The 115,343-nt window shown below is 30.5% G+C and carries 112 protein-coding genes, 3 tRNA genes and 3 pseudogenes (2 of these 118 only partly in view); 55 read left to right on the top strand and 63 right to left on the bottom strand.

Annotation, left to right across the window (positions count from 1 at the left end; genetic code table 11):
* The 4 genes in view from ELQ11_RS00880 to pseI are tightly spaced (at most 28 nt apart) and all read right to left on the bottom strand, a layout consistent with a single transcriptional unit that may run on beyond the window.
* Positions 1–1,393, bottom strand: partial view of a motility associated factor glycosyltransferase family protein gene (locus ELQ11_RS00880; protein WP_134225094.1) — the 5' portion only. The gene continues 506 nt to the left of window position 1, outside the view; 1,393 of the gene's 1,899 nt are visible here — the first part of the coding sequence; it begins with the start codon at positions 1,391–1,393; its stop codon lies off the left edge, out of view.
* Complete coding sequence (locus tag ELQ11_RS00875) at positions 1,380–3,344, bottom strand: motility associated factor glycosyltransferase family protein (RefSeq protein WP_134225093.1); 1,965 nt, start codon at positions 3,342–3,344, stop codon at positions 1,380–1,382. The genes ELQ11_RS00880 and ELQ11_RS00875 overlap by 14 nt, the downstream gene beginning before the upstream one ends.
* Positions 3,345–3,372: 28 nt before the next feature.
* Positions 3,373–5,214 (bottom strand): motility associated factor glycosyltransferase family protein, encoded by a 1,842-nt coding sequence (locus ELQ11_RS00870; RefSeq protein WP_134225092.1) that lies wholly within the window; start codon positions 5,212–5,214, stop codon positions 3,373–3,375.
* Positions 5,211–6,242 carry a pseudaminic acid synthase gene (gene pseI, locus ELQ11_RS00865; RefSeq protein ID WP_134225091.1) on the bottom strand — a complete coding sequence of 344 codons (1,032 nt, stop codon included), beginning with the start codon at positions 6,240–6,242 and terminating at the stop codon, positions 5,211–5,213. Before pseI ends, ELQ11_RS00870 begins: the two co-directional genes overlap by 4 nt.
* Before the next feature lie 225 nt (positions 6,243–6,467).
* Between pseI and pseA the strand changes: the two genes are divergently transcribed.
* Genes pseA through ELQ11_RS00850 form a run of 3 tightly spaced genes read left to right on the top strand, consistent with a single transcriptional unit; the run spans position 6,468 to position 8,953 of the window.
* Positions 6,468–7,604, top strand: a complete 1,137-nt coding sequence (pseA, locus tag ELQ11_RS00860; RefSeq protein WP_134225090.1) for a pseudaminic acid biosynthesis protein PseA — start codon at positions 6,468–6,470, stop codon at positions 7,602–7,604.
* A complete protein-coding gene (hisH, locus tag ELQ11_RS00855; protein WP_134225089.1) occupies positions 7,601–8,206 on the top strand; it encodes an imidazole glycerol phosphate synthase subunit HisH in 606 nt (201 codons plus the stop codon). Before pseA ends, hisH begins: the two co-directional genes overlap by 4 nt.
* Entirely contained in the window at positions 8,207–8,953 is a 747-nt protein-coding gene (locus ELQ11_RS00850; RefSeq protein WP_134225088.1) for a HisA/HisF-related TIM barrel protein, read from the top strand. It abuts the gene before it with no gap.
* Here the strand turns inward: ELQ11_RS00850 and pseH are convergent.
* The 3 genes from pseH to pseF are packed head-to-tail and all read right to left on the bottom strand — an operon-like array spanning position 8,918 to position 10,894.
* Positions 8,918–9,391: a UDP-4-amino-4,6-dideoxy-N-acetyl-beta-L-altrosamine N-acetyltransferase gene (gene pseH / locus ELQ11_RS00845; protein ID WP_134225087.1), complete on the bottom strand. Its 474-nt coding sequence runs from the start codon at positions 9,389–9,391 to the stop codon at positions 8,918–8,920. The two genes, ELQ11_RS00850 and pseH, sit on opposite strands and share 36 nt — an antisense overlap.
* Positions 9,388–10,212, bottom strand: a complete 825-nt coding sequence (gene pseG / locus ELQ11_RS00840; RefSeq protein WP_134225086.1) for a UDP-2,4-diacetamido-2,4,6-trideoxy-beta-L-altropyranose hydrolase — start codon at positions 10,210–10,212, stop codon at positions 9,388–9,390. Before pseG ends, pseH begins: the two co-directional genes overlap by 4 nt.
* Positions 10,196–10,894 (bottom strand): pseudaminic acid cytidylyltransferase, encoded by a 699-nt coding sequence (gene pseF / locus ELQ11_RS00835; protein ID WP_002871059.1) that lies wholly within the window; start codon positions 10,892–10,894, stop codon positions 10,196–10,198. The genes pseG and pseF overlap by 17 nt, the downstream gene beginning before the upstream one ends.
* A 92-nt stretch (positions 10,895–10,986) precedes the next feature.
* Here pseF and ELQ11_RS00830 point away from each other — a divergent pair.
* A pseudogene (locus tag ELQ11_RS00830) lies at positions 10,987–12,199 on the top strand (DUF2920 family protein).
* Here ELQ11_RS00830 and ELQ11_RS00825 read toward each other — a convergent pair.
* The 4 genes from ELQ11_RS00825 to ELQ11_RS00810 are packed head-to-tail and all read right to left on the bottom strand — an operon-like array spanning position 12,192 to position 15,361.
* Positions 12,192–12,416, bottom strand: coding sequence for a hypothetical protein (locus ELQ11_RS00825; RefSeq protein WP_002854125.1), 225 nt, complete (start codon positions 12,414–12,416; stop codon positions 12,192–12,194). The pseudogene ELQ11_RS00830 and the gene ELQ11_RS00825 overlap by 8 nt on opposite strands.
* A 2-nt stretch (positions 12,417–12,418) precedes the next feature.
* Positions 12,419–13,138: a formyltransferase family protein gene (locus ELQ11_RS00820; protein ID WP_134225085.1), complete on the bottom strand. Its 720-nt coding sequence runs from the start codon at positions 13,136–13,138 to the stop codon at positions 12,419–12,421.
* The gene (locus ELQ11_RS00815) at positions 13,138–13,863 is read right to left on the bottom strand and encodes a GNAT family N-acetyltransferase (protein WP_134225084.1); all 726 of its coding nucleotides are present in this window, start codon (positions 13,861–13,863) and stop codon (positions 13,138–13,140) included. Before ELQ11_RS00815 ends, ELQ11_RS00820 begins: the two co-directional genes overlap by 1 nt.
* The gene (locus ELQ11_RS00810; protein WP_134225083.1) at positions 13,850–15,361 is read right to left on the bottom strand and encodes an AMP-binding protein; all 1,512 of its coding nucleotides are present in this window, start codon (positions 15,359–15,361) and stop codon (positions 13,850–13,852) included. Before ELQ11_RS00810 ends, ELQ11_RS00815 begins: the two co-directional genes overlap by 14 nt.
* Before the next feature lie 60 nt (positions 15,362–15,421).
* Here ELQ11_RS00810 and ELQ11_RS00805 point away from each other — a divergent pair, with 60 nt between their 5' ends.
* Positions 15,422–16,639, top strand: a complete 1,218-nt coding sequence (locus ELQ11_RS00805; RefSeq protein WP_134225082.1) for a DUF2920 family protein — start codon at positions 15,422–15,424, stop codon at positions 16,637–16,639.
* 13 nt (positions 16,640–16,652) lie between these two features.
* On the opposite strand, the gene ELQ11_RS00800 is transcribed toward ELQ11_RS00805, so the two are convergent.
* The 6 genes from ELQ11_RS00800 to ELQ11_RS00775 are packed head-to-tail and all read right to left on the bottom strand — an operon-like array spanning position 16,653 to position 21,013.
* Positions 16,653–16,874 (bottom strand): acyl carrier protein, encoded by a 222-nt coding sequence (locus tag ELQ11_RS00800; RefSeq protein ID WP_002786077.1) that lies wholly within the window; start codon positions 16,872–16,874, stop codon positions 16,653–16,655.
* A complete protein-coding gene (locus ELQ11_RS00795) occupies positions 16,874–17,935 on the bottom strand; it encodes a beta-ketoacyl-ACP synthase III (RefSeq protein WP_070298219.1) in 1,062 nt (353 codons plus the stop codon). Before ELQ11_RS00795 ends, ELQ11_RS00800 begins: the two co-directional genes overlap by 1 nt.
* A complete protein-coding gene (locus ELQ11_RS00790; RefSeq protein WP_134225081.1) occupies positions 17,925–19,487 on the bottom strand; it encodes an HAD family hydrolase in 1,563 nt (520 codons plus the stop codon). The genes ELQ11_RS00795 and ELQ11_RS00790 overlap by 11 nt, the downstream gene beginning before the upstream one ends.
* Entirely contained in the window at positions 19,484–19,900 is a 417-nt protein-coding gene (locus ELQ11_RS00785) for a VOC family protein (RefSeq protein ID WP_070233595.1), read from the bottom strand. The genes ELQ11_RS00790 and ELQ11_RS00785 overlap by 4 nt, the downstream gene beginning before the upstream one ends.
* Complete coding sequence (locus ELQ11_RS00780) at positions 19,893–20,786, bottom strand: class I SAM-dependent methyltransferase (protein WP_126231621.1); 894 nt, start codon at positions 20,784–20,786, stop codon at positions 19,893–19,895. Before ELQ11_RS00780 ends, ELQ11_RS00785 begins: the two co-directional genes overlap by 8 nt.
* Complete coding sequence (locus tag ELQ11_RS00775) at positions 20,783–21,013, bottom strand: acyl carrier protein (RefSeq protein ID WP_044780596.1); 231 nt, start codon at positions 21,011–21,013, stop codon at positions 20,783–20,785. Before ELQ11_RS00775 ends, ELQ11_RS00780 begins: the two co-directional genes overlap by 4 nt.
* Before the next feature lie 90 nt (positions 21,014–21,103).
* Here ELQ11_RS00775 and ELQ11_RS00770 point away from each other — a divergent pair, with 90 nt between their 5' ends.
* Complete coding sequence (locus ELQ11_RS00770) at positions 21,104–21,847, top strand: AAC(3) family N-acetyltransferase (RefSeq protein WP_044780594.1); 744 nt, start codon at positions 21,104–21,106, stop codon at positions 21,845–21,847.
* Here the strand turns inward: ELQ11_RS00770 and ELQ11_RS00765 are convergent.
* Genes ELQ11_RS00765 through dcd form a run of 4 tightly spaced genes read right to left on the bottom strand, consistent with a single transcriptional unit; the run spans position 21,830 to position 25,890 of the window.
* Entirely contained in the window at positions 21,830–23,149 is a 1,320-nt protein-coding gene (locus ELQ11_RS00765) for a DUF4910 domain-containing protein (protein ID WP_134225080.1), read from the bottom strand. The two genes, ELQ11_RS00770 and ELQ11_RS00765, sit on opposite strands and share 18 nt — an antisense overlap.
* The gene (gene pseC / locus ELQ11_RS00760; protein ID WP_126251908.1) at positions 23,142–24,272 is read right to left on the bottom strand and encodes a UDP-4-amino-4,6-dideoxy-N-acetyl-beta-L-altrosamine transaminase; all 1,131 of its coding nucleotides are present in this window, start codon (positions 24,270–24,272) and stop codon (positions 23,142–23,144) included. The genes ELQ11_RS00765 and pseC overlap by 8 nt, the downstream gene beginning before the upstream one ends.
* A 1-nt stretch (position 24,273) precedes the next feature.
* Positions 24,274–25,278 carry a UDP-N-acetylglucosamine 4,6-dehydratase (inverting) gene (gene pseB / locus ELQ11_RS00755; protein ID WP_070275048.1) on the bottom strand — a complete coding sequence of 335 codons (1,005 nt, stop codon included), beginning with the start codon at positions 25,276–25,278 and terminating at the stop codon, positions 24,274–24,276.
* 51 nt (positions 25,279–25,329) lie between these two features.
* Positions 25,330–25,890 (bottom strand): dCTP deaminase, encoded by a 561-nt coding sequence (dcd, locus tag ELQ11_RS00750; protein ID WP_002861983.1) that lies wholly within the window; start codon positions 25,888–25,890, stop codon positions 25,330–25,332.
* A gap of 145 nt (positions 25,891–26,035) precedes the next feature.
* Here dcd and accB point away from each other — a divergent pair, with 145 nt between their 5' ends.
* Both accB and ELQ11_RS00740 read left to right on the top strand, forming a co-directional pair.
* The gene (gene accB, locus ELQ11_RS00745; protein ID WP_002866271.1) at positions 26,036–26,491 is read left to right on the top strand and encodes an acetyl-CoA carboxylase biotin carboxyl carrier protein; all 456 of its coding nucleotides are present in this window, start codon (positions 26,036–26,038) and stop codon (positions 26,489–26,491) included.
* A gap of 1 nt (position 26,492) precedes the next feature.
* Positions 26,493–27,824 (top strand): acetyl-CoA carboxylase biotin carboxylase subunit, encoded by a 1,332-nt coding sequence (locus tag ELQ11_RS00740; RefSeq protein WP_002871048.1) that lies wholly within the window; start codon positions 26,493–26,495, stop codon positions 27,822–27,824.
* Between the two features lie 36 nt (positions 27,825–27,860).
* Here ELQ11_RS00740 and salC read toward each other — a convergent pair whose 3' ends face one another.
* Positions 27,861–28,676 (bottom strand): peptidylprolyl isomerase SalC, encoded by an 816-nt coding sequence (salC, locus tag ELQ11_RS00735; RefSeq protein ID WP_070252798.1) that lies wholly within the window; start codon positions 28,674–28,676, stop codon positions 27,861–27,863.
* A 64-nt stretch (positions 28,677–28,740) separates the two neighbouring features.
* Here salC and gltX point away from each other — a divergent pair, with 64 nt between their 5' ends.
* The 4 genes from gltX to ELQ11_RS00715 are packed head-to-tail and all read left to right on the top strand — an operon-like array spanning position 28,741 to position 32,669.
* Positions 28,741–30,132 carry a glutamate--tRNA ligase gene (gltX, locus tag ELQ11_RS00730; RefSeq protein ID WP_126264592.1) on the top strand — a complete coding sequence of 464 codons (1,392 nt, stop codon included), beginning with the start codon at positions 28,741–28,743 and terminating at the stop codon, positions 30,130–30,132.
* Position 30,133: 1 nt separating this feature from the next.
* A complete protein-coding gene (locus ELQ11_RS00725) occupies positions 30,134–31,369 on the top strand; it encodes a malic enzyme-like NAD(P)-binding protein (RefSeq protein WP_134225079.1) in 1,236 nt (411 codons plus the stop codon).
* Positions 31,366–31,992: a uracil phosphoribosyltransferase gene (gene upp / locus ELQ11_RS00720; RefSeq protein ID WP_002871044.1), complete on the top strand. Its 627-nt coding sequence runs from the start codon at positions 31,366–31,368 to the stop codon at positions 31,990–31,992. The genes ELQ11_RS00725 and upp overlap by 4 nt, the downstream gene beginning before the upstream one ends.
* 5 nt (positions 31,993–31,997) lie before the next feature.
* Positions 31,998–32,669 (top strand): menaquinone biosynthetic enzyme MqnA/MqnD family protein, encoded by a 672-nt coding sequence (locus ELQ11_RS00715; protein WP_126229807.1) that lies wholly within the window; start codon positions 31,998–32,000, stop codon positions 32,667–32,669.
* Here ELQ11_RS00715 and ELQ11_RS00710 read toward each other — a convergent pair.
* Both ELQ11_RS00710 and ELQ11_RS00705 read right to left on the bottom strand, forming a co-directional pair.
* Positions 32,666–33,316 carry a TrkA family potassium uptake protein gene (locus tag ELQ11_RS00710; protein WP_002861975.1) on the bottom strand — a complete coding sequence of 217 codons (651 nt, stop codon included), beginning with the start codon at positions 33,314–33,316 and terminating at the stop codon, positions 32,666–32,668. The two genes, ELQ11_RS00715 and ELQ11_RS00710, sit on opposite strands and share 4 nt — an antisense overlap.
* A 10-nt stretch (positions 33,317–33,326) precedes the next feature.
* Positions 33,327–34,670, bottom strand: coding sequence for a TrkH family potassium uptake protein (locus tag ELQ11_RS00705; RefSeq protein ID WP_126219079.1), 1,344 nt, complete (start codon positions 34,668–34,670; stop codon positions 33,327–33,329).
* 139 nt (positions 34,671–34,809) lie between these two features.
* Here ELQ11_RS00705 and ELQ11_RS00700 point away from each other — a divergent pair.
* Positions 34,810–34,885: transfer RNA gene (locus ELQ11_RS00700), tRNA-Phe, on the top strand.
* 107 nt (positions 34,886–34,992) lie between these two features.
* On the opposite strand, the gene ELQ11_RS00695 is transcribed toward ELQ11_RS00700, so the two are convergent.
* Together ELQ11_RS00695 and ELQ11_RS00690 are read right to left on the bottom strand one after the other, a co-directional pair.
* Positions 34,993–35,069 (bottom strand) — tRNA-Ile (locus tag ELQ11_RS00695).
* Between the two features lie 55 nt (positions 35,070–35,124).
* Positions 35,125–36,225, bottom strand: coding sequence for an FtsW/RodA/SpoVE family cell cycle protein (locus ELQ11_RS00690; protein ID WP_002871041.1), 1,101 nt, complete (start codon positions 36,223–36,225; stop codon positions 35,125–35,127).
* A gap of 77 nt (positions 36,226–36,302) precedes the next feature.
* Here ELQ11_RS00690 and ELQ11_RS00685 point away from each other — a divergent pair, with 77 nt between their 5' ends.
* From ELQ11_RS00685 to ELQ11_RS00605, 17 genes are all read left to right on the top strand, one after another.
* Complete coding sequence (locus ELQ11_RS00685; RefSeq protein WP_074487199.1) at positions 36,303–37,271, top strand: RluA family pseudouridine synthase; 969 nt, start codon at positions 36,303–36,305, stop codon at positions 37,269–37,271.
* Positions 37,216–38,451 carry a fibronectin type III domain-containing protein gene (locus ELQ11_RS00680; RefSeq protein WP_072223500.1) on the top strand — a complete coding sequence of 412 codons (1,236 nt, stop codon included), beginning with the start codon at positions 37,216–37,218 and terminating at the stop codon, positions 38,449–38,451. Before ELQ11_RS00685 ends, ELQ11_RS00680 begins: the two co-directional genes overlap by 56 nt.
* On the top strand, positions 38,451–39,629 hold the full coding sequence (trmB, locus tag ELQ11_RS00675; protein ID WP_126210859.1) for a tRNA (guanosine(46)-N7)-methyltransferase TrmB: 1,179 nt from the start codon (positions 38,451–38,453) through the stop codon (positions 39,627–39,629). Before ELQ11_RS00680 ends, trmB begins: the two co-directional genes overlap by 1 nt.
* Positions 39,630–39,698: 69 nt before the next feature.
* Positions 39,699–40,364, top strand: a complete 666-nt coding sequence (locus ELQ11_RS00670) for an ABC transporter ATP-binding protein (protein ID WP_002856386.1) — start codon at positions 39,699–39,701, stop codon at positions 40,362–40,364.
* The gene (locus ELQ11_RS00665) at positions 40,351–41,157 is read left to right on the top strand and encodes an FtsX-like permease family protein (RefSeq protein ID WP_052949228.1); all 807 of its coding nucleotides are present in this window, start codon (positions 40,351–40,353) and stop codon (positions 41,155–41,157) included. The genes ELQ11_RS00670 and ELQ11_RS00665 overlap by 14 nt, the downstream gene beginning before the upstream one ends.
* A complete protein-coding gene (locus ELQ11_RS00660; RefSeq protein ID WP_126229271.1) occupies positions 41,154–42,347 on the top strand; it encodes a M23 family metallopeptidase in 1,194 nt (397 codons plus the stop codon). Before ELQ11_RS00665 ends, ELQ11_RS00660 begins: the two co-directional genes overlap by 4 nt.
* Positions 42,348–42,398: 51 nt before the next feature.
* A complete protein-coding gene (gene pyrH / locus ELQ11_RS00655; RefSeq protein ID WP_044779025.1) occupies positions 42,399–43,118 on the top strand; it encodes a UMP kinase in 720 nt (239 codons plus the stop codon).
* A 10-nt stretch (positions 43,119–43,128) separates the two neighbouring features.
* Complete coding sequence (locus ELQ11_RS00650) at positions 43,129–43,353, top strand: DNA-directed RNA polymerase subunit omega (protein WP_002853464.1); 225 nt, start codon at positions 43,129–43,131, stop codon at positions 43,351–43,353.
* The gene (locus tag ELQ11_RS00645) at positions 43,337–45,532 is read left to right on the top strand and encodes a bifunctional (p)ppGpp synthetase/guanosine-3',5'-bis(diphosphate) 3'-pyrophosphohydrolase (RefSeq protein WP_002866265.1); all 2,196 of its coding nucleotides are present in this window, start codon (positions 43,337–43,339) and stop codon (positions 45,530–45,532) included. The genes ELQ11_RS00650 and ELQ11_RS00645 overlap by 17 nt, the downstream gene beginning before the upstream one ends.
* A gap of 11 nt (positions 45,533–45,543) precedes the next feature.
* The gene (tyrS, locus tag ELQ11_RS00640; RefSeq protein ID WP_002871032.1) at positions 45,544–46,749 is read left to right on the top strand and encodes a tyrosine--tRNA ligase; all 1,206 of its coding nucleotides are present in this window, start codon (positions 45,544–45,546) and stop codon (positions 46,747–46,749) included.
* Positions 46,746–47,837: a nitronate monooxygenase family protein gene (locus ELQ11_RS00635; RefSeq protein ID WP_002861964.1), complete on the top strand. Its 1,092-nt coding sequence runs from the start codon at positions 46,746–46,748 to the stop codon at positions 47,835–47,837. The genes tyrS and ELQ11_RS00635 overlap by 4 nt, the downstream gene beginning before the upstream one ends.
* Positions 47,837–49,816, top strand: a complete 1,980-nt coding sequence (locus ELQ11_RS00630) for an N-acetylmuramoyl-L-alanine amidase (protein ID WP_002871031.1) — start codon at positions 47,837–47,839, stop codon at positions 49,814–49,816. The genes ELQ11_RS00635 and ELQ11_RS00630 overlap by 1 nt, the downstream gene beginning before the upstream one ends.
* Positions 49,813–51,654, top strand: coding sequence for a bifunctional tRNA (5-methylaminomethyl-2-thiouridine)(34)-methyltransferase MnmD/FAD-dependent 5-carboxymethylaminomethyl-2-thiouridine(34) oxidoreductase MnmC (gene mnmC, locus ELQ11_RS00625; protein ID WP_070293785.1), 1,842 nt, complete (start codon positions 49,813–49,815; stop codon positions 51,652–51,654). Before ELQ11_RS00630 ends, mnmC begins: the two co-directional genes overlap by 4 nt.
* A gap of 119 nt (positions 51,655–51,773) precedes the next feature.
* The gene (locus tag ELQ11_RS00620; RefSeq protein ID WP_126229230.1) at positions 51,774–52,913 is read left to right on the top strand and encodes a hydrogenase small subunit; all 1,140 of its coding nucleotides are present in this window, start codon (positions 51,774–51,776) and stop codon (positions 52,911–52,913) included.
* Positions 52,914–52,915: 2 nt separating this feature from the next.
* Complete coding sequence (locus ELQ11_RS00615) at positions 52,916–54,631, top strand: nickel-dependent hydrogenase large subunit (RefSeq protein WP_126219082.1); 1,716 nt, start codon at positions 52,916–52,918, stop codon at positions 54,629–54,631.
* A 10-nt stretch (positions 54,632–54,641) separates the two neighbouring features.
* Positions 54,642–55,334: a Ni/Fe-hydrogenase, b-type cytochrome subunit gene (gene cybH, locus ELQ11_RS00610; RefSeq protein WP_002871027.1), complete on the top strand. Its 693-nt coding sequence runs from the start codon at positions 54,642–54,644 to the stop codon at positions 55,332–55,334.
* Positions 55,331–55,867: a HyaD/HybD family hydrogenase maturation endopeptidase gene (locus tag ELQ11_RS00605; RefSeq protein WP_126231880.1), complete on the top strand. Its 537-nt coding sequence runs from the start codon at positions 55,331–55,333 to the stop codon at positions 55,865–55,867. The genes cybH and ELQ11_RS00605 overlap by 4 nt, the downstream gene beginning before the upstream one ends.
* On the opposite strand, the gene recR is transcribed toward ELQ11_RS00605, so the two are convergent.
* From recR to ELQ11_RS00590, 3 genes are read right to left on the bottom strand one after another with little or no spacing between them, the layout of a single operon-like run.
* Complete coding sequence (gene recR / locus ELQ11_RS00600) at positions 55,864–56,436, bottom strand: recombination mediator RecR (protein ID WP_126222428.1); 573 nt, start codon at positions 56,434–56,436, stop codon at positions 55,864–55,866. The genes ELQ11_RS00605 and recR overlap by 4 nt on opposite strands.
* On the bottom strand, positions 56,436–57,671 hold the full coding sequence (locus ELQ11_RS00595; protein ID WP_126234779.1) for an ArsS family sensor histidine kinase: 1,236 nt from the start codon (positions 57,669–57,671) through the stop codon (positions 56,436–56,438). Before ELQ11_RS00595 ends, recR begins: the two co-directional genes overlap by 1 nt.
* The gene (locus ELQ11_RS00590) at positions 57,668–58,339 is read right to left on the bottom strand and encodes a response regulator transcription factor (protein ID WP_002861955.1); all 672 of its coding nucleotides are present in this window, start codon (positions 58,337–58,339) and stop codon (positions 57,668–57,670) included. The genes ELQ11_RS00595 and ELQ11_RS00590 overlap by 4 nt, the downstream gene beginning before the upstream one ends.
* Positions 58,340–58,493: 154 nt before the next feature.
* On the opposite strand from ELQ11_RS00590, the gene dnaJ reads away from it, so the two are divergent.
* Positions 58,494–59,618: a molecular chaperone DnaJ gene (dnaJ, locus tag ELQ11_RS00585; protein WP_134225078.1), complete on the top strand. Its 1,125-nt coding sequence runs from the start codon at positions 58,494–58,496 to the stop codon at positions 59,616–59,618.
* A 115-nt stretch (positions 59,619–59,733) separates the two neighbouring features.
* Here the strand turns inward: dnaJ and porA are convergent, their stop codons facing one another.
* Both porA and ELQ11_RS00575 read right to left on the bottom strand, forming a co-directional pair.
* The gene (gene porA, locus ELQ11_RS00580) at positions 59,734–61,029 is read right to left on the bottom strand and encodes a group 2 major outer membrane porin protein PorA (protein WP_134225077.1); all 1,296 of its coding nucleotides are present in this window, start codon (positions 61,027–61,029) and stop codon (positions 59,734–59,736) included.
* A gap of 251 nt (positions 61,030–61,280) precedes the next feature.
* The gene (locus tag ELQ11_RS00575) at positions 61,281–61,736 is read right to left on the bottom strand and encodes a low molecular weight protein-tyrosine-phosphatase (protein ID WP_134225076.1); all 456 of its coding nucleotides are present in this window, start codon (positions 61,734–61,736) and stop codon (positions 61,281–61,283) included.
* 53 nt (positions 61,737–61,789) lie between these two features.
* On the opposite strand from ELQ11_RS00575, the gene ELQ11_RS00570 reads away from it, so the two are divergent.
* A complete protein-coding gene (locus ELQ11_RS00570; RefSeq protein ID WP_134225075.1) occupies positions 61,790–62,974 on the top strand; it encodes an MFS transporter in 1,185 nt (394 codons plus the stop codon).
* Between the two features lie 17 nt (positions 62,975–62,991).
* The gene (locus ELQ11_RS00565) at positions 62,992–63,654 is read left to right on the top strand and encodes a DUF4230 domain-containing protein (RefSeq protein ID WP_126252564.1); all 663 of its coding nucleotides are present in this window, start codon (positions 62,992–62,994) and stop codon (positions 63,652–63,654) included.
* On the opposite strand, the gene ELQ11_RS00560 is transcribed toward ELQ11_RS00565, so the two are convergent.
* The 8 genes from ELQ11_RS00560 to guaA all read right to left on the bottom strand — a co-directional run bounded on the left by ELQ11_RS00560 (position 63,640) and on the right by guaA (position 73,685).
* On the bottom strand, positions 63,640–63,861 hold the full coding sequence (locus ELQ11_RS00560; RefSeq protein WP_002871016.1) for a 4-oxalocrotonate tautomerase family protein: 222 nt from the start codon (positions 63,859–63,861) through the stop codon (positions 63,640–63,642). The two genes, ELQ11_RS00565 and ELQ11_RS00560, sit on opposite strands and share 15 nt — an antisense overlap.
* Positions 63,862–63,918: 57 nt before the next feature.
* Complete coding sequence (locus ELQ11_RS00555; protein ID WP_002871015.1) at positions 63,919–64,401, bottom strand: DNA-deoxyinosine glycosylase; 483 nt, start codon at positions 64,399–64,401, stop codon at positions 63,919–63,921.
* Positions 64,398–66,557: a polyribonucleotide nucleotidyltransferase gene (locus ELQ11_RS00550; protein WP_126232663.1), complete on the bottom strand. Its 2,160-nt coding sequence runs from the start codon at positions 66,555–66,557 to the stop codon at positions 64,398–64,400. The genes ELQ11_RS00555 and ELQ11_RS00550 overlap by 4 nt, the downstream gene beginning before the upstream one ends.
* A 69-nt stretch (positions 66,558–66,626) precedes the next feature.
* Positions 66,627–68,675, bottom strand: coding sequence for an LPS-assembly protein LptD (locus tag ELQ11_RS00545; RefSeq protein ID WP_126235735.1), 2,049 nt, complete (start codon positions 68,673–68,675; stop codon positions 66,627–66,629).
* A complete protein-coding gene (locus tag ELQ11_RS00540) occupies positions 68,665–69,117 on the bottom strand; it encodes an RDD family protein (protein ID WP_002871012.1) in 453 nt (150 codons plus the stop codon). The genes ELQ11_RS00545 and ELQ11_RS00540 overlap by 11 nt, the downstream gene beginning before the upstream one ends.
* Positions 69,114–70,364, bottom strand: coding sequence for a phosphoribosylamine--glycine ligase (gene purD / locus ELQ11_RS00535; RefSeq protein ID WP_070283097.1), 1,251 nt, complete (start codon positions 70,362–70,364; stop codon positions 69,114–69,116). The genes ELQ11_RS00540 and purD overlap by 4 nt, the downstream gene beginning before the upstream one ends.
* 239 nt (positions 70,365–70,603) lie before the next feature.
* The gene (locus tag ELQ11_RS00530; RefSeq protein WP_002871009.1) at positions 70,604–72,064 is read right to left on the bottom strand and encodes a hypothetical protein; all 1,461 of its coding nucleotides are present in this window, start codon (positions 72,062–72,064) and stop codon (positions 70,604–70,606) included.
* A gap of 85 nt (positions 72,065–72,149) precedes the next feature.
* Entirely contained in the window at positions 72,150–73,685 is a 1,536-nt protein-coding gene (guaA, locus tag ELQ11_RS00525; protein WP_126219089.1) for a glutamine-hydrolyzing GMP synthase, read from the bottom strand.
* 138 nt (positions 73,686–73,823) lie between these two features.
* On the opposite strand from guaA, the gene ELQ11_RS00520 reads away from it, so the two are divergent.
* The 3 genes from ELQ11_RS00520 to ELQ11_RS00510 are packed head-to-tail and all read left to right on the top strand — an operon-like array spanning position 73,824 to position 77,311.
* Positions 73,824–74,318: a hypothetical protein gene (locus tag ELQ11_RS00520; protein WP_004305626.1), complete on the top strand. Its 495-nt coding sequence runs from the start codon at positions 73,824–73,826 to the stop codon at positions 74,316–74,318.
* On the top strand, positions 74,311–76,113 hold the full coding sequence (gene uvrC, locus ELQ11_RS00515; protein WP_134225074.1) for an excinuclease ABC subunit UvrC: 1,803 nt from the start codon (positions 74,311–74,313) through the stop codon (positions 76,111–76,113). The genes ELQ11_RS00520 and uvrC overlap by 8 nt, the downstream gene beginning before the upstream one ends.
* 1 nt (position 76,114) lies before the next feature.
* On the top strand, positions 76,115–77,311 hold the full coding sequence (locus tag ELQ11_RS00510; protein WP_002871006.1) for a hypothetical protein: 1,197 nt from the start codon (positions 76,115–76,117) through the stop codon (positions 77,309–77,311).
* On the opposite strand, the gene ELQ11_RS00505 is transcribed toward ELQ11_RS00510, so the two are convergent.
* The 5 genes from ELQ11_RS00505 to ELQ11_RS00485 form a co-directional block, all read right to left on the bottom strand.
* Positions 77,308–78,210 (bottom strand): radical SAM protein, encoded by a 903-nt coding sequence (locus tag ELQ11_RS00505; protein WP_002871005.1) that lies wholly within the window; start codon positions 78,208–78,210, stop codon positions 77,308–77,310. The two genes, ELQ11_RS00510 and ELQ11_RS00505, sit on opposite strands and share 4 nt — an antisense overlap.
* Entirely contained in the window at positions 78,207–79,229 is a 1,023-nt protein-coding gene (hemE, locus tag ELQ11_RS00500; protein WP_002871004.1) for a uroporphyrinogen decarboxylase, read from the bottom strand. The genes ELQ11_RS00505 and hemE overlap by 4 nt, the downstream gene beginning before the upstream one ends.
* Before the next feature lie 72 nt (positions 79,230–79,301).
* Positions 79,302–79,835, bottom strand: coding sequence for a hypothetical protein (locus ELQ11_RS00495; RefSeq protein ID WP_002871003.1), 534 nt, complete (start codon positions 79,833–79,835; stop codon positions 79,302–79,304).
* 1 nt (position 79,836) lies between these two features.
* A complete protein-coding gene (ciaC, locus tag ELQ11_RS00490) occupies positions 79,837–80,157 on the bottom strand; it encodes an invasion antigen CiaC (protein WP_002871002.1) in 321 nt (106 codons plus the stop codon).
* 56 nt (positions 80,158–80,213) lie between these two features.
* Positions 80,214–81,413, bottom strand: a complete 1,200-nt coding sequence (locus tag ELQ11_RS00485; protein ID WP_002871001.1) for an MFS transporter — start codon at positions 81,411–81,413, stop codon at positions 80,214–80,216.
* A 63-nt stretch (positions 81,414–81,476) separates the two neighbouring features.
* On the opposite strand from ELQ11_RS00485, the pseudogene ELQ11_RS00480 reads away from it, so the two are divergent.
* Positions 81,477–82,078, top strand: a pseudogene (locus ELQ11_RS00480) (hypothetical protein).
* On the opposite strand, the gene pdxA reads toward ELQ11_RS00480, so the two are convergent.
* Both pdxA and ELQ11_RS00470 read right to left on the bottom strand, forming a co-directional pair.
* Positions 82,068–83,162: a 4-hydroxythreonine-4-phosphate dehydrogenase gene (gene pdxA, locus ELQ11_RS00475; protein ID WP_002870999.1), complete on the bottom strand. Its 1,095-nt coding sequence runs from the start codon at positions 83,160–83,162 to the stop codon at positions 82,068–82,070. The pseudogene ELQ11_RS00480 and the gene pdxA sit on opposite strands and share 11 nt — an antisense overlap.
* Positions 83,159–83,932: a pyridoxine 5'-phosphate synthase gene (locus ELQ11_RS00470; RefSeq protein ID WP_126231901.1), complete on the bottom strand. Its 774-nt coding sequence runs from the start codon at positions 83,930–83,932 to the stop codon at positions 83,159–83,161. Before ELQ11_RS00470 ends, pdxA begins: the two co-directional genes overlap by 4 nt.
* Before the next feature lie 55 nt (positions 83,933–83,987).
* On the opposite strand from ELQ11_RS00470, the gene ELQ11_RS00465 reads away from it, so the two are divergent.
* Positions 83,988–84,962 carry a Ppx/GppA family phosphatase gene (locus ELQ11_RS00465; protein ID WP_134225073.1) on the top strand — a complete coding sequence of 325 codons (975 nt, stop codon included), beginning with the start codon at positions 83,988–83,990 and terminating at the stop codon, positions 84,960–84,962.
* Here ELQ11_RS00465 and ELQ11_RS00460 read toward each other — a convergent pair.
* Genes ELQ11_RS00460 through ELQ11_RS00425 form a run of 8 tightly spaced genes read right to left on the bottom strand, consistent with a single transcriptional unit; the run spans position 84,959 to position 92,647 of the window.
* On the bottom strand, positions 84,959–85,909 hold the full coding sequence (locus ELQ11_RS00460; RefSeq protein WP_002870996.1) for an SAM-dependent methyltransferase: 951 nt from the start codon (positions 85,907–85,909) through the stop codon (positions 84,959–84,961). The two genes, ELQ11_RS00465 and ELQ11_RS00460, sit on opposite strands and share 4 nt — an antisense overlap.
* Positions 85,906–86,727: a M23 family metallopeptidase gene (locus ELQ11_RS00455; RefSeq protein WP_002870995.1), complete on the bottom strand. Its 822-nt coding sequence runs from the start codon at positions 86,725–86,727 to the stop codon at positions 85,906–85,908. Before ELQ11_RS00455 ends, ELQ11_RS00460 begins: the two co-directional genes overlap by 4 nt.
* Positions 86,724–88,718 carry a glycine--tRNA ligase subunit beta gene (glyS, locus tag ELQ11_RS00450; RefSeq protein ID WP_002870994.1) on the bottom strand — a complete coding sequence of 665 codons (1,995 nt, stop codon included), beginning with the start codon at positions 88,716–88,718 and terminating at the stop codon, positions 86,724–86,726. Before glyS ends, ELQ11_RS00455 begins: the two co-directional genes overlap by 4 nt.
* A 55-nt stretch (positions 88,719–88,773) precedes the next feature.
* Positions 88,774–89,394 carry an HAD family hydrolase gene (locus tag ELQ11_RS00445; protein ID WP_052949254.1) on the bottom strand — a complete coding sequence of 207 codons (621 nt, stop codon included), beginning with the start codon at positions 89,392–89,394 and terminating at the stop codon, positions 88,774–88,776.
* On the bottom strand, positions 89,387–89,722 hold the full coding sequence (locus tag ELQ11_RS00440; protein WP_002870992.1) for a hypothetical protein: 336 nt from the start codon (positions 89,720–89,722) through the stop codon (positions 89,387–89,389). The genes ELQ11_RS00445 and ELQ11_RS00440 overlap by 8 nt, the downstream gene beginning before the upstream one ends.
* Before the next feature lie 9 nt (positions 89,723–89,731).
* On the bottom strand, positions 89,732–91,357 hold the full coding sequence (locus ELQ11_RS00435) for a cation:proton antiporter (RefSeq protein WP_002870991.1): 1,626 nt from the start codon (positions 91,355–91,357) through the stop codon (positions 89,732–89,734).
* Between the two features lie 6 nt (positions 91,358–91,363).
* Positions 91,364–91,738, bottom strand: a complete 375-nt coding sequence (gene hspR / locus ELQ11_RS00430; protein ID WP_002861924.1) for a heat shock transcriptional regulator HspR — start codon at positions 91,736–91,738, stop codon at positions 91,364–91,366.
* A gap of 15 nt (positions 91,739–91,753) precedes the next feature.
* Positions 91,754–92,647 (bottom strand): DnaJ family protein, encoded by an 894-nt coding sequence (locus tag ELQ11_RS00425; protein ID WP_002870990.1) that lies wholly within the window; start codon positions 92,645–92,647, stop codon positions 91,754–91,756.
* A 199-nt stretch (positions 92,648–92,846) separates the two neighbouring features.
* On the opposite strand from ELQ11_RS00425, the gene htrA reads away from it, so the two are divergent.
* From htrA to ELQ11_RS00405, 4 genes are all read left to right on the top strand, one after another.
* On the top strand, positions 92,847–94,265 hold the full coding sequence (htrA, locus tag ELQ11_RS00420; RefSeq protein WP_002870989.1) for a serine protease HtrA: 1,419 nt from the start codon (positions 92,847–92,849) through the stop codon (positions 94,263–94,265).
* Positions 94,266–94,340: 75 nt separating this feature from the next.
* Positions 94,341–95,015, top strand: coding sequence for a response regulator transcription factor (locus ELQ11_RS00415; protein ID WP_002777451.1), 675 nt, complete (start codon positions 94,341–94,343; stop codon positions 95,013–95,015).
* Complete coding sequence (locus ELQ11_RS00410; protein ID WP_004305599.1) at positions 95,012–96,259, top strand: ArsS family sensor histidine kinase; 1,248 nt, start codon at positions 95,012–95,014, stop codon at positions 96,257–96,259. The genes ELQ11_RS00415 and ELQ11_RS00410 overlap by 4 nt, the downstream gene beginning before the upstream one ends.
* Before the next feature lie 91 nt (positions 96,260–96,350).
* A tRNA-Asn gene (locus ELQ11_RS00405) sits at positions 96,351–96,425 on the top strand.
* A 219-nt stretch (positions 96,426–96,644) separates the two neighbouring features.
* On the opposite strand, the pseudogene ELQ11_RS10220 reads toward ELQ11_RS00405, so the two are convergent.
* A pseudogene (locus ELQ11_RS10220) lies at positions 96,645–96,884 on the bottom strand (ribbon-helix-helix domain-containing protein); the annotation flags it as partial.
* 10 nt (positions 96,885–96,894) lie between these two features.
* On the bottom strand, positions 96,895–97,494 hold the full coding sequence (locus ELQ11_RS00395) for a bacteriohemerythrin (RefSeq protein ID WP_126265372.1): 600 nt from the start codon (positions 97,492–97,494) through the stop codon (positions 96,895–96,897).
* A 148-nt stretch (positions 97,495–97,642) separates the two neighbouring features.
* On the opposite strand from ELQ11_RS00395, the gene dccR reads away from it, so the two are divergent.
* From dccR to ELQ11_RS00380, 4 genes are all read left to right on the top strand, one after another.
* Positions 97,643–98,308: a two-component system response regulator DccR gene (gene dccR, locus ELQ11_RS00390; RefSeq protein WP_002870842.1), complete on the top strand. Its 666-nt coding sequence runs from the start codon at positions 97,643–97,645 to the stop codon at positions 98,306–98,308.
* Positions 98,301–99,506, top strand: a complete 1,206-nt coding sequence (dccS, locus tag ELQ11_RS00385) for a two-component system sensor histidine kinase DccS (RefSeq protein WP_126265373.1) — start codon at positions 98,301–98,303, stop codon at positions 99,504–99,506. Before dccR ends, dccS begins: the two co-directional genes overlap by 8 nt.
* 284 nt (positions 99,507–99,790) lie before the next feature.
* On the top strand, positions 99,791–99,955 hold the full coding sequence (locus ELQ11_RS09905) for a hypothetical protein (RefSeq protein WP_162842097.1): 165 nt from the start codon (positions 99,791–99,793) through the stop codon (positions 99,953–99,955).
* Positions 99,946–100,188, top strand: coding sequence for a hypothetical protein (locus tag ELQ11_RS00380; RefSeq protein WP_029588617.1), 243 nt, complete (start codon positions 99,946–99,948; stop codon positions 100,186–100,188). The genes ELQ11_RS09905 and ELQ11_RS00380 overlap by 10 nt, the downstream gene beginning before the upstream one ends.
* 34 nt (positions 100,189–100,222) lie before the next feature.
* Here the strand turns inward: ELQ11_RS00380 and groL are convergent, their stop codons facing one another.
* Positions 100,223–101,860 carry a chaperonin GroEL gene (gene groL / locus ELQ11_RS00375; protein ID WP_002853460.1) on the bottom strand — a complete coding sequence of 546 codons (1,638 nt, stop codon included), beginning with the start codon at positions 101,858–101,860 and terminating at the stop codon, positions 100,223–100,225.
* 20 nt (positions 101,861–101,880) lie between these two features.
* Positions 101,881–102,141, bottom strand: a complete 261-nt coding sequence (gene groES, locus ELQ11_RS00370) for a co-chaperone GroES (RefSeq protein WP_002825273.1) — start codon at positions 102,139–102,141, stop codon at positions 101,881–101,883.
* A 161-nt stretch (positions 102,142–102,302) separates the two neighbouring features.
* Between groES and ELQ11_RS00365 the strand changes: the two genes are divergently transcribed.
* From ELQ11_RS00365 to ELQ11_RS00350, 4 genes are read left to right on the top strand one after another with little or no spacing between them, the layout of a single operon-like run.
* Positions 102,303–104,843: a hypothetical protein gene (locus ELQ11_RS00365; protein WP_134225072.1), complete on the top strand. Its 2,541-nt coding sequence runs from the start codon at positions 102,303–102,305 to the stop codon at positions 104,841–104,843.
* An 8-nt stretch (positions 104,844–104,851) separates the two neighbouring features.
* Positions 104,852–105,463: a riboflavin synthase gene (locus tag ELQ11_RS00360; RefSeq protein WP_002856003.1), complete on the top strand. Its 612-nt coding sequence runs from the start codon at positions 104,852–104,854 to the stop codon at positions 105,461–105,463.
* The gene (locus ELQ11_RS00355; protein ID WP_126230123.1) at positions 105,427–106,107 is read left to right on the top strand and encodes a polyphenol oxidase family protein; all 681 of its coding nucleotides are present in this window, start codon (positions 105,427–105,429) and stop codon (positions 106,105–106,107) included. The genes ELQ11_RS00360 and ELQ11_RS00355 overlap by 37 nt, the downstream gene beginning before the upstream one ends.
* Before the next feature lies 1 nt (position 106,108).
* A complete protein-coding gene (locus ELQ11_RS00350) occupies positions 106,109–106,312 on the top strand; it encodes a hypothetical protein (RefSeq protein WP_002853612.1) in 204 nt (67 codons plus the stop codon).
* Here ELQ11_RS00350 and ELQ11_RS00345 read toward each other — a convergent pair.
* On the bottom strand, positions 106,309–107,469 hold the full coding sequence (locus ELQ11_RS00345; RefSeq protein WP_126219624.1) for a peptidoglycan DD-metalloendopeptidase family protein: 1,161 nt from the start codon (positions 107,467–107,469) through the stop codon (positions 106,309–106,311). The genes ELQ11_RS00350 and ELQ11_RS00345 overlap by 4 nt on opposite strands.
* 121 nt (positions 107,470–107,590) lie before the next feature.
* On the opposite strand from ELQ11_RS00345, the gene ELQ11_RS00340 reads away from it, so the two are divergent.
* Genes ELQ11_RS00340 through ELQ11_RS00330 form a run of 3 tightly spaced genes read left to right on the top strand, consistent with a single transcriptional unit; the run spans position 107,591 to position 110,511 of the window.
* Positions 107,591–108,316, top strand: a complete 726-nt coding sequence (locus ELQ11_RS00340; protein WP_002853792.1) for a plasminogen-binding N-terminal domain-containing protein — start codon at positions 107,591–107,593, stop codon at positions 108,314–108,316.
* Positions 108,317–108,318: 2 nt separating this feature from the next.
* Positions 108,319–109,701 (top strand): FAD-linked oxidase C-terminal domain-containing protein, encoded by a 1,383-nt coding sequence (locus ELQ11_RS00335; RefSeq protein WP_002861914.1) that lies wholly within the window; start codon positions 108,319–108,321, stop codon positions 109,699–109,701.
* Positions 109,702–109,704: 3 nt separating this feature from the next.
* Entirely contained in the window at positions 109,705–110,511 is an 807-nt protein-coding gene (locus ELQ11_RS00330) for a YihY/virulence factor BrkB family protein (RefSeq protein ID WP_002933815.1), read from the top strand.
* On the opposite strand, the gene ELQ11_RS00325 is transcribed toward ELQ11_RS00330, so the two are convergent.
* Genes ELQ11_RS00325 through ELQ11_RS00310 form a run of 4 tightly spaced genes read right to left on the bottom strand, consistent with a single transcriptional unit; the run spans position 110,455 to position 114,380 of the window.
* A complete protein-coding gene (locus ELQ11_RS00325; protein WP_134225071.1) occupies positions 110,455–111,714 on the bottom strand; it encodes a ComEC/Rec2 family competence protein in 1,260 nt (419 codons plus the stop codon). The genes ELQ11_RS00330 and ELQ11_RS00325 overlap by 57 nt on opposite strands.
* On the bottom strand, positions 111,714–112,271 hold the full coding sequence (locus ELQ11_RS00320; protein ID WP_070248825.1) for a DedA family protein: 558 nt from the start codon (positions 112,269–112,271) through the stop codon (positions 111,714–111,716). The genes ELQ11_RS00325 and ELQ11_RS00320 overlap by 1 nt, the downstream gene beginning before the upstream one ends.
* A gap of 8 nt (positions 112,272–112,279) precedes the next feature.
* Positions 112,280–113,833, bottom strand: a complete 1,554-nt coding sequence (gene rny, locus ELQ11_RS00315) for a ribonuclease Y (RefSeq protein WP_052949264.1) — start codon at positions 113,831–113,833, stop codon at positions 112,280–112,282.
* Entirely contained in the window at positions 113,754–114,380 is a 627-nt protein-coding gene (locus ELQ11_RS00310) for a 5-formyltetrahydrofolate cyclo-ligase (protein WP_002870831.1), read from the bottom strand. The genes rny and ELQ11_RS00310 overlap by 80 nt, the downstream gene beginning before the upstream one ends.
* 83 nt (positions 114,381–114,463) lie before the next feature.
* Here ELQ11_RS00310 and ELQ11_RS00305 point away from each other — a divergent pair, with 83 nt between their 5' ends.
* The gene (locus ELQ11_RS00305; protein WP_002870830.1) at positions 114,464–115,021 is read left to right on the top strand and encodes a TlpA disulfide reductase family protein; all 558 of its coding nucleotides are present in this window, start codon (positions 114,464–114,466) and stop codon (positions 115,019–115,021) included.
* On the top strand, positions 115,021–115,343 hold the start of the coding sequence (gene ftsY, locus ELQ11_RS00300; RefSeq protein WP_134225070.1) for a signal recognition particle-docking protein FtsY. The gene runs 544 nt beyond the window's last position; 323 of the gene's 867 nt are visible here — the first part of the coding sequence; its start codon is at positions 115,021–115,023; the stop codon falls past the right edge of the window. Before ELQ11_RS00305 ends, ftsY begins: the two co-directional genes overlap by 1 nt.

Below are 115,343 nucleotides of genomic sequence, written 5' to 3'. Positions count from 1 at the left end.
TAAAAGGTTTTTCTATGGTTCCTTCTATCCTAGCACCTCCTTCTGTGCAATTATAAGTATTGATTTTTGTTTGATTGTTTATAGCATAGTTTTCAAAAATTTTTCTAAAGATTGTCCAAACTTCAGAACTCTCAACCATTCCTTTGCCACCATAAGCTGTAGTAGTAAAACGACCTTTATTTTGCTCAAAATCTTTTTTATGTAACGATAAATTGACATAATCTTCTGTGTGAGATTTCCCTTCTTTACTGTAAGCTAAATCTTGTCCAATTAAAATAATATTTTCGCACTTTAGTAAAATAGCCAGTTCATAAGCACTATGAGCTACACTCATACCCCCTCCTATATAGCCGTTTTCTTTAAGATCTAAGGAAACGATGAAAGGTAGATATCTAGCTACTAACATATAATCTTTTTTAAATTTATTTAGATATTTAATTGAATTAGGGTGGGTTAATCCTGGTAAAATAAATAAAATATTTTTATCAAAATCACCAAAATCGTTATTAAAAAATTCTGAAGTTAATGGTATCCTTTCTAAGGATAATACATAATCAGGTTTAATATTGTGTTTTGCAAGTATAGGATAAGAAGAATCGGCACAAAATATTATAGCTTTATTTGCATATTGTTTTAAAAGTGGAAGCTGTTTAGTAAGACTAGGTCCTGTTGAAACAATGATAGCATTTTTACTAAGATTTTTTCTTTTATCTAGCAATTCTTTATAGCTATAGTGTTTAAACATTTGTGGTAAATTCCAGATAGCTTGTTCTATGCCTATCATAGCATCTAAAGGATCTGTGCCCTTTTTTAAGGTAAGATATTTTATAGTTTGAAGGTTGACATTGTTGATTTTTTTAATATCTTCTTGATAAATTTTGTAAAAGGGTGAATGTAAATTAATTTGATAAGTTTTTAAAAAAAGATTAATTTCTTTTAATCCAAAAATTAATTCTGCTATGTTATTATTATAATCAAGCGCATGGATAATAACTATGCGCCCTTTAAGCAAATCTTCGCTAAAATCTATAAGATTTAGAGCTATAAATATAATATCTAGTTCTTTTTCTACAACAATGATTCTTTTATGATGTGAATTTTTTGCTAATGCTTTATATAAAATTCCATTTCCAAAACCATAAAAAAATAAAAAAGGATAATTAGTATATTGTTCTTGATAAAGTTTTAAATTTTCTTCAAGTTCTTTTATAGGATTTTGATAAATTTTTTTTAAATGTTTTTTATCGATAATATTGATATCTATAGGATCAGATCCTATATGAAAAGAAAAATTTCTAAGTTCTTGAAAATTTTTAAGTTTATGTTTTAGTTTTTCATGTGCACTTCCTTGCATAGCTTCTAAATTTTTTTTAAAAATTTCATTTGTTTGCATTTTTTATCCTTTCTAGGTATTTTTGCATTTTTCTTTCTTTAAGTTTTTGTTCCAATGGGATAATATTTTCAAATAAGGCATTTTCTTGTGCTTGTATATGTCCATAAATCATTTCTATCCATTCTAAGTGTTCTTTTGTCCAAATTAACGATTTATTGAAACTATCTTCTGGTGTTTTGGGATTTAAAACATAAATTCTTGCTAAATTGAGTTCAAACTGAATCAATAAGGGTCCTAAAATTTCATATAAATCTTGCATATTTTTAGCATCATCAATTTGGTATTTCACTATATCAATTTTTTGTATAATAAAATTTAAAAGCTCTTTACTTTCTTCTATTTGTAAATTTTCTAAAGTTAAATACAGTTCTTTGATTTCATTATATTCTTGTAGTAATTTTTTATTAAAATCTTTGCAATGATAAATACTTTTATAAATTTTATTATATGTTTTCAGCATTAATTCATTTTGCTTATTTATATTCAAAGGGTTTAATTTAGGGAAAGGTTTATTTAAATCTTTACTAAGTAAATTCTCACAAGCCCAAAGAAAAGGTTTTTCTATGGTTCCTTCTATTCTAGCGCCTCCTTCGGTGCAATTATAGATATTTATAAAATTCTTATCATAATTTATCCAAGTTTCAAAAAGTTCTCTAAAAAGTTTCCAAAAATACGAGGATTCTACTTTACCTTTTCCACCATAGGCGGTGCTTGTGAAAAGATTTTCATCTTTTTGAAAATGTCCCTCATGTAGTTTTTCGTGTATAAAATCTTTAGCATGAGAGGACTGATCCTTGCTATAAGCTAAATCTTGTCCTATAAAAATTATATTTTTATGAGACAAGAATTTTGCTAACCAGTAATTCATGTGTGCAACACTTACTATTCCATCAATAGGTTGAAAATATTTTACTAGATTAAGATAGTAAAAAAAATCATAAGCCCTAGGTACTAGCATATATTCTCTATTATTTCTTTCAAGAAATTCAATAACTTCTTTATGAACTACCGAAGCTAGGATAAACAAAATTCCTTTATCAAATTCTTTAAAATCATTATCAAAACACTTAGAAACTATATCATCTCTTTCTAGCATGCAAACATAATCAGGTTTTATATCATGCTTTGCTAAAATAGGATAAGCACTATCAGCACAAAATATAGTAGCTTTATTTGCATACTTTTTTAGTAAAGGCAATTGTTTGGTTAAGCTAGGTCCCGTTGAAACAATGATAGCTGTATTGCTTAATTTATTCCTTTTTCTAAGAAAAACTTCACTATGCGGATGGGTAAATAATTTTGGAAGATTATAAATAAAATGTTTTACACCCATTAAATTATCTACAGGATCATTGCCGTATCGTATAATAGATATTTTTATAATTGATAAAATAGTATTGTTAAGTTCTAAAATTTCTTTATTATATCTTTCATAATAATTGCTTATAAGTTCTAAAAAATAAATTCTAGAGAATTGTAAAAAAATAATATTAGTCTTTTTATAGAGATTTGATAAATCAAAATCATTTAAAATATTTGCGTTGATGATAATTAAATTAGATTTTTGCAATTCATTTGAAAAATCTAAAATATGAAACATTACCCAAATGATTTCTATATCTTTTTCAAAAACAACTATATGTTGGTGATTTTTATTTTGTAATAAAGCTTTAAATAAAATCCCATTTCCAAAACCATAAAAATACAATACAGGATAAAGTAGATATTTATCATTATAAATATTAAGCATGGAGTTTAATTCATCTATAGCATTTTCATAAAGAAAGGTATTATCACTTGTATTTTTTAAATTTATATCAAGATTATCTTTGCCTAAAATAAGTTCAAATTTACTTGATTTAATTTGCTTTAAACTTTCCTTTAAAACAGTATTGTTTAAAGCGTTGATATTTCTATTAAAAAGTTTAATTTGATTTTGATTAAATTTCATAATTTCTCCTTTTATTTGTGAAATATCGTCATTTTTGTATTTTTTTTAAAGCTTCTTTTATGATTTGGTTTTGAGTATTTAAATACTCAAAGCTTTGTAACCACCATGTTTTTTGACTGGTTAAAAAGTCTTTAATTTTTTTGTTTTGTTCTAGATCATTTAAAACTTCGTAATGCATAATTTCGCATTCGTTATGATAATATATAGCTTGAGTGAGCTCATTGAAAAGTTTTAATCTTTTAAAATCCTTAAAAAAAATTAAAAGGTTTTGCTTAATTTTTATTAGAGCTTGTAAATTAAGTTGAGATTTGCCAAGTTCAAAGTCAAGTTTTTTTAGTTCATTTTGACATTTCTTTATAAATTTTTCACTTTGTTCGACATTTTTAATTAGCAATTTTTGAGTTTGTAAAAATTTATTTTTTGTCTCATTGTTTTCTAAAATTTTAGGTTTGTCAAATGGTTTTTTAAGATTTTCTTTAAGTAAAGTTTCACATGTTCCTTTAAAGGGTTTTTCTATGGTTCCTTCTATCCTAGCACCCCCTTCGGTACAATTATAGGTGTTGATTTTTAATTTTTCTTTTGCCCAGAAAATATCTTTTTCAAATGCTTGTCGGAACAAGTTCCAAGTGAGTTGAGTTCTTACTTGTTTTTCTCCTCCATAAGCAAGCGTATAAACTTCACCGCGTATTTTCTCTCCTTCATTTCCATAGATATGCTCGCTTGGATGAGAGCTTCCATCTTCTGCGTAAGCTAAGTCTTGCCCTATGAAAATGATATTTTCATGCCTTAGACTTGCAGCTAGTTCATAAGCCATATTAGCAACACTTGCTCCAACTCCAATATAACCAAATTCTTTAAGATTTAAAGATACAGCAAAGTGCAAAGGACGATGTACTAGCATATATTCTCTATTATTTCTTTCAAGAAATTCAATAACTTCTTTATGAACTACCGAAGCTAGGATAAACAAAATTCCTTTATCAAATTCTTTAAAATCATTATCAAAACACTTAGAAACTATATCATCTCTTTCTAGCATGCAAACATAATCAGGTTTTATATCATGTTTTGCTAAAATAGGATAAGCGCTATCAGCGCAAAATATAGTGGCTTTATTTGCATACTTTTTTAGTAAAGGCAATTGTTTGGTTAAGCTAGGTCCTGTTGAAACAATGATGGCGTTTTTAACTTTTTGTTTTCTTTCTTTTAAAAAATTTTGAAAAATTCCATGGTTTAAAAGTTTAGGAAGATTATTAAGCATGTGTTTGATACCGATAATAGAATCATAAGGATCATTTCCTTTAGCTAAAACGATAAAGCGAATATTTTCAATAAGCTTTTTGTTAAGTTCTTGTATTTGATGAGCATAGAATTTAAGATAAAAATCGCTATGTACAAAAAGATTAAAAATTTTCACACTTTTTTGTATGTATTCATACATAAAAAGTGTTGTAAGTTGTGCAGTAGTGATATTTGGGGTATGAAAAAGTATTAATTTTTCATTTTTTAATTCTTTACTAAAATCAAAAAGATGTAAAGCAAGAGCTAAAATTTCTAGCTCATCTTCAAAAACGATGATGTGTTTATGGTTTTTATTTTCACATAAGGCTTTGTAAAACATACCATTTCCAAAACCATAGAAAAATAATACAGGATATTTTTCATACTCGCTTTTAAAAAGAGTTAAATTTTCTAAAAGCTCTTGATTAGGATTTTTATAAAGCGTAATATCATCTTTTATAAAATTGATTCCATTTTCATTTTGCTGTATTTTAAAATCGTTTTTTTTTAAAGCACGTAATTTATACGCTAAAATTTGGTCAACTTCAAATAAGACTTGAGTATTTTTTAAAAAAAGGTTTTTATTCATCTAAAATCACTTTCTTTTAAAGCATCGCCAAATTTTATATCTTTAGTAGCTTTTTTTCCTAGAATTTCTTGATAAAATTTAGGATGTAGTCCAAAAGAAGGACGCACTGATTTTACATTTTCTTTGCTGAAAATTTCACCTTTTTTGATATCCTTACTTGCATATAAACTTCTTGCAAAAACACGGTTTTTAAGCGCCTTTTCATCTAAATCTAACTTACCATCACCCAAAGCACTTTCGGCCTGTCTAACCGCATTTACCATAGCTTTAAATTCATCAAAATCAAGACTAAATTTACTGTCTTCACTTTTTATGCTTTTATCTAACATAAAATGCTTTTCTATCACTCTAGCACCTAAGCTTACTGCTATAATAGGGGCTAAAGAGCCAAAACTATGATCGCTTAGTCCTACTTCAACATTAAATTTTTCTTTTAAACTTACTATGCCTTTTAAATTCATATCTTCTATGGTGGCAGGATAAGCTGAAGTGCATTTTAAAAAGATCAAATCAGGATTTTTTTCTTCTTTAAAAATTTCACATATCCTAAAAAGCTCTCCTTCTGTAGCAATGCCCGTTGAAACGATAGTAGGTTTTTTTTCTTTGGCGATTAAACGCACGAAATTTTCATCATTGGCTTCAAAAGACGCGATTTTATAAGCCATAGGATCAAAGCGTTTTAGAAATTCTAAATCTTCTTTGGCAAAAGGACTTGAAAAACAAAGTATGCCTTCATTTTGTGCGGTTTCAAAGATTTGAGAATGCCACTCATAAGGGGTTTTTGCACTTTCGTAAAGCTCATAAAGTTTTCTTTTATCCCAAAGCCCACCCTTGATGATAAAATCTTCTTTGTCACTATTTAGCGTAAGGCTATCTGCAGTGTAAGTTTGGATTTTTATCGCATCAGCACCTGCTTTTTTGGCTGCTTTTATGCTTTTAAGTGCCATTTCAAGACTTCCTGCGTGATTTGCACTAAGTTCTGCGATGATAAAAACTTTTTTATCGGTGTTAAAATTTCCTATTTGCATACTTTTCTTTCTTTGGTAAATTTCCTGACTAAAATGATATATAATTATATTATATAAATATTACGACTTTGTTATGATTTTGCTTGGTTTTATTCAAAAAATGCCATAGGGATTTAAATCATAGAATTCATTCATTTTTTAATTTTTATATAATATAAATATATAAAATTATAAAATAAAATTTAATTATAACGATATATATTTAAGGCTAATTAAAGGAAATTTATGAAATTTTGTAAAAAATGTGTGATGCCAGATACTAAACCTGATTTACATTTTGATGCAGAGGGAGTTTGTGATGCTTGTCGTTCTCAAGAAGCTAAAAATCAAAATATTAATTGGCAAGAAAGAGAAAAAGAATTTTTTGAGCTTATAAAAAAATACAAAAAACATCCTGTTTATGATTGCGTTATCGGAGTAAGCGGTGGAAAAGATTCTACTTTTCAAGTGGTTAAAATGCTTGAACTTGGACTTAATCCTTTGTGTGTGTGTTTTGAGCCTAGTGTGCCTACGAAAATAGGTCGCAAAAATTTAGACAATTTAAATCATTTGGGCGTGGATTTGATCCATATCAAGCGTGATCCAAAAGTTTATCAAAAACTTGCCCGTGAAGCTTTTGTAAGAACAGGGGATAATGAGTGGCAAAACCATTTAGGAATTTTTACTTCTGTTCCACGCATAGCGGTAAATTTTGGAGTGCCTTTGATCATCTGGGGGGAGAGTCCGCAGATAGAGTATGGCGGTCCTGCGAGTAGTAAAAATAAGAATATTTTAGGCAGAGAGTGGCTTGAAGAATTTGGCGGACTTTTAGGAAACCGTGCTTCTGATATGCTTGGGGTAAATGGTATTACTGAAAAAGATTTGTTTTTATATACTTATCCAAGCGATGAAGAACTTCAAAGAGTAGGGGTTACGGGACTATTTTTAGGGTATTATTTTAAATGGGACTATAAAAAAATTCTTGAAATTTCTAAAAAATATGGTTTTTTAACTCTAGATCATCCTGTTGAGACTACTTATGAAAATTTTGAAAATTTAGATTGTTTTTCTAATCATGTGCATGATTATTTAAAATACTGCAAATACGGCTTTGGTAGAGCAACAGATAATGCTTGTTTGGATATTCGTTTAGGCTATATCAGTCGTGAAGAAGGGGTGCGTTTGGTGCAAAAATACGATGGCAAGCCCCCTAAAAAGGCTATTAAAAAATACCTTGAATTCAGTGGTTTTAGTGAGGAAGAATTTCAAAAAATAGTAGATTCTTTTACCAATAAAAAAATCTTTAAACGCGATGAAAATGGTAAATTTATAAGAGATTATGATGGTTCTTTGGTAAGAAAAGACGAGTGTGTTTTAAAATGATAGCGCTCATTGATTACAAGGCGGGAAATTTAAACTCTGTTGCTAAGGCTTTTGAAAAAATAGGAGCTACAAATTTCATAGCTAAAAATCCAAAAGATTTGCAAAAAGCAGATAAATTGCTTTTACCTGGAGTGGGATCTTTTAAAGAAGCCATGAAAAATTTAAAAGAACTTGGTTTTATAGAAGCTTTAAAAGAGCAAGTTTTAGTACAAAAAAAACCTATTTTAGGCATTTGTTTGGGAATGCAGCTTTTTTTAGAAAGGGGCTATGAAGGTGGAGTTTGCGAAGGACTTGGTTTTATAGAAGGTGAAGTAGTCAAATTTGAAGAGGATTTAAATTTAAAAATCCCACACATGGGTTGGAATGAGCTTGAAATTTTAAAACAAGAGCCTTTATATCAAGGTATAGAGAATAGAAGTGATTTTTATTTTGTGCATTCTTTTTATGTGAAATGTAAAGATGAGTTTGTGAGTGCTAAAGCACAATATGGGCATAAATTTGTCGCATCTTTGCAAAAAGATCATATTTTTGCGACGCAATTTCACCCTGAAAAAAGTCAAAATTTAGGCTTAAAACTTTTAGAAAATTTTATAAGGCTTTAAATGTTAAAAACTAGAATTATCCCTTGTGTGTTATTAAAAAATTCTCAACTTGTTAAAAGTATAGAATTTAAAGATTTTCGCACTATAGGGCATTTAACTTCAACAATGAGAATTTATAATGCACGCAATGTTGATGAACTTATTATCTTAGATATAGATGCTTCAAAAAGTGGAGAAATAGACTTTGAAAGCATAGAGGATCTTGCTAAAGAATGTTTTATGCCTTTAACTATAGGCGGCGGGATAAAAACTCTTGAAGATATACAAAAGATTTTAAATTTAGGTGCGGATAAAATTTCTATCAATTCTAAAGCCTTAGAAGATATGGATTTTATAAGTAAAGCAGCAAATCGTTTTGGTTCTCAATGTATAGTTTGTTCTATAGATGTTAAAAGAAAAGGAGATCAACTTTGTGTTTATGATAGGGGAAATTTACTTGAAAAAAATCCTTTAGAACTTGCTTTAGAATATGAAAAAAAAGGTGCTGGAGAGCTTCTTTTAACTTCTGTGGATTTTGAGGGAAAAGCAAAGGGTTATGATTTAGAGCTTTTAAAGATCTTTCAAAATAAACTTAGAATTCCTCTTGTTATCAATGGAGGACTTAGCAATCCAAGTGATGGAGTTAAGGCTTTAAATTTGGGTGCTGATGCTTTAGCAGGGGCTTATATTTTTCATTTTTCTAAGTACACCCCTAAAGATGTAAAAGAAGAATTAGCTAAGCAAGGTTTTGCAGTTAGGATTATCTAATACAATATAAAAAAAATCTCCATCTTCTTTTGTGATGATAAAATTATTATTCTTATAAAGTTTTAAAGCCTTTTCATTATCTTTAAAAACGCAAGCTTTTAGATTTTTTATCTTTAAAATTTCAAAAGCGTATTTTTTGATTTCATTTATTAAAATTTGTCCTACGCCTTTTAAATCAGGTTTTGCATAAAGTCCGAATTCGCAAGATTTAGTTGTGATATTGACAAAATCAATCACACCAATAATCTGTTCATCTTGAAAAACTAAAAAATATTTTTTACTAGAATCTTGATATAAGCTTTTTATAAATCTTAAATGTTCTTCAAAATCAATATGTTTTGTTTTCATAAATTGACTGATGTCTGGGTGATTACGCCATTTAAAAATCAGCTCTATTTCTTGAGAATTGAGTTCTGTGAAATTTTTAAGTTTTATCAATGCCTATACTCCACTTCATAGCCTTTTTGAGCTAGCCAATTGGCTAGTTTTTCTTGATTTTTAGCAACACAGATGGCTTTAAAATTTGCTTTTAAAAGTAAGGCTTCATTGATTAAAGAACTTGCACTGATGATGAGTTTATTGCTTTCATTCATCAATTTTGCAATATTTTCATGATCGATAAATAATCTAATATTGCTATGCAATTTTGTAAATTTTTGCAATTTTTTAAGATTGGGATTAGAAGAGCTGGTTGCGATGCTGATAGCTTTTGTTTTGGGTAATTCGCTAGCGATTTGCAAGGAGAGATTTTTGATATCTGTTCCGCCCATGCAAATGAAAAAATCATATTTTTTTTCTCTATTCTCTTTGGCTTCTTGATAAAATTCTTCTCTGATTAGGGCATAAGAAAAACCACATCTTACTTCACATTTAAAAGGTACTAAACCTTCATAATCACTTGCTTTTGAGTAAGCATTGACATTGAGTAAAATATCACAATGATGAGGCTTTATTTCATCATCAAAGCTTAAGATTTTCACCCCTGTTTCAAGCTTGATCAGCTTTTCATCATCTACGCTGATGCCATAGTGATCAATGATTAGAAGTTCAAATTTTTCTTCTTTGATGAGATTGATAAGCTCGTAAATACTTTCGCTACTAAGCTCATAAACAGGATAAGGAATTTCATCGATCAAAGAGCCTTTTAAAGACAAACAAGCAAAGCTTACATCATCGTATTGTTTAGCTAAGACTAGATCGCGTTTAATGTGTCCAAAGCCTATTTGACTTGAGCTATCGCTTCTAAAAAGTACTTTCATGATTTGCCTTATAAAGTATTTTTGCAAATTCTAAATCTTGCATGGTGTCTATATCGCAAACTAAATTTCTTGGTAATACAAATACACTAGAATGAGGTTTAAACATAAAATCTTCTTCAAGCCAAGCCTTACTTGTGCCAAAATAAAAAGCCCCTGCATCATGATAAGCTTTTGTTAAGTCTTGTGAACGACTTTTATAATGTTTTTCATCAAACATATAAACTTGATTGTTTTCATTTAAGTAAAAAGCCCTTTGTATAGGATACTCAAACTCAGTAGCGGCAAATAAAAACTTGCTTTGATTTTGGATAAATTTTTCATAGGCTTGTTTTAAAATATCTTTGTTTAACAAAGGAGCAGTAGCATAAAGACAACAGACATGATCATAAATTTGATTTTGGCTTTGTAAAATTTCTATGGTATTTTGCATCACAGCAGTGCTTGAAGCATAATCATCGCTTAAATTTTTATCACGCACAAATGGAGCTTTTGCACCGTATTTTAAGGCTACTTCTATGATCTCTTCATCATCGCTTGAAAGCACTATTTCATCAAAAATACCCGAATTTAAAGCATTTTCTATGCTATAAGCGATTAAAGGTTTTCCTAGAAAATCAATGATATTTTTTCTAGGAATTCTTTTTGATCCACCACGAGCAGGGATGATACAAAGATTTTTCATAGCTAAGCCTTGTTTTTTGTGTTTTATTTTACTAAAATTTAAGTATAATTGTCTTTAAAATACAATAAAATGATACAAATAGGGTGGGAATAATGCTTATAAACCAAACCTTTGAAATTGATTCTTGTGATGATGTAGAATTAAATATAAAAAGAACTAGCAAACTTGAATACCGTATAAGTTATGATGATGAAAAAGATATCAAAGCTATAGTTTTTATAATAAGTGGTTTTGGATCTAATGCAAATATTTCTTTTTTAGATTTTGATAGAGAGTATATTGCTAAAAATTTTGATGTAGTGACGGTAAATGTTTTTTATCATTGTTTTTGTCACAGAAGATCAAATGTTGAGAAATATAGCGCAATTACAATGTTTACAAAAGAGGATGTGTCAAATTTATCTCAAGCTTTATTGGAAATAGGTGTTAATATCAATGTTAATCTTGAGAACGCACAACAATGTTATGAATTACTTAATCAGAATATTACTACTTTAAAATTACAAGGAAAACTAGTACAAAATTATCAAGCGAAATTTACTTCAACTTTTATTCCACCTAACGGAGATTATCAAAATTTTGGCATTATGGCAGCTATTGATCATATCAATGCTTTAAAAGATTTAGTTAAACGCTTTCCAAAATTTGCAGATTTACCAAAAATTTATGGGGGGGGGGTCTTATGGAGGATATCTATCTTTACTCATAGCAAAAATAGCTCCTTGGTATGTGGATGGCGTGATTGATAATTCAGGAACTGTTTTGCCGTTATTGAGATATATAATAGGAAGAGATTTAGAGCAATTTGATTTTATTTTTAATGATCCTAATACATTAATAGGAATGTTTACTAAAACTTATTGGACTAGAGAAGATGAAAAATCACCTTATTTTTTTGCTAATGAAAATTATATGATTCGTTCTTTGTTAAATTGTTCTCATTTAATCATACAAGTCAATGTTAATAAAAATATCGTTTTGGTATCTTATCATAGTTCAAAAGATGAGTTTAATACATCCAAAGATAAACAAACTCTTTTTTTAGCATACAAAGAATTAGGCTATGATGCCACTTTGCATTTGATAAAAGATGAAAGCGAGGTTGACGGAAGATTTATAAAAGACCTAAATCATGGTATGAGGATTACTGATAAAGCCTTATTTAGAAAAGAACTTCCTTTAATGCTTAAAAAATTGCAAAAAAGAAAATCTTTTATGCAGGAAAATTCCATCTCTTATCCTTGCGGCGATAAAATTTTTACCTTTAAAGATAAGGGAGATAAATTTGTTTTATGTATCAAATAAAAGCTTGTTCTATCATGTTTTTAATGGCTTGAAAGCTTTCAAAATTTTCAGGTGTGATAAATTCTGCTTTTAAGGGTTTTTTGTAAAATTTTTCTATTTCAGCAACCAAAGCCATGATATCAATACTATCGATAAAATCTTCACTTACTAGATTTTCCATACTCTCATTGATATCTGTTCTTTCTATATTGATAAAAAATTGTTTGATTTCTTGCATTTTTATTCCTTTGTGATTTTTAAAATGGTATTATCGCTTAAATTTAAAATTAAATCAAGTTCATTGATCTCATAAAACAAAATTTCTTTTTCCTCTCCTAAGATTTTCAATCTAGCCTTAGGCACTCCGCTTAAAGCGCCACAGTCCATAGCTCTTAAAAAGCGAGAAATTTTTTCTTTATCCCAAGCAAGATCTAAATAACCCTCATTTGGCAAAGCCAATTTTTTGTGATACCCCCCCCCTAAAGTTTGAATTTTAAAGATCTTATTTTCTAAATTCTTTAAAGCTTCTTTAAATGAAGCTATAGCAAGTTTGTGTTGGGTATCTAAAAGACTTAAGGCGGTAAAATTATCATCAAGCTTTATTTCTTTTTGAGTTAAAATCGCACCCGTATCGATACTTTCTTCAACCATGTGCCAAGTAATGCCTGTTTTTTTATCATTTTCCCATATGCTCCAAATTCTTGCATTACATCCTTTATGAAAAGGTAATAAAGCATTATGATAATTTATAATGGTATTATTTTGCACACATTCTTTTTTGAAAATATAAGAATTATTTGCACTAATAATAAGGCAATTTTTAAGATTTTTACAAAAATCATCTAAATTTTCTATATTTTTTGCAAAAATCACTTCTTGCTTAAAAAAATCACTAGCTATTTTTTGGCATTCTTTAGTGACTTTTCCTGTACCTATGATATAAATGTGTGAGTAAGTCATTAGAAATTCCTATAAAATTTTAAATTAATATGATTAAAACAAAAACCCGCCCTTTTATAAAAATTAATGGCTTTTTGATTTTTTTCTTCTACAAAAAGTTTAAAGAATTTATTTTGAGTATTGGCTGCAAAATAATGATTTAGTAAAGCAAAAGCCACATTTTTATGCTTTAAATTTCTATCTACAGCTATAAAATCTAAAAAATTAGCATTGAGAGTTTGAGTGTAGATCAAAGCAGCGTGAATTTTTTCATTTTCTTTATAAACAAGTATATTGGGTATTTTTTCTTCAAGATTTTTTTGTGAAAAATAAAACAAATATGGATCAAAATATTTTCTAAAAAAGCTATAAAGTTCTTTGCTATCTTCATATAAGGCTTTGGAGATAAAGCAAAATTTACTCGGTTTTATTTCTTTTTTAAGCACCATTTGTTTGTGATTGAGTATTTTTTTAAAATGATTAAGTTTTAAAAATTCATCATGCAAAACATGATTAGGGGTTTTGATTAATATTTTTATATAACATGCCTTTAAATTATAATCTTGCAAATCATTGATAAAATAATACAACAAACCATCTGTACGATTAAAAAAGAAAAAATTATTATTTTCATGTTTTTCTAAGATAAGTTCTTGTTTTAAAATTTTCTCTTGGATTAGATTAAAATTATCATAACAATTGCTTAATTTAAACCCTTCATAAAAAGCTTTTTCAAATGAGTTCATGTAAGGCTTTTCTATCGATTTTACTGTTTTGATTAAGCTTAAATTTTTCGATTTTAATAAAATTTTTTGGGATCATATAAGAAGGCAATTTATCTTTTAAAAAAGCTTTAAGATCAAGCTCATTTTCACTTTCATAAAAACAAATGATTTTTTCTTTAAAAATGCAAGCACATAAAATAATTTTACTATGAGAATTAATCACGCTTTCTATTTCTCCAAGTTCTATTCTATGTCCCATGAATTTAATTCTATTATCATTTCTTCCATAGCACAAAAGCTCTCCAAATTCATTATAAGCAACTATATCTCCTGTTTTATAGAGTAAATCTAAATAATTATCATGTAAAGGATTTTGTATAAAAGCTTGTTTGGTTTTTTCTTTGTCGTTGTAATATCCTAAAGATAAAGAAGTTCCACGCACGAAAAGCTCTCCTTTAACACCTATTTGTTTAGGACTTATGAAATTCATATTTTCATCAAAAACTAAAAGTTCTGTATTTTTATAAGCTTTACCTATAGGCAGAATTTCATTTTCTGAAAATTCTCTATCTAAGATATAATAGCAGCATACATCAGTGATTTCAGTTGGACCATAACAATTAGCAAATAAAGCATTTGGAAGGTGTTTTCTCCAAATATTAAGTTGTTTAATAGGCATTATTTCTCCACCTACTAAAATTTTATTTAAATTTTTCAAAGGATAGTTTTTTAAATTATCTTGATCTTTTATAAAATAAATCAAGACCGTAGGCTTCCAAAAAATCATGGTAATTTTTTCTTGTTCCAAATAATCTAAAATTTTATTTGGAAAGGCAAAAAGATGATTGGGTATTAGATGTAATGTTGCTGATGGTTTGATAGTTGCAAGTATATCGGGCAAAGAAGCATCTACATATAAAGGAGCTTGGTTAGCAATAATTTCATTTTCATCGATTTTAAAAGCCTCGCAAAAGTGAAAGGCATAATCAATCACACTCTTATGTGCTATGCTTACTCCTTTAGGAATGCCTGTACTTCCACTAGTAAAAAGAACATAGAGTAAATTAGTATCTATATGTTTTTCTTTGGCAGTTTTTATTAAATTCTCATCTATATCAAAACTTTCAAAGTCTTGTGTATAAAGTGTAGGCAAATCTAAGTTAAAATTTAAGTCCTTTGAAGTGATAAAAAGTTTAGGTTTTAAAACCTCTATAACTTTTTCTATTCTTTCTTTAGGACTTTTTTCATCTAAAAGGGTATAAAAATTTCCACTTAATGCCACTCCAAAAAATGAAATCAAGCAATCAATCCCTTTAGGTAAGATGATTAAAACAGGAGCTTGAGTAGGATTATCATTTTTTAAAGTTTTTAAAATTTCACTGGCTAGTTTTTTAGAAAAGAGATCAAAGTCTTTATAAGTGATTTCCTTTCTTTCCTTGGCAAAGGGTTCTACAAAAGCTGTTTTTTTGCTAAATTTGATTAAACTTTTTTCTAAAAAATCGTAGATATGGGTTGTCATGATTTACCTTTTTAGTTTTTTGTAATATAATATCGATAAATTAATAAAAAAGGCCTTTATATGCTCATAAATCAAACCTTTGAAATCGATTCTTGTGATGATGTAGAACTAGGTATTAAAAGAACTAGCAAGCTTGAATACCGTATCAGTTATGATAATGAAAAAGATATCAAAGCTATAGTTTTTGTCATAGGAGGTTATGGAGCTAATGCAAATATATATTTTTTAGATTCTTATAGAAATTATATTGCTAAAAATTTTGATGTTGTAGCAGTGCATGTTTTTTATCATTGTTTTTGTCAAAGGCGTTCAGATATTGAGAAATATAGTGCATACAAATATTTTCAAGAGGAAGATATTGAAAATATTAAAAATTTATTAAATCAATTTCATTTTTCTTATGGTGGAATAAATAATGATAATGCGCTTTTTTTAGCGAATTCTTTAGTGAAACATGTAGAAAATTTAAAAATGCAAAATAAAGTCGATCATAACTTTAAACTAAATTTTACTTCCACTTTTATCCCACCTAACGGGGATTATCAAAATTTTGGCATTATGGCAGCTATTGATCATATCAATGCTTTAAAAGATTTAGTTAAACGTTTTCCAAAATTTGCAGATTTACCAAAAATTTATGGGGGGGGGTCATACGGAGGATACTTAGCCTTGCTTATAGCAAAAATAGCTCCTTGGTATGTGGATGGCGTGATTGATAATTCAGGTTCGGCTTTGCCACCTTTAAATTATATTTTAGGAAGAGAAATGGAACATAGTTGTGGTGATTATTATGAAGATTTTCCACATAATAGGATTATTTTTTTTCTAAAAACCCATTGGACACGTAAAGAAAATTCACCTTATTTTTTTAATAATGAAAATTATTTTATTAGAACATTGTTAAATAAAGATCATTTGATTTTGCAAAGTCAAAAAAATAAAAATATTATTTATGTGAGTTATCATAGTAAAGAAGATCCTTTAACTCCAGCAAATTTTAAAGAACAAACTATGCAAATATTAAAAATTTTAGGATATGATGTAAGCTTAAATTTGATAGATGAAAATAAAATTGATGGAAAATTTATTAAAAATTTAGATCATGGTTGTGGTATACCTGATAAAGCCTTATTTAGAAAAGAACTTCCTTTAATGCTTGAAAAACTACAAAAAAGAAAATCTTTTATGCAAGAAAATTCCATCTCTTATCCTTGTGGGAATAAAGTGTTTACTTTTAAAGATGTGGGAGATAAATTTGAATTAGAGATAAAAGATTAAAACCTTAAAGGTTTTAATCAAGCTTTGCTAAATCGATTAAATCACTCACTTTTTGACAATTTTTCAAATCTTCGGCTGTGATTTTTAAAGCAAAAAGATTTTTATAAAGCACCATTACAGATACAAAAGCCAAACTATCCCACTCATCTATATCATCAAGTAGCATATCCTCGTTTAAGTCTTCATCTCTATGCATAGCTTCTTTAAGCTCTTCTAAAAATTCAGTTTTTGTCATTATTTCTCCTTTGTGTAAATTAAAATATCTTTTGTGTATAAATCCTTGAAATTTAGCACCGCACTTCCCCAGCTAAGCCCTGCACCAAAAGCACTTAAACTCGCTTTAAATTCTTTTGGAGTATCTAGTTCGCAAAGTAGGGCAGGTAGTGAACAAGCGCTTAAATTAGCGTATTTTTCCATGATGAAATTAGGAACTTTATCATCATTAAGTTTTAACTCTTCTTTAATACAATCAACCAAATACGCATTAGATTGATGAAAAAGATGAAAAGCAATGTCTTTTTCTTCTACCTTGGAAAATTCTAAAATTTCTTTAAAGCTTTTAGGTTCGCATTCTAAAGCCATATTAAAAATATTTGCTCCGTCCATGTAAAGATTTTCTAATTGTCTAAACTCCTCAGTTTGCATGAGCGAATCGTCGTTAAAAATATCTACTCTAGGTATTCTCATCGCACCTTTTGGAATAATGAGTTTATCAAAATGTTTCCCATCGCTTCCAAGTTCAAAAAAGGCTTCATTAAAATCCGTTTTTTCAATCAAAGTTGCACTTACTCCATCGCCAAAAATAGGGGCTAAATTCATATTTTTAGGATGGATGAATTTGCTTAAAGTATCCCCACAAATGAGTAAAATTTTACCTAAGCCACTTTGTATTAAAGAATGAGCGACAAATAAGCCATATAAATACCCTGCACAAGCTTGTCCTAAATCAAAAGCTATGGTTTTAGAGCTTAAATTTAAAAGTTGGTGTAAATAACAAGCCGTAGAAGGCATGAAAAAATCAGGACTTTGAGTTACTACGATGAGTGCATCAAGGCTATTTTTATCTATATTTAAACCTTGTAAAAGTGTATTGGCTGCGTGTTTTCCAAGATCGCTTACACAAGTGTTTTCATCGCAAATATAACGCGTGTTTAAACCTATGACTTTTTTCATTCTTTTAAGGATTTTAATATCATTTGAAAAAACGCTTTCTAACTCATCATCAATGCAAATTTTATGTTCAGGTACGCTTACGCAAATGCCTGAAATTTTGGCTTTATCAAATCTAGTTTTCATGGATTATAAGTCCTTTAAAATTTAAATTTTGAAATGAAACAAGGGCTGAGTTTTTTTCAATTTCTTTAGAAATTTGTTCTAAAAAGCTTAAAAATGGCATATTTCTTTCGCCTTTTTGATAGTAAAGCCTTGCATTATTGTTTTTAAGATTGAAGAATTTTAAAGCTAGTTCAAAGGCTTTAAAAAACATTCTAGTTTCAAGTTTTCTACCTAAAGCCCTACAAGAAATGCAAAGATCATTGATAAATAAATTTCCTTCTTTGCAAGAAAAAACAAAAATAGCGATAATCCCACTATCGCTTAATTTATCACTCATGCTCACACTTACAATGAGTTCTTTTTGCATGTGTTGTGCGACTTTTTCTTGATTTAAGCGTGTGTAATTAGCGATAAATTGATTGGTTTTACCTAAAAGTTCGCTAATGCGAGGGATATTTTGCAGATCATTTTGTCTAAAATCTAAGCTGATTTGAAGATTTTGAAAATATTCTTCATCGCTTAAACTTTTAAGCTCTTCTCTTAAAGCATTGGCTGCTATATCTTTGGCACGAATTTGATCTTCTTTGGTATTTGAAAGTTTTAAAAGATTAGGAAAAAGCTTGATTTTATAAAGTATATTTTCATCGCATAAAAGTGTTTTAACACCTGTAAATTTGGTATTTTCAAGCTCGGCGATATTATCATCTATAAAAAGCATAGCGTTAGTATTTATATTAAATTTTTTAGCAATTTTTAAGATATTTTCACCCTTTGGCTCCCAATTGATCATTCTAGCATCAAAATCATCCCATTGCAAGATGAAATCTTTTCTTGTTTCAAAAAGTTTTTTTGCGTCTTTTTCTTCATTTTTTGAAGCTAGGGCAAGTAAAAATCCTTGTTTTTTAAAAGTTTTAATTTTTTCTTGTAAGGCTTTGTGCAAAGGACTTAAATTAATATTATCTATGCCCTCTTCACCTAAAATTCCTTGATACAAGGTGTTATCAAGATCAAGCACAAGAGCTTTAAGAACAGGTTTTATGAGTGCAGGGATGAGGCTAAGTCCTAAAATTTGTGCTAAGAAAATCAAGGCTTTATTATTAAGCTTAGAGCCTGTAAGTTCTTCTTTAGCTAAGTCTAAAATATCTTCTTCATCAAAATACTCTTTTATGAGTTTTTCTATGTTAAAAATTTCGCAATTTAAAATTTTTTTATCTGTTTTAAATTCTCCTAAACTAAGGACTAAAATAGGGCTTTGTGACAATTTTCTTAATGCTAAAAGCCTTTCTTCTAGAAAATTTTGCACATTATTTTTATAGTGGGTCAAATCTAGCCATAAAAGTTCTAAACTAGCTTCTTTAAAGTTATCAAAACTCAAGCTATCATCATAAGAGCTGAAATTAAAATCAGCTTTTAAATTGGCAAAATGTAAAAAAGGAGCAATGATGCTTTGCACTCCTTCAAAAGCATGATTTCTATGGATATTGATAAGAAGATCTTGACTTTTACTAAAGTCTAATTCTTTGGCAAATTTTATAAGTTCATTGCGTTTTAAATGAGGTGAAAAAAGATTCATTTTAGCTCCACAAGTTCGATTAAAAGCCTATTTGGCATCATGATAAAACAAAGTTTAGCAAAATAGCTTGCTTGCATAATAGGAACAATACAAATGCCTCCTTGTTGTTCCAAAAGAATTAAATCTTGGGCGATATTTTTACTTTCATAGGCTAAATGATACATTTTGGTATTATTTTTCAAATAGCTATCTAGTGGACCTTTATCGTTTAAATTTTGCAAAAGTTCAAATCTATACTGTGGAAATGCTTCGTTGCAAGGAATGATAAATTCGCCTCTTACCCCTTGTTTTTCATCTATAAATTCTACTTCTTTGTAAAAACCTAGTTTAAAAAAACATTCTCTTTCTTTTTCTAAATTTTTACAAGCCACACCTATATGATGAATGGGTAAATTGAGTGTTGTATTAAGCATTTAAAACTACTGCCATAGTGATAGCATTTTTAAATTTCAATGCTTTTTCTAAACTATAATCATTTGCCATAAAACATTCATAAGTCTTAAGCTTTAAGCCTGATTTTTCTATCAAATCTTTAACTTCATCAGGATGGGAAAATAAATAAATATGATCAATAGCAGGAGCATTGATAGGAATAGTTGCAAAAATTTCTCCCCCATCACTAAGAAGCTCTTTAGATCTTTTAAGAAATTCAAGAGGTTTTTCTACGTGTTCTAGCACTTCTCCAATCACTATCAAATCAGCTTTTTTATCAAAATCATAAGTAAAAAAATCTTGACATAAAAAATCACATTTTGTAATCAATTCTCCTACTTGTTGTTTTACCATTTTTTGAGTAAGTTCGCAACTCGTTGGAGAGATATCAAGTCCATAAAAGGCGGAAAATTTACCACTTTTAACTGCTCTTGCAAAATATTCTCCATGACCAGGGCCTATTTCAAAATAAGTTGTTTTTGGAGTAAAATTTTTTAAATATTGTGAAAAATACTTTCTTACTTTAATATGAGCTATCCAAACAAAAGAAGAAAGAGCTAGGCCTATCATGTATTGTTTCATATAGCTTTCATTAAAATAAACCTTATCCTTAACTTCATCAAAGCTAGAATAACGATAAGTCCCATTTTCTATGAAAAATTTTGTTTCTTCTAAAGTATCATTAAGGATCAATAAATAACAATCGCATTGTTCTTCTATACTGATGCCATCTTGAATATAATAAGAAATTAATTTATCAAATTCTTCTTGGTCTTCTTGTGAAAATTCAATTTTTTTAAGATATTTAGAATGGATAGGATTTTTTTGAGCGATGGCTTGAAATAATTTTTCAATATTTTCTTTCATTTTTCGGCCTTTAGGGTTTGAATTTTTTCTAGCAAAGCGTTTTGAGATTTTAAGAGACTTAAATCTTCTTTGTTGAATTTGATTTCAAATTCTTCTTCTAAACTCATGATGATATCAATATGGGCTAAAGAAGTCCAGTTCTTGCAATTTTCCATGCTTAAATTTGTATTTTCATCTACTTTGATTTCAAGGATATTTTCTAAAATTTCATAAAATTGTTTTTCCATTGTATAGCACTTTCTTAAGAATGTTGAAAATTAATATATTGTATCATAAAATTTTTCATTAATTATAAAATATTTTATTTAGGCTTTAACATGGAAAAGATAATACGATTTATAAATTTCTTAGAGTTAAATAAAGATGATTTTATTTTATTTACAGGGAATTTAATGCAATTTTTGCAAAATATAGATGGAGATAATAGAAAAAAATTAAATTTTTTATTAGATTGTATGAAAGATAATGTAGATACATTAGCTATTCATACTTTTAATTGGGATTTTTGTAAAGGTTTGGCATATGATATTTTAAATTCTAAATCACAAACTGGAGCTTTAGGTAATATAGCTCTTAAAAGAGATGATTTTAGAAGAACAAAACATCCTATTTATTCTTTTGCGGTTACTGGAAAATTTCAAAAAGAACTTGTTGCACTTGAGAATAAAGGAGCTTTTGATAATAATTCTCCCTTTGCTTTTATGTATAAAAATAATACAAAAATGATTATTGTAAATTTGCCTTTGCAAGATTCTTTTACTTTTGTGCATTATGTGGAAGAGTGTTTAAAAGTGGATTATCGCTTTAACAAAAGTTTTGAGGCTTTATATACAGATGAAAAGGGATTTACGCAATTAAAAACTTATGATATGTTTGTTCGCAAAGATGGAGTTTTAACGGATGTTAATGGTTTGGAAGATCTTTTTATAAAAGAAAATGTGATGGAACTTAAAAAATTTGAAAATCTTTGCATTAAGAAAATTGATTTATCTAGGGCATATGACATAATTGTTAAGGATATTAAAGATAATCATGCTAAAAATTTAATGAGTTATGCTTAAAAGTTTATATTCTAAGATTTTTTCTAAAAGTTCTTTAAATTCATAAGCTTGCATATTTAAAATATTGGCTATATCGATGATATCATTTTTTCCATCGCAGTAAGCTAGAAAATTACAAGCTAAAGGAATGTCATTAGCAGTGCTAAGGGTATGGTATAGCCCTCTTTTGCCAAGATTGGGTTCGCATACTATGGTGTTTTTATATACGGTGTTGATTTCTAGATTTAAAATCATTTCTTGCATGCTTTGAAGTCCACCCATTAAACCTTTTTTGGAGATAAAATTTAAGTCATCTTTTGAAGTGTGGTATTGTTTATACTCTCCATACTTGGTGCGACATACTCCTACTATGCCAAGATTTACAAGCGGGGCATTGTATTGTCTTTCATCGCTTCCACGATCTAAAAAACTAAAAGCTTTGAAATTTTCTTTATTTTTAAGCGTATGCAGTGCAACTTTATCGCTTAGAGTATTTTCTTTAGGCGTGTGTATGAGTGAGTAAGCATGATCATCGCCTAAGCAAGAAAGCACAAAGCCTGCTTTAACATGTTTTTTTAAATGCTCTAAATGTTTGCTAAGATAGACTATAGAGCCTATGGTTTCAGGGATGGTGACAAAGCGGTAATTATATTTTCTTTCTTTTAAACTCAAAAGCCATTTTGCTAAGAAAATACTCACTACAGGGCCACTAAGCTCATTATTCGCCATGGAAGGATGGCAAAGATAGGTTGAAATTAAAATTTCATCTTTTGAATTTTGTGTGCTAGGTAGGATAAAATCAGCATAGTCCAAAACCCCATTTTCATCATGTTTTGCATCGATATAGACCTTGTATTTGCCTTTTTTAAGTTTTTTTCTTTCATTGTGCGTGAGACAAAATCCCCAACGCCTTTTATAATAACTCGTTACATAAGGAATAGCATCAGGCATTTCTTCTATGGAGTAAAGATGATCTTGAAGTTCTTCTAGTTCGATTTCTTGATCGATGGCTTCGCTATAGTTTAGAAGGTGTAAGTTATGCTTTTTAAAATCACAAATTTTTTCTCCCTCTGGAGTGATGATATAGGCTTCTTTGGCGTTCCATTCATCAGGGACTATCCAGTCAAAAACCTTTGTACCACTTTTTATAGAGTGAAATTTGAGTATCCCCCCCCCGCCCAGAGTTTTATTTAAAAGTTCTAAACTAGCTCTAAAACCTTGCCCTGTGATGCTTCTAGGGATAGGAAAAAGTTCGCAAGCTAGTTCATACATAGCCTTTCCAGTTTGGCTAAAATCTTGGCTTCTAAAGTCTAGCTTATTCACAATATCCCTTTTTAACTTTTTCAAGAATGCTAAATAAAGTATCTTTTACAAATTTTGCATCTTTTAGATTCATTTCTTGATGACAAGGTATGCTAAGCTCGGCTTTGTAAAAATTATCCGCATTTTGGAGTCTGATTTCTCCTAAGAGTTTTTTATAAAAACTAAATTCATAAGTTGGTTTATAATGTACCTGTACGCCAATTCCTGCATGAAGTAAGTTTTCAAAAAGTTCTTCTTTTTGACAATAAAATTCAGGAAAAAGCAAAATAGGATATAAATGTCTCGAACTTTTTTTATAATCTTTGATTTTTATCGTGGAGAAATACGGATTTCTTTCAAATTCCTTATTGTAAAAGCTTGCGATTTCTTCTCTTTTTTCAAGATTGTGATCGAGTTTTTTAAGCTGGTTTATCCCTAAAGCACAAGCAACGTCACTTAAGCGGTAATTATAGCCAAGTTCTACCATATCGCTATCCCAAAGCCTTTTTTTAATTATGCCATGGCTTCTTAAAAGCTTGATTTTGGTGATAAGCTCTTCATTATCACTCACCACAGCTCCACCTTCAAAAGTGGTAATAGGCTTAACAGGGTGAAAAGAAAAGATAGAAAGATCGGCTTTTTTTCCTACTTTTTCACTTTTATATAAGGCGCCTAAAGCATGGCTTGCATCATCGATTAAAGGGATATTGTATTTTTTAGCAAGGTTTGAAATTTCATCCATTTCAACGCTATTGCCCGCAAAATCCACTACGCTAATAGCTCCTATATTTTCGCTATCTTTTAAAAGTCTTGCTTCTAGTTTTTTTTCATCGATATTGCCATCGTTTTTAATGTCGATAAACTCTACCTTAGCTCCAGCCATTAAGGCCGCATTAGTCGTAGCAGCGAAGGTTAAAGGGGTGGTTAAAACGATTTTTTCTTTGACGTCTAGTGCTGTGTAGGCAAGATGAAGGGCTGAAGTGGCTGAGTTTAATACACAAGCGTGTTTTACGCCCACATATTCACAAAGGGCTTCTTCAAATTCATTTACTTTTTTACCCCCTGTTAAAATTTCATCTTTTAAGGCTTTTGTAAGCGTATCTATATCGCTTTGATCGATGTTTTGATGAGAATAAGTAAGCATTTTAAAAACCTTCGGTGTGATTGATGATTTCTAAAAGTTCTTTTTCGCTTGCCCATAAAGGATTATTATCTGAACTATAAGAAAAACCATCTTTTACTTTTTGTCCTTTTTCGCCTAGGGCATTAATGCTAAAGTCATTATCTTTATCCACAAGTTTAATACTCGGGCTTATAGCATAGTAGTTTTCAAATTCGTAGGTTAAATGACTATCATCGCTTGAAATCATGATTTCATGTAGTTTTTCTCCTGCTCTTATACCTATGATTTTATGGCTTAAATTAGGAGCTAAAGCATGGGCTAGATCGGTGATTTTCATCGAAGGAATTTTAGGGATGAAAATTTCTCCTCCGTGCATTCTTTCAAAATTACTCAGTACAAATTTTACTCCATCTTCAAGGCTGATCCAAAAACGAGTCATTCTTGTATCGGTGATAGGAAGTTCTTTAGCTCCTTCACTGATGAGTTTTTTAAAGAAAGGTACTACCGATCCTCTTGAACCTACAACATTGCCATATCTTGTAACACTAAAGCGTGTTTGTTTGTTACCTGCTATATTGTTTGCAGCGACAAAAAGCTTGTCGCTTGCAAGTTTGGTTGCGCCGTATAAATTTACAGGATTGCAAGCCTTGTCTGTGCTAAGAGCGATACATTTTTTAACTCCATTTTCAAAACAAGCGTCGATGACATTTTGCGCACCGTGTATGTTTGTTTTTATACATTCCATAGGGTTATATTCAGCAATAGGCACATGCTTCATCGCAGCAGCATGTATAACAAAATCCACATCACGCATAGCAGCACTTAAACGCTCTTTATCTCTTACATCTCCTATAAAATAACGCATACAAGGAGCATTAAAAACGCTTGCCATTTCAAATTGTTTAAGCTCATCACGAGAATAAATGATGATTTTATTAGGTTTATAATTTTCTAGTAAAACCTTAGTATAGGTTTTTCCAAAAGAGCCTGTTCCGCCCGTGATTAAGATATTTTTTTTGTTAAACATTTTGCTTTCCTTTGCTTAAGTTTTTTTTAAAAATTAAAGCAATAAGTGTTCCTATTTTAAAATTCTTGGTAAGGTTATGCCAGTTTGGGCTTGATACTTGCCTTTTTTGTCTTTATAAGTGGTATCACATTTTTCATCGCCTTGTAAAAACAACACTTGTGCTATGCCTTCATTGGCATAAATTTTTGCAGGTAAAGGCGTAGTGTTTGAAATCTCTATAGTGATATGTCCTTCAAAACCTGGTTCAAAAGGAGTAACATTGACGATGATACCACATCTTGCATAAGTGCTTTTGCCAAGACAAATAGCTAAAACATCATCAGGCATTTTAAAATACTCTATAGTTCTAGCTAGGGCAAAAGAATTTGCAGGAACTATACATACATCACCTTCAAAATCTACTACATTTTCTTCTACGAAATTTTTTGGATCTACTACGGTTGAATTAACATTAGTAAAAATTTTAAACTCACGCCCTACGCGTATATCGTAGCCATAACTTGAAAGTCCATAGCTTATTACACCTTTTCCTATATTTGCTTCGCAAAATGGCTCGATCATCTTGTATTCTAATGCCATTTTTCTTATCCAGTTATCTGCTTTTAAGCCCATTTTTAACCTTTTAATATTTGTAATTTTTTATAAGGATTATAACCTAAAAAATCTATATTTTTTATGATTTTTTTCTTTTTTAAAGTTAAATTTTAAGTTTTTTTATATAATACAAGATTAAGTTCTTAAATTTTAGGAGAATTTTATGACAAAAGAAGAAATTAAAGAGTTAGTAAACCTTTTTGCTGAAGCAAATATTAGTAAAATTAAGATCAAAGAACAAGATGGTTTTGAAATAGAACTTGAAAGAGATATGTGTTGCGATGTTCCAGCTCCTGTTTGTCCTCCAGTTCCAGCTCCACAACCTATCAATGTAAGCGTTGTAAACGAAGCTCAACCTAGTCAAAGTGCAAAATCAAACAAACCAAGTATAAACAGCCCTATGGTAGGAACTTTCTATCAAGCTCCAAGTCCAGGTGCAGCACCTTTTGTAAAAGTAGGCAGTACGGTTAAAAAAGGCGATACTATAGCTATTATCGAAGCGATGAAAATCATGAATGAAATTGAAGCGGAATTTGATTGCAGGATCGCTGAAATTTTAGTTGCTGATGGTCAGCCTGTAGAATTTGGAATGCCTTTATTTGCGGTGGAGAAATTATAAAATGGAAATTAAAAGCATATTAATTGCTAATCGTGGAGAAATAGCACTGCGTGCTTTAAGAACGATTAAAGAAATGGGTAAAAAAGCAATTTGTGTGTATTCTGAAGCAGATAAAGATGCTTTATATTTAAAATACGCTGATGCAAGCATTTGTATAGGAAAAGCAAGAAGTTCTGAAAGTTATTTAAATATCCCAGCTATTATCACAGCAGCTGAAATTGCTGAAGCAGATGCGATTTTTCCAGGATATGGATTTTTAAGTGAAAATCAAAATTTTGTTGAAATTTGTGCTAAACATAACATCAAATTTATAGGTCCTTCTGTAGAAGCTATGAATTTAATGAGTAATAAATCAAAAGCTAAACAAGTAATGCAAAGAGCAGGCGTGCCTGTAATCCCAGGAAGCGATGGGGCTTTAGCAGGAGCTGAAGCAGCTAAAAAACTTGCTAAAGAAATAGGCTATCCTGTGATTTTAAAAGCAGCTGCTGGCGGTGGCGGCCGTGGCATGCGTGTGGTGGAAAATGAAAAAGATCTTGAAAAAGCGTATTGGTCAGCTGAAAGCGAGGCTATGACAGCTTTTGGTGATGGAACTATGTATATGGAAAAATACATTCAAAATCCACGCCATATAGAAGTGCAGGTTATAGGAGATAGTTTTGGTAATGTGATTCATGTGGGTGAAAGAGATTGTTCTATGCAAAGACGCCATCAAAAACTTATCGAAGAATCTCCCGCGATTTTGCTTGATGAAAAAACACGTACTAGGCTTCATGAAACTGCTATTAGGGCAGCCAAAGCTATAGGATATGAAGGTGCGGGAACTTTTGAGTTTTTAGTTGATAAAAATTTAGACTTTTATTTTATAGAAATGAATACACGTTTGCAAGTTGAACACTGTGTAAGTGAAATGGTAAGTGGGATTGATATCATAGAACAAATGATTAAGGTAGCAGAAGGTTATGCCTTACCATCTCAAGAAAGTATTAAATTAAATGGGCATTCTATAGAATGTAGAATCACGGCAGAAGATTCTAAAACTTTCTTGCCAAGTCCAGGCAAGATTACTAAATACATTCCACCCGCAGGACGCAATGTTAGAATGGAAAGTCATTGTTATCAAGACTATAGCGTGCCTCCTTATTATGATTCTATGATAGGTAAGCTTGTAGTTTGGGCAGAAGATCGCAATAAAGCTATTGCAAAAATGAAAGTAGCTTTAGATGAGTTACTTATAAGTGGGATAAAAACAACCAAAGATTTTCATCTTTCTATGATGGAAAATCCTGATTTTATTAACAATAACTACGATACAAATTATCTTGCAAGACATTAAAATTTCCCTATTAAAGGGAAATTTTAATTGTAATTTTTATCTTAAATATTCTATATTGATTTTAGAGCGGAGTTTATCAAAATAATCCTGTATGAAATTTTGTCTTTGTTCGCTTACATAAGCGTTTAAAACTTCATTTTTAACTTGCTCATATTCAGGAGTTTGTGCTCCATCTTTGCTTTTAACTTCATAAAGTTCATAGCCATTTTTTCCATTTAAAACAGGGGAAAAGCCTCCAACAGGAATTTGCGATAAAAGCCCTAAAAGTCTTAGATCGGCATTGCTTGTGTTTAAAGATGCATTTTGTGGTTTAAGGATTGTTTTTTTTGTATTTTTGATATTTTCTAAAGTTTGAGGATTGTTTGATAAATAAATATTTGCATTAATTTGTGTATAAAAAGTGAATTTATCTTTATTTTGTTCGAAAAATTTTTTTGCTCCATCATCACTAAAATCAGTTTTTGCCATACTTGCGATTTTTTCATAAAGCTTTCTTTTTTCTAAATCTTTTTTAAAATTTGCACGAAATTGTTCATAGCTTTGATTTTTGGAATTTAAATTTGCTTTGAAAGCATTTAAAGTAGTTTTGTTTTGAGCAAGCATTTTATTTATAGCATCATCAAGCTCTAGATCATTGACTACAATACCCAGTTGTTTCATTTGTGAAATTTCCATTTTTTCATTGATGAGTACGCCTAAAGCTTTATTTCTATCAATTTTAAGTGCTTTCATAGTTTGATCTATATCATAAGTCGTGATAGGCTCTTTGTCTACAACTACAGCTATAGCATTAATGGTATTTGCACTAGCTAAACTTGCAAAAAATGCAAAACTTAATAAAATTTTTTTCATTTCAAACCTTTATTTAAGTATAAATATTGCATTATATCAATAAAAATTTAAGAAAAGGCAAAAAATGCACGAAAAACTTACAACGCGTTTTGCTCCAAGCCCAACAGGGTATTTGCACATAGGTGGACTTAGAACAGCTCTTTATAATTATTTATACGCTAGAAAAAATGGTGGAAATTTTTTACTTCGTATTGAAGATACGGATTTAAAAAGAAATTCCAAAGAAGCTACTAAAGCAATTATCGAAGCTTTTAAATGGTGCGGTTTAGAACATGATGGAGAAGTAACTTACCAATCAGAGCGTTTTGATCTTTATAAAGAATATGTTAAAAAGCTTTTAGATGAAGGCAAAGCATATTATTGTTATATGAGTAAAGAAGAATTAGAAGAATTGCGCGCCAAGCAAGAAGCTGCGAAAGAGCGCCCAAGATATGATGGAAGATATAGAGAATTTAAAGGCACGCCACCTCAGGGTATAGAACCTGTTGTGCGTATTAAAGCGCCTCAAAGCGGTGAGATTGTTTTTGAAGATGGGGTTAAAGGCGAGGTGAGATTTAAAGCAGAGGATATAATGGATGATTTTATCATTGCAAGAAGTGATGGAACTCCAACTTATAATTTTACTGTTGTTATTGATGATGCTTTAATGGGGGTAAGTGATGTGATTCGTGGGGATGATCATCTTTCAAATACTCCTAAACAAATTGTGCTTTATGAGGCATTGGGTTTTAAAATTCCTAAATTTTTTCATGTGGCTATGATACATGGAGAAGATGGTAAAAAGCTTTCAAAAAGACATGGGGCAACTGATGTTATGGAATACAAAGAAATGGGAATTTTACCTCAAGCTTTGCTTAATTTTCTTGTGCGTTTAGGTTGGAGTCATGGTGATGATGAGGTTTTTTCACTAGAAGATTTGAAAAAACTTTTTGATCCTTATCATATCAATAAAAGCGCATCTTGTTATAATGCTAAAAAGCTTGAATGGCTTAATGCTCATTATATTAAAACTCTACCTTTTGAAGAGATTAACCGTCAGCTTAAAGATCTTGGCTTTGATTTATCTGTTTATGAAAAGGCAGGATTTTTACTTGATTTATTAAGAGAGCGTGCAAAAACCTTGCATGATATTATCAATGGTTCAAAAAGCATAGTTAATACGCCGCAAAATTATGATGAAAATGCAGTGCAAAAATTTGTTAACGAAAATAATTTAGAATTACTCCAAGCATTTGCTAATACACTTAAAGATCAAAAAACAGGTAAAGATTTTGAAGATTTTACAAATGATTTTTTAGAAAAAAAAGAAGCAAAGTTAAAAGATTTGGCTCAGCCTATACGCATAGCTTTAACAGGGAGTGCGGTAAGTCCTAGTATTTTTGAAGTATTAGAATTTTTAGGGGTTGATGAGTGTAAAAAAAGAATAGAAAATTTTTTAAAAGTTAGAGGAAAATAAAATGAATTTAAAAGAAGAAGCTTTAAAATACCATTTAGGTGGGAAAATTGATATTGTACCAAGTAAGCCAATGGCTACAAGTTATGATCTATCTTTGGCGTATAGCCCAGGAGTTGCAGAACCTTGCCTTGAAATCGCTAAAGATAATGAGCTTGCTTATACTTATACAAATAAGGCTAATTTGGTAGCTATAGTTAGCGATGGTTCTGCTGTTTTAGGACTTGGAAACATAGGAGCACAGGCTTCAAAACCTGTTATGGAAGGTAAGGCTTGTTTGTTTAAAAAATTTGCAAATGTTAATGCTTATGATATAGAAATTGATGTTCATAGTGTGGAAGAGATTGTAAATTTTTGCAAAGCTTTGGCTCCGACTGTGGGTGGGATAAATTTAGAAGATATAGCTGCTCCAAAATGTTTTGAAATTGAAGCGGCTTTGCAAGATTTAGGAATTCCTGTAATGCATGATGATCAGCATGGAACGGCTATTATTTCAACTGCGGGACTTATGAATGCTATGGAGATAAGCGGTAAAAAATTTAAAGGCATTAAGGTGGTTGTAAGTGGCGCAGGTGCCGCAGGTATAGCAAGTGCTAAGATGTATAGAAATTTAGGGGTCGAAAATATTATTTTAGTAGATAGCAAAGGTGTTGTTTCTAAGGATAGAAATGATTTAACTCCTCAAAAGCTTGAATTTGCTGTTGATTCTAAGGAAAAGACTTTAAAAGAAGTTTTAAAAGGAGCTGATGTTTTCCTAGGACTTAGTGCACCAAAAATTCTTGATGATGAAATGGTTTTAAGTATGGCAAAAGATCCTGTAATTTTTGCTTTGGCAAATCCTATCCCTGAAGTGATGCCTGAAGATGTGGCTAGACTTAGAAAAGATGCGATTGTAGGAACAGGAAGAAGTGATTATCCAAACCAAATCAATAATGTTTTAGGTTTTCCTTTTATTTTCCGTGGGGCTTTAGATGTGCGTGCAAGTAAAATCACTGAAAATATGAAAGTAGCAGCTGCTAAAGCATTAGCAGATCTTGCAAAACTTCCTGTAAGTGATGCGGTTAAAAAGGCTTATAATTTAAGCGCTTTAGAATTTGGAAGAGATTATGTCATACCAAAACCTTTTGATGAAAGAGTAAAAGCTGCAGTAAGTACAGCTGTAGCAGCAGCTGCGGTAAAAGATGGTGTGGCTAAGGTAAAAAATTTTAACGAGAAAGCTTATTTTGAAAGCTTAAAATGAAAAATATTTATTGCATCAATCATCCATTGATCGAACATAAATTAGGAATTTTAAGGGCTAAAGAGACAAAGCCCTTTCAATTTCGCATGTTAATCGATGAAATTTCATCTTTTTTGCTTTTTGAAGCGAGTAAAGATTTTTCTTTAAAAGAAATTGAAATTTCAACACCTATACAAAAAACTACAGTAAAAAAACTTGATGAAAAAATTATGATCTGCCCTATTTTAAGAGCTGCATTAGGAATGCTTGAAAGTGTTTTTAAGATGATTCCTGATGCAAGTGTTGGATTTTTGGGATTTGTAAGAAATGAAGAAACTTTAAAGGCGGATTTTTATTTTCAAAAACTTCCCAAAGATGCAAAAAAACGCACCGCTATTGTCATAGATCCTATGTTTGCTACAGGTGGAACTGCTATAGAGGCTTGTAATTTTTTAAAAAGCCAAGGAGTTAAAAAAATAAAATTTATATCCATACTTGCTGCTCCACAAGGTTTACAAAAATTTAGCCAAATGCATGATGATGTGGAAGTTTTTGTGGCTTGTATTGATGAAGGTTTAAATGAAAAAGGTTATATTATCCCAGGGCTTGGAGATGCAGGAGATAGAGTGTTTAACACTCTTTAAAAGAGATGATTTTTGGAAAAATTGATTATATTAATCTTTTGCCTTTACATATATATCTTAAGAAATATCCCTTACCTAATGGTTATAAAGCAAGCATGGAGTATAAAAAAGGAGTTCCAAGTAAGCTAAATAAAGATTTATTTTATAGAAGAATTGATGCAGCTATCATTTCAAGCATAGAAAGTGTTAGAAAAAAATATAAAAATTTAGATTTGGGTATTTGTGCTAATAAAAGAGTTTTAAGTGTTTTAGTAGAAAAAAATACATCAAATGCTAAAGATCCAAGTTCAGCAACTTCAAATGCTTTAGCTAAAGTATTAAAACAAGATGGAAAAGTAATTATAGGTGATAAGGCTTTAAAGCTTTATCTAAAAGATTCTTCTAAATATATCGATTTATGTGTAAAATGGCACGAAAAAACAGGATTGCCTTTTGTTTTTGCTAGATTCTCTTGTGTGCAAAAAAAAGCTTTATATAAACAAATTTTGAAAAAATTTTCAAAAACAAAGATTAAAATTCCTTATTATATACTGCAAAATTATGCCAAAACAAGGGATTTGGATGTAAAAGATGTTAGATATTATTTAGATGAAGTTATATATCATAAAATTTCTACTAAAGAAAAAACAGCCTTAAAGCGTTTTGTAAAGGCTTGCAAGGCTTTAAATCTTACTTAGTATTCAAATTCTCTAAGTTCTTTAACTGTTCCAAGAAGTATTACAACATCTCCACTATAAACTGTTGTGGTTTCTAAATCAGGCAGTATTTCCCAGTCGCTATTTAATTTTTTATAAGAAATCACTTTCATATTTTGTGCTACATGTTTTAAAGAATTTCCTGCTAATTTTTCATCTATATTGATCTTAATAGCTCGTATAGTATTTGCTGAAAGATCAAAAACTTCATAATCGGCATCTTTGGTTAAAAATTCTTTTACCAGTCTTTTAGCGCTTTCTTTTTCAGGATAAATAACCTTTGTTGCGCCTAACTTAGAAAGAATTTGACCATGGATATTAGAGGTTGCTTTAGCAATGATGTTTTTAACGCCTATATCTTTAAGTGCCATAAGAGTAAGGATTGATTTTTCAACATTTTCTCCTATGCTAACAATAACAACTTCAACATCATGAAAGCCTGCTTCTTTTAGAGCTGAAATATTTGTAGAATCTAAAATATAAGCATAGCTTGGAGGATTTTGTATACTTTTTAAAGTTTCCTCATCTTTATCCGCAACGATAACAGTATGACCTCCAGCAATGAGTTCATCTGCTACAACTGAGCCAAATTTTCCAAGTCCTATAATTCCATAATTAAGATTTTTCACGATTTTACCTTTATAAATTAACCTTTCCTTCAGGGAATTTTAAATGAATAGCTTTGTCTTGTTTGAATACCGAGAGTAAAAAAGCAAAAACACCTATCCTGCCACTTAGCATCATAATGATGATAATCACCTTGCTAGGATCGCTAAACAAAGCGCATAAAGATAAAGTTCCACCATTTCCTACCGAAATTCCTACGGTTGCAAAAGCTGAAGAAGTTTCAAAAAGCAAGGCTATAAAATCAAAATTTGACTCTAGCAAGGAAAGCAAAATAACAGCTATTACTATATAAACAGCTGAACCTACAGCTATAATAAAAGCTTTAGATATAGTTTCTCTTGGAATTTCATGTCCAAAAATTCTAACTCTTCCATCTCGGATACTCCAATAAGCATAGAGTAATAAAACCATTACAGTTGTTACTTTCATACCCCCAGCTGTTCCTCCTGGTGCACCACCAATAACCATAAACAATGATCCAAAAAATAAGCTCGCATCATGCAAATGTACCATATCTAAGGTGTTAAATCCTGCTGTGCGGTAATTAATAGCGATAAAATATGAGCTTAAAATTTTATCAAAAAATGAAAAATGTCCTATAGTCTGAGGATTTGAGTATTCAAAAGCAAAAATAATAAGCGTTGAAGAGAAAATAAGAAAAATACTTGCAACAACAACCATTTTTGTATGTAGGCTTAAATTTTGCAATTTTTTTCTTTGAAAAAAGTATAATTCAACCAAAACAAAATATCCAAGCCCTCCAATAATAATCAAAGAAGTGATAATAAGATTAATTGCTATATCATGTTTGTAAGCTATAAGTCCATGTTCAAATATGGTAAACCCAGAATTATTAAAAGCGCTAATAGAATGAAAAATTCCAAACCATAAAGCTTTCTTAAAATTCATTTCAAGGGCAAAACGCATGGTAAGAAGTATAGCACCTATTAATTCTATAGTAAAAATGAACAGCAAAACCTTTTTAAAAAATTTAAATAAACCATCCATTGATGGATAAAATAAAGACTCTTTTAGTAAATTTCTTGCACTAAATCCTACTTTTTTGCGTATGAGTATATAAACAAACAAACCTATACCCATATATCCCAAGCCTCCAATTTGCACCAAAGCCAAGATAATAATTTGTCCTGCTAAGGTAAAATCAACTGCAGTGTTCTTAACTGTTAATCCTGTCATACTAACAGCAGATGTGCTTGTAAAAAAGGCATCTAAAAAATCAATAGGAGTTGTATGTGCCCAGCTTGAATGTAGCAATAAAGCCCCAAACAATGCAATAATAATATAACCAGCTAGTAAAATTTTAAAAGTTCGTCTATCTAGTCCAAATTGTTTCAAAAAATTTCCATTTGATAATGATCTAAAGCGGGTATTCTATCTTATTAAAACTTTAAGGGAAATAAAATTTTATTTTTGTATTTAAACTTAAATTAAAGAAAAAAAGATACAATTACATTTTTACTTTATCAAACTAAGTGGTTGGATAGCTCAGTCGGTAGAGCAGCAGACTGAAAATCTGCGTGTCGGCAGTTCGATTCTGCCTCTAACCACCACTTTATCTTTCAAAAAATCACATTACATATTTTTTTACACAAGACCGAAATATTTAAAGGACTAAAAATTATTATTTTAAAGAGAGAGTCTATAGCTTATAACAGAATGGTGGATTTAGCAGGACTCGAACCTGCGACCAACCGGTTATGAGCCGGTTGCTCTAACCAACTGAGCTATAAATCCGCCTAAAGTTGATATTAAAAGATAGAATTATATCTTATTAATGCTTAAAAATATTTTATTTAGCCTTTATATCCGTCCAAAAATATCTAAAAGTGATTAAATGCTGTAAAATTCCAAAAAAAATCATAAAAATAGTAAAAGAACTTCCACCATAACTAAAAAAAGGCAAAGGGATTCCAACTACTGGTGCAAAACCTATAGTCATTGAGATATTTACTGCCGCATAAATAAAAATAAATAATGCAACACAATTAATAGCAACTCTAGTAAAATAATCATCTTTAAGTTTATAATTTAAACTAAGTAGATGAAAAATAAGTAAAATATAAAATATAATTAATGTCAATCCCCCAATAAATCCAAATCTTTCTATCATGTAAGCGAAGATAAAATCACTAGTTGAAATAGGTAAAAATTTAAAATGAGTTTGCGTAGCTTCATCTTGAGATTTTCCAGTTAAACCACCATTTCCAATGGCTATCATTGATTGGGCTACTTGATAACTTGGTTTTTCTGAAATAAAATCATGAATTCTTTGCTTTTGGTAGGGCTTTAAAAGATGTGTATAAATAATAGGAGAACTAACACTTATAGCTATAACAATACTTAACCAAATTTTATAATGAACTCCCATGATAAAAAGAACTCCAAAACCAACAAGTAGTAAAACCATAGCACTTCCTAAATCAGGTTCTTTTGCAATTAGCAAAAAAGGCAAGATGATGTAAAAGCTAAGTTTGATGAATTGTTTAAGTTTATATCCATTTTTTGGAGGAGGATTTTGATAAATAAGATAAGCAAGCATTAAAATAAAACTAGGTTTAAAAATTTCAGAAGGTTGTATAGTAAAATGAGTAAAAGGAATTTCAAGCCATCTTTTAGCACCTAATTTTTCAACCCCAAAAATATCTACGCTTAGCAATAAAAAAATATTAATCCAATAAGCAACAGGAATAATCCAAATAAATTTCCTTATGGGAAAGAAGAAAAAAACCATAAAAGCAAATAATCCCACACAGGCATAAACAAACTGTTTTTCTGCTAAAAAAGGATTAGCTTCAAAGATCAAGAAAAATGAAATAAGAATTATGGGTAAAAATAAAATGGGTTGCATATAGTCAAAATGAGTTAAAATTCTTCTATCTAATCTAAACAAAATTTGCCTTCAGTTGGTAATATAAAGCTATAATTATAAACTAAAATTTTAAATTTATCAAAACCTCTAAGGAAAAAATGCAAACTTTTTTAGTGGATGAAAATTCAAGGCTTGATGTGTTTTTGGCTAAAAAATTAAACCAAAGTCGCAATCAAGTTGCTTTACTTATAGAAAAAGATTGCGTACGGGTTAATGATAAAATTCAAGATAAAAATTCATTTAAGCTTAAAAATGGTGATATTATTTCTATTGCAAGTTTAAAGCTTTATGATGAGATAAAACCTCAGTTTGAAGTGGATTTTGATATTGATGTGTTATACGAAGATGAAGATTTGCTTGTTTTAAATAAACCTTCAAATTTAGTCGTTCATGGAGCAAGTAGCGTTAAAAATGCTACTTTGGTGGATTGGTTAATAGAAAAAAAATATACTTTATCAAATTTAGGAGGAGAGATAAGAGCTGGTCTTGTTCATAGATTAGATAAAGATACAAGCGGAGCTATACTAATAGCGAAAAATAATTTCACCCATCAAAAATTAAGCGAACAGCTTGCAGATAAAAGCATGGGAAGAATTTATCTTGCGTTAATTGATTTGCCACTAAAAGAAGATAAAATTATAGTAGAAAAATTTTTAATGCGTTCGCCTTCTAATGCTATTAAAAAAATAGCCATAGATAAGGAAAATAAATTCAGTAAAAACGCAAAATCAGCTTTTATAAATATAGTAAAAACTGAAAATTTAACTTTGATGGCTGCTAAGCTTTTTACAGGAAGAACTCATCAAATTAGAGCGCATTTGGCTAGTTTAAATCGCTATATTTTGGGTGATAGTTTGTATGGTTATAAGGGTAAGTATGATTGTAGGATAATGTTACATGCTTATTTTTTGTATTTTATCCATCCAAAAACTAAAGAGCAAATTTTTGTTAAAGCACCTTTGATGGAAGATTTTAAAAATATTATGTTTGAACAAATTAATTTAGGAGAGAATGATGAAAAGATTTCGCTTGAGTTTTTACTTGAGTTTTTTAACTCTTTTGCTTAGCGCTTGTAGTGTTTCGCAAATGAATTCACTAGCTTCAAGCAAAGAGCTTACTGTAAATGAAAGCTTGCCAAAGATTGAAAGTTTAAAAAGTCTTAGTGATATGAGTAATATTGCTTTTGAATGGGAGCCTTTATATAATGAAAATATCAAAGGATTTTATTTGTATCGTTCTAGTGATGAAAATCCTGATTTTAAACTTGTAGGCACTATTAAAGATAAATTTCAAACTCATTATGTAGATACTAAATTAGAGCCTGGTACTAAGTATCGTTATATGATGAAAAGCTTTAATGAGCAAGGACAAATTTCAGAAGATGGCAAGGTTATAGAAGTGAGTACAGCTCCAAGACTTGAAGCTGTTCCTTTTATTCAAGCTGTGACCAATTTACCTAATCGTATTAAACTTATTTGGCGTCCGCATCCTGATTTTAGGGTTGATTCTTATATTATTGAAAGAACCAAAGGTGATGATAAAGAATTTAAAAAAATTGCAGAAGTAAAAAATCGCTTAAATGCTGAATACATCGATAGTGATTTAAAACCTAATGAAAATTCAAGTTATAGAATTATTGCTGTGAGTTTTAATGGGATAAAGAGTGATCCAAGTCAGGTTGTAAGTTCTACAAGCAAGGCTTTACCTCCTCATGTTGAGCATTTAAGTGCTAGCACAGATGGTTCCAATAAAATCATTTTAACTTGGGATGCTCCTACATATGAAGATTTTGCTTATTATAAAGTTTATTCTACGAGCTCAAGTTTCCTTCCTTTTAGTGTTTTGGCAAAGACTGATAAAAATTCTTATGAGGATATAGTAGAAGGAGCAGGTAAAAGCAAGTATTATAAAGTAACAATAGTGGATAAAGATGGTCTTGAAAGTCCTATGCCAAAAGATGGTGTAGAGGGTAGAACTTTAGGTAATCCTTTGGCTCCTAGTATTATTTTGGCCCAAAGCACAAGTGAAGGGATAAATTTAGAATGGAGTGATAATGATACTAGAGCTGTTGAATATGAAGTAAGACGCTATGGTGGAGAGCAAAATGCAGTTTTTAAAGGCATTAAAGAAAAGCGATTAAAAGATGTAAAAGCTTTACCAGGGGTGGAATATAGTTATGAAGTTATTGCTATTGATTCGGCTGGGCTTCGTTCAGAACCTTCAAGCAGAGTTAAGGCGGCTCAGTAGTGCCAAATTTTAAAAGCAAAAAGATCAAAGAAATGAATCTGCCTTATAGCAAGGATGATGTTGAATTTCTTTGGCTTGCTAAGAATGATAATGTTAGTCTTATTTATACAAAGGTTCAAGAAGAGAGTTTTTTTCTGCAGATTAAAAAAACACAAAATGGTTTTGTGATTAAAGGCGATAAACATATAAAACCTTCTAAAATAGGTTATCTACAAAAGGCTTTAAAAATCTTTAAAGAAGGTTTTTGTGAGGATATTATCAATGAAGCTTTTGGACTTAAAAACAATGCTTTAATTGAAAAAACACCATTTATTGTTGATAGCTTTGATGAACTTTTATCTAGACTTCAAGGTAAAATTTATATAGAAATAGGCTTTGGATCAGGAAGACATTTGCTTTATCAAGCAAAAGAAAATCCGAATGTTTTAATTTTAGGGGTGGAAATTTACAATCCAGCTTTAACTCAAGTAGCTAAACTTGCTAAGGCACAAAATGTAAATAATATTTTGCTAATCCAAAGTGATGCGAGATTGTTATTGAGTGTATTAAAATCAAAATCAGTTGAAAAAATTTTTTTACATTTTCCTGTTCCTTGGGACAAAAAGCCTCATAGGCGAGTTATTGGGAAGGATTTTTGCAAAGAATGTGCTAGGGTTTTAGTTCAAAATGGTCGTTTTGAACTTAGAACAGATAGTTTTGAGTATTTTAATTTTACTTTAAAGCAATTTTTGACTTTTCCTGCTCCAAAATTTAGTCTTAGAAAAAATGAAAATTTAGAAATTTCAAGTAAATATGAAGATAGATGGAAAAAGCAAGAAAAAAATATATATGATCTTTGGGTGTGGAATTTTAACCAAGAGTGTAAAAACTATGAGTTAAATGAATTTAATCTCTCATCGGTTGAATTTTCTAAAGTGGATTTGAAAAAAATAGAGCAGAACTTTAAAAATATTACTATAAAAAAAGATGATTTTTTCTTACATTTTGAAAGCATCTATAAACAAGATGAGAAATTACTTATAAAGGTTGCTTTTGGAGCTTTCAATAAGCCTGAATGTTGTTATTTGCATCTTGATAAAACGATCGCTTTTGCTTTTAAAGAACCATTTAAAATTCAAGAAAATATTAAAGCAATAAATGAATTAAAAGAAATTTTAAAAGTTCAGTTTAAAATATAATTTTTCTTGAAAATTAAGCAAAAATAAAGCATAATTTAAAAATTTAAAAAGGGAAATTAAGGAAAAAGGATGCCTAATTTAATCCAAGCAAATAAACTTACTTTAGGTTATGATGAACTAGTTATTAAAGAAGCAAGTTTTGCTTTTAAGGATGATGATTTTGTTTTTATTACGGGTAAAAGTGGGAGTGGTAAGAGTACGCTTTTAAAGTCTTTTTATGGGGATTTAGAACCTATTTCTGGTAAGCTTGAAGTATGTGGATCTTTGATGAATAAAATTGGAAATTTAGAACTTTTAAAATTGCGTCAAAGAATAGGGATTATTTTTCAAGATTATAAACTTGTACAAGAATATAGTGTTGAAAAAAATGTTATGTTACCTTTAATGATTAAAGGTTATAGCAAAAAAGTATGCCATGATCAAGCTGCTAAGCTTTTAAAGCATGTAAATTTAACTTTTAAAGCAGATAAATTGCCTAATCAACTTAGCGGTGGTGAGCAACAACGCGTCGCTATGGCTAGGGCTTTAGCTCATAATCCAAAGCTTTTGCTTTGCGATGAGCCAACGGGAAATTTGGACGAGTATTCTTCTGATATTATATGGACTCTTTTAAAGTCTGCTAGAGAACTTTTAGGAACTTGTGTTATAGTGGTAACACATAGAATTCCTAGTAATTTAAGAGTGGATTATCGTCGTTTTAATATAGAAAATGGAAAAATGAATGAAATTTTTTAAAACACATTTATCTTTAATTTTACCTTTACTTTTTATGATGTTTGCTTTTGAATTTATTTTGATTACAAATGCAACTTTGAAGCATTATGAAGAACTTGTTAATAAAGATTATAATATTATAGTTGTCAGTAAAACTGAACTTGATCAGAATGCAGTAAAAACAAAAGTACCATTTTTTGCTGGACTTGAATCTTTAGATCCCAAGGATTTAATCAATCGTTTGAGAAATGATATTTCTGAAAAGAATTTGAAAGTTTTAAAAGATTCTCTGCCAAAATTTTATACTTTAAAATTAAATTCTTTACCCGATCAAAATGAACTAAATTCGATTAAAAATCAACTTTTAAATATTGTAGGTGTTAGCAAGGTTGAAACTTTTTCCAAAACCCATGATAAGATATACTCTTTGCTTATTTTGATGAAATTTGTTTTTTGGTTATTTTTGTTTATCATTATTTTGCTTGCCTTTGTTTTGTTTTTAAAACAGATGAGAATTTGGCTTTATGAGCATACCGATCGTATTGAAATTATGTGTTTATTTGGAGCTCCGTTTTGGTTTAGATCTTTTATGCTTTATAAGGTGGTTGTGGTTGATTGTTTTATTGCTTTTATTATTTTGCTTGCCTTTTTTACCCAAATTTTTGATCTTTCTATTATCCAAGAAAGTTTAAAGGCTGTAGATATTATTTTTCCACCTATTAACTTTATTTTACATTTGACTTTAATTTTTTTAGCTACTTTGTTTATTTGCTTGTTGTGTGTAAATACGGTTATGTTTAAGGTTAAAAGATGAGAAAAAATATTCTTCTCTTTTTTTGTTTTTTTTTGTTTGTTGATATAAGTTTAGCAAACGCTATAAATGAAAAAACAAAAAGTTTAGAAGAAAATAAACGCATACAAGAACAGTTAAATAAAAAACTTGAAGATTTGGCTAGCGATATTTTAAATGGTGAAAAAAGTTTGAAAGATCTAAGTTTGCAAATTGAAAGCTTAAATTCACAAACTTCTAAGCTTGAAGCAAGTGCTAAGGCTCAAAATCAAGAGTTGAACACCCTTGCAAGCCAAAATGAAGATTTGCTTAAAAGTAAATCAAATATGGAAAGTAAGCTTATATCTTTAATGGCTAAAGATTTTGCTTATGATTTACCTATCCCTCAAGGCTATATTGAAAGTGAAGAAAGTTTTATGGCTTTTGAAATTTTAGGAAGTTTAAACAAAGTTTTAAATGAAGAAATTTTAAAAATTTCTAAAGATTATGAGGGAGTAAATAGGCTTATTGATGATAAACAAGCTCAGATTAAGAAAATCAATGATAGTCTTAAGGATTACAACGCTCAATTAACCAAACTTCAAAGTTTAAAACAGAAACAAATTAGCGAAATCAACAAACAAAAAACAGATCGAACCATATATGCAAAAAAACTTGATGACTTACAAGCTCAGCAAGAAGAGCTTAGAAAAACATTAAATCAATTAAAAATTATTAATGATAAAGAAAATGTAAATTCAAGCAAAAATGATACTAAAATAGTAAAAAATAATCAACAAATAAGGCAATTAGGTTCAAGCTATCAAGGAGGTTCAGTCAAGCGTTACACAGGAAAAAAAACCATAGCTCCATTAGATTCTTTTACTGTGAAGCAAAAATTTGGAAATTATGTTGATCCTGTTTATAATCTTAAAATTTTTAACGAGAATGTAGTTTTAAGAAGCAATAAAAGCGATGCAGTTGTTAAAAATGTGCTAGATGGAAAAATAGTTTTTGCCAAAGATACTAGTATGCTAGCTCGAGTTGTTATTGTTGAACATGATAATGGCATACATACAATATATGCACATTTAGATAAGATTGCTCCTAATATTAAAGTTGGTAAGAATATTAAAAAAGGTGCCGTAGTGGGTAGAATAAAAAATGATCTTACTTTTGAAGTAACTCAAAAAAATTTTCATATCAATCCTTTGGAGCTCATTAGCTTAAATTAGCTAAATTTAATGGAATTTAAAATATAATTTCAAGTTAAATAAGGAGAAATAATGCAAGAGAGAAAAAGAGTTTTAGTAAAATTTTCAGGAGAGGCTTTAGCAGGTGAAAATGGCTTTGGCATAGAAAATTCTATTTTAAAATTCATAGCTTCAGAGATTAAAGAACTTGTAAAAAATCAAATAGAAGTAGGCATAGTTATAGGTGGTGGCAATATTATTCGTGGAGTAAGTGCTGCTAAGGGCGGATTGATTAAAAGGACAAGTGGCGATCATATGGGAATGCTTGCTACGGTTATCAATGCTATTGCCATTCAAGAAGCCTTGGAAAGCTCTGGGCTTGAAGTGAGGGTTCAAAGTGCTATTCAGATGGAAGCATTTTGTGAAACTTATATTATGAGAAGAGCACAAAGACACTTAGAAAAGGGTCGTGTTGTGGTTTTTGCTGCAGGCACTGGAAATCCTTATTTTACTACAGATACAACAGCTATTTTAAGAGCTGTAGAAATTGATGCAGATATGGTAATAAAAGCTACAAAAGTTAATGGAGTTTATGATAAAGATCCAAAAAAATTTGATGATGCAGTATTTTTAAATACTTTAAGTTATGATGAGGCTATGCAAGATAATATTAAAGTGATGGATGATACAGCGATAGCTTTAGCTAAAGACAACAAACTTCCTATAGTGGTTTGTAATATGTTTGAAGAGGGTAATTTACTTAAAATCATACAAGGTAATACTAGCCTTTGTTCAATCGTTAAAAATAATTAAGGAGAAAATTATGGATAAAAGAATAGAAGAAGTAGCGGCAAAAGCTTTGGAAAAAATGGGTAATGATAGATATCGCCTTTCTTTAGTGGTAGCAAAAAGAGCGGAACAATTGGCGAATGGAGCAACCCCTTTGGTAGACTTTGATAAAAATAAAAATAAACTTGCAGATATAGCTTTATATGAAATTGCAGAAAATAAAATCACTTTAGAGGGTTTAGTTGAAACCAATCGATGAAGAATTATTGCTTGAACAATTAATCGATAATGTAAAAAATTGTAAAGATTTAGAAGCTGCTAAGGCTTTACTTTTCGAAATTTGTGGCCATGATGCCATTCTTGAAAAAGCAGTAGATTACTGTATATTTTGCCATGAAGGGCAGTTTAGAAAAAGTGGAGAGCCTTATGCGGTACATCCTATTTTAGTAGCAACACTGGTTGGATTTTTAAGTGAAAATAAAAGTAATATTTTAGCTGCTTTATTGCATGATGTGATCGAAGATACAAACTGCACCGAAGAAGAACTTAGAGAGCAGTTTGGTTCTGAGGTTTTAAAACTTGTTTTAGGGCTTACTAAAATTATAGAAATTAGAGAAGATAATCTCATTTCATCAAAATCTAAAAAAAGTTTAACTAAATCAGCCTTGACTTTCAGAAATATGCTTTTAGCAAGCATTGAAGATGTTGGGGTTTTGATTGTGAAGTTATGCGATAGGTTGCATAATATGCTTACTCTTGATATTCTAAGAGAAGATAAGCAAAAAAGAATCAGCGAAGAAACTTTAGTTGTATATGCCCCAATAGCTCATAGACTTGGTATTTCAAGCATAAAAAATTATTTGGAAGATCTTAGTTTTAAATATCTTATGCCAGATGAGTATAAGCTTATTGACAATTATATCAATTCCAATAATCAAGAAATGCAATTAGGTTTAAATGAATTTATTTCCAAAATCGAACTTTTATTTTTGAGTAATGGCTTTAGACAAGGTAGTTTTGAAATTCAAAAACGCATTAAGCATAGTTATTCTATTTATCTTAAAATGCAAAGAAAAGGCATTGGTATTGAAGAAGTTCTTGATTTACTTGGGGTAAGAATTTTGGTTGAAAAAGTAAGTGATTGTTACTTAGCTTTGGGAATTTTACATACACATTTTAATCCCTTGGTTTCGCGTTTTAAGGATTATATAGCCTTGCCTAAACAAAATGGTTATCAAACCATACATACCACACTTTTTGATGCTAAAAGTATTATAGAAGCACAAATTCGAACTTTTGATATGCATAAAATTGCGGAATTTGGTATAGCAGCGCATTGGAAATATAAAGAAGATGGCAGTGTGGTTGCGCCTCGTCTTGATTGGCTTACAGATATTTCAATGCAAAGTATAAACAATCTTGAAAATGCAGAAGATTATAATGCTATTGAGCTTTATGAATATGCTAAAGATAGTCTTTATGTTGAAGATGTCGCAGTTTATTCTCCTAAGGGAGAAATTTTCACTTTGCCTCGTGGTGCAACGGTTCTTGATTTTGCTTATGAAGTGCATACCAAAGTAGGGCTTCATGCAAAAAGTGCTTATGTAAATCGTATTAAAGTGCCTTTGTTAACCGAGCTTAAAAATGGCGATATTGTGCGAGTGGTTACTAGCAATGATAAATTTTATCGCTGTTCTTGGATAGATAGTGTTAAAACAGGAAAAGCAAAAGCAAGTATAAGGGAATTTTGTAAGCAAAAAATCAGAGAGATTAATCTAGCAAGTTCTATTAATATGTTAAGTTTTATTTTTGGAGTTGATAAAAACAGAATTGAAACTTGGATAGAAAAAGAAAATTTAGCCAGACGTATTAGACAAGTAGCAACAGATAGTGCTTATTTGAAAGATATAGTTAATGGTCTTAAAAAATACGCCAAGAAGTCATATTGGTTTGATAAATATGAGATTAAAGAGCAAAAAATAGGAAATTTTACTCTATATTGTAACCATAAAATCGCTAATGTGGATTTTGATTTTTGCTGCCATCCAAAAAGAGGTGATGCTGTTTTAGCTTTTGTTAAAGGTGGTAACGCTATTGTCCATCATAAGCTTTGCGATAGAGCTGATAAAATGATAGATAATAATCAAGATATGGTATTTATAAAATGGGATTCTAACATCCCTAAATCTTATAAATTGATTTTTTCTTTGGAAAATAAAAAAGGTGTTTTAGCGGAATTTTTGGCATTTTTAGCTAAAATGCAGATAAATTTATTAACAATTAATTTATCAAGTGATTTAAATTCGGCGGTAGATTATTTTGAGATTACAATGGAAATTCCTGATAATATCAATCCAGATAGTGTCAAGGATAGGTTAAAATCTCGTTGTAAAATTTTAGATTTTACATCTTTAAATGATGCTTATAAAGAAGGTTAAAAAGGTTTATTATGGATATAAAAAAAATATTAGCAGAAGTTAAGCGTGGTTGTGCAGAGCTTATTGATGAAGAAAGAATAGAAAAATTAATTAAAAATTATTATGAAAAGGGTGAAAATTTCTTTATAAAGGCGGGGTTTGATCCTACAGCGCCTGATTTACATTTAGGTCATAGCGTGGTTTTAACAAAAATGGCTTTTTTGCAAAAACATGGAGCTATTGTGCAGTTTTTGATTGGAGATTTTACAGGACAAATTGGCGATCCAAGTGGAAAAAGTGCAACGCGTAAAAAGCTGGATAAAGAGCAAGTTTTAATCAATGCTAAAACTTATGAAACACAGGTTTTTAAGGTTTTGGATAAAGAAAAAACACAGATTAAGTTTAATTCTACTTGGCTTAATGAACTTGGAGCCGCGGGTATAGTAGAGCTTACTTCAACTTTTAGTGTAGCTAGAATGCTTGAGCGTGACGATTTTACCAAGAGATTTAAAGAACAAAGCCCTATTTCGATTTGCGAGTTTTTATATCCTTTACTTCAAGGATATGATAGCGTGGCTTTAAAAAGCGATATTGAAATGGGTGGAACGGATCAAAAATTTAATCTTTTAATGGGAAGACAGCTTCAAAGAGTTTATAATATAGGAAAAGAACAAGCTGTGATTATGATGCCTTTGCTCGAAGGTTTAGATGGCGTAAACAAAATGAGTAAGAGTTTAAATAATTACATTGGTGTTACAGAAAAAGCTAATGATATGTATGCTAAAATTTTAAGTATTAGTGATGAATTGATGTTTAGATATTATGAACTTTTAAGTCAAAAAAGCCTAGAAGAAATCGCGCAAATAAAAAAAGATATAGAACAAGGCAATTTACATCCTAAAAAAGCTAAAGAAAATTTAGCTTTAGAGATTACGGAGCGTTTTCACTCCAAAGAAGAGGCTAATAATGCTAAGTCTGAATTTGATAGGATTCATTCTCAAAATGCTTTACCAAGTGATATGGCTGAGTTTGAAATACAAGGAAAAATTTGGCTTGCTAAGGCTTTGGTTGAATGTGGTTTGGAAAGTTCTACTTCTGCAGCAAGAAGAAGCATCATCGCTAATGCAGTAAGTGTAAATTCTCAAAAAGTTAGCGACGAGCAAATGCATTTAGAACAAGGAGAATACACCTTACAAATAGGTAAAAGAAAATTTGCAAAATTAAAGGTAAAAGAATGAATTTACAACCCTTACAAATAGGAAAACATACTATAAAATATCCCATTTTTCAAGGGGGAATGGGACTAGGCATAAGCTGGGATAGATTAGCTTCTGCAGTTTCTTTAAATGGTGGACTTGGGATCATTTCTTCTGTGGGAACAGGATATTATGAAGAAAGAAAGTATGCGAGTAAAGAATTAAACGCTAAGCCTTATGGAAGTGAAAATTTTTACTCACGCAAGGGTTTGCAAGCTTTAATTAATAATGCAAGAAAAGTTTGTGGCGATGCACCTTTGGGGTGTAATATCTTATGTGCAAGTAATGATTATGCAAGAATAGCACGCGATGCTTGTGAGGTTGGTTTTAATGTGATTGTTTCAGGCGCTGGACTTCCTACAAATTTACCTGAATTTACTGTAGATTTTCCTGATGTGGCTTTAGTGCCTATTATTTCATCTGCAAAGGCTTTAAAAATTATTTGCAAAAGATGGCAAAGCCGTTACAACCGCCTACCTGATGCAGTGGTTTTAGAAGGGCCAAAAAGTGGAGGTCATCAAGGTTTTACTTATGAGCAGTGCTTAGATCCAAATTATCAGCTAGAAAAATTAATCGCTCCTGTGGTAGAAGAGGCTAAAAATTGGGGATCTTTTCCTGTGATTGCTGCAGGTGGAATTTGGGATAAAAAAGATATAGAAAACGCTATTTCTTTAGGAGCTAGTGGTGTTCAAATGGGAACGCGTTTCATAGGAACTTTTGAATGTGATGCAAGCGAAGAGTTTAAAAGTGTTTTGTTAGCTTCTAAAGAAGAAGATATAGAGCTTATTAAATCTCCTGTGGGCTATCCTGCTCGTGGAGTTAGAACCAATCTTTTAAATTTGGTAGATAAAAGAATGGGTCCAAAGATCAATTGTATAAGCAATTGTGTAGCACCTTGTGGACGCGGAAAAGAGGCGACTAAAGTAGGGTATTGTATAGCAGATAGGCTTTTTGATGCGTGGTCAGGTAAAAAAGAAACGGGGCTTTTCTTTACAGGTGCAAATGGATATCGTTTAGATAAACTTATCAGCGTTAAAGAACTTATGGAAAAATTGGTTAATGGTGAATAATGGCTAAAATTTTTGTATTTTTAGTATTTGTTTTCACAACTCTTTTTGGAGCTTATGAAAATGAACTTGCAAATTTCGATAAAAATTTTATCAGTTCTAAAAGCGAAGTGCAAGTAAAATTTCATCATCAGCTAAAAAGCCTTTATATACAAAGTGTTATCAATGAAGATGAAAAAACTAAAATTGAAATCTTAAAAAGATTGATCATCAGTTCAAATACTTTAAATTTAGACGACAAGTCATATGCTAATGAGTTAAAAGAAAGTGGTATAAGTGAAGCAAGTATCAATGCTTTAAGAAAGGCTGTTATTAAAGATATTAAGGTTCAAAATATTTCTCAAGATACTGAAAAGTCAACTTTTAAACCTGTAAAAACAGTTCAAAAAAGTGAAAAAAAATCACCTAATGAACAAATAAAAAATATAGAAAAAATAGATTCTAAAACTTCACAAGAGCCAAAGAGTAGTATCGTTTCTAAAACAAAAAGTGATGATAAAATTTACGTTTTAAGGTCAAGTAAAACAAGCCAAGGTGTAGAGCTTGAATTAAATGCAAATTTAGATAAGAATCAATTAAAAAGTTTTGCTTTAGATGAAAAAGGAAACTATCGTTTTATTAGTGATTTTGATGGGGTTTTAGAAGGAGGTAAAAAAGAGTTTAAATTTGATGACTATCGTTTAGTGATTTCACAATTTAATCCCAAAACCATACGCATAGTGGTTTATGCTAAAGAAAAAATTCCTATTGATATATCTTTTAAAGAAGAAAAAATAATTTTTTCAAAAGAAATTACTAGCCAAAAAAAGACTGAGCAAGTTAGTAAAATTTCAGAGAAAAAGCAAGATCAAAAAACAGAAATTAAAACCAAAGTTTTAGAAATAAAAAAACAAGATAAAAAAACCAATAACGAAAAAGAAGATCAAGGACCTTTATATGTTTTAGATGTGGATAAAATTTCTAACGCTGTGGTGTTAAATTTGAGCGATGATTTGGATGAAAAAGAAATAGCAATATTTGAAACCAAAGATCAAAAATTCCGATATGTTGTAAGTTTTAAAGGTGTGTTAGAAGGTAATAGAAAAAGCTTTACCTTTGGACAAAATACAATTGTCGTTACGCAATATAATCCAAAAATTGTTCGTGTGGTTTTGAGTGCTCCTAAAGAATTTAAACTTTTAAAAAAGTTGGATAATAAAAATCTCACTTTAGGTTTTCATGCGCAAACTTCAAGTCAAAGTGTAGATAAAAAAGCAACTCAAAGCTTTAATAAAACCTTAAGTACGAGATACAAATCAGGAAAACTTATAGTTATCGATGCGGGGCATGGTGGAAAAGATAGCGGTGCTCTAAGTGATAAAAAAGGAAGTTTAAAAGAAAAAGATATAGTTTTAAGTGCGGCTTTAAAACTTGGAAATGAACTTAAAAAACGCGGTTATAAAGTGCTTTACACTAGAAGTTCGGATAAATTTATCAATCTTCGCGATAGAACTAAATATGCTAATGATAAAAGAGCGGATTTGTTTATCTCTATACATGCTAATGCAGCACCCAATGCTGCCAAGGCCAAAAGTAGCGAAGGCGTGGAAACTTTCTTTTTAAGTCCTGCAAGAAGCGAAAGAAGTAAAAAAGCAGCAGAAAAAGAAAATCAAGGAGATTTTGAAGAGATTAATTATTTCTCAAAACAAAGTATTTTAAATTTCTTAAATCGTGAAAAAATCGTTGCTTCAAATAAACTAGCCATTGATGTACAAAAAAATATACTCACTCAAACACGCAAAAAGTATAAAATTGTAGATGGCGGTGTAAGAGAAGCACCTTTTTGGGTTTTAGTGGGTGCGCAAATGCCTGCAATTTTGATTGAAATTGGCTATATCACACATCCAAATGAAGGTAAAAGAATCGCCAATAAAGCTTTTCAAGATTTATTGGTTAAGGGTATTGCTGATGGAGTTGAGAGTTATTTTTATAACAACCGATGAAAAAAGCTAAGTTAATTTTTAAGGATAATACTCCTTTTTCTTTGGATTTTGATGATTTTTATTTTAATTCCAAAGATGGCTTAAATGAAAGCAAATTTGTTTACACTCATTCTTTTGAATGGAAAAATCAAGAAAATTTTATTATCGCAGAGAGTGGTTTTGGTATAGGTTTAAATTTTTTTCTTACTTTGAAACGCTTTTTAGAAACCACTCCTTCTAAGCGTCCCAAAAAACTTTTTTATATCAGTATAGAAGCTTTTTATATCGAAAAAGAACAATTAAGAGAAATTTATCAAAAACTAGGATTTTATGAAGAGTTTAAAGAGTTTTTAGAGCAATTTTTAAAATTTTATCCTAAAGCTAAAGAAGGAATTTATCGTTTTTATTTTGAAGATTGTTTTTTAGATCTTGTTTTTGAAGATATTGCTATTTTAAAAGAATTAGATTTTAAAGCTGATGTTTGGTATTTAGATGGATTTTCTCCAAATAAAAACTCGCAAATGTTTGATGAAAATTTAATTTTTGAAGTGGCAAGACTTTCTAAAAAAAATACACAAATTTGCACCTTTTCTTCGGCAAGTTTTTTACAAAAAAATTTAAAAAAATATGGCTTTAGAGTAGAAAAAACCAAAGGTTTTAGAAAAAGAGAAATGATTAAAGCTTATTTGGAAAATGAGCTTGAGTTTAAAGATAAAGAAGCGTATTTTTCAAGAACATTTTCATCTTTAAAAAATAAAAAAGTAGCTATTATTGGTGCAGGTATATCAAGTGCTGTTCTGGCTTATGAGTTTAGTTTAAGGGGTTTTGAAATAGATGTTTTTGAAAAACATTTAGAATTAGGCAAGGGTGCAAGCGGAAATGAAAGTGGAATTTTAAGCTCTTTAATCTTAAAGCCTAAGGTAAATTTAGGGGAGTTTTCAGAGCTTTCTCTTATAGAGGCAAGTCGTTTTTATAGACAAATTTTAGATTTAGAATTTAAGGGTGTAGTCGAGTTTGCACATAATGATTTGATGCAAGAAAGATTTGACACACAAAGAGAAAATATTTTGTTTAAAATTTCAAAAAATCAAGCTTTTTTAGAAGATGGTGGAGTGATTTTTCCAAAAAATTTGGTTAAAAATCTTTTTGAAAAAAGTAAAGCTTGTATATATTTTAATCATGAATTTCAAGCTTATAAATTTGAAAATGAGTGTTTTGTTTTAAAATTTAAAAATAATATTGTTAAAAGTGATTATGCGGTTTTGATTTATGCTATGGGTGCAGATACAAAAGATTTTGTTTTTTATGATGAGATGAAATTAAGTAAAGTAAGAGGTCAAGTTACACACCTAAAACCTTTTTTAGACTCTCCATTTCCTTTATCTTCTAAGGCTTATATTTGTCCTATAAAAGATGATTTGCAAGTGATTGGAGCAAGTTATGATAGGCTTGATACAAGTTTAGAATCAAAAGAAGAAGATGATAAACAAAATATAGAAAATATAGCCGAATTTATAGATAAAAATATAAAATTAGAAATCATAGGTTCTAAGGTAGGTTTTAGATCTTATTCGAGTGATCGCTTTATGATAGTTGGAAATGCTTATGATGAAGTGTTTTATAAAGAAGAATATAAAGCTTTATTATGGACAAAAAACAAGGAGCAAAAACCAGCTAAAATGTCTTGTAATTTGTATTTTAATTTTGCTCATGGATCAAGGGGTTTTAGCACAAGTGTTTTAGCGGCAAGGTATTTGTGTGCATTGATAAATAATGAACCCTTGTGTTTAGAAAAAAAATACATCCACGCTATTCACCCTGCAAGATTTTTGATTCGCAAACTCAAAAAAGGCTTATGATTAAACTTTAATTAAGATTGATACTAATATTTGCTTATGAGAGTAAGTTTTTAATTTTATTTTAACTTCCTTTATTTTATTATTATAGAGAATAAATTTCATATTATAAAGGAAATATAATGATTGATTATCATCAAATAGAGTCGCGTTTATCGGCTCTTGAAAAGCTTCCTTCTTTAAAAGACAATGATAGCATTGCAAAAGCATTAGAAAAGTCAGGTTTTTCTAGAAGGGATTTTATGAAATGGGCAGGTGCTATGACGGCATTTTTGGCTTTACCAGCGAGTTTTACTCCTATGATAGCAAAAGCTGCTGAGCTTGCTGATAGACTTCCTGTTGTGTGGCTTCATATGGCTGAGTGTACAGGCTGTAGTGAGAGTTTGTTAAGAAGTGATACTCCAACGATTGATAGTTTGATTTTTGATTATATTTCTTTAGAATATCACGAAACAGTGATGGCTGCAGCAGGTTGGCAAGCTGAAGAAAATTTAGAAAGTGCCATTCAAAAACATAAAAATAAATACATTTTAATGGTTGAAGGTGGCATCCCTATGGGTGATACAGAGCATTTTTTAACCATAGGTGCACATGGAAAAACAGGCTATGAGCTTTCAAAAATGGCAAGTGAAAATGCTTTGGCTATTTTTGCTATAGGAACCTGTTCTAGCTTTGGAGGAATCCAAGCAGCAAGACCAAATCCTAGTAATGCGCAGCCTTTAAGTAAAGTAACAAGCAAAACTGTGATCAATGTTCCAGGCTGTCCTCCAAGTGAAAAAAATATAGTGGGTAATGTGCTTCATTATTTATTATTTGGTGAGTTACCAGCACTTGATGTATATAATAGGCCAAAATGGGCTTATGGCTTAAGAATTCATGATCTTTGTGAAAGACGCGGACATTTTGATGCGGGTGAATTTGTGCATGCCTTTGGAGATGAAGGAGCAAAACAAGGTTTTTGTCTTTATAAAGTAGGCTGTAAAGGGCCTTATACTTTCAATAACTGTTCAAGAGAGAGATTTAACCAGCACACTTCTTGGCCTATCCAAGCAGGGCATGGTTGTATAGGTTGTTCCGAGCCTGATTTTTGGGATACTATGGGACCTTTTGAGGAGCCTATGGCTAGTCGTAAATTTGATACTGTTTTTGGTTTGGGCGCGGATAGTGTTTCAGATAAAATCGGCATAGGCGTGCTTACGCTCACAGGTGTTGCTATAGCAGCGCACGCAGTTATATCTTCCATGCAAAAAGATAAGGAATAAAAATGAGTCAAAAAATAATCGTAGATCCTATTACAAGAATTGAAGGGCATTTAAGAGTTGAAGTTGTTGTTGATGATAACAATGTGGTAAAAGAAGCTTATGCGGGCTCTACTTTGTGGCGTGGTATTGAAACCATAGTAAAAGGGCGTGATCCAAGAGATGCGGGTTTTATGACACAAAGAATTTGTGGAGTTTGTACTTTTTCACATTATAAAGCAGGTATAGTTGCTGTTGAAAATGCTTTAGGTATTACTCCACCTTTAAATGCGCTTTTAACAAGAACTTTAATGAATGCAGCTTTATTTTTACACGATCATATCGTGCATTTTTATCAACTTCATGGGCTTGATTGGGCTGATGTGGTAAGTGCTTTAAGTGCTGATGTTAAAAAAGCAAGCGATGAAGCTTTTAAATACACTCCAAATCCTTATGCAACAGGTGCGGATAAACTTCTTGAAGTGCAACAAAGACTTAAAACTTTTGTAGATAAAGGAAATTTAGGACCTTTTGCTAATGCGTACTATGGTCACCCAACTTATCGTTTAAGTCCTGAGCAAAATTTAATCGCTCTTTCTCACTATTTAGAATGCTTAAGAATCCAAAGAATCATTGCTCAATGTATGGCGATTTTTGGAGCTAAAAATCCACATCCACAAAGCTTAACTGTTGGTGGTGTAACTTGCGTTATGGATTTACTTGATCCTGCAAGAATGGGTGAATATATGGTTAAATTCCAAGAAGTACAAGACTTTGTTAATCGTGCGTATTATCCTGATCTTGTGATGGCAGGAAAAGCTTATGCACATGAAGCAAGCGTTTTAAATGATATAGGGGTAAATAATCTTTACACCTTTAAAGAATTCCAACTCGGAAGAGATGAATGGCTTTTTGAAAGTGGTATTATCAAAAATGGAGATTTAAGCAAGGTTTATGAAGTAGAAGAAGATAAGATTACTGAAGAGGCAACTCATTCTTGGTATGCAGACAATGAACCTTTACATCCTTATGATGGCAAAACAAATCCAAATTATACAGGACTTGTAGATGGGGAAAGCGTAGATCATCATGGAAATAATGTTCATTCTAAAGTGTTTGATACTAAGGGTAAATATAGTTGGATTAAAGCTCCACGCTATGAAGGAAACCCTATGCAAGTAGGACCTTTAGCAAATATCGTTGTAAATTATGCCAAAGGTAATCAAAATGTTGTTCCTGTGGTAGATGAGTTCTTAAAAGAAACAGGACTTCCTTTAAATGCTGTATTTAGCACACTTGGAAGAACAGCTGCTCGTTGTATTGAAGCAAAAATCGTTGCAAACAATACTTTAAAAGCGTTTAATAATTTAGTTGAAAATTTAAAAGTAGATCAGAGTACTTGCGCGCCTTATGTGATCGATAATTCTAAAGAATACAAAGGACGCTATATGGGGCATGTGCCACGCGGAACATTAAGCCATTGGTGTAGAATTAAAAATGGCGTCATTGAAAACTGGCAAGCTGTGGTGCCTTCTACTTGGAATGCAAGTCCAAAAGACGCAAATGGCGTAGGTGGAAGTTATGAGCAATGTTTGATAGGACTTAAAATCGCTGATGTAAAACAACCGCTTGAAATCATTAGAAAAATTCACTCTTATGATCCTTGTATTGCTTGTGCGGTGCATGTAATGGATACTAAGGGCAATAATCTAAGCGAATATAAAGTGAATGTTAATTTATAAGGAGGCTTTCATGCAAAATAAAAAAGAAAAATTGCAAAGAAAAGCTGAATATGAATTTAGCATAGGTTTGCGTTTAACGCACTGGGTAAGAGCTATTGCTATAGTGATTCTTATTGGCACAGGGTATTATCTTTCTTATGTGTTTCAAAGTCCTATTAGTAACGGCGAACCTGTAAATTTTATGCAAGCAAAATACCGTTTAGTACATCAAGCGGTGGGTTTTATTTTAATCGCTTGTATTATTTTTAAAGTATATTTGTTTTTTTGTGACAAGGTAAGTGCAAAAGAACGCAGAAGTGTATGGGATATTTTTAATATCAAATTATGGATAGAACAAGTAAAATTTTACATTTTCTTAGGAAAACATCCGCATTTAAAAGGGGTTTATAATCCTTTGCAATTTGTAACTTATTTTTTCTTTTATCTTGTGATGTTAGGTATCATTCTTACAGGGCTTATTCTTTATACTCATACTTATCATGAGGGCTTAGGTGGGCTTTTATATCATATTTTAAGACCACTTGAAGCTGCAATGGGCGGTTTGGCTGATGTAAGAACTTATCATAGAATTTTGATGTGGGTGATTATGATTTTTGTACCAGTACATATTTACATGGCGATTTTTAACGCAGTAAAAGGTAAAGATGGTGCTATAGATGCTATTATTAGCGGATATAAATATGTAAAAGAAGAAAAGCATTGAAATTCTTAGTCCTTGGAATAGGTAATATCATGTTTGCAGATGAAGGCTTAGGCGTTCATCTTTGCAAACAACTTGAAAAAAACTACAAATTCACTCATCCTGAATTTACTTTAGATTTTGTTGATGGTGGAACTTTGGCTTTGCAACTTAGCTATATCATCGCTAGGTACGATAGACTTATCGTTTTAGACTGCATAGAAGCACAAGATGCGAGTATAGGAGATGTATTTTTCTTTCCTTATGATGCTATGCCTAATAAAATTAGCTGGAGTGGAAGTGCTCATGAAATAGAAATGCTTCAAACCTTGCAATACATGGAGCTTGCAGGAGATTTGCCTAAAACACACATCTTAGCTTGTGTGCCAAAGCGTATTGAAGCGATGAGTTTTAAGCTCTCAGATGAGCTTATACAAGGGGCTAAAATCATGGAAAAAACTTTACTTGATTTTTTAAGCAAGGAAGGTTTTGTTTGTGAAAAGATTGCGGATTTTTCTTTGCAAGAATTAGCCAATATTTCTTATAAAAATTACTAAATTTTTGTTCTAAAATTCATAGCTTTATTTAAAGAGATTAAATCCACATTTTCTAAATTTACACCACTTGGAATTCCTTGAGCGATTTTACTAAAAGTTAGGTTTAAATCTTTAAATTTATCTTCTATAAAAAAGATAGTTGCATCAGAATTAATGTTATGTGTCAACGCAAAAATGAGCTCAGAGGTATTGAGTTTAAGTATGATTTGCTTTAGTTTTTCAAGTTTTTCTTCATTTAAGTTATCTAAAACAAAATATAACCCATTGTAACTTTGACTCTCTTCGAGCGTTAGTATATCTTTTGGACTTTCAACTATACATAAAATGTTTTTATTTCTTTCTTCATTGCTGCAAATTTCGCAAAGCTCATTTTCGCTTAAAGCACCGCATTGCTCACAAGGTTTTATAAAGCGGATAGCATTTTCTATATTGTGTGCGAGTTTCATACCATCGATTTGATTATTTATGCAAAGGTGATAAGCAAGCCTTATGGCGGTTTTTTTTCCTATGGTAGGTAAATTTGCAAAACTTTCAACAAGTTCGTTGAATTTTTCTAGGCCTTTTGCCATTATTTTTCTTTATCTCCAAAGAAAATTTTAAAGCAATGCTTTCCATCATCATAAAAATAAATCAAATCAAAATTATGCAGTTTGCATACCTCTGAAACTATATAAAGTCCTAGCCCCATACCTTTGACCTGATTATGTTTTTCTCTTGCGAAAGCTTCAAGATAATGTTCTATAGGCTCTGCTAAAGGCTTACCTGGATTTTTAATGGTAAAACATTCTTTACAACAAAAAAGCTCACAAGTGCCATCGTTTGAGTATTTTAAGGCATTATCGATAAGATTTTTTAAAATTACAGAGAAAATTTCCATATCAACATTGATTAAAGCATCATATCTAATATCAACTTTTACAACTTTATTAAAATCATCTCTCATAAGGTGTTCTTTAGCTTCCTCAAGTATAGTGCTAAAACGACTAGGTTTAAAGTGTAAGTTGTAGTTTTTTGAAAATAAATTTTCGATTTTGGCAAATTCATTGATCAAAGAATCCATACGTAAAAATATAGCGATAAGTCTTTCTTTTTGTCTGTCTTCTTTGATCATTTCAGAAATAATTCTCCCTTTTCCTATAGGGGTTTTTAACTCATGCATAATTGTTCTTAGGAAAAGTTGTCTTGATTGGATTAATTCTTGATTTTTTTTAAAAGCTTTTTGAAATTCAAAGGCGATTTTGCCTACTTCATCTTCTTGATAATCTAAAAAATCAGGTTGCTCCCCATTTGCAACTTTAGCAACTTGCCTTCTTAATTTTTTTAAAGGTTCTAAAGATTTTAATACCGAAAAATACATAAAAACAACCAACAAAGAAAAAGAAAAAAATCCTATTAATAAAAGATTATAAACTCTATCGCTAGTATTTTCTTCATATAAGCCATCAAAATCTTTACATTGAACATCAAAATAAAGATTGCTATGATATTTTAAAGAAGAAAGGGTGCAAAATTCTCCATTTGCCTTAAAAAGTGATTGTCCGTTATTTCTTATGCTTTTTACAAGATAGGGATTTTGTATAGTATTAAAACCGCTATTTTCAAGATAGGATCCTATTTTAGCACCTGAAGTGTTTTCATAGGAGATGAGTAAATTTTTTATAAGATTTTCTTGTTTTAAACTTTCTTCTTCGTTGTAAGCACTTCCTTCTATTTTCAAAAGAACGATAAAAAGCACACAAACCAAGAAAAAAGTAACAACAAATAAAATAATTAGCTTGGTATAAATAGAATAATTTTTTGTCATCCTATTAGTTTATATCCTATACCTCTAACAGAAAAAATATGTTTTGGGGATTTTGAACTATCTCCTATTTTTACTCTTAAGCGACCAATGATAACATCAAGACTTTTAGAATCTTTATCTTTTAGATTTTTACAGCGACTTACAAGCTGTTCTCTTGAAACGCTATATCCGTGCTGCTGGATAAGGTATTCTAAAATTTCAAACTCAGCAGGAGTAAGTGTTAAAACCTTATCTTCATAGGTGATCTCATGCCTTCTCTCATCGATTTTGAAAGCGGAATTAATATTTTCATTATTTGCGTGTTCAACTCTTTTTGTGCGACGAATAAGACTCATAATCCTTGCATACATTTCTTTTGGATCGTAAGGCTTTGGTAGGTAATCATCAGCACCAATTTGAAGCCCTACAACCTTATCGCTTAAGTCGCCTCTAGCTGATGAGATGATAATGGGAATATTGCTTTTTTGTCTGATTTCTCTACAAACTTCAAGACCATCAATTCCTGGTAAAGTTAAATCCAAGATTAGACAATCATAGCCTTGAACGCCTACATTTAAGGCGCTTTTAGGATTTTCAAAATTTGTGATTTTAATATTAAACTGCGCTAAATACTCAGATAATAATTGCGCAAAATCAGGATCATCTTCTATCATCAACACATTAATCATTTTGGTATCCTTTAAATTTTATCTAAGATTTATAATATTTGCATAATTTTATTTAAAATTTGATAAATTATTGATTTTATTTTTGCTAAAATTAGATTTTTGAATTTTTAAGATTAAAATTCTAGCAAAATTTTAAATTTTTTAAAGGAATAATGTGGAAATAAGTTATTATGAAATTCTTGAAATCACGCAAAGTGCTGATAAAGAAACCATAAAAAAAGCCTATAGAAAAATGGCTTTAAAATACCATCCCGATAGAAACCAAGGCGATAAAGAAGCAGAAGAGAAATTTAAGCTTGTTAATGAAGCCTATGAGGTTTTAAGTAATGATGAAAAGCGAGCTATTTATGATAGATATGGAAAAGATGCTTTAAAAGGCGGTGGATTTGGTTCTAATAGCTCAGGTTTTGGTGGTTTTGAGGATTTAGGAGATATATTTTCTAGTTTTTTTGGAGAAGGCTTTGGCTCATCATCGCGTCGTAGAAAAAGTTCAAATGATGAGAAAATCCCTTCCGATTTTATCGTTAATTTAAAATTAAGTTTTAAAGAAGCGGTTTTTGGTTGTAAGAAAAATATAAACTTTACTTATAAATGCTCTTGTAAAACTTGCGATGGAACAGGGGCTAAAGATGGAAAACTTCAAACTTGTCCAAAGTGTCAAGGTAGAGGACAGGTTGGAATTTCTCAAGGTTTTATCACTTTTGCACAAACTTGCCCTGATTGTCAAGGAAGTGGAGAAAAAGCTAGTGAAAAATGTAGCGATTGTAAAGGTTTAGGTTATAATGAAAGCAAAGATAGTGTCGAGCTTAATATCCCAGAAGGCGTAGATACAGGTATGAAGCTTCGTGTCAATGCTAAAGGCAATATCTTAAAAAATGGCACTAGAGGGGATATGTATGTTAAGATCATCGCTACTGAAGATGATACTTTTATTAGAGATGATGATGATATATATATAGAATTTCCAGTGTTTTTTACTCAAGCTATTTTAGGAGAGAGTATAAAAGTACCTACCATACGCGGTGAAGCAACCTTAAATTTACCAAAGGGTGCTAAAGATGGGCAAAGATTTGTTCTTGAAAAAGAAGGAGTAAAAGATGTTCATAGTTCTCGCATAGGAAATCAAATCGTTCAAATTTCTATCAAATTTCCAACTTCTTTAAACGATGAACAAAAAGAACTTTTAGAAAAACTAAGTGAAAGTTTTGGTATCAAAGATGGTATGCATCAAGAGCAAAAAGGGCTTTTTGAAAAAATCGCTAATTGGTTTAAGTCTTAATTTTCCTAAAGCTTTTAGCTTGGGAAAATCTTTTATATAAATTTAAGTTTTAAAAATAATGTATAAAAAAAAGCGGAGTAAAACCCCGCTTTTGAAAGTTAAACTTGAAAGCTTCTTAGAATTTGTAAAGAGCTTGAAGTCTTACAGCATCGTGATGAGTGCTTTCAGGATCTGTATCAACATTTACATAAGAGTAGAATGCTGAGAAGTTAAGTTTTGGAGAGTATTTGTAATCTACTCTTGCAACTGCTTCAAGTTTTTTACCACCGTTGCCAATTTCACCTGTTTTTGTTCCACCGTATACGAAGTCAGCACCAACGCGAACAGCTTCGTTGAAAGTATATCCAGCAGTTACATAACCGAAGATATTTCTACCAATATCGCCATTTAAATTAGATCCATTGGTGTAGAAAATTTCTTCACCTGCAAGTAAAGAACCAAGATTACCTTGATCTTCGATTGTAGTTACAGTAGCTTTATCTTTTTTACCGTAGTATAAACCACCAAGGCTAGCATCCCAACCATTTACCTCAACAGTGCCTCTTAAAGCAAAGAAATTTCCATTTGCTGCATCTAATCTATCTTTAAGTTTGTTATCTACTGAGTTTCCTAGGTAAGCACCTTCGATAGTCCAGTTAATTCCATCAAAGATAGTTGTGTTATAGGCTGCATCTAAAGCATATAAGAATGCATTATCACTCATATAAGCTAACCATAATTGCGGGTTGAATTGTCCGCCAGCGATATCATAAGAGCCGATAGCTGCAGCACCATAAATATTTTTGCTCCAATCTAAAGCACCGCTTACATCACCATCACCTTTAGGATTTCCACGATTAAATTGAACACCTGTAATTTTTTGAGTGCCATCTTGAGTAATTGTTACAGTAGTATCTGAAGCTTCATTGAAACTGTCCATTGCAAAAGCAGCTAGAGTTAAACCATCGACGCTGTTGTTTACTACTTTAATACCTGTTCCTACTAAACCATCGATACCATTGTCAGTCCAGATAGTGTTTAGTTGTTGTTTACCAGCGATTACGCTTGTTGCAACATCTTCATTTGTATAAGTTAAATATAATTGGCGAACACTTAAGGTATCACTTGTGTTGCTGATGCTATTTTCACCATAACCACCATCTTTCGAATTATAGTCAAATTGAACAAAAGCTTTGAAGTTATCAGCTATAGCGGCATTAAAGTTAACTTGTGCTCTGTATTTATGATCTTGTTTACCAGAAATACCAGAACCATAATTATCATTGCTCCATGGATTGCTACTTTCATATCTGTATCTTAATACTCCAGATACATCGATATCTTTGATCGCTTCTTCAAGTGGAGTAGCGTTAGCTGCTGAAAAAGCACCTGCAGCAAGAGCTGCAACTAAACTAAGTTTAACTAGTTTCATGAGAATTCTCCTTGTCAAAAATTAATAAAACATCGTAATTGTAGCACATAAATTTGGAGTTTTTTCTTAAGAAGCACTTAAAATAGTAAAAATTTTAAATCTGAAGGATAAAAACATCTAAAGAAAAGCCTAGCTAAAGGGATTTAAGCTAGGCGTGTAATTTTAAGGAGTTTTTCTTATGAATGTTTTTCGGTTCGTTTAGAAGTATAAGTCTAAAAAGTAAACGAGAAGTAATATATAGTTGTTTTAAATTATTTTGATAAAAAAACAAGTAAATTTTTACAAGCTAGGGATAAAATTTTATAAGTTTCATCAAAATTTCCATTATACCAAGGATCAGGGACTTCATCGTAGTTTAGACTAGGACTAAAATCAGTGATTTTTAAAACTTTGTTTTGGGTGTTGGTGAAGTTTTTTAAAACATTTTTGAAGTTGGAATTGTCCATGGTGATTAAAAAATCACTTTCATCGCAAAGCTTTTGAGTGAGTTTTTTGCTTGTGAAGTTTTTGTGTTCTATATTAAGTTGGGCAAGCTTGTTTTTGGTGCCATAGTGCATATCTTCTCCATCGTGTTCTCCTGAAGTTCCAGCACTGCTTATAAAAAATTCTTTTTCTAAATTTGCTTTTTTGACAAGATCTTTCATGATAAATTCTGCCATAGGTGAACGGCATATATTGCCTAAGCATATAAAGAGTATTTTTTTCATTTTTATCCTTGAGTTTTAATTAAAAATTATAAAAAATATCATACAATAAATCCATGGAAAATTTCAATAGAACTTTGCTTGTGTGTTGGTTTGGTGTTTTTACCACAAGTATGGGGCTTAGTCAAATCGCTCCGATTTTGCCTTTTTATATCAAAGAACTAGGACATGTTAATACGAGTGAAATAGCGTTTTACTCAGGACTTGCTTTTGGGATCACTCCGCTTTTTATGGCTGTTTTTTCGCCTTTATGGGCTTTTTTGGGTGCAAAGTATGGTTATAAAAATATGCTTCTTCGTGCAAGTTTTGGAATGTCCGTTTTAACCTTATGGCTTAGCTTTGCTCATAGTGCTTTAGAAGTGGTTTTTGTGCGGGGTTTAACAGGGATAATTTCAGGTTTTACTTCTGCTGCTGTTGTGTTTATCGCTGTGATAGCACCTAAAGAAAAAGTGGCTTATGCTTTAGGAACTCTTTCTACGGCTTCTATAAGTGGAAGTTTGCTTGGGCCTTTGTTTGGTGGCTTTATGGCTGAATTTTTTAGCATTAGTGCGGTTTTTGATGTGGTGGCTTTTTTAATCGCTTGTTCTTTTGTGACGATTTATTTTTTCATCCATGAAAGAAAAATTCAAAAAGAGGCGAAGAAAAATACTCAAAAAGTAAAAGAAAACAAAACCCTTATCATCGTTCTTTTTATCACTACTTTTGTGATACAATTTGGTACTTTTGGAGTGATGCCGATTTTGAGTATTTATGTTGAGCAAATTCATCAAGGTGGAAATTTGGCTCTTTGGGCAGGTATAGTAGTGGCTGCAAGTGGGATTAGTAATCTTTTTTTTGCACCAAAACTTGGAAAAATCGCTGATAAGATAGGGCCTAGTAAGATTATTTTTGGAGCTTTGATATTTTGTGGAATTTGCTTTTATTTGCAGGCTGTAGCAAGTAATGTTTATATGCTTATTTTCGTACGTTTGCTTATAGGCATAGGGCTTGGAGGGCTTTTGCCTTGTGTGAATGCCTTGCTTAAAAAAAGCGTGAGTGCTAAAAATTTAAGTGTGATTTTTGGTTTTAATCAAACTTGTCAATTTTTGGGAAATTTTTGCGGTGCTTTTGGCGGAGGGCTTATGGCTTCGCATTTTAGCGTGGAATTTGTTTTTACTTTTGTGTGTTTGATTTTTATCATTAATGCTTTTATTTTCTTAGCGTTTGAGAAAAAATATATCTTTTCAAATCAAGGTTTATAAATTTAGAAAGGTTTAAAATGGAAATGATTTTATTTGTTTTAGTGATGATTTTGCTTGTGCTTTTATTTATAGTGCTTTTTAGGCAGTACAAAAGCCCTAAAATAGAAGAAAAAAGCACGCAAAGTTTTAGCGATATTATGCAGCTTAAATCCATAGGAGAATTAAGTGTTTTTCAAGTTTTTAGTAAAGAGATTGTCACTAAAAAAGATAGCGCTTTTAATGGAATTTGGAAAAATCTTTTAGGATGGTCTTTGAGTGAAAGACAGATTGCTTTAATTTTTGAATTTGAGATCACTTTCTTGTATGATTTAAGGGATAAAAACTTTGATATTTTGCCTTTAGGGGACGAAGCTTATAAGATCATCATGCCAGAGTGTAGATACAAACACAGCATCATAGATATGAAATTTTATGATGAAAAAAATGCTAAATTTTTACCTTTTTTACTGCCTGATTCTATTAATAGCACGGGGATTAGTTTTAGCGAAAGTGATAAAAACAAACTCATAAAAGAAGCCAAAGATGAGGTTAAAGACTTGTCTTTAAATCTTATCCAAAATTTAGAAAGCAAAATTCATAAAAGTGCTAAGGATACTTTAGAAGCTATTGCTAAAGGTTTTGGAGCTAAGAGAGTGGAATTTGAATTTAAGGATAACACGCAAAAGCTAGATATTAACTAGCTTTTTTTCTTTTCTTGCTTGGGTAATGCTTTTTCCACCTAGTCCGTAATTATCCGTATCGATTTCATCGATGATAACAACAGTTGAGGCTTTGTTTTTGTTTAAAACTTTAGCAAGCAAATCCGTTACTCCCGCGATAAGCTCTTGTTTTTGTTCTGTTGTAGGTTCTCCATTTTCTTTGGTGATGCGTATATTTACAAAAGGCATTTTTAACTCCTTAAATTTTTATAATTATTCTAAAATCTAAAAAATTAAAATATTCTTTTATTTTGTAAATTTTTTGATTATTTCATAGTTTTGTAAAAGCTGTTCAAAAGAAAAATTTAAATTTGCAGGAGAAGTTGAGGGTAGAACTATGGCTTCTAAGTGAGGGTGGAATTTAACAAAAAATCTATAAGCACTTTGTCCGGTGGTAAAAATGGCTTGGATTTTGGCTTGAGAAAGGATCAGGTTTAAATCATTGGCTTTTGCATAGCTTATGGTTTTATCATCTGAATTTTTTATCTTGCAACTTTGAAGTACATCCCAAAGAGCGATATGTTTTTTTCTTAAAAAGGCTTGTTGTTCTGTGATATTTTCTAATTTTACATCAAAAAGTGTTTCTAGTATAGGCCAAAAACGATTTCTTGGGTGTTGATAATAAAAGCCGTCTTGTCTTGATTTAATAGAAGGAAAAGATCCTAAAATTAAGATTTTAGAATCTTTGTCAAAAAAAGGCTCAAAAGGATGAGTTAGAAATTCACTCACTCACACAAATCCACAGAAATTTTTCCGTTTTTAATTTCGCTGATTTTAACTTTTAAGCTTTGGTTTTCGCTTAAATTAAGATGCTTGCTTTTTGAACTATGCAATAAACCATCAACACCATTTTTAAGTTCCACAAAGGCTCCAAAAGGAGCGATTTTTTTAACAATACCTTGAAATTCTTGCCCAAGTTCAAAGTCTGATATATCTTTGTCTTTAGAGCCTTTTTTAGTTCCTTTTTGAGAGCTTGTGATGTTTATGATGTAGTCTTTTGCGGCTTTGATTTGTTCGTTTTGATTACCTGCTATTTTTACTTCACCTTTTTCGCGATCTAAGTCTATAGAAACGCCAAATTTTTCTATGATTTCTTTGATGGTTTTTCCAGCTTGCCCTATGATATCAACGATTTTTGAAGGATCAACGCTAAAAAGCTCAAGTTTAGGTAAAACTTCTTCATTGACTACAATTTCTTTGGCGGCTTCTTCCATGATATTTAGGATGTGAATTCTTCCTTCTTTGGCTTGGTATAAAGCTTGTTTTAGTGTTTCTTGATCGATTCCGCCTAGTTTTATATCCATTTGAAGAGCAGTAACGCCGTCTTTGCTTCCTGCTACTTTAAAGTCCATATCCCCATCATGATCTTCAAGTCCCATGATATCTGTTAAAACAGCAAATTTGCTATCTTCAAAGATAAGCCCCATAGCTACTCCTGCAACAAGTTTTAAGCTTGGCACTCCTGCTGCTTTTAGGGCTAAAGATCCGCCACAAACCGTTGCCATAGAACTTGAGCCATTGCTTTCTAAAATTTCACTGACTAAGCGGATTACATAAGGATAGTTTTCATCTATGCTTGGATAAAGTGCTCTTTTGGCTAAATTTCCATGTCCTAGCTCTCTTCTTCCTGGAGCTTTGATAGGACTTGCTTCGCCTACTGAAAAACCTGGAAAATTATAATTTACCATAAAGCGTTCGCTTATAGGATTTTTTTCTGTAAGCAAGTCTATCATTTGAGCATCGTTTTCTCCGCCTAAGGTTGCAACCACTAGAGCTTGAGTTTGTCCACGAGTGAAAAGACAAGAGCCATGAGCGTTTGGCAAGATATTGGTTTCTATACTGATAGGACGAACCTCGTTTAAACTTCTACCATCAGCTCTTTTGCCTTCATTTAAAATTTGCTCACGAATAAGTTTGCGTTTGACTTTAGCTAAGGTGTTTAATATACTTTCTTCGCTCCAGTCTTTAGCGATTTCAAGATTTAAAATTTCTTTAGCGATTTTATTTAGTTCGCTTGCTCTTTCACTTTTTGCCATTTGGTTGATGGCTTCTTTGATTTGTTTTTGGAAATTATTTTCTATAAAAGCTAAAATTTCAGGATGTTCAATCTCATTTTTTAGTTCGATTTGAGAATTTTTTTTGTGTTTGCTAAAGGCTTCTTCATAAGCATTTGAGCCATTTAATATAGCTTTTTGAGCTAAATTTAGAGCTTCTAAAATTTCATCTTCGCTAAGTTCATTCATATTTTGTGAAGTGGTTTGAGTTAAAACATCAGCATAAGGAGCTTCGATAAAAATTTCATTTTCTTTTTGATCAGGCAAGGCTCTCATTTCTATCATCAAAAGCTCATCTTTTACACCTGCTACATAGAGATCTAGAGTGCTATTTTGAAGCTCTTCATTGTTTGGATTGAGTATGAAATTTCCATCTATCTTTCCTATGCGAACACCACATACTGGAGCTTTCATAGGTATATCACTAAGATAAAGAGCTACGCTTGCGGCATTTAAGCTCATTACTTGCAAATCTACTTTAGGATCGGCTGAGAGAACCATCACAACGATTTGAGTTGGATAAGCATAGCCTTTTGGAAAAAGAGGGCGTAAGCTTCTATCAATGATGCGTGCTGTTAAGGTTTCTGCATCACTTGGCTTGGTTTCTCTTTTGACATAACCACCAGGGATTTTGCCCGAGGCATAAGCTTTTTCGATGTATTGGACGGTTAGAGGTAAAAAATCTTCTTCAACTTGTTTTTCTTCTCTTGCAACTGTAGCTAGAACAACGCTTTTGCCTTGTCTCATTAAAACAGCACCAGCAGCTTGTTTGGCGACTTTATCTATATCAAATATTTCTGTATTTTTGTTAATTTCTATGCTGTATTGCATTATTTTTCCTTTTTTACCAGATAATAAATTCGTAAAATTTTTTAAAATATTTAGCAAATTTCATCCTTTTTAAATTTTGTTTTCACTTTCTGCTAAAGAGAAATCGTATTTTACTCCTCCTAAAGGATAGAAGTTGAAAATAAAATAAACTCCGCTTTGATTTTTAGCTGTGATACCACCACTTGTGAGTTGTGGATCGATTCTTTCTCTATACATTAAAGAATAGTTCCAACATTTTCTTTGATAGGTATAGCCAAGTTCCCACATGTTTGCATGAGCTCTTTGAGTATCAAACCAAATTCCACCAAATAAATTGTAATTAGGTGAGGCAATATAATTTGCTCTTGTGCCAATAAAGCTATATTTTCCATACTCATCGTTTTGATAAGCATGAGAAAACATCCAATTAAATTTTGAATTTGTATTGACTTCTATTTGGCTGATGACATTGGTAAAGCGACTTTGCTCATAAGAGTAAAGCACTTCGCTGTTGAGATTGATGTTTGCATTAAAATAATAAGTTAAAAGATTTTCAAGTTCATAGAATTTATTTTGTTTATTGAGATAGTCAAGTGAAATTCTGTGTTTGAGTTTTTTTTGTCCTTCGTTGTTATAGAAATATTGCACAGCATAAAGACTTGTATGTTCGTTTTCTTTGTCGTATTCTTCAAGATAATCTTGCGTGATTTTACCTGATTTTGCTCCTGGCAAAATGTAATTCACCCCTAAATTTAAAGTATGAAAGAAATTTTCATAAGCTTTTGAAAGATCAGTGTAGAGATTAAAATCATGAGTGTTTCTAAAATAATGCTCATGGTTTCTTTCGGGATCGTTGCTATAATTTACAAAAGAAGCATAAAATCTTTCTGTGAAAGTAAAGTGTAAAAAGTCTCCAAAAAAAGCATTGTGATACGAGATAGGCAAGTCTAAATTTAACTCATTTGCATAAGAACCAGCAGGTCGGTAAAAATTATGAAATGAAGTATCAAATGAATAACGCAAGCGTTCATCAAAAAGGTTATTTAAAAATCTATGATATTGAAAGCTTGGATATTCTTGTAAGGTTGTATTATTGCTAAGTTTAGATGTGTCGATATAATATCTTGCATAAGCTCCGTAAAAATTGTTTTCATCAGCTAAAAAATAATTGATTTTGGAGGTTACAAGCGAGTTAAGATCTCGATAATCCCTACTTCCTAAATTTAAATAATCCACATCGTTGAGATAGGTTGCATCTATCCATAGGCCTTCTTGAAAATTATCACTGAGTAAAGATTTGATTAAATCATCTCTTGAGTATTTTAGTTCTATTCCATAGTGGGTTTGATTTTTCAAATTTTCATCGTGAAAATAGGAGCTATTTTCCCTAAAAGCACCAAAATTTAATTCTCCTGTTGAATATGGAGAATCAAGAAATCTTAAAGTAGAATAAAGTCCAAAACCACGGTTTGTTCGAATTTGTGGATCAAGTTCTAAATCCCAATTTTCTTGAGTGGCAATATAAATAGGTTGTTCATAGTATAAGCCTTCGCTACTTTTTAAAACGATTTTTGGGATTAAAAGTCCGCTTTGTCTATGAGTATCAGCACTAAATCCAAAATAAGGTAGATAAAAAACCGGGGTATTTTTAACATATAATCTTGCATTGTAAAGATGAACAAAATTGGTTTCCCGGTTAAGCCAGCCTTTTGAAAAACGAATTTCCCAATCAGGATCTTCAACATTGCAGCTTGAAACTGCTGAAATTTTACTTTCAAAGACTTTATCATTTAGATGGCTTGTTTTGCTTTGAAACCATACTTCAAGATTATTATTGGAAAAGAAAAAATTACTAAAATCGGCTTGATTGGAATTTAGGTTGATTTTAGCATAATCAGAATGTGATCTTTCGTTTTGTCCCCTTAGGATGTTAACATCGCCAAAAAGCTCAACATCTCCGGTTTTTTCATTGTAAATTGCTTTATTGGCAGTGATGAAATAAAAATCAGAAAAAATAATAACATCATTGTTTGCAGTAAGAATATCACCTTCTTTTTTTGCATCAAGAGCGTAAATATCAACTTGTGCTGCACTTAAAGCTATGCTAGTTCCTAGCAATAGGGAAAATTTACGCCACATCGACTACTATTGTCCTTGCTAGATAATCCTCCCAAGCTTTGCGTAAATCATTACTTAAAGCCCAAGCAAATCCAAGCATAAATGCCATAGCACTAACCTGTCTTATGGCAGATCTGATGCAACTTTGGATGAGATTGGGTTTGTCAAGAAGATTTTCATCCAAGATGATAATTTTGCATAATATTTTTCCCAAACTCGCCCCATAAAGATAAGTAAAAATTGCTTGATAACTAAAATGAAGTAAGATGAAGCCAAGATAAAAATTTCCTATAATTTGAGTTGTTTCAAATAAATCTTTTGCTTGGATTAGACGATCATAAAAAATGATAAACACAATCAAAGAAATAATCATATCATCGATTAAAAAAGCTAAAACTCTTTTTCCAAAACTTGCTATTTTTAGATTTTCACGCTCTAAGCGGTCTTGTAAGTTTTCTTTCATTTAAGAACCTGATGAGCGATGTCTTTTCTGTATTGCTTTCCTTTGAAATTTACATTATCACAAAGTTTATAAGCATTTTTTTGCGCTTCTTCTATACTTTTTCCTGTGCCAACGCAAACCAAAATTCTTCCACCATCAGCCATTAATTTGCCATCTTCTAGGCTTACTCCAGCATAAGAGATATGAGAGTTTTCAGGAATGTTATTTACAGTAATTTCACTTTTTGGTGAACTTTTGTAAGGATAGTTTTCACTCGCGCATACAACCCCTACTGCAAATTCTTTTTTGATTTTGATTTTTGCGTGTCTTAAGCGTCTTTGAGTAGCAGCTAAAATAAGTTCCAAAGGATTTTCGATTAAAGGCATTAAAACTTCACATTCAGGATCTCCAAAGCGAACATTAAATTCTAATACATAAGGTTTATTTCCAACGATCATAGCGCCTATAAATAAAACACCACAAAATTCCGCTCCTTCTTTTTTCATGCCTGCTAAAGTCGGTAAAATAATATCTTTTTGAACTTTTCTAAGCAAGCTTTCGTTCGCCAAAGAGCTAGGAGCGTAAGCACCCATTCCGCCAGTATTTGGCCCTTGATCATTATCGAGTAATTTTTTATGATCTTGTGCTACAGGAAGTAAAACAAAATCATTGCCATCACATACTGCAAAAATGCTTAATTCATAACCATCTAAAAATTCTTCAATTACAACGAGTTTTCCAGCATCTCCAAAGCTTTCTCCGCTCAGCATTTTAGCTGTTTCTTCTATGGCTTCTTCATGAGTCTTAGCTATGATAACACCTTTTCCTGCGCAAAGTCCATCGGCTTTTACTACTATAGGAGGGGTTAAACTATGTATAAAATTTTTTGCTTTTTCAATATCATTTGTGTTTAAAAATTTAGCTGTTTTGATACGGTATTTTTTAAGAAAGCTTTTCATAAAAGATTTTGAGGTTTCAAGCATTGCAGCAGCTTTACTTGGCCCAAAAATAGCAAGTCCTTGTTGTTTAAAAATATCTACAACACCTTCAGCTAAAAAACTTTCACTTCCTACTATACAAAGATCAAAACCTTTTTCTTTTGCATAGGTTGCTAAAACTACTGGATCTTTTAGGTTTAAATTTGTTCCAAGACTTTCGGTAGCGCCATTTCCAGGAGCAAAATAAAACTCTAAATTTTTGTCTACTCTTCTTAAGGCTAAAGCAATAGAATATTCTCTTGCACCACTACCCAAAATCATTATTTTCATTTATATCTCCTTTTAAACCCAAACAGCCGTTTAACAAAGATTGACCCCAAAAAGTCAAAGAAAACCGCTAGGTAATTTTTAAAGGCTGCAACTTCTCGCTTTTTTCAAAGCTCAAACGATGCCACAGAACACGGTAAATCACACAATCGCAGTTAATAAAAATGTGTTGGATCACTTTAAATACCACAAACTGTTTAGGCAAGGAAATTATAACTTAATTTAGCTTAAATTTCTATGTCTTAAATCAGTTTAAATTTGGTTTTTCCTGATTTGTCAAAATGCTTTCCTTGTAAAATAATATCGGCAACATTTTCCCAAACATGTTTTTCATCAATATAGACTATATCAAAGGTGTTATCACGCATTAAAGACTGATAATTCACTTTTTTAGGTGCGTATTTTACTAAATAATATGGATTTTGTGAAAAGTTTTCAATTTTTAATTTGCATAATAAATCTAAATCCGATGTGACAACTAAAAATTTTTTTCTTTGTTCTTTTGTAATTTTTTGAATATACACTAAAAGTTTTTGATCAAAAGGATTTAGAGCGGATTTATTTAAGCGACTTAAGTAATGTTCTGCAAAAGAAAGAGAACAGAAAGAATTTTCTATATTGCTCATAGTAAAATAAGAATTTTTAACCCCTGATGATTTTAAAGATAAATGCCAAATTTTAACATCCATTATGGTTGCACATAGATTTAAACCTGTGACAATTTTTTTAAAGAGCTTTTCTCGTGAAAGCTTAAAAGCATTTTCGAAAATATTGTAATTTTTCTTATAAAAATCCTCCCTTATAGCATCAAGTCTTTTTAGTGTTGTTCTGTAGTATTCTGCTTCTTTTTGTAGCTTAGCCAATCTTTCTTGCCGTGCTTTAAGTTTTTCAGGGTCTGCATTGGCCGCATTACTTTTAAGATTTATTTCAGATTGTAAAGTTTTCATTTGTGCTTCAAGTGAGGCTAGACGATTTTTTCTTGTATCTATGGTGGCTACTAAAGCTTGGTAATGACACTGCAAAGATAAAAAAGTTTCGTTAAAAATTTTAGTGATATTTGGTTTTTGATCAGCTATCATTTGCTTATATGAATTCTCTAAATGCATCATGATGCTTTTTAATGCGCTAAATTGGGTTTGGTCTATGCTATTATCCATAAAAATTAAAGTATCATAAGCTTTAAATAAAAATCTTTTAAGTATAAGATAATCAAGTATGCAAGGAATTTCCTTTTCATCTTGTAGATTGGCTTGAAGCGTTTCTACGGATAAAATTTCATGGGCAAAATATTTTTGTATAGCTTGAGGTATAGTAAAAGAAAGAGGAATTTTTTCTATACTGTCAAAGTCTGTTGTTCTATAGAGTTCTGTTATATAAGCACTTCTTCTTGAGTTTTGCAAGTCTTCTAATTCATCATCATTATCAGTTTTCCAAAAATCATGCTCAGTGATAAAATCCCCTTCTTTAAATTCTTGAAATTTTGAAGGTTTTATACCCGTTATGGTTTTGCTTGTTTGAACGGGCTTGCCGTCTTCTGCTTTTTTTTCGCTAGAAAGAGTTCTAAATTCCACAAGCATACCAACACTTGGCATACTTTTTTTATCATTCCAAATTTGGCGATTGAAGTCAAAAAAGGTATTTGCTGAGTTTGTAACGGTTCCACGTCCTGTAGAATCCATATAAATAGCTATTTTTCCATGCATATTTCTTCCTTGAAATTTCTTAAATAAATTCTAGCCTTATTTTTATAAAAATTTTATAATAAAAATAAGAGCTAGAAAAAATGGATCATTCCCATTCTATGGTTGCAGGTGGTTTGCTTGAGATATCATAAACAACGCGGTTTATACCTTCTACTTCATTGATGATACGGCGACTTATGTTTTCTAAAACTTCGTAAGGTAAATGCGAGAAAGTAGCTGTCATACCATCACTTGCATCTACAACGCGTATGCAAACTGCATTATCATAAGTGCGGTTATCCCCCATAACCCCAACGCTTTTAACATTTAAAAGCACGCAAAATGCTTGCCAAGTTTTATCATACCAGCCGGTGCTTTTAAGTTCTTCAAGTAAAATTACATCAGTCTTGCGCAATAGTTCTAAGCTAGGGCGATTTACTTCTCCCATAATGCGTATAGCAAGCCCTGGTCCAGGGAAAGGATGGCGATAAACTACTTCTTTGCTAAGTCCAAGCTCAAGTCCTAGGGCACGCACTTCATCTTTAAAAATTTCTTTTAAAGGCTCTATGAGTTTAAGATTCATTTTTTCAGGTAAGCCCCCTACATTATGATGGCTTTTAATGGTTTTGCTTGCACCTATAACAGAACTTTCTATGATATCAGTATAAAGTGTGCCTTGAGCGAGATATTTTACATCTTTATGTTTTTTTGCTTCTTCTTCAAAAACTTCTATAAAGGTATTTCCTATGATTTTTCTTTTTTGCTCAGGATCTCTAACATTAGCCAAGCGACTTAAGAAAATTTCACTTGCATCAATGCTGATAAGATCGATACCTAAGGTATTTTTAAACATAAATTCAACTTGTTCTTTTTCTCCGCTCCTTAAAAGTCCATTGTCTACAAAAACTACTATAACTTGCTCTTTTATAGCACTGGCTAAAAGTGCAGCAACTACACTACTATCTACTCCGCCACTTACAGCACAAAGCACTTTATCACTGCCTACTTCTTCACGGATTTTTTCTGCTTGAGTTTTTGCAAAAGAACCCATATTCCAAACACTTTCACAATTACAAGCGTATTTAGCAAAATTTTTTAAGATATTTTTGCCAAATTCACTGTGTTGCACTTCTGGGTGAAATTGCAGAGCAAAAAATTTCTTATCTTCGTTGCCAAAAACACAAAAAGGACTATTTTCACTTGTGGCTAAAACTTCAAAACCTTGAGGTAAATTTTCTACTTTATCAGAATGACTCATCCAAACGGTTTGTTTTTTTGGAAGATTTTTAAATAAAGCACTATCTTTTTTAACTTCTATATTTGCTTTACCATATTCTTTATGTCCTGCAGGTGCAACTGTAGCTTTGTAATGATGTGCCATAAGCTGCATACCATAACAAATTCCAAGAACAGGTAAACCCAAGTCAAATATGCCTTTATCGCAAAAATACGCATCAGTTGCATATACGCTTGCTGGACCTCCACTTAAAATAATACCTTTTGGTTCTTTTGCTTTGATATCAGCTAAGCTTACATTAAAAGGTAAAATTTCTGCATAAACTCCTTGTTCCCTTAAGCGTCTTGCTATAAGCTGAGTGTATTGAGAGCCAAAGTCTAAAACTAAAATATCTGCTTTTTTCATTATTTACCACCTATGTAATTGTTCGTATTTTTTAATGGTTTTTACCGAGCCATTTTGTTCATAGCTTGTGTATTGAGGGTTGCCTTTATATCCGCAAGCACAGAAGAAAATTAAGAAAAGAAATGCTAAAATCATCTTATGAGAAAAAGAAATAATATCAAGATGACTAAAAACGCTAGTGCTGTTATTAATGAATTGATGGATAAACCTCATTATAAGCCTTTAAAAACCTTATTTTTTTGCAAAGATTTTTTAAGTTCTTTTCCGCTTGCTAAGCAACGTTTGATTGCTAAAATTTATGTAAAAAATCATATTTTAAATATAATAACCTTACATCCAGCAGCTTATCAAGAATTAAATCATGATGATAGCAAAATTTATATTAAATTTCTCATAAAAGCATATGGACAAAAATATCCTTTAAGTGGATTTGTTGATATAAAAGATATAAAAATCTTTTCCCAAAAATACACTTATGCAGTAAATAAAAACAAAAATGATGAAAAACTCTCTAAAAATTCTTATTTGGAGCTTTCTAAGGGTGAATTTAAAAATTGCTTTAAAGATGAAAAATTATTTAAGAAATTTGAAGATTTAAGAGAACTTATAAAAAAAGGTTCTAATCTTGACTAAAGAGAATTTAGAAAATGAGTTAAAAACTCTTCCCAATAGCGCTGGAGTTTATCAATACTTCAATCAAGAAGGAAAGCTTTTATATGTAGGTAAGGCTAAAAATCTTAAAAATCGTGTCAAATCTTATTTTGCTTTTACTCCAAATTTACATGCAAATCCAAGAAATTCTTTAAGAATTCAAAAAATGATTGAAGAAACAGTGCATTTGGAATTTATCACTACTAATTCAGAAGCTGATGCTTTGATTTTAGAAAATTCTTTTATCAAACAACTGCATCCAAAATATAATATTTTACTAAGAGATGATAAAACTTATCCTTATATTTATGTGGATTTTGAAGAAGAATTTCCACGTTTTGAGATTACTAGAAAATTGGTAAAAAAAAGCAAAATCAAATATTTTGGCCCTTTTTTTAAAGGTGCTAGAGAGCTTTTAGATGCACTTTATTTATACTATCCTTTAAAGCAAAAAGCAAGTTGTAAATCCCCTTGTATTTTTTATCAAATTTCTCGTTGTCTTGCACCTTGTGATAAACGCATCAGCAGGGAAAAATACCTTAAAATTTTAGATGAGGCTATGCACGCACTTTTAAATCCTAGTATTTTAATAAAAAATTTAGAAAAACAAATGCTTGTTTTAGCGCAAAATGAAAATTACGAAGAAGCAGCTAAAGTAAGGGATCAGATTGGAACGATTAAAGATTTGGAAGTTAGAGTTGAAATAGATATTGCAAAATTAGAAGATTTTGAAGTATTTGCTTTAGCCTTTGAAAATTCCATGCTTTCAACCTTACGTTTTGTGGTGCAAAATGGAAAAATTATCAGTGTAAATTCTAAGATTACTCCTATAAAAAATGATATACAATGGGATAAAAATGAAATTTATAAGCAATTGATTTTAGAAAATTTTAGTATGGACATTCCTTTGCTTGCAAATGTTATTTATGTTTATGAAGAATTTGAAGATAGAGTGCTTTTGGAAGAAATTTTAAGCCAAAGATTTGATAAAAAAATCAGTATTAAAATTCCTAAAATAGGAGAAAAAAGAAAAATTTGTGATTTGGCTTTTCAAAATGCACTTTTAAATATAGAAAAAGAGCAAAAAAATCATGATTTTACTATGCAAAAAGAATTAAAGTCTTATTTTGAACTTGAAAATTTACCAAATAATATAGAAATTTTTGATAATTCTCATTTGCAAGGTGTGGCAAATGTTGGAGCTATGGTAACTTATAGAATGAATTCTTGGGATAAGTCAAAATATCGAAAATTTCATTTAAAACATAAAAATGACTACGAACAAATGCGTGAAGTCTTAACGCGTAGGGCTTTGGACTTTGATAAAATACCTCCTCCTGATTTATGGCTTGTAGATGGAGGAAAGGCTTTGCTTGATTTGGCTAAAGAAATCATTGTAAGTAGTGGAGCTAATATCGATATTTTAGCTATTTCAAAAGAAAAAATCGATGCAAAAGCACATAGGGCTAAAGGAGGTGCTAAGGATAAAATTCATTCCTTAAAAGGAGAATTTAGCTTAAGTATTAACGATAAAAAACTACAATTCTTACAGAAATTAAGAGATGAAGCGCACCGTTTTGCTATCAGCTTTCATCAAAATACTAAGAAAAAACAGGACTTGAAAAGTTCTAAGCTTGCAAATTTAGGACTTAGTTCAGGGGTTATACAAAAACTTTTAGCGTATTATGGAAATTTTGAATCTATATATAAGGCTGATTTTAAAGATCTTGCAATGCTTGTGGGTAAGAAAGCGGCGCAAAAGATAAAGGAAAATTAATTTGATATTAGCGGGGATAATTTTTATTTTTAATCTAATTTTAGTGTATTTAAGTATTGATATCTTAAAGCTTGATAGTGTTACTGAACAACTGAAAATAGGTATGTTTTCTAGCATTTTTGTTTTATCTTTAACACTTTTTATTTTTGCTTTTAGACAAAATAGAAATATAAACAAAATATATCAAAAAATTTTTTGTATGCAAAATGATTTTTTAAATTTTCAAAAAAAGATTGATGTTGATAGTGCGCTTGATTTGTTAAAGGAAAAATTTGAAACTACGGGACAAAATTTAACTAAAATATCCCATGAAAAAGACAGATATTTGCATTTATTAGAAGAAAATTTATATCAGCTTGGAAATATATCTAATGCAATGCGTTGCTTAAATGAAGGGTATAATAAAGAAATTAATTCTTTGATTTTAAATGCCTTAAATTCTCAAAAAGATCAAATTAGATTAGAATTAAATGAGGCTTTAGAGCATCATAAAAGCATTATAGGGACATCTCATGGAAAGGTTTTGCAGTTTGAAGCAAATGTGGCTATAGTTAATAATGATGAGCTTGAAAATTTTTTACTTGCAAATTTACTTTCGTATTTTGGCATAGAAAGTACTTGTTTTAAAAATTTAAGTTTTGATGTTAATGACTTTCATTTGATTTTTATCAAGGATAAAATTTTAAATGAAAATATAAAGAAAAACTATGATTTTATAGTGATGGGTCGGCATAAAAATACACATTATGAGTATTTTTTAACTTTACCTTTTGAAAAAAAAGATCTTGAAAATATTTTGCAAAACAAGCTTGATAAGGTTTGCACTTTAAAATTTAAAACTCCTTATCAAAATAATGTATTGCTTTTTAAACAAAATGATTTTGATGCAACCTTATTTTTTAATATAATAGAAAAACAATGCGATAAAAATATATGTATAAATTCTTTTAGTCAATTAAAACAAGAATTAAGCAAGGAGACTTATCGTTTGATTTTGCTTGATTATGAATTAATTAAATTTGATCTTGAGCAAATGAGAAATTTGCTAAGTGTTTATAAAAAACAGCATCCGCAAAGCCATATCATATTTTTTTCAAAGGAAAAAGTTAGGGATTTTGATTGTGTGAGTGAAGTTTTAAGTGATGTAAGTAGAAATGATCTTATAACTTTACTTAGAAAGTATTTACCAAAGGCCTAAACTTTATAAAATTTAACTCCAGCTAAATCGAGAATTTTTACCTTTTTTTCTTTGATAAGTTGATTTAAGAGAGTTTTAGATTGTTCATCAAATTTCGCTTCTATGTCTATTTCGCTTTGTGAGCGTAAATGAAGCATTTTTAATAATTCTTCTTTATTGAAGTTTAGTTTTTCACCTTCATAATGTCTTTTGGCTAAGAGTACAGGAGTAGAATCTATAAGTTTGGAAAGTTTTAAAAGTTTTTCTTCGCTTACTTTTTTAACGGCATAAGCAGGAGGTCTATCTATGGTGCTTAGATCAACTCTTAAAGGCATGATTTTTTTTAAAGCTTGATTGAGTGCTTTAAATTCTTCTTCGTTGTCATTAAGATCTTTAACAACTAGAATTTCCATAATCAAATCTCCATTAAACCTAGCTCTAAAATCTGCCATTTTTTCTATCATTTTTTCTAAGTCAATGTTTTTTAAAGCTCTATCAATACGATAAAAAGTTTTAGCAACTGCGCTATCTAGGCTAAATTTGACCACATCTAGTTTTAGCAAAGCATTAAATTTGTCTTCATCTAATACAGCTGTACCATTGCTTAAAATAAGCAATTTTTTATCTTTAGCAATGCTACGTAAAGATAAAATAAGCTCATTTAAATAAGGATAAAGACTAGGCTCTCCGTTGGCAGTAAGGGTAAGAAAATCAAATTCAACATTTTTTTCAAGCACAGCTTTAACTTCGGAGATAATTTTGTCTATGCTGATAATTTCATCTTGTTTTTCTTGGGCTTTTTTTGGAACAAGCTCGCAATAAACACAATCAAAATTGCATTGTTTTTCACTAGGACTTAAATCTATACCCAAAGATTTTCCAAAACGCCTTGAGCTAACAGGACCAAAGAGTATTTTCATTTAGCTGAACTTTCTTGTACAAGCTTGATAAAATATTTTGCATTTTCAACAGGAATATCAGGCAAGATCCCATGTCCTAAGTTGAAAATATGAGCTTTATTTTGCATGGTTTTTAGTATTTTTTCCACTCCTTCTTTGATGGCATTTTTATCATAAAGTCTGCAAGGCTCCATGTTACCTTGAAGAGTGTATTTGTGCGATAGTTTATCACGTGCTAAATCAAGCGGAGTGCTCCAATCAACCCCAAAAACATCAAAATTACCATCGATTCTATCTAAATAACCGCTAATGCCTTTAGGGAATAAAATTACAGGTATATTTGCGTATTTGCTTTTAATAAAATTTGAAATTTCAAGCATATAATTAAAAGAGAAATCAAAAAACTTATCGTATTCTAAAGCACTTGCCCAGCTATCAAAAATCTGTATAGCATTGGCACCTGCTTTAATTTGCTCTTCTAAATAAAGTTTTAAAACTTGAGTTAGTTTGTTTAGAATTTTATGTAAAAGTTCTGGGTTTTGATAAAGCATTTTTTTACACTTTGCATAACTTTTACTTCCGCCTCCTTCTATCATATAGGTAGCTATAGTCCAAGGGCTTCCGCAAAATCCTATTAAAGCCTTGTTTTGAGATAATTTTTCTCTAGTAAGCTTTAAGGCATCATAGACATAATTTAATTTTTTATGCGCATTTTGATCGTCAAGTTTTTCTAAGTCTTCTAGGGTTGAAATAGGATTATCAAAAATAGGCCCTTCTCCTTTTTCAAAGCGTAAATTCATGCCCATTTCGAGAGGAACAACTAAGATATCTGAAAAAATGATTGCTGCATCTACATCTAAAATATCAATAGGCTGTAAAGAAACTTCAGAAGCTTTTTTATAGTCTTTACACAAAGAGAGAAAATCGCCCGCTTGTTTTCTTACTTCCATATATTCTGGCAAATATCTTCCTGCTTGACGCATCATCCAAATAGGGGTATAGGGTGTAGGTTTTTTAAAGCAAGCATCAATAAAAATCATTATTTTCCTTTGTTTTTGACAAAATTATAACAGAAATTGATAAATTAAATTATCAATTTCTCGATATTTGCTTTACACAGAAGAGCCAACAGGCGCTGAAAAAACATTAAAAAAATCTTTATTATTTTCTTCTTGTTTTTTGCTATTGCCAAAGATTGGACTATTTTTAGTGTGATATTTAGCTTCAGCTTGCATTTGCATATAGCTTATTCCCTCTTGTGTATTTGACTTTCCGGAATTAAATTCTTGCTTGTTGTTTTTTATATCTTGTTTTTCAAGATCGAGATTAAGTTTCCCGTTAATTTTTTCATTAACTTGAGTGCTGATTTTTTCTTTGGTTTGTTCTTCTAGCTTCAATCTTATGTGTTCCCTATAAGCTTCTTCATCAGGAACCATTTTTTTTTCGTATTCTCCTGTTTTTTTGTTTAATACAAGTTCTTCCTTAAATTTTTTAATTTTGGAGCCGACAAATTCTTCTACTTCTTTAAGTAAAACTTTAAAAGGGGTATTCCATAAAGAATTTTCATCTTGCTTGAAGTTATTAGAAAATTTACGAGAATTATTAGAATTCTCGTTTATGTAGTTTGAGTTTTGATTGATTTGCATATTAAGCCTTTGTATTGTTTGCAGCATTTCCTGCGTCAATTGTAGCAAAAAGCTTATTTAGCAAAGTCTCCTCATTTTTTTTGTATTGATCTTCTCTCATTTTTTGCCAAGCATAAGATCTAAAATCTTCTCTAACAGCACCAAGATCAATGTCTTCATTAGTAAATTTGCTTGAGTTTGTTTTTTTCTCTTCCTTTTCTTCTTTGTTTTTTACTTCATTTAATGTGGCTTGAAATTCATCTGCCGAAGTATTTTTCTCTTTAACTTTAGTTGTGGTGCTAAAGATAGCATTTGATGTTTTTTGAGTGATATCTACTACCATTTTCTCCTCCTTTATTTAACTTTACATTAAACAAACAAGCAATTTCTATTCCAGTTTTATACATTTTTTAAACTTTTTCTTTGAAATTTTTTATAATTTAATTTATCTTTGGCAAAAAGCAAGGCAAAAATCAAAGCAGGGCTTACAAAAAGTGCCGAAAATAAAGCATTAAATTCTATACCCAATCCTGCTAAAACAATCCCACCTAAAAAACTTGCTAAGGCTATGCCTACATTAAAAGCTGCTTCATTTACACTTACTGTGCTATCTATGACTTTATGAGTATGGCGTTTAGCTTTAGCAATGCTAAGCATTTTTAACGCAGGTATGGTTGAAAAGGCAAAAAATCCTATCAAGGCTACGCTAAAAATGATTAAAATTTTAGAATGCATGGTGAGAAATACGCTTAAAAATACTAGAACTTGTATGCTTAAAATAAGACGTAAAGAAAAAATAGCACCTTTTTTATCTACTATTTTTCCGCCCCATAAATTCCCACAAATTGCGCAAATTCCATATAAAAGCAAGATGTAAGCTGTATCTTGGACTCTAAAACCGCTTATTTCTACAAGTAATTTTTGCAAATAAGTATAAAGAACAAATTGAGCCCCACAACTACAAATGGTTATAGTATAAGTTTTTAACAAATTTTGATGTGAAAAAGCAGGGATTAAATTTTTAAGACTTGTTGGGCTAGGATGTAAATTTTTGGGCATCATATGCCATACTCCAAAAAATGCTAAGCTTGTAATGATAAAAATAAGTAAAAAGATAAATTTAAAGCCAAAATAATGCCCTATGAAAGTTCCAAGCGGCACTCCAGTAACCAAGGCTACAGTAAGTCCTGTGACCATTATAGCCAGAGCGCTTGATTTTTTATCATCTGGAGTTATAGCACTTACAGCTAAGGTAGCAATGACAAAAAATACTCCATGCTGTGTTCCTGCTATAAAACGTGCAAATGCTGTAAGATGGAAATTTTGGCTAAAAAAGATAATGAAATTTGCTAGAGCAAAAATTCCAAGATTGATTAAAAGTTGTGTATGTCTATGAAAACGACTTAAAGGTATGGTAATAAGAGGAGCGCCTATAACAACACCTATAGCATATAAGGTTGTAAGATATCCTGCGGTTTTTGCATCTACGCTAAAATACGTTTCAACATCAACCAAAACTCCTGCCATAACAAATTCGGTTACCCCCATACAAAAAGCACTAAGAGCTAGTGCAAAAAGAGCTTTTTTGTAATTTTGCATTTTAAGTTCCTTATAAAAAATAAAAACGCATTATAATAAAATAAAAATTTTTAAAGGTAAATAATGAAAAAAAATATTTTATTGCTTGGTTTAAGTTTGGTGAGTTTAGGGGCTTTGAGTTTTGATGAGCTTATTTATAAAGATGAAGTAAAACCTAGTTTTGATTGCTCTAAAATCAAAGATGATGGTAAAAGTGATGATGAGCTTATGATATGTAATGAAATTGGTGTGCGTAATGAATTTGAGAATAAAAAACTTGCTTTAGTAGATAACATCTATAGTAGTTTGTATCAAAATATTTCAAAAAAAGCAGATAAAAAGACGAAAAAAGATTTTAAAGCTATTTCAAAAAAGATGATTAAAGAAAGAAAAATTTGTATAAAAAATATGCAAAATACAAAAGCAGGGGAAAATCCTATTTTACTTTTACTTAATGCAAGTGATTGGATGCAAGAAGCTTATATTAAGGCTTTATTAGAGCTTATGCAAAGAGCAAATAAAGATAAAAAGATCAAAGAAGTTTTAAGCAAATTTTTAAAAATAAAGTTGATAAATATGAAAATTTACTCACTCAAAGTTTAAATACCAATAAAGATTTGCAAGATTTTATAGACAGCTTGGCTAAAGAAGATTTGATTGATTCTAGGGCTAAATTTAAGCTTTAGGGTTTAAATTAATTGCGAATTTAGCCGCTTCAAAATAACTTTTAGTGTTGATTTTAGCATTTTTATAGGCTTTATCAAAGGCCGTGCCATGATCAACGCTAACGCGTATGATGGGTAAATTTAAACTCACATTGATGCTTTTATCAAAATACAAGGCCTTTAAAGGAGCAAGGGCAAGATCGTGATACATAGCCACTAAACGATTGCAGTTTTTTAAACCAGCCTTGGTAAAAGCTGTGTCAGCTACTAAAGGATAGGGTAGATAAACACCCTTGTCTTTAAAACTTAAAAGCAATTCTTTTTGTAAATTTTCATCTTTTAAGGCTTTTTTGAAAAATTTTTCATCTTTTTTAGAGTGTAAAAAGGCATTAACAAAGGCTATAGCTTTTTCCATGATCTTTTCTTCTTCTCCGCCTATGACTCCATAATCTCCAGCGTGAGGATTAAAACCTAAAAGTCCTATTTTTTTAAAATGCGTTTCTTTGTAAAAATCTTTTAAAAAGATGCTTAAATTTTTAAAAGTGATTTTTTTACTCACCTTAGCTAAAGGTACATGTTCGCTAAAAAGTCCTACAAACAGCTCTTTACAACCTAGCATCATAATGGCATTTTTTTTAAAAAAATCCCTTAAAGCATCGGTATGTCCTTTGTATTTAAGTCCTGCGTCTTCCCAAGCTTTTTTGTGTATAGGTAGAGTAAGCAAGGCATGGGCGTGTTTTTCATAGACAAAATAACTTGCCGCCTTAAAGCTTAAAAAACTATAAAGTCCACTTTTTGCATCTATTTCTCCGGCTTGGATTTTAAAATTTTCATCTACTTTAAAGCCTAAAGGAAGGCAAAAAGAGTAAATTTCAAGAGAATTTTGCTTTTTAAGAAATTTAAACTCATAGTCTTTGTCATCTTTAAAAGCTACGATTTTTGCATTAAAAAGTTTTAAATTTAAAAGTTTTAAAGCTTTATTAAGCAAGCTTTCGTGGATAAAATAAAAAGGTGTGCAGATTTTACTTAGTTCTTCATGAGAACGCACTAAAATTTCAAGTCCTATGCCGTTTATATCGCCTATGCTAATGGCTAGTTTTTTCATCTTTTAAGGAGTTCTTTCATTTCTAAAATAGCGTTTTGAAGTCCTGTAAATACAGATCTTGCTACAATGCTTTGTCCTATATTTAGCTCGCAAATTTCTTTAATTTTTACTACGGGTTTTACATTTTTGTAATTTAAACCATGTCCTGCGGCTACTTTTAAGCCAAGTTCTACGCCCTTTTTAGCACAGAGTGTTAAATTTTGCAATTCTTTTTCAAATTGAGCTTGCAGGGTTTTTTTATCTTGACCAAGTTCTTTTAAGGCGAAAGCAGTATGAGAGATATTGCTAAAAAGTACGTTGTGTAAATTCGCATAATGTCCTGTATGAAGTTCTATGAATTGGGCTTTTAAAATTTTTGATTTTTCTATATCTTCTAAACTAGGATTAATAAAAAGTGAAACTTCAATGTTTGCATTTTGAAGTTTTTCTATGCTTTGTTTTAATTTAGCATGATTTAAACAAAGCCCCCCTTCTGTAGTAAGCTCTTCTCTTTTTTCAGGTACTAAAGTAACGCGGTGGGGTTTGAGTTTAAGAGCTAAATTTAAAATTTCATCATTTAAAGCACATTCTAAATTGATAGGGCTTTTGCAAAATTTTATGATATTTTCCAAGTCAAAATCCTGAGCATGACGGCGATCTTCTCTTACATGCAAAGTGATTTGATCTCCGTGTTTAGCTGCTATAAAAGCAGCCTCTAAAAGATCAGGATCATTTACCATTCTAGCTTGTCTTAACACTGCGATATGATCGATATTTACACCTAAAAGCATATTTTTCCTTTAGAACTTTTTTGCTATTATACTATAAAATCAAACAAGGAAAGTCATGTTAGGTATAGATCTTGGTTCAAATACTTTAAGAGCAGTGCAAATGGATGAAAAATTAAATAAATTAAAAGAATATGAATTTGTTATTGGAGCAGCGAAAAATTTAAATCAAAGTGGAGAAATTTCTAAAGAAGCCATACAAAGATTAAAAAATGCTTTGAGTATTTTAGCTAAAGAGCAAGATTTAAGCAAAGCAAGAGCTGTGGCGACTGCAGCTTTTAGAAAAGCAAGCAATACAAATGAAATTTTTGCCCATTTAAAAGAAGAATTTGGGATTGATTTTAAGCTTATAGATGCTAAAAGTGAAGCTAAGATCAGTGTTTTAGGCATGCAATCAGGTTTAAGAAGGCTTAAAATTTGGGGAGAGTTTGCGTATTGTGATTTAGGAGGGGCTTCTTGTGAGCTTTCTTTTAGAAAAAGTTTTAAAAGTTTTGATTTTGGTATTATTAGTTTTTATGAAAAAAATCGCTATTCTTATTGTAAATCTTGTATTTCTTATAAAAAATTGATAAAAAAATATCCTAAATTTATCATCAATATTAAAGATAAAAAACTTAAAATTCATTTTTTAATTGCAAATCCCTATTTAAAGCATCTAGCTTTTAGGGCATTTGATGAGGTGGTTATGATTAAAAAGGAACTTCGTTCTTTAGGGGTTAAAACGGTGGTTTTAAATTCCGGAGTTCCTACTACACTTGGTGCATTAAAACAAAATATAAGCTATGAAAAGTATGAAGCAAGTAGAGTAAATGGTAAAAAACTTTGCCATAAGGATTTTTTAAATTATGCTATTAAATTTTTTCATATGGAAGAAAAAAAGGCCATAAAAGAAGTAGGCATGATGAGAAAAAATTATTTGAGTGCAGGTTGTTTGCTGTTTTATGCTTTGTTTGATAAACATAAACTTCTAGTCATTGATGAGGGTTTAAGGGAGGGAGTTTGTTTGGCGAGTATGAAAAATATCAAATTTTAATTTTTTTGGAATTCGAAAAAATGAAATTTTTCATCAAAATTAAAAAATAAAATTTTAGCTTGAGATAAAAAACTTTCGTAAGTTTTAATGTTTTTATTTTTTGTGTACTCTAATAAATCTTCAAAACCAAAATCCATTAAAGCAAGACTTTGTTTTTTAAAATTTAAAGGTTTAAAATCATATGCTTTGATGAGTTTTTGAAGATGGGTAAAATTAACATTATAAGTTAGATCGCTTTTGCCGAAAAAATCTTTTAAAGATACTTCAAAAGGGCTAAAAACTTCGTGCTTTTGATAGATTCTTAAGCTAAAATTTTGTACATTAAAAGTTCCATAGTCAAATCCTGCAAATACAAATCTATCGCAAGCTTGATCTAAATCTTTAAAAAAATTTTCAAGTTCTAAGCTGAGTTCGCCTTTTGTAAAATTTAAAGCTTTGCATTTTGTGATTAAATTTTCATCCATATTTTTAAAAATAAGTTTAAAATTTTCTACAAATGCCATTTTATCATGATTTATAAGTTCGCAAGTAAAACTATCAAAAAGTTCATTGCAAAAGAAAAAAGCGTTCTTAAAATGGCATTCTTTAAGGTTATTTTTGTGAGTAAATTCCACTCCTTCTAAAGTATTTTTTTGTAAAGCTCTTAATTTTTCATGCGGTTCTATGACGAAAAAAGAAATTTGAGAAAAAATTTCAGGTCTTAATTCAAGCAAAGCGGATAAAAAATCACGACTTAAATAGCCTTCATTAGCGCCTATTTCTACAAGTTCTAAAGGGAGTTGTAAAATTTTTTTATCTATTAAATTTAAAAAATGCTTGGCTAAAAGTGTGCCAAAAAGATTTCCTACGCTCACAGCAGTAAAAAAATCTCCGTTTTTTCCTATACTTACAGCATTTTTATAATAGCTCTCATGGAGCCAAGCATGGAAAAAGTCACTAAATTTCATTGAAAAATAGCATTAAATTTGGAGACAAAATCCAAAGGATCGACTTGTTTGCCTCCAGCTAAAATTCCAAAATGCAAATGCGGCCCACTTACCCTACCTGTAGCCCCGCTAAGTCCTATAAGCTCACCTTTTTTTATCTTTTGTCCTACTTTAACATCGATTTTAGAAAGATGATAGTATTGTGAATAAATTCCAAAACCATGATCAATGACTACTGAATTTCCTGCAAAATAACGATCTTTTGCAATTTTTACTATGCCTGAATTGGCTGCATAAATAGGCGTTCCTGTGGCAGCTCTAAAGTCTGTTCCACTGTGATAACTTGCTACTTTTTCATTAAAAGTTCTTGCTTTACCAAAATCACTTGTGATAAAAGATTTTAAAGGTATATTAAAAGCACCGTTAAATAAAGCTTTTGGAGTATAAGAGCTATAAATCGCATTGGCTTCTTTTAATTCTTTAGCGATGCGTTCTTGTACGGTTTTTGGCGGAAAAATCTTTTTGTTTTCAACTTGCAATTTTTCACTTTTATAATTACCTTCTAAAGTTTTTATGAAAATTTCTTCTTTTTTATTTTTATAAAATGCGATAAGTTTTGTATTTTTCGGGGGATTTTTGTAAGGTAAGGAAAAAATAGCTAGAATTTTTTCTTGATTTTTAGGATGTGCAAAGGTGAGAATATTTTTATCATTATTTTTTAAAGATAAAAAATCTTTCTTATCTAGCTCCAAAAATAAAGCTTGACCTTTGATGAGTTCTAAATTTTGAGCTCCAAAAAGCCAAAGAGTAAGGCTTAAAAAAAGCCATAAGGCTTTCATAGGCTTAACTCTTTAAGATCGGCGATTTTTAAAAACTCCGCATAAATTTCATAAACCAAAGCTTGGCGATTATTTTTAAGTTTTTCATCTTCAGCATTAATCATTACTTGATTAAAAAACTCGTCGATAAAAGGCTTGAGTGCAAAAAGATTTTCAAGTTTTTCTTGTAAAGAGTTGGCTTTAGTTTTTTCTTGAAAAGCTTTGTAAAGTTTGCTTTCTGCTTCTTGAGTAAAAAGACTTTCATCAACTTTATGAGGATTTTTAGTGGCGATATTGGCTAGTCTTTTAAAGGTTGCAAAATTTTCATTAAAATTATCTTTTTTGCTAAGTTTTATAAGAGCATTTACGCTTTGATTGATATGAATAAGATCTGTATTTTGTGAGCTTAAAACCGCTTTTACAAAAGAAGCATTGACCGTATAAAAAGTATAAAGTCTTTCAAAAATAAAATCTTTTAAAATTTGCATATCAAAGCTTTTATAATGACTTGAAAGTTTTTCTAATAAAATTTGGATATCAAATTCTTTATTTAAATTTAGAGCGATTTTAATGATCCCATTGGCTGCTCTTCTTAAGGCATAAGGATCCTTTGTTCCGCTTGGAATTTTTCCTATACTAAAAAGTCCTATAAGGGTATCAAGCTTGTTTGCAAGGGCTACTATGCTTGAAAATTCTGTGCTTGGAAGTGGAGCTTGTTCAGAATTAGGAAGATATTGTTCTTTGATGGCTAAGCAAATTTCATAATCTAAGCCCATTTTTTGCGTATAATAACTTCCCATAATGCCTTGCAAATCAGTAAATTCATAAACCATTTGTGTGGCTAAGTCAGCTTTAGCATATTTTAGTGCTGTGCTGATATTTTCGATTTTATCATTATGAAGCATTTGACATAAAATTTCAGCAATTTTAATCTCTCTTAAACTTTTATCTTGCATTGTGCCTAAACCTTCAAGATAAGTCATTTTGGCAAGTTTTTCAGGTTGCAAACCATTTTGTAAATCATTTTGATAAAAAAACATTGCATCGCTAAGTCTTGCACGTAAAACTCTTTCATTTCCATGTATGATTTTTGAATAATCCTTACATACTGCATTGCTTACTACTATAAAATGATTACTTAAGCCTTTGTCGTTAAAAACCGCAAAATAGCGTTGATTTTCTCTCATTGAAGTGATGATGACTTCGCTAGGAATTTCTAAAAATTCTTCTTCAAAGCTTCCTAAAAGTGCATTAGGATATTCTGTGATAGCAACTACTTCAGCTAAAAGCTCCTCATCTTCTCCAATTTGTATATTTTTTTGACTTTCTATGAGTTTAAATTGTTCAAGTATTTTTTCTTTTCTTTTGATTGGATCAAGGATGATATAGTTTTTTTCTAGTAGTTCAAAATATTCTTTTGCATTGTTAAAATCTTTCAAATCATAACTTACACTTCTGTGAATGAAAGTTTTTTTAGCACTTTTTACCCCATAACTTTGAAAATCAACAAGTTCATCATTTAAAATGCAAGCTATAGAACGGATCGCACGAATGAATTCAAAAGAATTTGCACCCCAACGCATACTTTTGCCAAAACTAAGACTTTTTAGAAATTTTTCTACCATTTCTCCTAAAATTTCTTGACTTTGTAAACCTTTGATAGCTTTTTGATGATATAAAACTTCCTTACCTTTGATTTCTTTAAAAGCGAGTTCATTTTCACTGATCCCTGCTTTTTGTAGGAAGCTTTGCCCCGCAGGAGTTAAAACCCCATCTTTATAGGCGATATTTTTAGGTGCTCCTATAAATTCAGCAAAGCTATCTTCTTGTTTGTCTGCAAAATTTTCATGAAAAAAAACTAAACGACGCGGAGTATAATAAAATTTAAAATCACTTACCAAGCGGTATTCTTCTAAAATATTTTTCCATTTTTTTTCTATATTAGCTAATTCTTTTAGCAAAGGAATAGCAGGTAATTCTTCTGTGCCAATTTCTATTAATAATTCACTCATAATCTACTCTTTTAAAAATTTATTTGCAATTTTAACTAAAATTTCATTAAAAAACTTATAAATACTTTTGCAAAAAGCCTTTAAGTTCATTTGCGTTGCTAAATTCATTTTCTTTTAAATCTTTTTGATACCATTTGGCATGAAAATAAGGCAAATTAGCATTTTTGGCGCATTCTTTATCTTTTTGACTATCTCCTATAAAAACGCTTATTTCATATGGAGCCTCGTTTTTTAAAAGTTCTAGCATCATAGGATGAGGTTTGGGTTCTATGCCTAAACTTACGCCTAAAATTTTATCAAAATAAGGAATGATATCGTGTTTTTTAAGTATGCTTGAAAGTGAGCTTTGCGGGGCATTAGTAGCAATAGCTAAAAAACAATTTTTGCTTTTTAAAAATTCTAAAAGTTCTTTCACTCCTTCAAAAAGCACCACGCTTTGTTCATAGTGTTTGACAAAATATTTTTCATAGCCTTCTTTAAAGCTAGAATGATGGAAATTTTCTATATTATAAAGTTCTTTTGCCCAGTCAATATTGGGAGTATTGATGGTTTGCATAATGATTTCTCTTGAAAGTGGGGCTAGGTTTAAATCCTGTCTTATTTCATTGACTGCACAAGAAATGGCATTTGCGCTATCGATTAAAGTTCCATCCATATCAAAAAATACATTAATCATAATAATCCTTTAAATAATTTTTATGTTTTTCTTTTTTCTCACCTTGTTTTTTTTGCTTATCTAAAGCATTGGCAAGATTTAAAAGCTCGCTTTTTTCTTTGGAAAAATCTAAGCAAGCATTGACAAAAAATTCAAGATTTTTTGCGTAGGTTGAGTTAAGATTTACTGCGGGATTTTTTTCAAAAAATTTAGCATTTTTTAGCATTCTTTCTTCAAATTTAGTTTTATCAAAATCTTCTTTTTTAAGCGCAGATATGGCGCCATTGAAAAATTTTTCAAGATTTCTTAGGTATTTTACACGTAAGGCTTTTTCTTCATTTTTTGTCAAAATTCTTCCTTAGGTATTTTTATGAATGCGACATTCTAGCGCTTCTTGAACTAAATTTCTAGCGATTACTTTTTCAGAGCGAATGATGCGTATATTTTCATCTATGCTTGAAAAAAGCATCTTTTTCAAAGTTCCATTTACATGAATGATAGTATCTATAGGTTTTGGATAATTAGCTAGTACTTGACATAAAATTTCAAGTTTAGCTTCATTTGTAACTGTGATAATAGCTACGGCACATTCTTCTATATTGGCAATTTTTAAGGTTTCTTCTTGAGCAGCATTAGCAAAAACGACATTTTCGCCTCGACTAACTCCAAGTTCTACTAAATTTAAATCACTTTCTAAAACTAGGTAAGGCACCCCTGAGTTTTTGATTTTTTGAACGACTTCTTGACCTAAACGTCCGTAGCCAAAAACAACAAGATGATTTTTAAGCTTGATATTGCTGTCAATATTTTGCACAGCGTTGGTATTAAGCGCTATATCTTCTACAACATTGGTAATTTTTCTTATATTGTTTAAAATAAAAGGCGTGATAATCATGGTTAAAATAGAAACAACAATTAAAATTTGTGAAGTTTTGATATCAAGCATATTTTTTGCTTGCAAAAGAGAAAAAATTGCTAGGGCGAATTCGCCAATTTGCGCTATGGCAAAAGCTGTTTTAAGCGCTACTCTTTTTTTGGTGTAAAGAAATAAAAAGCCAAAAACTATGCCAAATTTTAAAGCCATTACAAGAAGGGTTAAAACTATGATTAAAAACCAATTTTGCGCTACTACATCAAGTTGAATTTGCATACCTACAGTTATGAAAAAAAGTCCTAAAAGCAAATCTCTAAATGGGATCAAGTCTGCTTCTATTTTGTGCTTATATTTTGTTTCTGCTATCAAAGCACCTGCTATAAAAGCACCCAAAGAATAAGAAAATCCGAAATAATTTGCTAAAAAACTTGCTCCAATAACCATAAATAAAACAGTACTAATAAAAATTTCTTGAGAAGAAGTGTGGATAATGAGTCTAAAAATTCTATCCACTAGATATTTACCTATGAAAAATAATAAAGTGATTAAAATAAGTGCTGAAATTAAAGTGGTAAAAAGGAGTTTTTCTATGTTTTGATTGTTGGATGAAAAAATATCTACGAGCAAAAGCAAAGGAATAACGGCTATATCTTGAAAAAGTAAAATTCCCAATGCTTTTCTGCCATATTGCTCATTTATATCACCATTATCATTTAAAATTTTAAGCACCACTGCGGTTGAAGAAAGTGCTAGTGCAAAGCCTGCTATGGTAGCGCTTTTATCTCCAAGTCCCAAAATTCCTATAGCAAGTAGCATAAAAACAAAGCCACAAGTAAGCATCTGCAAAGAGCCGTTTAAAAAAACTTCTTGTTTCATTGCCATTAAATGCTTAAAAGAAAATTCAAGCCCTATGGTAAACATTAAAAACACTATACCAAATTCGGCTATATGGGTGATTTCGCCTTTGCCGCTTAAATGATAAATTTCAGAAATGATTTCTCCGGCAGCTATATATCCAATGATAGTTGGAATTTCAAATTTTTTAAATATGACATTTAAAACTATAGCTATAGCAACGGTGATTAAAAAAATTTCTAAAAAATTATCCATTATTTTTTATTTTTTCTCATAAAAAATCAAGTCAAAGCTATTTTTATGCTTGACAACGGCTTTACTAGCCGCTTCTTTATCTTGTTGTTTGCTTAATTCTAAGCGTAGTTCATCAATTAAATTTTCAAATTCGTGAAGTTGGTTTTTTAATTTTAAGATAACATCTACTCCAGCAAGATTGATTCCCATGTCTCTTGTTAAACGCAATATAAGTTTAATACGGTCAATATCCCTTTGAGAATAAAGTCTTATTTTGCCATCGGTTCTACTTGGCTCTATCAATCCTTCTCTTTCGTATTGCCTTAAGGTTTGTGGATGTATGCTTAAAACTTTAGCCACAACACTGATTAAATATACAGGTTCATCATAATGGTGTTCCATATTTTATTCCTTTCTTTAAGGTAATTTTTCTTTTAAGAGTTCTATAAATTTTTCATCAAGAGCATCTAAATTTGGCAAAACAACATTTAAAATCAAATACATATCCCCATAAATATCACTTTTTCTATTTTGTACCCCATAACCTTTTAAACGAATTTTTTGGTTATTTTTTGAATTAGGTGTTATGTTAATTGTCGCTTCTTCCTTGCCTTCTTTGAGTGTTTTTATATTTATTTTTCCACCAAAAAGTGCAGTTTTTAAAGAAATATCAACCTTTTGATATAAATCATCATCTTCTCTTGTGTAAATAGGACTTTCTTCTATTTTTACAATAATGATTAAATCGCCTCTAGCTCCATTTCTGCTTTGTTTTCCTTTAGAGCGAATTCTTAGTTTCTCGCCTTCTTTTATACCGTGTGGAATTTTAAATTTAATGGTTTCGCCTTGAAAATTAAAACTATGTTCCCCGCCTTTAACAGCTTTTTCAAAAGGAATGTGAAGCTCTAGATTGCTGTCTAAATTTTCTTCTTCAAAACCTCCAAATCCTCCAAAACCACTGCTAAAGCCTTTTGAAGAAAAGCCGTTAAAACCCCCTCTTGAGCGTCCACCAAAGCCTCCTCCAAAGAGATCTTTTAAAATATCGTCTAAATTTACCCCACCAGTATTTCTTGAAAAATCATGAAAACTTTGTCCACCAAACATAGAATCGCCGTATTGGTCATACTGAGCTCGTTTTTTTTCGTCACTTAAAATTTCATAAGCAGCATTAATTTCTTTAAATTTTTCTTCCGCACCTTTTTCTTTGTTGATATCAGGATGGTATTTTCTAGCTAGGCGACGGTAAGCTTTTTTTATTTCATCTGCACTAGCGTTTTTGCTAACTCCAAGAGTTTCGTATAAACTATTCATGTTATATTTCCTTAAAAATTTTTACTTGATTATATAAAGGATTAAATTATAACATAAACTTTAGCCTAAGTCAATCAAGTTTTATAAATTTTTATCACTCAAGGTTTTATTTACAATTTTGTAAATTTTCGGTTTTATACTATGAAGACAGTAAAATATTTTACGAGATAATTTATCTTTAAGAACAAAAGGAAATGAAATGAAAAAGATTTTTTTATCATTAAGTTTAGCGAGTGCTTTATTTGCCGCAAGTATTAATTTTAACGAATCAACTACAACGGCTAATCGTGTAAATCCTGCTGCTGGAAATGTAGTGCTTTCTTATCATGATTCTATTAAAGATGCAAAAAAATCAGTGGTTAATATTTCTACCTCAAAAACTATTACAAGAGCGAATCGTCCAAGTCCTTTGGATGATTTTTTTAATGATCCTTATTTTAAACAATTTTTTGATTTTGATTTTCCTCAAAGAAAAGGAAAAAATGATAAAGAAGTAGTGAGTTCTTTGGGATCAGGGGTGATTATTTCAAAAGATGGTTATATAGTAACAAATAATCACGTTGTAGATGATGCTGATACGATTACAGTGAATTTACCAGGAAGTGATACAGAATATAAAGCAAAACTTATAGGTAAAGATCCAAAAACAGATTTGGCTGTTATAAAAATAGAGGCTAATAATCTTTCAGCTATTACTTTCACAAATTCTGATGATTTAATGGAAGGAGATGTTGTTTTTGCACTTGGAAATCCTTTTGGAGTCGGTTTTAGTGTTACAAGTGGGATAATATCTGCTTTAAATAAAGACAATATAGGTTTAAATCAATATGAAAATTTTATACAAACAGATGCTTCTATCAATCCAGGAAATTCAGGTGGAGCTTTGGTGGATAGTCGCGGATATTTAGTAGGTATTAATTCAGCTATTCTTTCTCGCGGAGGTGGAAACAACGGCATAGGTTTTGCTATACCTTCAAATATGGTTAAAGATATAGCTAAAAAACTTATTGAAAAAGGCAAGATTGATAGAGGATTTTTGGGTGTGACTATTTCAGCTTTGCAAGGTGATACTAAAAAAGCTTACAAAAATCAAGAAGGAGCTTTAATCACTGATGTTCAAAAAGGTTCAAGTGCTGATGAAGCAGGGCTTAAGCGTGGAGATTTAGTTACTAAAGTTAATGATAAGATTATAAAAAGTCCTATTGATCTTAAAAATTATATAGGAACTTTAGAGATTGGTCAAAAAATTTCATTAAGTTACGAAAGAGATGGAGAAAATAAGCAAGCAAATTTTACTCTTAAAGGTGAAAAAGAAAATCCTAAAGGCGTACAAAGCGATTTGATTGATGGTTTGAGTTTGAGAAATTTAGATCCAAGACTTAAGGATCGTTTGCAAATTCCAAAAGATGTTAATGGTGTTTTGGTGGATAGTGTTAAAGAAAAGAGCAAAGGAAAAAATTCTGGTTTCCAAGAGGGTGATATTATCATAGGTGTTGGACAAAGTGAAATTAGAAATTTAAAAGATTTAGAACAAGCTTTAAAACAAGTTAATAAAAAAGAATTTACTAAAGTTTGGGTATATCGCAATGGTTTTGCGACTTTGCTTGTGCTTAAATAAAAATAACGGAAGGATTTTCCTTTCGTTATAAATTTTAGTTTAAAATTAAAATTAAGTTTAAAATAAAGGAAAACTATGACAAATATTCTTATGATAGAAGACGATTTAGAATTAGCAGAAATTACAGCTGAATATTTGGAAAAATTTGATATGAAAGTTGATATAGCTCATGAGCCTTATATAGGTCTTTCTAAGCTTGCATTAAAAGAGTATCAGCTTATCATTTTAGACCTTTCTTTACCAGGTCTTGATGGGCTTGAAGTGTGTGAAGAAATTCGTAAAAAGTATGATACGCCTATTATTATTTCAAGTGCAAGACATGATATTACAGATAAGGTTAATGCTTTAGAGCTTGGAGCAGATGATTACCTACCAAAACCTTATAATCCAAAAGAATTACAAGCACGTATTAAAAGTCATTTAAGACGTATTTCAAATACAAAAAGCGCCATAGCAAAAAGTGTAAAAGATCTTGTTTATGATCAATATAAGCATATTATTACCATGAAAGGACAAGAGCTTACTTTAACTAATGCTGAATTTGATATTTTAAGCTATTTGATTAAAAAAGAGGGTGGAGTGGTAAGTCGCGAAGAGCTTGTTTATAATTGTTCTTCTATTAGTGAGGATTCTAGCAATAAAAGTATAGATGTTATTATCAGTAGAATTCGTCAAAAGATGGGAGATGATCCAAAAACTCCAAAATATATTCACTCTATACGTGGAATAGGTTATAAGCTTACTCAATGAATAAATCTTCGATTTTTTATACTATAACTTTTATTTTTATTTTTGCTGGGGTTAGTGTTATACTTGGCTTTTTGTGGCTTATAGAATACGATCAGCAAAATTATACTAGAGAATTAAATACAAAATATTCTTTAATAGCTAATGCAAGGCTCTTAAATTTTGCAGGAGTTATCAGTGAAAAAGAATTTGAAGAGCAGACAAAAAATTATAATAAAATGGATGAGATAACAGAAGCAAAGCAGATCCGTAAAATTCTTTTTAGAGGTGATGTTTTAGCTAGAGTTGAGGTTAATAATGGCTTAATCGAGATTATTTCTTATAATAGACAGGTATATTTAAATATTATTTATGATGGAAAGGTTTATCTTTATAAGGATCAAGATTATCAAACCTATAGGTATTTTATTATCAAAGCTATAGCTGTAGCTGTGATTTGTATTCTTGTATTACTTTATATTTATATATTTAAAAAATTAAAACCACTCAAAAGACTTAAAAAACAAATTGATAAATTTGCCCAAGGAAAGCTTAGTGATATAGAAGATGTAAGCACTGGAGTGGATGAAATTTCACAAGTAAGTGAAGCTTTTTATCAAGCCATTGTTCAAATTCGAAAGCTAAATCAATCTCGTCAGTTTTTTTTAAGAAATATTATGCATGAACTCAAAACTCCTATTACTAAAGGGCTCTTAACGTTAGAAATGATAGAAGATAATAAATATAAAGAGCGCTTAAATGGGGTTTTTACTAGACTTGAAATTTTAATTAATGAATTTGCTGCTATTGAGCAAATTACTTCAGGGGCTGCTTTTATAAATAGAAAAAAATACAATATTTTAGATGTTTTAGATGAAGCCAAAGAAATTGCAATGCGAGATGATAGCAATATACGTATTTTTATGGAAGAAAGTTTTTTTGTAAATGTGGATTTTAAACTTTTTACTACAGCGATTAAAAATATGATAGATAATGGTATTAAACATTCTGAAGATGGGTTTGTGCAAATTGATATTATAGACGATTATATTTGTTTTAAAAATCGTGGTCCTGAGCTTAACAATACTTTAGAATATTATACTCAAGCTTTTACTCAAGGATCAAAACAAAAATCAAGTTTTGGATTAGGGCTTTATATTGTAAATACTATTTTAGAAACACATGGAATGAAGCTTGATTATTTATATGAAGATGGGGTAAATTTGTTTTATTTTAGAAATTTAAAAAGTGTTATTGTTAAGGAGTAAATTAATTTTTTGCATAAAAAATGCATTTTTATGTAAAAACCCTTGACAAAGTTTTTTAATTTCACTATAATTACATTTTACTTTTAAATATTCCGGATTAGCTCAGCGGTAGAGTAGTCGGCTGTTAACCGATTGGTCGTAGGTTCGAATCCTACATCCGGAGCCACTTTTTAACTCCATTTTTAATATTCATAAATGTATTTTAACATAAAAAATTAATAAGTCTTTATCACAAAAAATTGTGATAAAGTTTTTATTTTGTTTGTTTAAGATTTTTGACAATTTTATCTATTTTTTTACTTGCCTTTTGATAATCCCCATCTTTAAGTTCTTCTAAAGCTTCAATAGCAAAATCAAAATCACCAAGTTCGTTATCATTAGAATCTTCTTGAAGATTTTTGACAATTTTATCTATTTTTTTACTTGCCTTTTGATAATCCCCATCTTTAAGTTCTTCTAGGGCATTAACAGCAAAAGAAAAATCTTCAACTTCATTAAGATAAGCTTCTATAGCTTCTTTTACTATAGCTGATTTTGGCTTAGAAAGATTTTTACTTAAATTATCCAAACGCTCCTTAAGCTCTAAAGGCATTCTAAAAGAATAAGTTTTTACATTGTGTTTCATTTTATCCTCCTTAAGAATGTTTTTTGTAAAATTTTATAATTTGCTTACAAGTTTTGCAGGTAAATTTGTGACCTTGTAGTTCTATTTTTTGATGAATATTATAAGGAACATCGTGAATTTTACCAGGACAATTACAGGTATAAAGATAAAATTGTGGATGCTCATTATCTTCATCTTCTGCTGCTTCAAAGCTAACATCACTGCCATCATCTGTAGATAAAGAAGAACTTCTCCATTTTTCAACTTTCATGTCTTCGTATAGTATGTGTTCTAAAAGCCACTTTTTAGCCACTATATAAAGTTTTTCTTTAAGATCATTGGTTGATTTGATATCTTTAATTAAATTAATCATGGTTTGGATGATTTCTTTATGTATTTTTCGATGTTCTTCTAAATTTGGATAGCCTATTAGCTGCATGTATTTTTCTTCATCATTAAAGTGATCTTTCATATAATTAAAAAATTCAGCCAAAAGTTCTTTGACTTCATTTTTACTTACAGATCTATCTGATACAACTTCAACTTTTGCAGCAAGTTCAAAAAGCTTTTTATGTTGCTCGTCAATTTTAGCATTGTGCACACTATAGCTATTATCCCATTTTGGAAGCATTTTAACTCCTTAAGGAAAAATTTATTTATATAAAAGGATTATAGATAAAAATAAATTAAATAAAAATGAAATTTTATTAAATAATTGATAAGAATTTTGATACAATGATATATATTTTAAGAGATTTGAAGTTAGAAAGATTTAAATTATGGCTGCTAAAATTTTACTTTTAGAAGATGATTTGAGTTTGAGTGAGATCATTGAAGAGTTTTTAAATGATGAAGGATATGAAGTATTTTTATGCGATAATGCGCAAGAAGCTTTAGATATAGCTTATGAAAGATATTTTGATCTTTGGATTTTAGATGTAAAAGTTCCTTTAGGAGATGGATTTTCATTGCTTAAAGAATTAAGAAAAAGCGGAAAGCAAACTCCAGCAATTTTCATGACTTCTTTAAATACAACAAACGATTTAAAACAAGGCTTTGATGCAGGTTGTGATGATTACATAAAAAAACCTTTTGAACTTGCTGAGTTATCTATTAGGGTTAAAGCTTTGCTTAAAAGAGCTTTTTCACATAAAAATGAAGATTTTGAAGATTTAGGGGATGGATTTAGATTTGAATTTACTACACAAATTCTTTACTATAATAATAAAGCCTTGACTTTACCGAGTAAAGAAATTAAGCTTTTGTCTTTATTGCTTAAAAATAAAAACAACTTTTTAAGCACAGAGAGAATTTTTGAAGAACTCTGGGATTATGATGAGGAGCCTAGTGAGCTAAGTTTAAGGGCTTATGTGAAAAATTTACGTAAAATTTTAGGAAAAGAAAAAATTATAAATCAAAGAGGCAGGGGATATTGCTATGGCTAAAAAAGTCATTAGGCAAATTTTATTAATCTACCTAACAACTACAGGTATTTTTTTAACTATTTTTTTTGCATTATGGTATCAAAAATTATATGAAGAATTGGTTGTTTTAAAGGGTGCTACTTTAAGAGAAAATCATAGAAATATTGTTATAAGCATCTTAAATTCTCGTTTTACTCCTATAGATATAAGTGCAAAAAATATTGCTCAAAGTGCAGCACTAAAATTTGCTATATTTGATGCTAAAAAGATTGTTTTTAGTAATATAGATTTTGATTTAAGAAAGGCAAAGATAGAGCTTAAAGGTAGAGGTATTTGTGATAATAAAGTTTTTTTCCTTGCTCCTATGAGTGCAGATCATTATTTTTTAAGACATGCTAGCAATGAAGAAGTAAATACTAACGATGGTTTGCAAATTTTAATACAGGGTGAAGATGTTGGTAAAGATCTTTTTTGGATTAGAACGAAAGTTTTTGGTTTTGCTATTATGGCTTTTTGCATATTGGGCTTAATATCTTATATTCTAGTAAAAATTGCTCTAAAGCCTTTAGAGGATAAAATCAGCACACTAAATCGTTTTATTAAAGATTCAACTCATGAACTCAATACTCCATTAAGTGTTATTTTGATGAGTATAGAACAACTTGAGCATCAAAATTTAGGAGATAATGCTAAATTTACAAGGATTAAGCTTGCTGCAAAAAGTTTGTCTCAAGTGTATTCTGATCTTGTTTTTTATAATTTCCCTAATACCTTAGAAACAGAAAAACAAAAATTTGATTTAAGAATGCTACTTGAAGAAAGATTGGAATATTTTAAAGTATTTTTTGAGCAAAAAAAAATTACACTAAAGCTTGATTTAAATCAAGCAAATATTTTTGCTCCTAAAAGTCAAATTTCTAAATTGATTGATAATCTTATAAGCAATGCTATTAAATACAATAAAAAAGGTGGAGTAATTTCTATAATTTTAAAAGCCAATTTTTTAAGTATTGCTGATACAGGTTGTGGAATTTCAAAGTCAAATTTAAATCATATTTTTGAACGCTATACTAGATTTAACAAGGATCAGGGTGGTTTTGGCATAGGTCTTTCTTTGGTTAAAAAAATATGCGATGATAATGGTATTAAAATCACTTGCAAATCAGTGGAAAATCAAGGGAGTATTTTTGAGTTGAGTTGGGATACTAAGAAGGTTTGAAAAAGGATAATAAAATTTTTGTATCCACTTGCTTGAAACTCTCTATAAACGCTTTCTTATTTTATAATAGTTATTATCAATATAAATTTATTTTTCTATAAAATAAATTTATTAAAAAAGCTTTATTATGTATATTTAATCTTATAAAATAAAATAAATTTTTGATAATTAATATTAAATTTATTAAATATAAAGTAGAATTTCACAATTTATTAAAGAAAGGAAATGAATTATGAAAAAAAAGTTTAATTTATCTTATAGTTTTATGTTTATCTTATACGGCTATGCAAGCTGTTTGTAAATATGCTGAAGAGCAAAGAGAAGATAGGGCTGTGCCTATTGCTACTTTAATAAGGCTTGGTATGGGTTATGGTATCTCATATGCAAATGCACCAGATGTTGGAGGACAAACATATACAAAAAGACCGCCTTTTGGGAGATGTCATTGACTCATGATGATTTAAGCAATCTTTGTATTTTAATTTCGCTTTTATTTTTAGATTATATTTTAATAAATGTGAAGACTTTCCGACAAATGACTCGCTTTGCCAATTTTTATGGCGTGATTATGGTGTTGTCTTTTATTGTATCTTGGCAGATTTTTAATGCGTATTTTAATTTTCTTGTTTTTTTGATTTTATTTTTTGTATCTTACAAAATTTGGCAGTTTAAAAAGAAATAATCAGCAAAAATTTGCTGATTATTGGTAGTAGGGCTTACATCATGCCACCCATGCCACCCATTCCTCCCATACCGCTCATATCTGGCATTGCAGGTTTATCTTCTTTAATTTCACTAATTGTTGCTTCAGTAGTTAAAAGCATACTAGCTACAGAAACTGCATTGAGTAAAGCTACTCTTTCTACTTTAACAGGGTCGATAATTCCACTTTCAAGCATATTAACATATTCACCTTTTGCAGCATCAAATCCTGTGTTTTCATCTTTAGCATTTTCTACGCTATTTACAACCACACCTGCATCAAAGCCTGCATTTTCAGCAATTTGTCTTAAAGGTGCTCTTAAAGCTCTTTCAACGATAGCTGCGCCGATTGCTTCATCACCTTGTAGATCAAGTTTGATTTTAGCTTTTGCTTTGATAAGCGCTGCGCCACCACCGATTACTATACCTTCTTCAACTGCTGCTTTAGTAGCACTTAAAGCATCATCAACGCGATCTTTTTTCTCTTTCATTTCAGTTTCAGTTGCTGCACCTACTTTAATAACTGCAACACCGCCACTTAATTTTGCAAGTCTTTCTTGTAATTTTTCTCTGTCATAATCTGAAGTTGTTTCAGCAATTTGTGCTTTGATTTGATTTACTCTTGCATCGATATTTGCTTTTTCACCTGCGCCATTTACTATGGTTGTATTGTCTTTATCGATAATTACGCTAGAAGCTTGTCCAAGATCTTGTATGGTCGCACTTTCAAGAGTTCTTCCAAGTTCTTCAGAAATCACTTCTCCGCCTGTTAAAATTGCTATATCTTCAAGCATAGCTTTCCTTCTATCGCCAAAACCTGGAGCTTTTACGGCTGAAATATTAAGAACACCGCGAAGTTTATTTACAACTAAAGTTGCAAGCGCTTCACCTTCAATATCTTCAGCGATAATTAAAAGTGGTTTGCCTGTTTTTTGAATTTGTTCTAAAACCGGTAATAAATCTTTTAAATTTGCAATTTTTTTATCAAAAAGCAGGATATAAGGGCTTGAAAGCTCTACGGTCATTTTTTCTGCATTAGTGATAAAATAAGGGCTTAAATAACCTCTGTCAAATTGCATACCTTCAACTACATTTAATTCATCATTGATTGATTTTGCCTCTTCAACAGTGATAACACCATCTTTGCCCACTTTTTCCATAGCATCGGCGATTAAATTTCCGATTTTTTCATCAGAGTTGGCTGAGATTGTAGCAACTTGTGCAATTTCTTTTTTATCTTTTACTTCGCGAGAAAGTTTTTTAAGTTCGCCTACTATAGCTTCGCAAGCCTTATCCATACCGCGTTTTACCTCGATAGGATTTGCACCTGCTGTGATATTTCTTAAACCTTCTTTGAAAATTGCATGAGCTAAAACCGTTGCAGTAGTTGTTCCATCCCCTGCTTGATCAGCTGTTTTGCTTGCTACTTCTCTTACAAGTGAAGCACCCATATTTTCAAGACTGTCTTTAAGTTCTACTTCTTTAGCAACACTTACGCCATCTTTAGTAATGCTTGGAGCACCAAAGCTTTTTTGGATTAAAACATTGCGTCCTCTTGGCCCCATAGTTACTTTTACCGCGTCATTAAGTTTTTTAACGCCCTCATAAAGTTTATTTCTTGCTTCATCTGAAAAAATAATTTCTTTTGCCATTTTTTATCCTTTTTTATAAATTATTTTAAAATTCCTAAGATATCATCTAAATTTAAAACTAAATATTCATTATTATCAAGTTTAATTTCTGTTCCACCGTATTTAGCAAACACGATTTTATCACCATTTGCAATATCAGTGATTTCTTTACTTACTGCTACTACTTCACCCATTAAAGGCTTTTCTTTAGCATTATCTGGTATAATTATGCCTGAGGCTGTTGTTTTAGTTTCTTCTACGCGTTTAACTAGAACACGCTTTCCTAAAGGTTGAAAATTCATTTTTGTCCATCCTTAAAAATATTGATTTTAGCACTCTTTTATTTAGAGTGATAATATCATACTATAAAAAATGAATTTTGTCAATACTTTAAATTAAAATATTTATAAAAGTTTAGTTTTATAGACTAAAGTTATTTTATAAAATAAACTAAAGGATAAAAATGAAAAAGATTTTTTATGGAGTTATAGCTTTTGTTGTTGTGCTTTTGATTGCTATTTATACCATACTTTTCACAAGTTTTGGTAATAATATAGTGGCAAATATAGCGCAAAAAAAGATCAAAGAAAGTGCGGGATTAGATGTAAATATTACGCATTTTAATTTACGTTTTTCAAGTCTTGAATTGCAAGCAAATATCGCAAATATGGCAGATTTTAATCTTAAGGGAGCTTTAAGTCCTTTTAAGCTTGGATTTGATCTTGACTATCTTATTTCTTTAAATCAAAATTATGCTAAAAATTTAGGTTTAAATTTAAATCAAAACCTTTCTTTTGGCGGTAAGATTCAAGGTAAAGCAAGTGATTTTACTTTAGATGGAAAGGGTTATTTACTAGGTTCAAATGTACTTTTAAATGCAAGAATGTATAATTACAGCCCTATTGCTTTAAATTTAGATGCACAAAATCTTAAGATAGAAGAAATACTCCATCTTTTATCTTACCCTAGTTACGCTAAAGGTTTTTTAAATGCTCAAGCAAAAATTTCAGCACAGGATTTAAAACCTGATGGAAATATCATCATAAAACTTGATACAAGTTATATAAACTATGAGGCGATAAAAAAAGATTTTTCTTTAGACTTGCCTTTAAATTCTAATCCTAAAGCAGAAATTTTGGCCAATGTTAAAGAAGATAAGATTTATGCTGTAAGTAAAATTTACAATGATTATCTTAACTTACAAACCCAAAAAACTCTTTATGATATTAGCAAGAATGCTTTAAGTACTGATTTTAGTTTAAGTATTCCTTCTCTTGCAAAGCTTGAAAAGCTTACAAAAACTAGACTAAATGGTAGTTTGGGTGTGATAGGTCAAACAAGTGTTGTAAATAATGCCTTATCAAGTTTAAATGCTCAAGTTATTGGACTTGGTGGAGAAGTAAAGGCAAGTTTGAAAAATAATAAAATTTTTGCAGATATTAATGAAGCAAGTTTGGAAAAATTATTAGCTCTTGCAGGATATGGAGCTTTGGTTTCTGGAAATTTAAATGCTAAACTTCTAAATGCGGATTTAGATTTTTCTAATTTCGATCTTGAAGCAAAAATAAACAATGCAAAGATTAACACCAATGAGCTTAAAAAAATAGCCAAAATAGAACTTCCAAATACAATTTTTAGTCTTGATACTAAAGCAAATGCAAAAAATAGCAATATTTCTTACAATGCTTTACTTGCTTCAAATTTGCTTAATATTAAAAAACTTCGAGGAACTTATAATTTAAAAAATAGTGAGTTAAATACAGATTTAAATGCTTTTATTGATGACTTGTCTCAGTTTAGTGCTATAGCAGGACAAAAATTACAAGGTAAGGCAGATCTTACTGCAAAAGCTCATATTATAGGCACTCAAATACAAAATTTAAATGCAAATGCAAATTTGGCAGATGGTGTAATCAAGGTTGATTCAAATGGTAAAAAACTTGATTTAAACATTGATAAACTTGATTTATCTAAACTTTTTGTTATAGCAGGTATGCCAAATTATGCCAGTGGGATTGTTAATGCAAAAGTTAATTTAGATAATATCGATTTTAACAACCTTAATGGTAAAGCAAATTTAGAAGCTAAAGGTATATTAAATGCTGCAACTTTAAGTAAAATTTTAAATAAAAATTTTCCAAACAATACAAGTTATGATTTAAATACCAAAATTAATTTTAAAAACAATATCGCTCAATTTGATTCCGTTTTAAATTCATCTTTAGCTGATCTTACAAAACTACAAGGAAGTTTTGATATAGGCAAAATGCTTTTAAATTCGGATTTTAGTCTAAAGATAAATGATTTTTCAAAACTAGGCTTTTTGTTGGATAGAAAACTTAAAGGTAAGGCAGAATTTAATGGAAAGGTAGGTTTTGATAAGAGTTTAAATTTTGTTGTAAATAGTCCAAATTTATTTGAAGGGAAGCTTCAAAGCACACTTAAAAATAACCTTTTGCTTGCTGATTTAAATGGAGTGGATTTAAGTAGTCTAGCTCAAAGTTTGGACTTTATGGATGTTTATCAAGGCAAGGCAGATGTGAAGGCAAATTACAATCTTTTAAGCGAAGAAGGCGAGGTTAATTTGGACATGAAAGAGGGTAAATTAAAACCAAATCTTATTACCAATGCTTTAAAAATTTTAACGCTAAAAGATATTACAAATGATGTTTATCGCACTGTTAATGCTAAAGCTTTGATTAAAAAAGAAAATATCAAACTTGATCTTAATATGCAAGCAGATCGTTCTTATATTTTAGTACAATCAGGAGCTTTAAATTCTAAAAGCGGAGCTTTAAATTTGCCTTTTGATATTAAACTCGATAGAGCCAATTTTAAAGGAAGTATTACAGGAACTACGGAAAATCCTAAAGTGAATTTAAATGCAGGAAGTGTGTTAAATTCTATTAAAAATGTAGTAGGTGGCGGTGTGAGTGATGGTGCTAAAAGTACGGGCGATAAAGTTGATAAAGCGGTGAATAAATTATTAAATAAGATTTTTTAAGGTAAAAAATGTTTAATGGACTCATAAGAGAAATTGCTAAAGTTCAATCTTATCAAAACAATACTTTAAGCTTAAAAGCAAAATATCGCCCAAATCTTGGCGATAGCATAGCTGTAAATGGGGCTTGTTTAAGTGTGACAAAACTTTATGAGGGAGGTTTTGAAGTGGAACTTTCTCGTGAAAGTCGCACTCATATAGCTATAGAAAATTTAAAAGATAAAGTTCATATAGAACCTGCTTTAAGGTATGGCGATAGAATTGATGGACATCTTATGCAAGGACATATTGATTTTATCGGCACACTTGAAAAGATTCAAAAAGATGAAAATGGAGTAGATTTTTATATATCTTTACCTAAAGAAGCTATGAAATTTATAGCAGAAAAAGGGAGTATAGGTGTTGATGGAGTAAGTCTTACTATCAATGAAATTTTAAAAAATGGCATTAGGCTTACTATTATTCCTATTACTTTTAAAGAAACGCTTTTTAAAGACTATCAAGTAGGTAGAAAAATCAATATAGAAAGTGATTTACTTGCTCGTTATATTTATGCACAATTACAAGGTAAAAACAAAGGATTATCATGGGAAGAAGTGGAAAGAATTTCTTATCTTTATTAGAAAATGATAAAGTCGGTATTTTTTGTGCTTTTGATAAGGATTATAATGTTTTTAGGGCTAAAATTCATAATGAGAATTTATTTTCTCATTTAGGTTTTAAAGATATTGAAAAATGTGTTTTTATGGATCAAATTCACTCTCATAAAGTTATCATTTATGAAAAAAATTTAAAAAATCTCAGTTGTGATGGGCTTATAAGCAAGGAAAAAAATACCGCTCTTTGTGTTTTAAGTGCGGATTGTCTACCTTTAATTTTATATCATGAAAATGGCATTATAGCAGCTTTGCATTCAGGTAGAAAAGGAAGCTTTGAAAACATTCTAAAAGAATGCGTTGATCAAATTACTATGCAAAATTCACATTTAGATAAGAATAAATTTCATCTTTTTATCCTGCCTGGAATTTGTGCTAAAAATTATGAAATAGATGGAGAAATTTTAGAATTTGCCAAAAAAGAATTTAAAGAATTTGTTCAAGATGATAAACTTGATTTAAAAGCTTTAGTAAAATTTCAAGCTCAAAATTTAGGCATTGAAAATATTAAAGATTGTGGAATTTGTAGTTTTGACGATGAGAGTTTTTTTTCTTATCGTCGTGATAAAACGCCTAAGCGTTTTGTGAGTGTGGTTTATTTAAAGGATTAAAATGTATGAAAGAAAAGATTTAAGAGTGTTAAAAATCATTCAAAAAGCTAGAGAATTTGGTGATGGAGATTTATTAAATGAAGCTTTGGTGAAACAATTGATTGATGCAGATTTTTGTGAAATTAATGAAAAAGAAAAAGAAGAGCTTGCAACTCTTCTAAATTCTTTAATCAATGCAAAAGATAAAGCGTTGTTGAGTAATTAAAATTCTATATAGTTTTCAAAATCTTCTTCTTTTGGAGGATTAGGTTGATTCGAGGCTAGGGCTTCTTTAACAACCTGCTCGTATCCAGCTATGATATGTTTAAAATTCTCTTTCGCTTTTCCACTAAGTTCTGATTTGGCGATTTTTACAACAGATGCAGGATTTATAGCTTTATTATTTAAATATACTCCAAAATGCAAATGAGGACCTGTGCTCATACCTGTTGAACCAACATATGCAATTACTTGTCCTTGATTTACCTTTTGTCCGTTTTTAATTTTTGCAAAACGACTAAGATGGGCATATAAAGTCATATAACCTGAGTCATGCTTGATTTGAATTACATTTCCATAACCACCCTTTGTGCCTATAAAGGTTACTACTCCTTTGCCAGCACTTTTCACAGGAGTTCCAGTAGGTGCAGCATAGTCTATACCAAGATGGGCGCGATAGCGTTTTAATATAGGATGATATCTTGCTGTTGTAAAAGGAGAAGAAATTCTAGTGTAATTCACAGGTTTTGTAAGTAAAAAAGATTCCAATTCTTTGCCATCGCGATCATAGAATATATCATTATAAGAAAAGACTTCTCTTGCGCTTTTATTGATTTCTACCATTGCCATTTTTATATTTATATCACCCCAAAGTTTACCCATGCGTCTTTTTTGTTCATAATATAGGGTTACTTCATCACCTTTTTGGATATTGCGAAAATTTATACTTCCTCGAAAAGCACGAACCATAGCACGAGCTAAAGTGCTGCTACCACTTTCTTCATAGACATCTTGATAGGCAGAGCTTTTAATGGTTAAATGTAAAATTCTATCTTCTTTTTGATAAGATACAGGAGTAAAAGCAAGAATGTATTGCCCATCTTTATTTTTATAGATATGAATTTGTAAATCATCGCTAATTGGAATTAAAACTTGTTCTATGTTGTTGTTTTCATCTTTTAAAACTTGATATTTTATTTTATAGGCTATATCAGAAGCAAGTTCTTGGTCTTCTCTATCAAGTCCATAATAAAGCGACATAGGTATGGAATTTCTTTGTAAGAATTTAAGCAAGGTATCTCCATTATCCCAAGTTAGCTCTTCAACACTTAAAGCTGCAAAACTTTGAACAACAAAAATAAATAAAAGCAATAATTTTTTCATGAGATAACCTTAATTTTTAAAAGAATTTTGAAATTTGAAAGCTATATTTTACTTTATTTTTCTTACAATTGCTTAACAAAAAAGGATTATAATTCTATAAATTTTTATTTAAGGAGCAAATTTGTTTAAAACTATAGTGTGTTTTTTAGCTTTAAACCTTAGCCTCTTTGCGGTTGGATTTGATTTAAAACCTATAAAAAGTGAACTTGTAAAAGTTGATGATATTTATGGTTATATTAAAGATAGTGATGATATAAAACTTTATTCAAGTGGCGTAGTAGTACAACATTTTAGCAATTCGCAAAGTATCATTGCTAGAGCAAGTGTTATAGATAAAAAAAATGGTTTGGCAAAATTAGAATTTAGCGTTTTTTCAGCTCTTAAGCAAGATGCTTTGCCTTTGCCAAATGTTTTACCTAAAGTAGGTGATGAGGTTGTTTTAAATTTTCTTTATGATAGAGGATTGGTAATTGCTCCTGATGAACAAACTTATAATGAACTTGTTAGAGAATTTCCGCAGATATATTTTACCCATATTGACATTTTTGGAGCACAATTAATTAGAACGGCCACTCTTTCTCCTAAGCGTTCAGATTTTAGGCAATTTTGTGATGATAATGCGGTTGGCATTTTGGTTGTGGCTTTGGAAAATCAAGCAGAAGTTGTAGATTGTCAAGATTTTAATAAGCTTTATGAAGTGCCTATAAGCAAGCCAACTAGCGTTCAGGTTCCTTTTTATTCTCGTATAGGTGGATATAAAAGTAATTTTTTTGATTTTAACTCTCAAGAAATAGGAAATTATTATAGGTATTATGATGCTTTGATTAATCTTCCTAAGGTGCAATAAACATGAAAAAAGAATTTGAACAATATTTTAAACGATTTTTAGGAGAAGAAAACGCTTATTTTGATGAAATTCACAAAAGAGCTTATAGCTATGATGCGACAAAAAAACATTATTTACCCGATGGGGTTCTTTTTCCAAGAAATGAAGAAGATATTGCTCAAATTTTAAAATTTTGCAATGAAAATAATATCATAGTCATACCACGAGGCTCAGGATCTGGTTTTACAGGAGGAGCTTTAGCTGTTAATGGCGGTGTGGTGCTTGCTTTTGAAAAGCATATGAATAAAATTTTGGAAATTGATCTTGAAAATTTAGTGGCTGTTGTGCAACCTGGGGTTATTAATATACATTTACAAAAAGAAGTGGCTAAATACGGACTTTTTTACCCGCCTGACCCTGCTAGCATGGAGTATTCTAGCTTAGGGGGTAATGTAAGCGAAAATGCTGGGGGAATGAGAGCTGCAAAATATGGCATTACAAAAGATTATGTGATGGCTTTAAGGGCTGTTTTGCCTAGCGGAGAAATCATTCGTGCAGGAAAACGCACTATTAAAGATGTGGCAGGTTATAATTTGGCAGGAATTTTAATCGCTAGTGAAGGTTCTTTGGCAGTTTTAAGTGAGCTTACTTTAAAATTAATGCCTTTACCTAAATTCAAAAAAACCGCTTTTGCTATTTTTCCAAGTGTAAAAAGTGCTATGAATGCGGTTTACAAAAGTCTTGCTAGCGGTGTAAGTCCTGTATCTATGGAATTTTTAGACAATCTTAGCATTAGAGCGGTTGAGAGTAAATTTAATAAAGGTTTGCCTATAGAAGCTGGCGCTATTTTGATTGCTGATGTGGATGGTAATGTTAAAGAAGCTATTGATGAGGATTTAAGAAATTTAGAACATTATTTTTTAGAAGCTGGAGCTAGTGAATTTAAAATAGCAAAAGACGAACAAGAAGCCGCAGATATTTGGTTTGCTAGAAGAAATTGTTCTCAAAGCATTGCCATGTATGGAACTTTAAAACTTAATGAAGATATTACAGTTCCGCGTTCTAAACTACCTGCCTTGCTTGAAGGTATAGATGAGATTTCTAAAAGATATGGTTTTAAAATTCCTTGTTTTGGGCATACAGGGGATGGAAATGTGCATACTAATGTGATGGTTCCTGATAAAAATGATCAAGAGCAAGTGAAAAAAGGCTATGAAGCTGTGGAAGAGATTTTTAAATTAACAGTGAAACTTGGAGGAACTTTAAGCGGAGAGCATGGTATCGGACTCTCTAAAGCACCTTTTATGAATTTAGCTTTTTCTGAAGCCGAAATGAATTTAATGAGAAATATTAAAAAAGCTTTTGATCCAAATAATATACTAAATCCTTTTAAAATGGGACTTTAGAAGTTGAAAAATTTTTTTACTATTTTGCTAAATTTGCGTGATAAGGAAATTTTAAATTATGCAGCAGCGCTTAGTTTTTATACTGTATTATCTTTAATACCTATTTTATTTGTATGTTTTTCTGTTTTTACGCAAATTTCTAGTTTTAAAGCTTATTATGAAAAAGCAAAGCAAGTAATTTTTGCTTTTTTAATACCAACGCAACAAGATGTTGTTGCTACTTACATCGATACTTTTTTAAAAAATAGTGTAAATTTGGGTATTGTAGGTCTTATTGCTATGGCATTTACTTCTTTAGCTTTTTTTTCAGGCTATGATTTTGTAATCAATCGTATTACTAAAAATGAACCTAAAGGACTTTGGCAAAGCATTAGTTCTTATTGGACTCTTTTAACTCTTGTTCCTTTGGGGCTTGGGCTTAGTTTTTATATTTCAGGTTTTATCCAACAAACTTTAGATGATTATAAAATAGGGTTTAATTTTTTTGAAATTTTACCCTTTGTAATTATTTGGGGTTTATTTTTTATATCTTATTCAAGTTCTGTTCATAAGGGAACTCTTAAAAGTTTAGCTTTAGTATCTTTTGGAGCGGGTGCTATTTGGTATATAGGAAAAAATTTATTTGTATATTATGTGGTATATAATAAAACATACGCTAGTGTTTATGGATCTTTTTCTACTATTTTATTCTTTTTTATTTGGATTTATATTTCTTGGATTATTTATCTTTTTGGGCTTAAACTCTATTATTTTCTAAATCACAATCATAATGAAGGGAATAAAATTCGCAAAAATACAAAGAAAAGCTAGATATTTAAATCGCACAGAGATTAAAGAAGTAATAAGATAACTTATAAAAATCCAAAATGGGATATGGATATTAGTTCCATAAATTTTAAATTTAAAAAATTCATCCAAGATAAAATTGAGCAAATCTCCATAGTTTATAAGATGCAAAAATAATACTAAAGGATAAAATATTACAAAAATTCCACTCAAAATAATACCTAAAATTTGTTGGTAGCTTATAAGTGGAAAAAAATAAAGCACAGGTAAAACCATAGCAAAAAAAGTCCAAATATTAAGCAAAATAATATTTATAAGATTATTAAATTTATTTGCAAAATGATGCATATATAAAAAAATATAAAAAACACCTAAAATAGAAAATAAAAATCCAATGCTAAATAAAAGTCTAGGGTAAAGAGAAATGCATAATAAAATACTACAAAAAAGCGTAAAGAAATTAATAATTTTTATATTTTTACACAATAGATAAAAAACCCAAAAAGCCATAATCAAGGAGCGCACAAAAGAAGGGACAAATCCTATTAAACAAGCATAAGCTAAAAGTAGTGTAAAAATTAAAATACTTAAATCTAAACGTAAATTTCTATAAGGAAAATATCTTTTTTGGAAAAAACTATAAATTGGAGCTAAAATAAAGAAAATTAAACTAAAAAGCAAGCCTATGTGATAACCGCTAATTGCTATAAGGTGTGCTATGCCGTAGTAATTTACATCGTTTCTAAGCTCTAAAGATATGGGCAGTGCAAAAAATAAAGCACCATAAAATTCTTTAATTTTTTCATTTGTATGTTGATTTAAGAAGTAAGATATAATGGGATTGTATTCTTTTTCTTTTAATTTTTCAAAATCATAAGAAGGTGCGTAAAAACTTTTGCTCAGATAGTCTTTAAAGTTAATATTATGGGTGATAATTCTAAGGCTTAAAAGTTGATTCTTGCTTAAATTTAAATCCTTAAAACTTGTAGTATAAAAAGTGAAGTTTTCAGTTTGTAGCTTTAAAACCCAGTATTTTTTATTTTTTTTATTATATTTTGTATATTGGTGCGTTAATAGAGCGTTATTTATAAAGTAATGTTTTTGGTTTTTAAATTTTAAAAAATTATTATATTCTAAAAGGATATTAAAAATAAAAATAATAACAACAGATAAAAATAAATAATGAAATTCTTTAAAAGAGTAAGAAAAAGAATTCCATAGAGACATTATTTTTTGGAAAATTTACTTAAATAGAGCCAAATTATTCCAGCTAAAAATAATAAAAATAAAGGAGCAGTATAAGGATATAAACTCAGTTTATCAAAAATTGCTTCAATAACATACCCAAAAGTATAAGCAACAAAACCTAGAACAATAGCCCATGCCAAACTAGCTAGAGTATTGATAATAAAAAATTTAATAAAATTATATTTTGCCATACCTGCAGCTATGGGAATGAAAGTTTTTAAACCATAAATAAATTTTTGAGTTACAAGTAAAATAATTCCGTGTTGTTTTGTTTTCATCATAGCAAGGGCTAGTTTGCGTCGGTGTTTTTTAAAATAAGGCATAATATCTTTTTTATAATATTTTCCAAGTATAAAAAGCAAAGTTGAACCTATGGTATTAGCAATAAAAGCAAGAGCAATGCAAAAACTAAGATCCATTTTTCCTTGAGAACTTAAAACTCCTGCAGCTAAAATTCCAACCATTCCACCCCCTAAAGAGTAAAAGAATAAAACAATATAACCATATTTTATTAAAGTATCAATCATATCTTGCATAATAAACCTTATTTAGCGTATTCTACAGCTCTAAGTTCACGTATAACATTGACTTTAATTTCACCAGGATATTGCATTTTTTCTTGAATTTCAGCTGCTATTTCCTTAGCCAAAAGTACACTTTCATCATCATTAACAAGCTGAGCATTGGCTATGACGCGAATTTCTCTTCCGGCATTGATTGCATAGGCATTTTTAATTCCTTCTTTACTTTTAGCGATATCTTCTAACTCACTGACTCTTCTTAAGAAAGCTTCTAACACTTCTCTTCTAGCTCCAGGTCGTGCAGCACTTAAAGTGTCTGCTGCACAAACAGCTGCTGATTCTATGCTTGTAGCTTCTTCGTGTCCATGGTGTGCGTAAATAGCATTGATTACTACAGGATGCTCTTTATAGCGTTTGCAAAGTTCTGCACCTAAATCCACATGAGATCCTTCAAAATCATGGGTTAATGCTTTTCCTATATCATGTAAAATTCCCGCGCGACGCGCTAAATTCTCATCTCCACCACATTCAGCAGCAATGATTCCTGCAAGGTGAGCCACTTCCAAAGAATGTGCTAAAGCGTTTTGTCCATAGCTTGCGCGGTATTTGAGTTTTCCTATGAGTTTTACAATTTCAGGGTGTATTTTATTTAAACCTAGATCCATAACTATGGTTTCGCCTTCTTCTAGAATAGCACTATCAAATTCTTTGCATACTTTTTCGTGAATTTCTTCTATGCGCGCGGGTTGAATTCTGCCATCTTCAACTAAAAGCTCTATAACTTTTGTAGCAATAGCACGGCGATAAAGATTAAAACAACTTACTATAATAGCACCTGGTGTATCATCGATGATAATATCAACACCTAAAACCATTTCTAAGGTTTTAACATTGCGTCCTTCTTTACCAATGATACGTCCTTTAAGTTCATCGTTTTTAATGTTAATAACATTGATAAGTCTTTCAGCTGCAAATTCACCTGCAAAACGAGAGGTAGCTTGAGCAATGATGAAGTTAGCTTTTCTTTTGGCTTCATTTTTTGCTTCTTCTTCATATTTTCTTACTATATGTGCAATTTGCTCGCGAGAATTTTCTTCTACTTTTTTAAGAATGATTTCTTTGGCTTCATTTTGTGTAAGTCCTGTAGAATGTTCTAAAATTTTTAAAACATCGTCAAGTTTTTCTTGATATTTATTTTTTAATTTATCAACATCAGATTGTAAGTCTTGAATGTGTTTTTGTGACTTGCAAAGGTATTCTTTATCTTCTTTTAGTTTTTCTTCTTCTTGTTGAAGTTTTTGTTCTTTTTTAGAAAGATCATCAAATTTTTGATTAAAATCTTTTTGAATTTTGTGAGTTTTTTCTTCGTATTTTTTTTTAACTTCTAATTCTGCATTAAGAATTGAATTTTTTGCATCTTTTAAAATAAGCTCTGCTTCGTATTCTATAGCTTTAGCTTTAGCTTTAGCTTGCTCTACGAAAATTTCATATTTGGCATCATTGATTTTTTTTGCAACTAAATATCCTATACCGAGTCCGACTATAGCGGCTATAAATGCGATCAGTGATTCTATCATTTTTTCTTTCTTTCTTGTAATATTTTTTATAAGGGTTTATGTATAATTTTCCTGAAATATCATGCTTTTGTGTTAGATTATTTTGACTTAAAGCATCTATACTTTGGACAAATATTACATGAGGTTTGTAATTTAAATTTTCAAAAAATCTATCATAAAAACCTTGCCCATGTCCTATTCTTTTTAAATTTTTATCGACGCCAATTACAGGCACAATAGCTAAATCAATTTTTGCTTTAAAAAAAGAATCTATAGGCTCTAAAACCCCAAACCTTTTTTTAATAAAAGGCAATCTTAATTTTACAATTTTTAAACTTTTATCTTGCATAAATGGAACAAAAAGTTTGTAATTTTTATTAAGAATATGGCGAAATTTTATTAAGTTTGGTTCATAATGCAAAGGAATAAAAATTAAAATATTTTTAGCTTTAAATAGTTTTATTATTTTAAGACATTCTTTAAATATTTTATAATCTTGTTTGAAATTTAGTTTTGAATGTTTGAAAAGGCGTATTTTTTGCAATGCCCTGAAATCTGTTTTTTCCATGTAATATGCCTTTAAAAAAATATTATCTTATGTATGTTATAATTTTAGCATTTTTATAAAGAAGAATAAAGGATTGATAAATAATGAAGATTAAAAAAATACTTTTACTAGTGGCAATATCTTGTTTGTTTGTTGCTTGTAGCAATGATAAAGAAAAGCAGCAAAATGATGTAAATTTAAGCACCGAGACAAGTATAAATCAAAGTGATGATATGAATTTTAAACTTAATTTGATTGATGGAGGATCAATTTCAGTTAAAAAAGAAAATGCCGTTTTAAATTTCAACGATGAAGATAAGGCAACTTTGTTTGTATTTTTTACCACTTGGTGTACCCCTTGCATTGCTGAAATCCCTCATCTTAATAAATTACAAGAAAAGTATAACAATGATTTTAATATAGTTGGAGTTTTATTAGAGGATAAGTCTAATGAGGAGATTCAAAAATTTATAGAACAACATAAAATATCTTATAAAGTCTCTAATGGTGAAAATAACTATCTTTTAGCTAAAGCTTTAGGTGGGGTAAATGGAATTCCTACCATGTTTCTTTACAACAAGCATTCTAAATTGATTAATCAGTATTTAGGGCTTATTCCTGAAGAAATGCTAGAAATCGATATACAAAAGGCTATACTTTAATGTTTAATTTTTTTAAAAAAGGACTTGCAAAAACTCTTGAAAATATTATTGGAGTTAAAGGAGAGAATAAAAAGATAACCAAAGATTTGCTTGAAGAAATTTTGCTTGAAGCAGATGTAAGTTATGAAATAGTTGAAGAGATAATTTATTATTTACCACCTCAAAATGAAGTAAAAAAAGAAGATTTAAAGCGTGTTATGGGTTCTTATTTTCTTTATGAAAAAAAAGAAACCAATCAAGAAAAACCTTTTGTAGAGCTTATTTTAGGAGTAAATGGAGCAGGAAAAACAACAAGTATTGCCAAGCTTGCTTTTTTATACAA

Origin of the sequence: Campylobacter sp. US50a (genome assembly GCF_004379015.1) — a bacterium.
Lineage (GTDB): Bacteria > Campylobacterota > Campylobacteria > Campylobacterales > Campylobacteraceae > Campylobacter_D > Campylobacter_D jejuni.
This window is presented reverse-complemented; position numbering and strand designations above follow the sequence as displayed.

Excerpts from the sequence above, each read along its gene's own strand:
- pseA (WP_134225090.1), top strand. The coding sequence starts at position 6,468 with ATGAAATTTTGTAAAAAATGTGTGATGCCAGATACTAAACCTGATTTA.
- hisH (WP_134225089.1), top strand. The coding sequence starts at position 7,601 with ATGATAGCGCTCATTGATTACAAGGCGGGAAATTTAAACTCTGTTGCT.
- ELQ11_RS00630 (WP_002871031.1), top strand. The coding sequence starts at position 47,837 with ATGGCTAAAATTTTTGTATTTTTAGTATTTGTTTTCACAACTCTTTTT.
- ELQ11_RS00565 (WP_126252564.1), top strand. The coding sequence starts at position 62,992 with ATGGAAATGATTTTATTTGTTTTAGTGATGATTTTGCTTGTGCTTTTA.
- ELQ11_RS00795 (WP_070298219.1), bottom strand. The coding sequence starts at position 17,935 with ATGAAAACTAGATTTGATAAAGCCAAAATTTCAGGCATTTGCGTAAGC.
- porA (WP_134225077.1), bottom strand. The coding sequence starts at position 61,029 with ATGAAACTAGTTAAACTTAGTTTAGTTGCAGCTCTTGCTGCAGGTGCT.
- ELQ11_RS00815 (WP_134225084.1), bottom strand. The coding sequence starts at position 13,863 with ATGAACTCATTTGAAAAAGCTTTTTATGAAGGGTTTAAATTAAGCAAT.
- ELQ11_RS00595 (WP_126234779.1), bottom strand. The coding sequence starts at position 57,671 with ATGACAAAAAATTATTCTATTTATACCAAGCTAATTATTTTATTTGTT.
- dcd (WP_002861983.1), bottom strand. The coding sequence starts at position 25,890 with ATGGGCTTAAAAGCAGATAACTGGATAAGAAAAATGGCATTAGAATAC.
- ELQ11_RS00460 (WP_002870996.1), bottom strand. The coding sequence starts at position 85,909 with ATGAAATTTAGTGACTTTTTCCATGCTTGGCTCCATGAGAGCTATTAT.
- ELQ11_RS00445 (WP_052949254.1), bottom strand. The coding sequence starts at position 89,394 with ATGATTAATGTATTTTTTGATATGGATGGAACTTTAATCGATAGCGCA.
- pyrH (WP_044779025.1), top strand. The coding sequence starts at position 42,399 with ATGCAAGAGAGAAAAAGAGTTTTAGTAAAATTTTCAGGAGAGGCTTTA.
- upp (WP_002871044.1), top strand. The coding sequence starts at position 31,366 with ATGAAAAATATTTATTGCATCAATCATCCATTGATCGAACATAAATTA.
- ELQ11_RS00870 (WP_134225092.1), bottom strand. The coding sequence starts at position 5,214 with ATGAATAAAAACCTTTTTTTAAAAAATACTCAAGTCTTATTTGAAGTT.
- ELQ11_RS00485 (WP_002871001.1), bottom strand. The coding sequence starts at position 81,413 with ATGCAAAATTACAAAAAAGCTCTTTTTGCACTAGCTCTTAGTGCTTTT.
- ELQ11_RS00850 (WP_134225088.1), top strand. The coding sequence starts at position 8,207 with ATGTTAAAAACTAGAATTATCCCTTGTGTGTTATTAAAAAATTCTCAA.
- ELQ11_RS00360 (WP_002856003.1), top strand. The coding sequence starts at position 104,852 with ATGTTTAATGGACTCATAAGAGAAATTGCTAAAGTTCAATCTTATCAA.
- ELQ11_RS00800 (WP_002786077.1), bottom strand. The coding sequence starts at position 16,874 with ATGACAAAAACTGAATTTTTAGAAGAGCTTAAAGAAGCTATGCATAGA.
- ELQ11_RS00650 (WP_002853464.1), top strand. The coding sequence starts at position 43,129 with ATGGATAAAAGAATAGAAGAAGTAGCGGCAAAAGCTTTGGAAAAAATG.
- ELQ11_RS00395 (WP_126265372.1), bottom strand. The coding sequence starts at position 97,494 with ATGCTTCCAAAATGGGATAATAGCTATAGTGTGCACAATGCTAAAATT.
- ELQ11_RS00665 (WP_052949228.1), top strand. The coding sequence starts at position 40,351 with ATGAAATTTTTTAAAACACATTTATCTTTAATTTTACCTTTACTTTTT.
- ELQ11_RS00635 (WP_002861964.1), top strand. The coding sequence starts at position 46,746 with ATGAATTTACAACCCTTACAAATAGGAAAACATACTATAAAATATCCC.
- groL (WP_002853460.1), bottom strand. The coding sequence starts at position 101,860 with ATGGCAAAAGAAATTATTTTTTCAGATGAAGCAAGAAATAAACTTTAT.
- ELQ11_RS00620 (WP_126229230.1), top strand. The coding sequence starts at position 51,774 with ATGATTGATTATCATCAAATAGAGTCGCGTTTATCGGCTCTTGAAAAG.
- pseI (WP_134225091.1), bottom strand. The coding sequence starts at position 6,242 with ATGCAAATAGGAAATTTTAACACCGATAAAAAAGTTTTTATCATCGCA.
- ELQ11_RS00770 (WP_044780594.1), top strand. The coding sequence starts at position 21,104 with ATGGAAAAGATAATACGATTTATAAATTTCTTAGAGTTAAATAAAGAT.
- ELQ11_RS00355 (WP_126230123.1), top strand. The coding sequence starts at position 105,427 with ATGGGAAGAAGTGGAAAGAATTTCTTATCTTTATTAGAAAATGATAAA.
- ELQ11_RS00455 (WP_002870995.1), bottom strand. The coding sequence starts at position 86,727 with ATGAAAGCCTTATGGCTTTTTTTAAGCCTTACTCTTTGGCTTTTTGGA.
- ELQ11_RS00350 (WP_002853612.1), top strand. The coding sequence starts at position 106,109 with ATGTATGAAAGAAAAGATTTAAGAGTGTTAAAAATCATTCAAAAAGCT.
- tyrS (WP_002871032.1), top strand. The coding sequence starts at position 45,544 with ATGGATATAAAAAAAATATTAGCAGAAGTTAAGCGTGGTTGTGCAGAG.
- glyS (WP_002870994.1), bottom strand. The coding sequence starts at position 88,718 with ATGAGTGAATTATTAATAGAAATTGGCACAGAAGAATTACCTGCTATT.
- ELQ11_RS00320 (WP_070248825.1), bottom strand. The coding sequence starts at position 112,271 with ATGCAAGATATGATTGATACTTTAATAAAATATGGTTATATTGTTTTA.
- ELQ11_RS00495 (WP_002871003.1), bottom strand. The coding sequence starts at position 79,835 with ATGCAAATCAATCAAAACTCAAACTACATAAACGAGAATTCTAATAAT.
- ELQ11_RS00810 (WP_134225083.1), bottom strand. The coding sequence starts at position 15,361 with ATGACAACCCATATCTACGATTTTTTAGAAAAAAGTTTAATCAAATTT.
- ELQ11_RS00715 (WP_126229807.1), top strand. The coding sequence starts at position 31,998 with ATGATTTTTGGAAAAATTGATTATATTAATCTTTTGCCTTTACATATA.
- ELQ11_RS00410 (WP_004305599.1), top strand. The coding sequence starts at position 95,012 with ATGAATAAATCTTCGATTTTTTATACTATAACTTTTATTTTTATTTTT.
- ELQ11_RS00335 (WP_002861914.1), top strand. The coding sequence starts at position 108,319 with ATGAAAAAAGAATTTGAACAATATTTTAAACGATTTTTAGGAGAAGAA.
- ELQ11_RS00670 (WP_002856386.1), top strand. The coding sequence starts at position 39,699 with ATGCCTAATTTAATCCAAGCAAATAAACTTACTTTAGGTTATGATGAA.
- recR (WP_126222428.1), bottom strand. The coding sequence starts at position 56,436 with ATGGCAAAAGGCCTAGAAAAATTCAACGAACTTGTTGAAAGTTTTGCA.
- ELQ11_RS00790 (WP_134225081.1), bottom strand. The coding sequence starts at position 19,487 with ATGAATCTTTTTTCACCTCATTTAAAACGCAATGAACTTATAAAATTT.
- ELQ11_RS00825 (WP_002854125.1), bottom strand. The coding sequence starts at position 12,416 with ATGCAAGAAATCAAACAATTTTTTATCAATATAGAAAGAACAGATATC.
- ELQ11_RS00685 (WP_074487199.1), top strand. The coding sequence starts at position 36,303 with ATGCAAACTTTTTTAGTGGATGAAAATTCAAGGCTTGATGTGTTTTTG.
- ELQ11_RS00345 (WP_126219624.1), bottom strand. The coding sequence starts at position 107,469 with ATGAAAAAATTATTGCTTTTATTTATTTTTGTTGTTCAAAGTTTTGCA.
- ELQ11_RS00540 (WP_002871012.1), bottom strand. The coding sequence starts at position 69,117 with ATGAAAGAAAACTTACAAGACCGCTTAGAGCGTGAAAATCTAAAAATA.
- ELQ11_RS00435 (WP_002870991.1), bottom strand. The coding sequence starts at position 91,357 with ATGGATAATTTTTTAGAAATTTTTTTAATCACCGTTGCTATAGCTATA.
- accB (WP_002866271.1), top strand. The coding sequence starts at position 26,036 with ATGACAAAAGAAGAAATTAAAGAGTTAGTAAACCTTTTTGCTGAAGCA.
- dccR (WP_002870842.1), top strand. The coding sequence starts at position 97,643 with ATGGCTGCTAAAATTTTACTTTTAGAAGATGATTTGAGTTTGAGTGAG.
- ELQ11_RS00575 (WP_134225076.1), bottom strand. The coding sequence starts at position 61,736 with ATGAAAAAAATACTCTTTATATGCTTAGGCAATATATGCCGTTCACCT.
- ELQ11_RS00470 (WP_126231901.1), bottom strand. The coding sequence starts at position 83,932 with ATGCTTTTAGGTGTAAATATCGATCATATCGCAGTGTTAAGACAAGCT.
- cybH (WP_002871027.1), top strand. The coding sequence starts at position 54,642 with ATGCAAAATAAAAAAGAAAAATTGCAAAGAAAAGCTGAATATGAATTT.
- ELQ11_RS00545 (WP_126235735.1), bottom strand. The coding sequence starts at position 68,675 with ATGTGGCGTAAATTTTCCCTATTGCTAGGAACTAGCATAGCTTTAAGT.
- ELQ11_RS00725 (WP_134225079.1), top strand. The coding sequence starts at position 30,134 with ATGAATTTAAAAGAAGAAGCTTTAAAATACCATTTAGGTGGGAAAATT.
- pdxA (WP_002870999.1), bottom strand. The coding sequence starts at position 83,162 with ATGAAAAAACTAGCCATTAGCATAGGCGATATAAACGGCATAGGACTT.
- ELQ11_RS00780 (WP_126231621.1), bottom strand. The coding sequence starts at position 20,786 with ATGAAAGAAAATATTGAAAAATTATTTCAAGCCATCGCTCAAAAAAAT.
- ELQ11_RS00380 (WP_029588617.1), top strand. The coding sequence starts at position 99,946 with ATGTCATTGACTCATGATGATTTAAGCAATCTTTGTATTTTAATTTCG.
- ELQ11_RS00615 (WP_126219082.1), top strand. The coding sequence starts at position 52,916 with ATGAGTCAAAAAATAATCGTAGATCCTATTACAAGAATTGAAGGGCAT.
- pseF (WP_002871059.1), bottom strand. The coding sequence starts at position 10,894 with ATGAAAAATCTTTGTATCATCCCTGCTCGTGGTGGATCAAAAAGAATT.
- ELQ11_RS09905 (WP_162842097.1), top strand. The coding sequence starts at position 99,791 with ATGCAAGCTGTTTGTAAATATGCTGAAGAGCAAAGAGAAGATAGGGCT.
- ELQ11_RS00775 (WP_044780596.1), bottom strand. The coding sequence starts at position 21,013 with ATGGAAAAACAATTTTATGAAATTTTAGAAAATATCCTTGAAATCAAA.
- htrA (WP_002870989.1), top strand. The coding sequence starts at position 92,847 with ATGAAAAAGATTTTTTTATCATTAAGTTTAGCGAGTGCTTTATTTGCC.
- ELQ11_RS00820 (WP_134225085.1), bottom strand. The coding sequence starts at position 13,138 with ATGACTTACTCACACATTTATATCATAGGTACAGGAAAAGTCACTAAA.
- ciaC (WP_002871002.1), bottom strand. The coding sequence starts at position 80,157 with ATGGTAGTAGATATCACTCAAAAAACATCAAATGCTATCTTTAGCACC.
- guaA (WP_126219089.1), bottom strand. The coding sequence starts at position 73,685 with ATGAAAAAAGCAGATATTTTAGTTTTAGACTTTGGCTCTCAATACACT.
- ELQ11_RS00660 (WP_126229271.1), top strand. The coding sequence starts at position 41,154 with ATGAGAAAAAATATTCTTCTCTTTTTTTGTTTTTTTTTGTTTGTTGAT.
- ELQ11_RS00530 (WP_002871009.1), bottom strand. The coding sequence starts at position 72,064 with ATGCATGGAAAAATAGCTATTTATATGGATTCTACAGGACGTGGAACC.
- ELQ11_RS00785 (WP_070233595.1), bottom strand. The coding sequence starts at position 19,900 with ATGCTTAATACAACACTCAATTTACCCATTCATCATATAGGTGTGGCT.
- ELQ11_RS00550 (WP_126232663.1), bottom strand. The coding sequence starts at position 66,557 with ATGCAATACAGCATAGAAATTAACAAAAATACAGAAATATTTGATATA.
- ELQ11_RS00805 (WP_134225082.1), top strand. The coding sequence starts at position 15,422 with ATGCTCATAAATCAAACCTTTGAAATCGATTCTTGTGATGATGTAGAA.
- ELQ11_RS00310 (WP_002870831.1), bottom strand. The coding sequence starts at position 114,380 with ATGGAAAAAACAGATTTCAGGGCATTGCAAAAAATACGCCTTTTCAAA.
- ELQ11_RS00305 (WP_002870830.1), top strand. The coding sequence starts at position 114,464 with ATGAAGATTAAAAAAATACTTTTACTAGTGGCAATATCTTGTTTGTTT.
- ELQ11_RS00365 (WP_134225072.1), top strand. The coding sequence starts at position 102,303 with ATGAAAAAGATTTTTTATGGAGTTATAGCTTTTGTTGTTGTGCTTTTG.
- pseB (WP_070275048.1), bottom strand. The coding sequence starts at position 25,278 with ATGTTTAACAAAAAAAATATCTTAATCACGGGCGGAACAGGCTCTTTT.
- ELQ11_RS00465 (WP_134225073.1), top strand. The coding sequence starts at position 83,988 with ATGTTAGGTATAGATCTTGGTTCAAATACTTTAAGAGCAGTGCAAATG.
- dccS (WP_126265373.1), top strand. The coding sequence starts at position 98,301 with ATGGCTAAAAAAGTCATTAGGCAAATTTTATTAATCTACCTAACAACT.
- salC (WP_070252798.1), bottom strand. The coding sequence starts at position 28,676 with ATGAAAAAAATTTTATTAAGTTTTGCATTTTTTGCAAGTTTAGCTAGT.
- ELQ11_RS00680 (WP_072223500.1), top strand. The coding sequence starts at position 37,216 with ATGATGAAAAGATTTCGCTTGAGTTTTTACTTGAGTTTTTTAACTCTT.
- ELQ11_RS00325 (WP_134225071.1), bottom strand. The coding sequence starts at position 111,714 with ATGTCTCTATGGAATTCTTTTTCTTACTCTTTTAAAGAATTTCATTAT.
- rny (WP_052949264.1), bottom strand. The coding sequence starts at position 113,833 with ATGATAGAATCACTGATCGCATTTATAGCCGCTATAGTCGGACTCGGT.
- ELQ11_RS00875 (WP_134225093.1), bottom strand. The coding sequence starts at position 3,344 with ATGAAATTTAATCAAAATCAAATTAAACTTTTTAATAGAAATATCAAC.
- hspR (WP_002861924.1), bottom strand. The coding sequence starts at position 91,738 with ATGGAACACCATTATGATGAACCTGTATATTTAATCAGTGTTGTGGCT.
- ELQ11_RS00590 (WP_002861955.1), bottom strand. The coding sequence starts at position 58,339 with ATGATTAATGTGTTGATGATAGAAGATGATCCTGATTTTGCGCAATTA.
- purD (WP_070283097.1), bottom strand. The coding sequence starts at position 70,364 with ATGAAAATAATGATTTTGGGTAGTGGTGCAAGAGAATATTCTATTGCT.
- ELQ11_RS00425 (WP_002870990.1), bottom strand. The coding sequence starts at position 92,647 with ATGAATAGTTTATACGAAACTCTTGGAGTTAGCAAAAACGCTAGTGCA.
- pseC (WP_126251908.1), bottom strand. The coding sequence starts at position 24,272 with ATGCTTACTTATTCTCATCAAAACATCGATCAAAGCGATATAGATACG.
- groES (WP_002825273.1), bottom strand. The coding sequence starts at position 102,141 with ATGAATTTTCAACCTTTAGGAAAGCGTGTTCTAGTTAAACGCGTAGAA.
- ELQ11_RS00415 (WP_002777451.1), top strand. The coding sequence starts at position 94,341 with ATGACAAATATTCTTATGATAGAAGACGATTTAGAATTAGCAGAAATT.
- gltX (WP_126264592.1), top strand. The coding sequence starts at position 28,741 with ATGCACGAAAAACTTACAACGCGTTTTGCTCCAAGCCCAACAGGGTAT.
- ELQ11_RS00570 (WP_134225075.1), top strand. The coding sequence starts at position 61,790 with ATGGAAAATTTCAATAGAACTTTGCTTGTGTGTTGGTTTGGTGTTTTT.
- hemE (WP_002871004.1), bottom strand. The coding sequence starts at position 79,229 with ATGATTTTTATTGATGCTTGCTTTAAAAAACCTACACCCTATACCCCT.
- ELQ11_RS00520 (WP_004305626.1), top strand. The coding sequence starts at position 73,824 with ATGAGAAAAAGAAATAATATCAAGATGACTAAAAACGCTAGTGCTGTT.
- ELQ11_RS00505 (WP_002871005.1), bottom strand. The coding sequence starts at position 78,210 with ATGAAAATACTCTTTGGTCCTGTTAGCTCAAGGCGTTTTGGAAAATCT.
- ELQ11_RS00740 (WP_002871048.1), top strand. The coding sequence starts at position 26,493 with ATGGAAATTAAAAGCATATTAATTGCTAATCGTGGAGAAATAGCACTG.
- pseG (WP_134225086.1), bottom strand. The coding sequence starts at position 10,212 with ATGAAAGTACTTTTTAGAAGCGATAGCTCAAGTCAAATAGGCTTTGGA.
- ELQ11_RS00560 (WP_002871016.1), bottom strand. The coding sequence starts at position 63,861 with ATGCCTTTTGTAAATATACGCATCACCAAAGAAAATGGAGAACCTACA.
- mnmC (WP_070293785.1), top strand. The coding sequence starts at position 49,813 with ATGAAAAAAGCTAAGTTAATTTTTAAGGATAATACTCCTTTTTCTTTG.